We start from the raw sequence: 113,421 nt of genomic DNA, 5'->3' as shown, positions 1-113,421 counted from the left end.
AAGGCGAGCTGCGCCGACCGCGGCCGGGCCCGGCAGATCTCGAGGACGGACACGGTCTCGCCGCTCGGCAGATGGAGCAGCGCGCCGGAGGGTTCCGCCGGGTCGGTGGCCGCGTGGCAGCCGAAGTGCGCCCACGAGGTGCTGCCGAGCTCGGCCAGCACGGCCTCACGGGTCGCCGCGGCACCCACCAACGGCTCGCGCGCACCGAGGAGTTCCGCCGCGTAGCCGGCCGCCGCGGCGACGCCGGGCAGCTCGTCCTCCGGCGCGGCGACCAGCAGGGCACCACCGTGGTCGGCGCTGTCGCGGTCCCTGGCCCTGGTGCGGGCGTAGGCCAGGGTCTGCAGACCGGGAACGTACGACGACACCACGGCGTCGAGTGCGGCGCCGCAGCCGTCGAGTTCGCAGTCGCGCGAGGTGCACTGGGCCGCGTGCAGCGGCAGGGCGCTGAAGGCACCGGTCGGGACCCACCACATCCGCGGCCACACTCCCTGGCGGGGAACGGGGTCCGCCGCTCCGACCAGCTCCAGCACCGGCCGCACGATCTTGTGCCACGTCCATGCCAGCGTCTCGCGGACGGTGGCCCCGGCGGCGACGAGCTGCGCCGGGGACGGTCTCGACCTGCCGTGCGCGTTGATGGCATCGACGGCGTCCCGCAGCCGCCGGGCCGCGTCGGCGATCTTGTCGGCCCCGGGTTCGAGGTGGAGGGCGGTGATCGACCGGTGGGTGACGACGAGGGCGAGGCAGAAGCTTTTGCCGTGGTTGAGGACGACGACGGGGCCGTCGGCCGCGAGTGTGCGCAACTCCTCGGCGGTGAGCGGGCGCAGGAAGCCGTCGAAGCCCGGCTGGGTACGGATCCGCTCGACCAGTTCGTCGAGCTCGCGGGAGGCGCGGAGCCGGGCCAGCCGGGCCCACTCGGCGTGCCCGGGGGGCGCGGGATCGGGCACCTCGGGCTCGTCGGCGAGCTGGTCGGTCAACCGCTCGAACTCGGCCGCCAGCGCGGGGTGCGCCGACCGCAGGTCGCCGATGTCCGCGCGGGCCTCGATCCGCCGGGCCAGCAGCAGGCCGCGGCCGCGTTCGAGCAGTTCGGCGGCGCGGTCCACGTCGGGGCCTTCGACGGTGCGGAAGAGGGCACCGAAATCGGGCAGCTCGGGCACGCGCTGCTCCGCCGCGGCCGCCTCGATGCTCTCCATCACCCCGTCCAGCCGGGCGGACAGCCGGGCGGCGCCCTCGCGGCCGAGGAGCTGCATGAGGACCAGCTCGACGACCGCCCGGATGTCCCCTTCGAACGTCACCAGGCCGTGCTCGGCGGACTGCTGGTCGCTGCCCCGGTCGGTGACGTCCGCCATGGCCTCGACGGCCGCTTCGAGGTGGGACAGGGCCAGGTCGATACGGGGCTGCGGCCTGCCCAGCGCGCCGGCCGCGGCGCCGATCTCACCGCTGGCCCGCATCCACACCGGGATCGCGGGGTCGCGCCACGCGCCGGGGTCCGCGACGCCGGACAGGCGGGCCAGCATGGGCGCCATCAAGGACGCGAGCGGGTTCGCCTGGGAAAATGCCTGATGTTCCGGGGTCTGCGGTGTCCGGGGGGACGGAGTGTCCGAGGAGGACACCTCGGGGAGGCGGCCACGGCCGATGAGGTCGATGAAGGTGCGCATCATCGCGACGAGGTCGATCGGGGACCCGTCCGGCAGCTCCGCCTCGAGGATGTCGCTCAGATCGTCGGCCTCGGCCATGAGGCGTGCCGCCCGCTCCGGTTCGGTGCCACGGAGCGCGACGGCCCGCTGCATGAGCGCCCGGGTGAGCGTCATCGTGACCATGGGCCGCATCGGATGTCCGGCGGGGCATGCGGCGAACGTCCTGCGGCACTGGTCGACCACCTCGTCGGTGAGGTCGGGCCGCGGGCCGCCGGCCGGTCCCACGGTCTCGACCAGGTCGGCGTAGGCGTCACCCATGAGGTCGTACCAGTGCGGGCCGGCACCCGCCGCCCCGGCGGGTGCGTCACGTGCGAGCTCCTTCATCCGCCGGGCGACCTCCCGGGCCCGCTCGAGCTGGGCCGGTTCGTGGCCGAACAGGTAGTTCTGCAGGGCGTTGTGGAGCTCGGTGCGGGCCGCCAGCAGCGCCCGGTCGGTGTCGGTGAGCACCGGATAGCCGTCCGCCGGCTCCTCCTCGTCCGTCGGCAGCCCGGGGGCGGCCGCCGACGAGGCGAGGAGCGCCGCGGCCTCGCGCGCCCCTTCCGCGTCGAAACGGCCGATGGACAGGGTCGTGAGCGCCTCGGCGAGAATCCGGTCCACCTGTCCGGACATGTCCGGCGCGTGCGCGCGCGCATAGCGCAGCAGTTCCACGACCTCCTCGAGGCCGGAGGGGTCGCCGCGGCCGGCCGCCCGGGCGAAGAGCGCGCTGCCGAGCGCGGCGGACAGTGTTGCCCGTCCAGCGGGGTCTTCCTCGTCCGTATCCGCGAGCATCTCCCGGATGACCTCGATGTCGGCGTCGAGGTTCTCGGGGTCGTCCAGGCGAAGATCGTTCATGCGGGACAGGTACGAAGTCATCCTGGCCAGGTCCTTGGCCAGGTCTTCGTCCGCCCCGTCGACCGGTTCGCCGTTCGAGCCGATGAGACCCTGGGGATACGCGGTCCCCATGGGGACCGACATGAGAGCAACGGACAGCGCGGCGTCGAAAACGCCCCGCTGCAGCAGTCCCGACGCCAGGAAGTCCGCCGGCGCGCCGACCAGCGCTTCCTCGGTCAGCTGCCGGACCTGAGCGGCGAGCAGTTCCGCCCGGTCCGGCGCCGTCCGCCGCAAGGCCTGCCCCCGCAGCCCGGTGAGCGCGGCCAGTACGGCGACGTAGGCGTGACGCTGCGGCTCGTCGGCGGGGAGTGCGGCAAGGGCGGTGCGGTACCGGGTGATCCGCTCGTCGGAGATGGCGTCGGGGTCGATCTCGCCCGTCCGGTCGTCGACCCGGGTCATCAGGTCGAGGATTTCGAGCTGAATGTCCGGGGCGTCGCCCTGGCGCGCGGCGCGCTGTCTGAACTGCTCGACGAGGCGGGCGACCGCCGGGCCGGCGCGGCGTGGATCGTCACTGCCGCCCAGTTCCTGCAACTCCAGGTATGCATCGACGAGTTCCTGGTCCTCCTCGCTCACCGCACTGATCCCATCGAGCAGTTCGGCCGCCTCGCGGGTCGCCTCCTCGTCGCCGCACTCCCTCCCGAGGGCCGCGAGCGCCTGACCGAGGACGGCAGTGACCTCGGAATGCGCCGGATGGCCGGCGGGAGTCTCGGCCAGGGACGCGCGCAACCGTCGTACGGCGCAGGCGATCCGGCCCGCGTCGTGCTCGCGGATGCCCGCGTCGGCGATGACCGCACCGACACGCAGGTCCCGTTCGCCGGGCCAGGTGACGGGGTTGCCGTACAACTCGCGCAGCAGGCGCAGCCCTTCGGCCGCCTCCGGGGCGAGTGCGCCGTCCGGGGCCGCCGCCACCAGCCGCTCGACCAGGGCGAGCGGGGGCGCGCCGAGCAGCCGCGCGGCGTCCATCAGGGTGCTCAGGGCGACTGCGGCGACCTCCTGGGCCCGGGCGGGGTCGAGGAAACCGGGCGGGACGGAGGCCAGCCCCCAGCACACTGCCCGGGCGTATCGCGCCGCTGCGGCCAGCCCGTCCGGGTCGGCGGTGACCTGAAAGCGCGTCACGTTGAGCTGGAGGGCGTGGAACGCCAACTCCACGAACCCCGCGTGGTCTTCGGCCAGTACGTACTCGATCGCCGAGTCCGACCAGGCGAGCGCCCGGTCCAGCGCGGCCCGCGGCTCGGGCTCCCCCGGATCCGGCGCCCTGACCACGGCATCGGCGTGCGCCGAACTCACCAGGTGGGCGAACCGGGCATCGTGCGAGGGGTCGGCCGGGTCGAAGCTCTCCCGCAGGGCCTCGGGAAGCCCCGCGCTCTCGGGCAGGCGCGGACACAGGAAACCGAAGGCGCCCAGCACGAAGAACAGGTTCTGCTGTACCTCCGGATCCTCGGGGCCCTGATGACGGAACCAGAAGGTCCAGAAGACGGCGGCGACCGGGCCGAGTTCGACCGGTTCCTCGGGCAGCGGCGCGGCCTCCCGCAGCAGGGCCAGCGCGTCGTCGACCGCTTCCTGCGTGCGCAACGGCGCCGGATCCCGGGCGTTCTGAGCTGCGACGAGGCGTGCGGCCACTCGATCCCGAAGCTCAGTCATCACCTCTTACATTAGTCTGACCACCTGTCAGAGAGCAGTGGTTCTCGGGACTTTCAGGGAGGCCTCCGTGGGGGACGGGGCGAAAGCGCGCCGGGTGTACGAGGACGCCGTCGAATACCTGTGCCGCAACGTGGACGCGGTACGCGAGCTGATCGGCCCCGCACTCTGGAACACGCACTTCGCGGTCGTACGGGACGCCGACCCGGCCGGCACCGAGTGGCGGGACGCCGTACGCGCGCTGCACGACGCGGTCGAGGCGGCCGGCATCCCCGGCGGGCTCGGGCTGCGCCCCACGATGGGCGTGGGCGACTGGCCGGGCGCCCCCATACCGCAGTCGACCGGCTGGGTCTGCCCCACGCGCCGCTGCGCCCGGGTCGACCTGCGGGACGACGCCACGCCGGACACGCCGACCTGTACCTTGGCCGACCGGCCGATGCGCCTGGTGGACGGCTGACGGCGGTGGGACTGGGCCTGCTCATCGAACTGCAGAAACGCATCCCGGACGGGTGGTTCCTGCGACGGCTGCTGCCCGCCGCGCTGTTCGTCGTGGTCGCGCTCGTGGGCGGCGGGCAGCTGGGCCAGCGCAACTGGAACGACATCGCGCTCGCCCAGGAGCGGATCGCCGACGCGCTCAGGCTGGGCGGCGGGCTGACCGCCGACGGCATCGCGTCGCTCGTGCTCGTCGCGGTGCCGGTGGTGGGGGCCGCGTTCGCGGTGCCGTACGCCGCGGCCGCGATCGGGGCGCTTGCGTCGGGGGCCTGGCCGTGGTGGCTGATGCCGCTGGGCCGGCGGCTGACCGCATGGCGGGTACGACGCTGGGTGCCGCCGGCGGAACTCGGACGGCAGGCCGTACGGGCGCGCGACGACGGCAAGGAGCTGCGCGCCGCCCGGCTCGACGCGCGCCGGGCCCGCACCGAGGAGGCCGAGCCCGGCTCCCCCACCTGGTCGAGCGACCGGTTCCGCACAACCGAGACACGCGTCAGAGCACAGACCGGCGACGACATCGCGAGCGGGTGGACCACGCTCCTGCTCGCGGCACCCGACACGTCCCGCGCCGCGCTGGCCGAGGCCCGCGACGCCTATGACGCGGCCTGCGAGGGCCTCGCCTGGAGCACGGCGTTCACGCTCCTCGGCATCTGGTGGTGGCCGGCGGCGCCGGTCGGCATCGTGCTCGGCCTGGCCTCCTGGCGGGGACTGCGCCACGCGGTCGAGGCGCTGTGCCGGACCACCGAAGCGGCGCTGACCCTGCAGCGCACGGAACAGCACACGGACCCGCACACCGGCGACGGTAATCCCGGAATATAATTTCCTTCGGCGCTTAAAATACCGCCGATTACTTTCTGTTATTCACACTCCGCACGCCCCCTTTCGAGCGACTTGCATCCCCCGAATGCCCGACATCTCACCCGCTGTTGGGCTCGTTAGGTGATCGTGACTTGGAAGGAAGGACCCGTGGCCAAGACGCTTTTCGGGCACGACACCGGCGACCTCGAGACGGATGTCGATGTGCGCCTCATGTACTGCTCGGACCTGCTTGATGATTTCCATAAAAAGATCAGACAGATGGAAAGCGAATACCTCCGGGCGATGATGGGGCTGTATGACCACGATGCGCGATGAGTCCGGGCTCTACGATTTTCAGACCCCGGTCGATACCCAGCAGCTGTGGAGCGTGGCCCCGGAACCGGACATCCCGCCGAACGACTGGGACCCGGTCGAGGAACTGGCCCAGATGCTGTCCACCGCGTCCGCCGAGCCCGCTCCGGACCGGCTGGCCGGGCGACCGCACCGCAGGAACAACCGGCGGCGGCCCCACCCGGAATCCCATTTCCTTGACGGCGGTCAGCGTGTCACTCACGTCACGCTCCTGATCGCGGCGATCACGTTGAGCGCGGTGTGCATGCTGGGATGGTCGCTCTCCTATTCCTATGACCAACTGCGCGCCATCGCCTCGTCCGTGCTGCCCATGAGATTTGCGCAATGGTGGCCGATGACGGTGTTCGGGCCGTGGCTGGTGGCGGCGCTGTCCATCGTGCGGGCAACCGTTCAGCAGCGGAGCGCGCGGCGGTCCTGGTGTGTCATCATCGCCGCGTCCGCCCTGGCGGTGGCGCTGTCGGTCGGCCACTCGTCACGCTCGATCCTGTCGTTAGTGATCTTCGGAATTCCGCCGGTCACCGCTCTGGTGTGTTTCTGGGAGCTCGTCGGCCAGGTCTCGACAAAGCGCCGGCCTCGGCACGCCGTGGGCGGTCCGGGGAAACCCAAGCCATGACGCAGGTCTTCTGAGGGTGGTCAGGTCGTCCTGAGGGTGTGCACGGCGCCGTTGAAGAGCTCGTCGGCGCTGGTGTCCTGCTCGTTGGTCACGGCCGAGTCGACGATGATCTTCCACAGCTCACCCCCCGCGTTGTGGAACAGCTCGCTCTTGCGCCAGAGCCGGCCTCCGTCCGGGCGGTAGGTCATGGTGAGGGCCGCGCTCCTGCGGCCCTCCGCCTCCAGCTCGGAGAGCACGATCCGAACGTCGGTGAATGCCTTGTTCGCCGTGTACTCCCGGTAGAAATACTCCGCCCTCTACTTCGCGGGCCCCTGCGGCACATCCCAGCGCAGCAGCACCACCTGCCGGTACACCTGGCCCTCGAGCGCCGTGTAGAGCAGCACGCCGAGCGAGAAGAGATCCGACTCCGGCCCCGGCGCCCTGCCCAGGACCCGCTCCGGCGCCATGTACTCGGGGCTGCCGACCACCGCGCCGGGCTCCCGTCAGCGGTGTCTCGCCCTCGACCTGGGCGATGCCGAAGTCGGTGAGCAGGACGTAGCCGGACCGGGCGGGCATGATGTTTCCCGGTTTGACGTCCCTGTGCAGCACCTTGATCTCATGGGCCGCGGCGAGTGCGCCGACCACGGGCAACGCGATGCGGGCGGCCTGGGCCGACGTCAGTGTGCCCTCCGCCAGCACGTCGGCGAGCGGCCTGCCCCGGATGAACTCCATGACGATCCACGGCCGCCGGTCCACCGTCACGACGTCGTGGATGGCCACCGTCGTGGATGGCCACCACCGACGGGTGGTCGACCTGCGCCGCGGCACGTGCCTCACGCTCGAGCCGGGCGAACAGCACGTCCCGGGCCCCGTCGGGCACCCGCTCGATCCGGGGCTCCTTGACGGCGACCTCACGGCCGATCACCTCGCCGTACGCCTTCCACACGGTGCCCATGCCGCCCGCGCCCAGCCGCCCGACCAGCCGATAACGGCCTCCGGTCAACTACCCCAGTCCGGGCGGGCCTTGGCGCCCGGGGTAGGTTTTCCTCGTTTTCCCGGATCTTTCCGGCGCAGGTGGTGCCGTACCGGCGCACACATACGCGTGCGCCGGGGAGGTGCGCTCAGAAAAGCCGCTTACGGCCCCAGAGGAACAGGAACACCGTGACGACGGCCGTCAGGGCCAGGAGGATCGACGCGCCGCGCCACTGCATGCCGGACATCTGGGAGATCGGGAGATAGTCCACCGACCAGCCCACGACGTCCGCCTGCTTCAGGCAGAGCTCGCGCGCCTGCTCGGTCTCCTCGTGCACACAGGTGCTCCAGCCGAGGAGCTCTCCGCTGCCGGTGAGGTACGACTGGTCGATCTGGTAGGCGGCGTCGGGCAGCGTCGGGAAGGCGTTCTCGGCGAGGACGCCCTTGTCGGTGGTGACGGTGACGGTGTCGCCGAGCGCCAGCCGGAAGTAGCCCCAGACGAGCTGGACGACGACCGCGAAGCCGAAGGTGACCACCATCGCCGCCAGCGTGCGGCGCAGCACCACGCCGATGGCCACACCGCTCACGACGGTGAACAGGGTGAGGGCGACGGGCACCGGGCCCGTGGTGTCGAACGCGGCGCCGGAGGTCCAGTCCAGGACCGTGTTCTGTTCCTTGACCGGGCTCCACCACCAGCCGAACACGACGGACAGCGCGACCGTGCTCACCACGATCAGCAGCGCGGTCAGGCCGAGCTTGGTGGCCAGCCAGCGGAGGCGGCCGGTGGACTGGGTGGTGACGAGCTTGGCGGTGCCGTGTTCCAGGTCGCCCGCGAGCAGAGGGGCGCCGACGAAGACGCCGAGGAGGACGGGGATCAGGCCCAGCGCGGTGGAGACGCGGCCGAAGGCCTGGGAATACGGCTCGAATTCCGGGCCCAGGCTCTCGATGCTGTTGGCGGGCCAGCCGTAGCCGGTGAGGAAGTCCATCAACTGGGCGCGCTGGTAGACCATCCAGGCCAGGCCGATCACGGTGGCGGCGAGGATGGTCCAGTAGGCGGCGCGGTGCTGCCGCCAGACCAACCAGGTCATTCCGCTGAGCCGGGGGCCGCGGGCGGGGCGGGTGGCCGGCGAAGTGGTGGTCGGGGTGTCGGTCAGGGTACTCATGCCGCCACCGCCCGGATGCCGTGCGCCTGGCCGGGGACCTGAGCGCTGGGCGTGATCAGGGGTGGTGCCTCGGGTGAGCGCAGGTAGGCGAGCAGGAGTTCCTCCAGGTTCGGGGTGTCGGTCTCCCAGGGGCCGCCGATCGGCCCGTCGGGGCGCAGCAGGGCGGTGTACTGCCGTCCGCTGGGGCGGGATTCGACGACGGTGTGGTGCGCGAGGTCGCTCGGTGTGCCCTCGCCGTCCCGGACTCCGGTGACCAGGGTGTGCGCCTCGCGCAGTTCGTCCACGTCGCCTGCGAGACGTACTCCGCCCGAGGCGATGACGACGAGGTAGTCGCAGACGCTCTCCAGCTCGGCGAGCATGTGCGAGGACATCAGCACGGTCGTGCCGTGCTCGGCGGCCTCGGCCATGAGGGTGCCCATCAGTTCGTGGCGCACCAGCGGGTCGAGGTCGGACATCGGCTCGTCGAGCAGCAGCAGGTCGGGGCGCTTGCCGAAGGCGAGGGCGAAGGCGACACGAGTGCGCTGTCCGCCGGAGAGGGTGCCGATCCTCGCGTCCAGGGGCACGTTCCCTGCGCGGACGATGTTCTCGGCGGCCCGCTGGTCCCAGGATCCGGGGTTCAACTCATGTCCCAGACGCAGGGTTTCGGCCACGGTGAAGCGGCGGAAGAGCGGCTTCTCCTGGGCGAGGAACGCGGTGCGCCGGACGGCCTCGGTGGATCCCGGGACGGCGCCGAAGACACGCAGGCCGCCCTCTGTCGGCTCCAGCACATGGGTCGCTATGCCCAGCAGCGTGGTCTTGCCCGCTCCGTTGGGTCCGACGAGCCCGCAGATCCGTCCCGCCGGCAGCCGGAAGGAGCAGTCCCGCAGGGCCCAGCCCCGCCGGTACCGCTTGCCCAGCCCGACCGCCTCCAACGCCGGCCCGCCGGCGTACGTACCGTCACTCACCTGTGCTCCTCGCCTCTGTCATTGCGCCGTACTGCTTCTCCATGGCCGACGCGACCAGCGCGGCCACGTCCTCCCGCTCCAGGCCCGCCTCGCGCGCCCGCGCCATCCACGCCTCCAACTCCCCGTGCAGCGGTGAGTCCGCGCCCGTCTGGGGGCGGGCCAGCGAGCGGCGCACGAAGGTGCCGAGACCCGGCCGCGGCTCGACCAGGCCCTCCCGCTCCAGCTCCCGGTACGCCTTGAGCGTGGTGTTCGGGTTGACCGCGCTGGTCTCGGCGACCTCCTTGGCGGTCGGCAGCCGGTCCCCCGGTACCAGAACGCCGAGCCGCAGCGCCTGCTTCGTCTGCTGGACGATCTGCTGATAGGCGGGGACCCCGCTCCGCCTGTCGATGCGGAACTCCAAGCCCTCCACCACCATTGCACTACTTGATTAGTGAAATGATGATGGAGGGCCGCCGACGGACTTGTCAACGCCGGTCGCCCGGAGGCAGGGGCTGGCAGGTGGGACGACGACAACTCCGTACGCGCACTGGACAGTTGACGGTCGGCGTCAACATCCTCGATGGAGACAGGTGCACGACACATCCGTACCGCGGTTCACTCCTCGGAAGGTGGCGCCCGTGAAGTTCAGCTACGCGATGCTCCCCGACTACCCCCTCGCGGAGTCGTTGGACTCCATCCGACTCGCCGACGAACTGGGCTTCCACGCCTGCTACGCCGCCGACGAGACCTGGCACAAGGACCTGTGGCTGCTCTTCGCCGCGGCCGCCGGGCAGACCCGGCGGATCCGGCTGGGCCCGAGCGTGTCCCCGGTGACGCTGCGGGAGCCGACGCTGATCGCGCAGGCCCTCGCCACCCTCGACGAACTGTCCGGCGGGCGCGCCGAGGGCGTGCTGTCCAGCGGCAACTTCGGGCTGCTGGCGCAGTACCGCATCGACTGGGCCCGCACGCGACCGCTGTCCCGGGTGAAGGAGGCGCTCCATGTGGTGCGCACCCTGCTGGACGAGGGGAGCATCACCCACGACGGCGAGTTCTTCTCGTACGACGGGTTGTTCACGTTCGCCCGGCCGGTGCAGAGCCGGGTGCCGCTCAAGCTGGGGGCGATGCGCGGGCCGAAGTCCTTCGAGGCGGCGGGTGAGCTGTCGGACGGCTGCCACCACGCGCTGAGCTACACCCGCGAGGCCTACGACTACGCGGTGCGGCACATACGCGCCGGGGCGGAGCGCGCGGGCCGGGACTGGCGGTCGCTGGACATCGGGGCGTGGGTCGTCTTCGCGACCGGGCCCGACTCCGCGGCCGCCAAGGACGCCGCCCGCAGCATGGTCGGTATCTATGCCTCCTCGATGCCGGAGGAGCAACTGCGCCGCAACGGGGTGGACCCGGGCGAGCTCAAACCGGTCGTCGACGCCATCGCCGCGGGTGATCTGGCCCGGGGCATCGAGCTGACCACGCCGGAGATCGCCGAACGCCTCTCCATCGCGGGTACGCCCGAGGAGTGCCGGGACAAGATCCTGCGGGAGATCGCTCCCAGCGGGGTGAACCACATGATCTGTGCCGTCACCGACCGCACGCTCGTCAGGGCGTTCACCGGCCGGGACCTCGCAGAGGTGGCGGACGTGAACACCCAGCTCCGCCTGGTCCACGACCGGATCATGCCCGCGTTCGTCCGAGGCGGTGACGCAGACATGGCAGAACGGCCCGGTCGCTGAGCCGTTCGAGGAACTTCGGGGACCCGGGAGGCGTTGCCAGAGGGAGGCCCGGGAATGCTCGCGGGCGACCGGAACGACATGGGCTGAAGCCGAGGTGGCACGGATGGCGATGTGGGATCGGATCAAGGACCAGGCCAAGAGTCTGCAGCAGCAGTCGCAGGGAATGCGGGGCTCCGGCGGACACGGGCGGCCGGGTACCGGGGGATCGAAGGCCCAGCTGGTGAGCACGCTCAAGTCCCAGCTCACCTCGCTCAAGACGGAGCTGAAGAGCGGCGCCTACCGGGACGCCAGCATGGCGATGTGCGCCCTGGTCGCGGCGGCGGACGGGCATGTCGACCCGACCGAGCGTCAGCATGTGGAGTCGCTGATCCTGCACAACGACGTCCTGCAGAACTTCCCGCCGGAGCAGCTGCGCCAGCGGTTCAACAAGCATGTCGACCAGCTGGCGTTCGACTTCCCGCAGGGCAAGAGGGACGTCATGCAGGAGATCGCCAAGGCGGCCAAGAAGCCGACGGAGGCCAGAGCGGTCGTGCAGACCGGCTTCGTCATCGCCGGTGCGGACGGCTACGTCGCACCGGCCGAGGAGCAGGTCCTGCGCGAGGCGTGCTCGGTGCTCGGGGTGTCTCCCCAGGAGTTCGGCCTCTAAACCCGGGGCGACTGCAGCTGGGGGGCGCGTGGGTGTGACGGGTTTGCTCGGGCGGTCGGTGCGGCTGCCCGACTGACCCCTTGCGCTCGCACGTTCCGGTGGTCGCCGTTGATCACGCTGTTGGGGTGCGGCGGCGCACCTTATCCAGGACGTATGGATGAAGTGCGCATCGCTGACCGTCATTCCCCCTTCACCAGGCGGAAGTTCACCGCCGCGACCACCGCGGCCGTCGGGATCGGCGCGGCGGGACCGGCCGTCGCCGCACCCGCACGTCCCCGCGAGGCGCCCTGCCCGCCGAGATCCACCGCCGACTGGGCCACCTGCCTCGCGGTCGCCCGCGCGCTGCTGGTCGTCGACGACGACAACCGGCCGCTCGTGCCGGCGTACCAGAAGATCCTCGACACCGGTCTGCCCCGGCCGAAGACCGGCAACGCCAAGAAGATCCTGGTCGTCGGTGCGGGGCCGGCGGGTCTTGTGGCGGCCTGGCTGCTGAAGCGGGCCGGGCATCGCGTGACGCTGCTGGAGGCCAACGGCAACCGGGTTGGCGGCCGGATCAAGACCTTCCGCACCGGCGGACACGAGCAGGCGGCGCAGCCGTTCGCCGATCCGCGGCAGTACGCGGAGGCCGGAGCCATGCGGATCCCCGGGAGCCATCCGCTGGTGATGTCCCTGATCGACCAACTGGGCGTCGAACGGCGGCCGTTCCACCTTGTGGACGTCGACGGCGAGGGAAAACCGGTCAACCGGGCGTGGCTCCACGTCAACGGCATCCGCGTGCGCCGCGCCGCCTACGCGCGGGCGCCGCGCAGGGTCAACCGGTCCTTCGGGGTGCCGCGCACGTACTGGGACACACCGTCCGCGACCATCCTGCGCACCGCCCTGGACCCGGTGCGCGACGAGTTCAGCACGGTCGGGCCGGACGGCAGGCGCGTCGACAAGCCCCTGCCCGAACGGGTCGAGGGGTGGGCGCGGGTCATCCAGCGGTACGGAGACTGGTCCATGTACAGGTTCCTGACCGAGCAGGCCGGCTTCGACGAACGCACGGTCGATCTCGTCGGCACGCTGGAGAACCTGACCTCGCGGCTGCCCCTGTCGTTCATCCACAGCTTCATCAGCCAGTCGCTGATCAGCCCGGACACCGCGTTCTGGGAGCTGGTGGGTGGTACGGCGACGCTGCCGGACGCGCTGCTGCGGCAGGTGAAGGACGTCGTGCGGATGGACCGGCGGGTCACGCACATCGAGTACTGGGACCCGGACCGGCGCGGCGACGTCTCCCACGTCCGGGCCGGCGGGCCGCACGTGTGGGTGGACACGGTGTCCGAGGGGCGGGACGGCAAGGTCGTACGGGAGGAGTTCACCGGGGACCTCGCGATCGTGACGGTGCCGTTCTCCGGGCTGCGGCAGGTGCAGGTCAGGCCGCTGATGTCGTACGGCAAACGGCGTGCCGTCGCCGAGCTGCACTACGACAGCGCGACCAAGGTGCTGCTCGAGTTCAGCCGCCGGTGGTGGGAGTTCGGGGAGGGGGAGTGGAAGCGGGAGCTGGATGCCGTACGGCCCGGCCTGTACGAGGAGTACCGGAAGGGGAAGGCGCCCGCCGACGGGAGTCTGCTCGGCGCGCATCCCTCCGTGCCGGCCGGACACATCACCCCGGCGCAGCGCGTGCACTACGCCGCCAACCGCTGGGCCGCGCGTGAGCAGCCCGAGGCCGCGGACATCGTCGGCGGCGGCTCGGTCTCCGACAACTCCAACCGCTTCATGATCAATCCGTCCCATCCGGTGGCCGGCAGCCGGGGCGGGGTCGTTCTCGCGTCCTACAGCTGGGCCGACGATGCCTCCCGCTGGGACTCCCTCGACGACGACGCCCGCTACCCGCACGCCCTCAGAGGGCTGCAACAGGTCTACGGGCAGCGCATCGAGGTCTTCTACACCGGCGCCGGCCGCACCCAGAGCTGGCTGCGCGACCCGTACGCGTACGGCGAGGCGTCGGTGCTGCTCCCGGGCCAGCACACGGAGCTCCTGGCGGCCATCCGCAGCCCCGAGGGACCGCTGCACTTCGCCGGGGACCACACCTCGGTCAAGCCGTCCTGGATCGAGGGCGCGGTGGAGTCGGGGGTGCGGGCCGCGCTGGAGGTGCACCTGGCCTAGGCACAGCCGTACGAGAAGTGGGCCCGCCGCCTCCCACGCGGTGGGCCCGCCTCATGGCGTGGGCGTATGCACAAGGGCGGGAAATCTGTGCAGGAGCGTCACACAGGCTGCACACAGCCGCGGGAATCCCTCGTTAGCGTTGCTGGCCGTTCGGCGCTGTCAACTCAGGAAGACCGCAGATGGACTACTGGCGGATGGACTACTGCTCCTCGTGCCGTCGGCATCTCAACGGCGCCCTGGTGTGCCCCGGTTGCGGCGCCTACGCCCCGGACATCGCTCCGGACCCGGCCGGCACCGCTCCCACGGACCCGCCCCCGGAGACCGTCCCGCCCGCCGAGACCGACGGCGCGATACCCGCGCCGCAGGGCCGGGCGGCGCGGCGGCACCAACGGGCCCGTTGGAAGAAGAGCCGGCGCAAGGCCGTGATCGCGACCGCCGTCGCGCTCGTCGGCGGCGGACTGACCCTCGCCGCGATGGACCGGCACTCCGGCGACGGGGCGCAGGCGGCGACGGCGCAGGACGAGGTGAGCCTGGGCGCCGCGGAGCGGCCCACGGCCGAGCGCGACCGCCCGTCGACCGCCCCGCCCGAGACACCGCGTTCCTCCCCGACGGCTCCCGCCTCCGACCCGGCGCGGCAGCGGCCCGGCGCGCCCCGCACCACGCCGGAGAGCACCCGGGCGGACGCCCCCGTCATGCCCCACCCGACAGGCCCGACGACGCAGACGGAGTCCGTCGTCCCGTCCCTGCCGCTGGTTCCGCAGCAGCGCGCCGACTCCCCGGCCTCCGGCGCGACGCCCCCCGCCACGACCGCTCCGACGTCCGACCCCGCGGACAGCGGCGGTACGGACCCGGGCACCACCCCGTCGACTCCGGCACCGGCACCGACCTCGCCGTCGTCCCCGGACTCGCCGGACTCGCCGTCGTCGCCGGAACTCTGCCTGCTCGTCATCTGCCTCGGCGGCTGACCGCGCCGGGCGGCGTCACGTCGTCACACCCGCTGGTGGTGCGGGTACTGCGTCGCCAGCGCCCAGATGACGAAGAAGTCGATGGCGATCAGGATCATCGCCCAAAGGGGCGCGTACGGCAGGAAGAGGAACTGGGCGATCAGGCTCAGCGAGGCCAGGGCGATACCGGCGAAGCGGGCCCAGCCGGCGCCCTTGAGGATGCCCCAGCCGGTGACGAGGGCCACGACGCCGAGGACCAGCAGGATCACTCCCCAGCCGGTGAGGTTGATCTCGTAGACGTAGGAGCCGATCCGGGCGTACACGTCGTCCTCCGCGATCGCGGCGATGCCCTGGAAGATCGCCAGGATGCCGTTCAGCGTCATCAGGACGCCGGCGAAGTGGATGCCGCCGGTGAGTGCGCCAGGGGCGCCGGGCGGCGGAGCCGGGGCGGCCCTGCGGTGCGCGGTGTCCCAGACCGGCGGCTCGTTCGCGTGCGGCTGGTCGGTCATGGCCGGGCTCCGTCTCTGTCCTGCATTGCCCTGAAAGGCTCTTGCTTCGAGGATCCGGGCCGGTCCCGGCCGCCACCACGGGACGTACGCCATCCGGGTGACCGCCATGCGGATGCGGGGTCGCGCGGGTGGGCCTTCACTGGAGTGGAGGACGCATTCAGGGAGGCGACATGGCCCGTTACCGGACCCGGTGGTGGGCGGTCGGAGCGGTGCTGGTGGTGGCGGTGGGCGCCGGGCTGACCGGTTGCACGGACAACAACGACACCGAGCCGCTGCCCACCGATGCCGCCTCGGCCGTGGAGTCGGCCGCCTCGCAAGCCTCGGACTTCTGGGCGTCGGCGACCGCCGAGGCCGAGCGCAGGATCGACGAGATCACCAAGGGCATCGACGTCAGGGACGACGTCACCCTCGGCAGGCCGACGACCGCCGACGACGGACGGACCACCGTCGAGGTCACCGCCCGGAACACCACCGACTCGACGAAATCCTTCATCGTGCAGGTCGACTTCAACAACCGGGACGGCGACTTCCTCGACACCGTCGTCGTCACCGTCTCCGACGTCCGGGCCGGCAGGAGCGGCGAGGCCACCGCCCGCAGCACCCACAGGCTGTCCGGCGACGTAGAGGTGGAGGTCGCACGGGCCGTGCGGTACTGACCATGGGCGAGACGGCGACCGCGGTGACCTTCACCGAGCAGGACTACGCCGCACGCATGCACCGGGCGGCGCGCGACGCGGCCGCCGTCGGGCTGTCCGGGCTGCTGGTCACGCCCGGTCCGGACATGGTGTGGCTGTGCGGCTACCGGCCCCCCGCGATCACCGAACGCCTCACCCTGCTCGTCCTCACCCAGGATTCCGAGCCCCGCCTGCTGGTCCCGGCACTGGAACGCCCGGACGCGACGGCGGCCCCCGGCGCCGGTGCCCTGCGGATCACGGAGTGGTGGGACGGCCAGAACCCGTACGCCGCGGCGGCCGGACTCCTGCGCCCCAACGGGCGGTACGGCGTCGGCGACGCGACCTGGGCTATGCACCTGCTCGGCCTCCAGGAGGTGCTGCCGCTGACCTCGTACCGCTCGCTGAGCGTCGCGCTGCCGATGCTGCGGGCGGTGAAGGACGCGCACGAGGTGGAGCGGCTGGCCGCAGCGGGGGCGGCCGCGGACGCGGCGTACCGGGACATCCTGTCGGTACGGTTCGCCGGGCGCCGGGAGCGGGACGTGGCCGCCGACCTGGCCCGGCTGCTGCGCGCACACGGGCACAGCCAGGTCGACTTCACCGTCGTCGGCTCCGGTCCGAACGGGGCGAACCCGCATTACGAGGCGGGCGACCGGATGATCCAGGACGGCGACATGGTCGTCCTGGACTTCGGCGGTCTGAAGGACGGCTACGGCTCCGACACCACCCGCACCGTGCACGTCGGCGAGCCCACCGCCGAGGAACGCAAGGTGCACGACATCGTGCGGGCCGCGCAGCAGGCCGCGGTCGATGCGGTACGGCCGGGCGTGGCATGCCAGGACATCGACCGGGTGGCCCGGTCGGTGATCGAGGACGCCGGGTACGGCGAGTACTTCGTCCACCGCACCGGGCACGGCATCGGCGTCACCACCCACGAGCCGCCGTACCTGGTGGCGGGCGAGGAGCAGCCGCTCGTGCCGGGCATGTGCTTCTCCGTCGAGCCCGGCATCTATCTGCCGGGCCGGTTCGGCGTCCGGATCGAGGACATCGTGACCTGTACGGAGCACGGCGGCCGCCGCCTGAACGACACCCCGCACGAGCTGGTCGTCGTCGACGGAGCGGCTGCTGCGGGCCGGTGAAGGCGGGGCAGACCCGGGTCACAGTCCCAGCCACGCCGTGGTGTCCGGGCCCAGGCGTCCGTCGGGCTCCAGGGGCGCGCTGGTCAGCAGCGGCTCCCCCGGCGGCATCGGTACGGGCGTGCCGGACAGGTTGGCCACACAGCGCCAGCGGTCGGAACGGGTGAACTGCAGGACGCCGGGCAGGGTGTCCTCCGCCCAGGTCAGCGTCTCGCCCTCGACCAGCTTGCGGCGCAGCCGCAGGGCTCTGCGGTAGAGCTCCAGGGTGGAGCCCTCCACCCCGTCCTGGACCTGGACGGCGTACGACGCGAAGCTCGCCGGCTGCGGCAGCCAGGCGCCGCCCGCGCCGAAGCCGTGACTGGGACCGGTCGTCGTCCACGGCAGCGGCACCCGGCAGCCGTCGCGGCCCTTGCGGACCCGGCCCGTCTGCTCCCAGATCGGGTCCTTCAGGACCGCGGTGGGCAGGTCGGCGACCTCGGGCAGGCCCAGCTCCTCCCCCTGGTAGACGTACGACGACCCGGGCAGCGCCAGCATCAGCAGGGTCGCCGCCCGCGCGCGCCGCAGCCCGGCCACCGCGTCGATCGCGGGCGCGGTGCCGCCGGACAGCAGCCAGGCGTTCTCGTCCGTGCCGGGCGGGAGCATGAGGCGGGAGGTGTGGCGTACGACGTCGTGGTTGGACAGCACCCAGGTGGCCGACGCGCCGGCCGCGCGGGCGTCCGCGAGCGAGTCGGTGATGACCCGGCGGATTTCTTCGGCGTCCCAACCTGCCTGCAGATACTCGAAGTTGAAGGCCTGGCCGAGTTCGTCCGGGCGGGCGTACCGGGCGCGGCGGGCGCCCGGGACCCAGGCCTCGGCGACCGCCATACGGGGCGGGGAGTAGGCATCGAGAATCTTCCGCCAGTCGCGGTAGACCTCGTGGACCTCGTCGCGGTCGTAGAAGGGATGGGTGCCGGGGGCGAACTCACTCAGCGCCTTCTCGTCGCTCAGCTCGGGCGCACCGAGGTCGCGCAGCGGCTCGCTCAGGTCCTTGGCGAGGGCGTGGGCGACATCGACGCGGAAGCCGTCGACGCCGCGGTCGGACCAGAACCGCAGGGTGGTGCGGAAGTCGGCGCGGACCTCCTCGTTCTCCCAGTTGAGGTCGGGCTGCTGGGGCGCGAAGAGATGCAGGTACCACTGGCCGTCCGGTACGCGCCGCCATGCGCTGCCGCCGAAGACGGACTGCCAGTCGGTGGGCGGGAGTTCGCCGTGTGCGCCGCGGCCGTCCCGGAAGACATAGCGTTCGCGGGCGCCGGAGCCGGGCCCGGCGCGCAACGCCTCCTGGAACCAGACGTGCTGGTGGGAGGTGTGGTTGGGGACGATGTCGACGATGACCTTCAGGCCCAGGCGGTGCGCCTCGGCGACCATCGCGTCGAAGTCGTCGAGCGTGCCGAGGCGCGGGTCGACGTCGCGGTGGTCGGCGACGTCGTAGCCGCCGTCGGCGAGTTCGGAGGGGTAGAAGGGGCTCAGCCACAGGGCGTCCACGCCGAGGGCGGCGAGATGGGTCAGGCGCTGGGTGATGCCCTTCAGGTCACCGAGCCCGTCGCCGTCCGCGTCGGCGAAGCTGCGCGGGTACACCTGGTAGATCACGGCCTGGCGCCACCAGTCGGGGTTCTTCGGGGAGAGGTCGGGCGTGGTCACTCGGTCTCCTCTGCTGTGCGGGCGGCTCTGCTTGCGGGCAACAGGAGGACTCTGTCCAGTCGGCCGGAAAAGCGAACGTCGCCATGCGGCGGAGTGACGGATTCCCCCTGTGACGGAACGGTGGGGGTCATCGGGAGAATCGTTGAACTCCCCGTCCGTTCCCGCAGGTTGACAGCGTTCTGCCGGGCGACCCACCATGTGCTCACACTGTGGCGCATGTGACCAGTGAGCCCAGTGTTCCTACGACGACCAATCACCCTGTGTACACCCATGTACACGCCACGATGGGATACGCATGTCCATAGCGAGACGTGTCACCATGCGCCGCCTGCTGGGGACGGGCGCCGCGTCGCTCGCCCTGTGCGCGGCCTCCGCCTCCGGTGCCTGGGCCACCGGTTCGCCCGGCGGCGGTGACGGCTGGGAGGCCGGCGGCCAGTACAAGCCCGGAACGGGCGCGGGAACGGTCACGGAGACCGACCGCTGCCAGTTCTCGCTCGACGGCACGACCTTCCACGACTCCGTCAAGGTCGACGACGTGAGCCTGCGGCCCAGCGACGACGGCAAGGTCCACATCCAGGTCCGCACCGCCGGTGACGCCACCACCTGCACGGCCTCCCTCGCCTCGTACCTCGCCCACGGCGCCACCTTCGCCACCTCCGGCGAGCAGGTGTTCGTCGACTTCGACACCGTGACCGTGAAGCCGGGGCAGACCGACTCGCTCGACATCGCGGTCCCGGACGCGGGCTGCTTCGCGCAGGTCGACCTCTACCGCGGCGCGGTGAAGTACGACGGCGAAGACCCCGACATCGGCGACGGCTTCGAGCACGGCGACCTGCCCAAGGGGCCGGACCGCCCGGTCATCAAGGACAAGCTGATCGCGGCGTGGAACGGCGGGACGAAGGACTGCACGGCGACCGAGACGGAGCCGCCGTCGACGCCGACTGTTCCTCCGTCCACGCCGGAGTCTCCCGAACCGTCGGCTCCCGCTGAGACGACACCGGAGGCGACGGAGCCGGAGGAGTCGACGCCGGCGGAGACCGAGACGCCGTCCGCTGAGGAGTCGACGACAGCTCCGGCGAGCGAGCCCTCCGCTGCGGGCGGCGGCGGGGACCTCGCCGAGACCGGCGCGGACGGCAACACGATGCCGATCGCGATCGGCGCGGCGGTACTGCTGGCGGGCGGCGCGGGCATCGTGCTCGCCACGCGGCGTCGGCGGGCTGCCCGCTCCTGACGTTCCCTTGGCCCACCCACCCGGCTCGCTGAGTTGGTGGGTGGGCCCTTTCGTATCCGGCTGGCGCGTGTGGTGTCGGCGGTGCTGCTCAGGCGGTACGAGGAGTACGACGATGACGACGGCCACGGGCACCAGCACGGCCCCGCCGGTCCGCGCGTCGCCTGGCTCCTGACCCTGCCCGCCCTCGCCCTGCTGCTCTTACGACGTGAGCCCCGTCGCCGGACTGGCGGTCAAGTCGGTCACCGGCGCCGGCTGCGTCGGCACGGCAGGGTATTCAGCCGTGGGAATGTGACACTCCCCGCGAAAGTGTCACACTCTCCGGGCCTTACACCGTGGCCCCGGGGCCGGGAACCCGCGGTTTCGGGTGGCCTCGTACGGGTAGTCGGGCCTCGTTTCCGGGCGGGTGGTGGGGGTCCGCCGCGGCGTCGGAGGAGGGAGTCACCGTGCGGCCCAGGGACGAGCCGGAGTCGGCGTGGGCCGCCGACGCGTTCGCCCACGGGGTCCGGGGCGCCGATCCCGGAGAGATCCCGGGAAGGGTGTGCCGTGTCGCGGTCCGGCTGCTGCCCGTGACCTGCGCGGGCGTGTCGCTGTGCAGCGACGGCATGCCCGTGCCGCTCAGCGCCAGCGACGCGCGGGCCGCCTACCTGATGGAGGTCCAGGCCACCCTCGGCGAGGGCCCCTGCCTGCACGCCGCGCGCACCGGCGCCCCCGTCATCGCCGCCGACCTGGCGGGCCGGGACGCCGACCGCTGGCCGGTGTTCGCCCAGCAGGCGACCGCGGCCGGCGTACGGGCCGTGTACGCACTGCCGCTCGGCGACGACTCAGGGTGTGTGGGCACGCTCGACCTGTACCGCGACAGCCCCGGCGGCCTCAGCGCCCGCGAACTGCACACGGCGTATCTCATGGCCGGCGTCATGACGGTCGCCCTGATGACGGCCCTGCCGACCGGCGAGGAGAACGGCAGCCGGCGGGCGGACGGCCCCTGGCTGAGCGAACTGGCCACCGAGCACGACGAGGTCTACCAGGCCGTCGGCATGATCATGGCCCAGCTCCGCGTCGGCTCGGACGAGGCACTGGCCCGACTGCGGGGGCATGCGTTCGCGCGGGGCAGGACCGTCCTCGATGTGGCGCACGACGTGGTGACCCATCGTGAGCGGTTCGAGCGGGACTGACAGGGCGCACGGGCCTCACACCAGTGCCCGGCCCTGCTTCCTGACCTCCGCGATCCGTTCGGCGCCCAGTTCGGCCGCCTCATGGGTGACCTCCATGTACACCTCACCGAGGCCGCCGTGCGTGAGGGTGAACGCGTCCTCGCCCACCCGTACCGCGGCGACGTCCAGGGTGAGGGTGACGGGCTCGTAGTCCGTGTCGTCGGTGACGGTGATCCGCAGGCCCTGCCGCGCGTCCCCGACCTCCGGAAGCTCCGCGTCGAAAACCTCCACCCTCCGCTCCACCCCGCCCGCGGTCGTCGCCGTGAACTCCCCGCACTTCTCCGGCAGCGTCTCCAGCCAGGCCAGCGTGCGGTCCACGTCCGCCGCGCGCTGAGTGGTCACCTGGTGGCGCAGCTGGGCCCCCTCGTCCCCGTCGTCCAGGCCGGTCACCGCGCGGGCCGGGGCGCCGAGCAGTTCGTCGGCGTAGAGCCCGTCGAGGAGACGCCCGCAGTCGCGCCGGTCGGCGGGAGCGGAGGCCTTGAGGAACGCGTCCCGCCAGGTCGCCGTGCCCTGCGTCGGCGCCCATGGCTCACCCAGGTCGGCCTCTGTGATCAGCGCGGACCGGGCCTGGGCCTCGGTGAGGGCGGGCACCCCGGTGGCGGACGGCGGTGTGGCGGAGGCGACGGGCGATGCGGAGACGGCGGCCTGCCGGGCCGCCCAGGGTTGCGCACCGGAGCAGCCGCCCACCGTCAGCAGCGCGCCCGCCGAGAGGGCGGAGGCGAGGAGGGTGCGGGCGGCCGGGGGTCGGGTCATTTAGATGCCTCCAGGGGGACTTTCCGACAGTCGTACGCCCACGGCACCACTGCCTCCGGCGGGGTGCCAGCGGGGCCGGGCCGTACGGGTGAGCAGCGTTGTGGGCGCACCTGAAACGCACTCCTGGCTGCGTGTGCATCGGCGTGCGCCCGTACCGACGGCGGCCGATCCTGGACACATACGTGAGCTCGAACCGGCCCGGAAGGTGAACGTCACCATGAAGACGCCCCAGATCGTTTCGCCGCAGGAGTGGGAAGATGCGCGCCGGCAGCTGCTCGAGGAGGAGAAGAAGCTGACCCGCGCCCGTGACGCACTGGCCGCCAGGCGGCGCAGGATGCCGTGGCAGGCGGTGGAGAAGAAGTACGAGTTCGACGGACCCGAGGGCAGGGTGAGTCTGCTCGACCTGTTCGAGGGCCGTCGTCAGCTGATCGTCTACCGAGCCTTCTTCGAGCCCGGCGTATCCGGCTGGCCCGACCACGCTTGCGTCGGCTGCTCCATGCTGGCCGACCAAGTCGGCCACCTCGCCCATCTGAACGCCCGCGACACCACGCTCGCCTTCGCGTCGCGTGCACCGCAGCCGGACATCGAGCGGGTGAAGGCACGCATGGGCTGGGCGATGCCCTGGTACACGATCATCGACGATTTCGACACCGACTTCGGTGTGGACGAGTGGCACGGCACGAACGCGTTCCTCCGCGAGGACGACCGAGTGTTCCGCACCTACTTCATCAACGCCCGCGGCGACGAGGCCATGGGGAGCCTCTGGAGCTACCTCGACATGACGGCACTCGGGCGGCAGGAGACCTGGGAGGACTCGCCCGAGGGCTATCCCCAGACCCCGCCGTACGAGTGGTGGAACTGGCACGACGAATACGGGACGGCCGCCGAGCCGGCGCAGGAGTAGATGGACACGACGCGCCGAGGCCCCCCGAGGGCACCATGACTGAGCCCTCCGCCCGCCCTCACGAACGAGCTCGGGTATGCGCCCGCGGCGCAGCTGCTGCCGACACCACCGGAGTGCGGGCCGTCGCCCGTAGACGTCGGCCGCGCCGCGTCAGTCCCCACGGCTTGAGGACCGAGATCACCGTCATGAAGACGTACGCGGACAGGGAGACGACCGGCCCGAAGAGCACGTCGCCGGCGTCGGGCAGCGGGCCGCCCGCGGCGACGGCGGTGACCGCCGAGTTCACGCCCGGGCGCAGCGCGAAGACCGTGGCGGTGGTCGTGGCCAGGGTCAGCCAGAACTTGGTGTAGACCCATCGATGCCGCGCCAGCCCCCACGCCGTGCCCAGCGACAGGAGCAGGCCGCTGAGGAGGGTGAGGAACGCGACGGGGAGCAGCAGCCAGTTGGCGAAGAGCTTCATGGCCCGGACGGAGGCCTCCACGGTCACCGCGGACCCGGTGGTGGTCGCGGTGACCCCGAGCGCGAGCAGCCCGAGCGTGAGCCCGAGCCAGCTCGCGGAGGCGGCCACATGGACGACGAGGGAAGCCCGCCGTGCGGGCCGGTTCAGTTTCATGCCAATACCGTGCCGGGCAGGAGCGGCGACGACGTCTGACAGCGGGAGTAACCGCGCGTACTGGCCTCGGCGTACGGACGGCGTACGGGCGTACATCGGCGTACGGACGCGCGGAGGAGAGCCGAGCGCCCACCGAAAATCCTTCGCGCGTATCGCCGAGCCCCCGTTACCGTCACCCCATGAAGCGTGCCCACCCGTCTCTCACGACGACGCCGGAGAGTGTCCCGGCGCGCTGACCACTGACGACGTAAAAGTCGAAGCCCCGGGGCGAGTGCCCCGGGGCTTCGTCGTCCCCTGGCGGTTCCTCGCCCCCCGAGCGAGGGAGAACCCTGTGCACGACCACCGCCGCCTCGGCCGCGATCTCGACCTGTTCGACACCGATCCCCTGATGGGTGCCGGACTGCCGTACTGGCTGCCCGACGGGGCCGTCGTACGCCACACCCTGGAGGAGTACATCCGCGAGGCCGAACGCGCCGCCGGCTACCGGCACGTGTACTCGCCCGTCCTCGGCAAACGGGAACTGTACGAGATCTCCGGCCACTGGTCCCACTACAGCGACGACATGTTCCCGCCGATGAAACTGGGCGCCGAGGAGGTCGTCCTGCGCCCCAGCCTCTGCCCCCATCACGCCCTGATCTACCGCTCCCGCCCCCACAGCTACCGCGAACTCCCCCTTCGCATCGCCGAGTTGGGCGGCATGTACCGCTCCGAACTGTCCGGCGTGCTCGGCGGCCTCACCCGGGTCCGGGCGATCCATCTCAACGACGCGCACATCTTCTGCACCCTGGAGCAGGCCGTGGACGAGGCCCGCGCCGCCCTGGAGCTGATCCGCCGCGCCTACGCCGACCTGGGCATCCGCGCGGCCCGCCACCGCCTCTCCCTGCCCGCGGAGGGCGGCAAGTACGTGGCCGACCCGGCCCTGTGGCAGCGGGCGACCGCCCTGCTCGAGGAGGCCCTCGACGCCTCCGGCCTCCCCTACGAGTCCGCGCCGGGTGAGGCGGCCTTCTACGGCCCGAAGATCGACGTACAGATCGCAGACCCGGCCGGCCGCGAGACCACCCTCTCCACCGTGCAGATCGACTTCCACCAACCCGCCCGCTTCGACTTGCACTACACCGGTCCCGACGGCGCGAAACACTGGCCGGTCATGGTCCACCGCAGCATCATCGGCAGCGTGGAACGGGCGGTCGCACACCTCATCGAGCAGCACGGCGGCGCGTTCCCGCCCTGGCTGGCGCCGGTACAGCTGGCGATCCTTCCGGTGTCCGAGGCGCAGGAGGAGCGAGCCACGTCCGTCCTGAACCAGGCCACCGCGCAGGGCGTCCGCGCGGAGCTGCACGGCCCCGGGCAGGGCAGCCTGGGGGCCCGGATCCGGGCGGCGCGGCTGGTGCCGTACCAGGCGGTGATCGGGGCGCGGGAAGCCGACGGCGACCTGGTGGCGGTACGGCTGCGGGACGGCCGCCGGCCAGGGGCGGTACCCGCCGCTGAGCTGCTGCGGCTGATCGCCGCCCGCGTCCGGGACCGGCGCTCCGAGCTGTGGGAATCCGCGTAGGGTCACTGCCGTAGGGCAACAAGGCCCGGGTGAGAGGAGTCTGGACGTGACCGGTCAGCCCATCCCGGTGATCATCGACTGCGACACCGGCATCGACGACGCCCTGGCCCTGCTGTTCGCCGTACGGCACCCGGGCCTGGACCTGCGCGCGGTCACCTGTGTCGCCGGGAACACCGACGTCGACGGCGTGGTCCACAACACCCTCACCGTGCTGGAACAGGCCGGTGCCCCCGGCATTCCCGTCGCCCGGGGCGCCGAACGCCCGCTGATCGAGGCACCGCGCTCCGCCCGGCACGTCCACGGCCACGACGGCATGGGCGACCTCGGCCTGCCGGCCCCCACCCGCAGGCCGGTGGACGTCGACGCGGTGACCCTTCTGCGCCGGGAGATCCTTGCGTCCCCCCGCCCGGTCACCCTCATTCCCACGGCGCCCCTGACGAACATCGCCCTGCTCCTGCGCACCCACCCGGAGGTGACCCGCAACATCGAACGGATCGTCTTCATGGGCGGCGCGGTGACCACGGGGAACGCCACGCCGGTCGCCGAGTTCAACGTCTGGCACGACCCGGAGGCAGCGGCGGTCCTCCTCACGGCCGGCGTGCCGATCACGATGTACGGCCTGGACGTCTTCATGCGCGTGGTCGTCCCCGCCTCGGACGTACGGCGACTGCGCGCAAGCCCCGAACCGGGCGCCCGCCTCGGCGGTGAGCTGCTCGCCCACCGGGGGCCCGGCACCGAAGAGGACCCGGCGGGCGGCCTCGGCGACGCGGGCGCGGTGTGCGCGGTCGCCGACCCGGCCGGACTCACCACGCAGCCGCTGCCGGTGGAGGTCTCCCTCGCCCCGGGCCCGACCCGGGGCCAGACCGTCGTCGACCGCCGCCCCCGCCCCGGCGAGTCCGAAATCCACGACGGCACACGCGAACAGCCCCTCGTCGACGTCGCGTTGGACGTCGACGAGGAGCGGTACGTGAAGCTGTGGCTGTCGGTGGTGGAGGGGTTGTGAACAGGTGGCGATGGACGGCACTTGAGCATGTTTTGGTACGCATGAGTGAGCCTCCGGGCAGCGGCAGGCCCACTCCCCGGCGGGGAACGAGAGTTCTTGCGTCGAATGCGTGACCTTCGCCGGTGGTGGTCGTTGAGTGCGGTGACGGATTTCTGCGGCACCGGGCCGGGGGTGAAGGGGGGGGTGGACTGCGGGAGGTGGCGGCGCCGTTCGTGGTGCCGGGCCCCTCGGGGGTGGCGATCCGTACCCGGCTCAAGCACTTGAGCGCCGCAGACGAGAAGGTGCTTCGCCTGGTCGGTGACCACCTCGGTTCGCTCGCCTCCCGTGATCTGAAGGCACGGTGCGCGGCCGGGCTGGAGCACGACACCGAACAGTGGGCGCAGCGTAAGCGTGTCCTGACCGAGGAGTCCTCCTCGCGCTGGGCCGGGTCGATCACGAAGGCCACGCACGATCAGTGGGCGCTCGCCCGGCGTGGTCAGCTCGCGCACATCCAGAGCCTTCAGGCCGGGATCGAGACGATCACGCACCGGCTGTCCCTGCCCGTGGGAGCGAGGGGCACCAAGCAGGCGCCGGGCGGCTACCGCACACGGCAGGAGTGGTTCGCCAAGTCCCGCCGCCTGCACCTGCTCGAAGACCGGCTTCAGGCAGTGCGGGCCGACTGGGAGGCCGGGGTCGTGCATGTGGTGCGCGGCGGGAAGCGGCTGCTGAACACCCGGCACAACCTTCAGGAAGCGAAGCTCACCGAGGCCGAGTGGCGCAAGCAGTGGGAGGCCGGGCGCCGGTTCCTCCAGGCCGATGGCGAGTCCGGCAAGCCGTACGGCAACGAGACCATCCGCGTCACCGACGACGGCGAGGTCTCGATCAGGCTCCCGGCGCTGCTGGCGCACCTGGCGAACGCGCCGCACGGCCGGTACGTGCTCACCGCCCGCGTGTCGTTCGCGCACCGGGGCGAGCAGTGGGCCGACCGCGTCACCGCCGACCGGGCCGTCGCCTACCGCATCCACGAAGACGTGGGCCGGGGCCGCTGGTACCTGACCGCGTCGTGGACGATCCCCCCGGTCCAGACGGTGCCGCTGGAAGCGGCCCGCGCGCACGGCCTGATCGGGGTGGACACCAACGCTGACCACCTCGCCGCCTGGCGCCTCGACGAACACGGCAATCCCACGGGCGAACCACTCCGGTTCGGCTACGACCTCACCGGCACCGCCGAACACCGCGACGCGCAGGTGAGGCACGCCCTGATCCGCCTGCTGCACTGGGCCAGACGCCACGGCCTCGCGGTCGCGATCGAGGACCTCGACTTCGCTACGGAGAAGACCCGCGAGAGGCACGGCCGCCGCAAACGCTTCCGCAAGCTCATCTCCGGCATGCCCACCTCCCGGCTGCGGGCCCGGCTCGCGTCCATGGCGGCCGAACTCGGCATCACCATCGTCGCCGTCGACCCGGCCTACACCTCAAAGCGGGGCGCCCGGCACTGGCAGAAGCCGCTCACCACCAAGACCAGGAAGACCAGGAAGACCACTCGCCACGACGCTGCCGCCGTGGCGATCGGCAGGCGCGCCCTGGGGCACCCGATCCGGCTGGGGGTACCTCCCAGGCCCTTAAGGCACTGGGGGAGGACGGCACCGCCCCGCACCCACCGGAGCGATCGTGCGGGCATCGGACCGCCCAGGCCCGACCGGGCGCCCCAGGGCGTGAGGGAAACCGCCCCCGCATCCCCGGACCACGGACACGATCCGTGCGCACCGGACGCGGCGAGAACGCGGTCGACCAGAACGCCCAACACCGTTCGGGGCGTTCGGCTGAGCATGAGTCTTGGCAACAGGACTCACTCCCGCTCAGTCTTTAGGAACGGTCGCGTGCAGCGCGGCACAGGCCCTAGCCGTGCCGACTGTTCCCCGTCGGCTGCGTGGATGCCGACTCCGCCGCCCGAGCCGGCCCCGCGTTCGCCGCGGTGATCAGTGCAGCGGCCGCGATGACGGCTGCCACGGCTGCCCTGGCGTAACGGGCGGAAGGGCGTCCGTGGCGGGCGGATGTGGGTCCGGGCACGGGAACCTCGCAACGACAGCGACGGATTAAGCGGCCTTAATCTCATTCATAACCTAGGGGGTCGGGCCCTTCAATCGGAAGAGGAGCAAGGAGAGTTGAACAACCACTTGTGTAAGTCGGCTTACTGGCATGATGAAACGCATGGCGAACCGGGACGACCCCGAGACCATCGGGCGCAGAGTGCAGCAGCTGCGGCATGAACGTGGTCTGACGCAGAGGCAGTTGGCCGAGCCTGCCTACACCCCGGCGTACATCTCCACCCTCGAGGCCGGCCGGGTCCGCCCCTCCGACGAGGCGTTGCGGCATCTCGCCGACCGGCTCGGTGTCGCCTTCGACGAGCTGGCCACCGGACGCCCGGCCCGTCTCGCCACCGATCTGCGGCTGCGGCTGACCGAGGCGCAGCGCACCCTCGCCACGGGGGCCGCGGAGGAGGCGGCCGAGCAATACGCCGCGCTGCTCGTGGAGGCGGAGCGGTACGGATTGGTGGAGGAGCAGGCCACCGCGTTGCTGGGGCTCGGCGAGTGCGGCTTGGACACCGGCGATCTGATCGCCGCCCGCCACCACTTCGAGCGCGCCGAGAAGTCCCTCGCCGAAGCCGACGCTCCGCTCCCGGCCCGGGTGCCCGCGATCCGCGGCCGGGCGGTGTCCCACTACCTGGCCGGAGAGCTCCGTTACGCCGTCTATCTCCTGGAGTCGACTCTCGACGAGCTGAACCGTGGTGGACTGCACGATCCGGACGCGCTGCTTCTGCTCTACGCCGGGGTCATAGGCCCGTACATGGACATGGGCGCCCACGCGCGCGCCGCGCAGGCCGCCGAGTTCGCGCTCACTCTCGCGCCACAGGCAGGCGACCCGGCGCTGGTGGCACGGATGCACCGTCAGGTCGCCCGCACCCTGGTCGCCGAGGGCCGGCTCGCCGAGGCCGACGCCTCGCTGGCCAAGGCCGCCGACATGTACCGCCAGCTCCAGATCCGTACGGAACTCGCCAACTGCCACTGGATGCGCGGCTACGTCTACGCCCAGAACGGCCGGCTGGAGCGCGCCGAGGAGGAGCTGCGGGCCGCCCAGACGATGCTGTCCGCCAAGCGCGCCGCCCTCTACAGCAGCCAGGTCGCCGTCGAACTCGCCGACGTACTGCACCGGCGCGGCAAGTCCGACGAGGCCGCCGCCCTCCTGAACGACGTCCTCGGCGACCTCTCCTCCGAGCGCGGCGCCGTGCACGCCGCCGCCGCGCACCGCCTGCTCGGCCGGATCGCCGAGGACGCCCACGACACGGACGCGGCCGAGGAGCACTACGTACGCGCCCTCAGCCTGCTGGAACGCGCGGGCGCCGCCGGTGACCTGGCCGACCTGTGCCGGCTGCTGGGCGATCTGCTGCGCCGCACCGGCCGGGTGGAGGCGGCCCTGGACGCGTACCGCACGGGGCTGGGCCACCGTACGGCCCCCGGCACCACCACCCTGGGGCCGGCCCCCGCACAGCCGCCTCTTTGACGAACCCCGGCCGGCGCACAGCGCCGCCGGTTAGCCTGCCTCCGGAATCGAGCAGCGGGACGAGGCGCGTGGAGAACCAACGGACACTGGCCGACGGCCTGCGCCTCGGCGTGCGCGCCCTTGTGTACGCCGTCGTCGGCGGCGCGGCGCTGATCGCCATCGCGACGGTCGTCTCGGTGCTGGGCCCGCTGGTGGCTCTCGACCTGTACACGCCGCCGGTGGCGGCCTGGTGGACGGTGTTCACGGCGGTCGCGGTGCAGGGCGTGCCGTTTCTGCTGCTGGGCACGGTGGTGTCGGCGGCGATCGGCGCGTTCGTGCCCGAGCGGGTGTTCAGTCGGCTGCTCCCTCGCAACCAGGCGCTGGCCGTGCCGGTGGCGGGCGCGGCGGGGGTGGTGCTGCCCGGCTGTGAGTGCGCGTCCGTACCGGTGGCGGGCAGCCTGATGCGCCGGGGAGTGGCTCCGGCGGCGGCCCTGGCGTTCCTGCTGTCCGCGCCCGCGATCAACCCGGTGGTGCTGGTGGCGACGTCGATCGCGTTCCCGGAGCAGCCGGAGATGGTGCTGGCCCGGCTGGTCGCCTCACTGGCGGCGGCCGTGGTCATGGGCTGGCTGTGGGCCCGCTTCGGGAAGGAGCGGTGGCTGCGGCTGCCGGGGGCCGGCAGACCGCCGGCGACCGGCCTGCGGGGCTTCGCGAGCGGCCTCCAGCACGACTTCCTGCATGCGGGCGGCTTCCTGGTCCTGGGCGCGGCAGCCGCGGCGACCTTCGACATCGCCGTACCGCGCGCGGTCCTCGACGTGTTCACCGGCTCCGCGTGGCTGTCGGTCCTGCTGCTGGCGGTGCTGGCGGTCGTGCTGTGCGTGTGCAGCGAGGCGGACGCGTTCGTCGCGGCGTCCCTGTCCGGCTTCTCGCCGACCGCGCGGCTGGCGTTCATGGTGGTCGGCCCGATGGTCGACCTCAAGCTCATCGCGTTGCAGACCGGCACGTTCGGACGGGCTTTCGCGGTGCGGTTCGCCTCGGCGACCTGGGTGGTGGCGGTGGCGTCCAGTGTGCTGGTCGGGTGGTGGCTGCTGTGAGGCGCTACGGACCGGCGGTGCTGCTCCTGCTGACCGGCGGGGCGGTGCTGCGCATCTCGGCGTTCAGCGAGCTGTACCTGCGGTACGTGCAGGCGGGGCTGCGGCCGTACCTGATCGTGTCGGGGGTGGCGCTGGTGCTGCTGGGTGTGGTGTCGGCGGTGCTGCGCAGGCGGCACGAGGAGTACGACGATGACGACGGCCACGGGCACCAGCACGGCCCCGCCGGTCCGCGCGTCGCCTGGTTCCTGACCCTGCCCGCCCTCGCCCTGCTGCTCTTCCCGCCGCCCGCCCTGGGCTCCTACAGCGCGGAGAGGGAGGCGGCGGAGCGGGCGGCCCAGGGGGTGGGGACGTTCCCGGCGCTGCCCTCCAAGAGGGTGCTCGACCTCACGCTCGCCGAGTTCAGCTCCCGGGCGGTCTATGACAGCGAGCGGTCACTGAAGGGCCGTACGGTCCGCCTGACCGGCTTCGTCACGCGGGACGACGACGGCGCGTGGTACGTCACACGGCTCCTGGTCTCCTGCTGCGCCGCCGATGCGACGACCAGCAAGGTCGAAGTGCGGGGTGCGCAGGCGCCGCCGACGGACACGTGGGTCACCGTCACGGGTACCTGGCGTCCCGAGGGTGAGCTCGGCTCCGACGAGGCGTGGCCGCCCGTCCTCGACGCCGGGAGCGTGCGGACGGTTGCGCAGCCGGCGAATCCCTACGAGAAGCGTTAGTCCGGCAGCGCCTTCTTCAGCGCCTCGTCCAGGCTCGTCGCCAGCGCCGTGTCGCTCGGCGGGCTGTCGCCGAACAGCGCGCCCAGCTGCGCGGTGAAGGTCTGTGTGAACGCGCCGTACAGCGCGGTGCGCGGCCGCTGTACGGCGCTCTGCAGGGCCGGGAGCAGGATGCGGCGGGCGTAGGCGGGGCGGCCGGCCGGGTCGCGGGGCATGCGGTCGGCGCTCTCGCCGGACGGGGAGGCAGACGTGGGTGCGGCGGTGCACCGTACGGCGTCGTCCGTGTACGCCGACTCCCGTGTCGCCGCGAACCCCGCGTCCAGCAGGCAGCGTTCGCTGTCCTTGCCGGTGAGGAACCTGATCAGCTCGACCGCCTTCGCCGACCGCTGCGAGGCCGCGGTCACCGCGAGGTTCTGGCCGCCGAGCACCGCCCGGCCGGGCAGCGGGGCCACCCCGAGCTGCTCGTCGGTGAACGACTGGTGCAGGGTGCCGTACGCATACGGCCAGTGCCGCAGGAACGTGGTGCGGCCGTCGGCGAAGTCGCCCAGCGTCGCCGCCTCGTCGGAGTGGACGGCGTCCTTCAGCAGGTACGGCGTCTGGGTGCGCCGGCGCAGTTCCCCGATGCCCTGGGTCAGCTGGGCGACAGTGGCGTTGTAGTGGCCGTCGCCGTCGGTGAGCGTGAGGTCCTGCGCGGCGGACGCGAACGCCTCGACGGCGTTGACGGTCCGGCCCTCGTACGCGGCGAGCTGCGTGGTCCAGCCCTTCTCGTAGCCCTCGGGCGGATGCTCGTACAGGGTGTCGACCAGCTCCTCCAACTCCCGCCAGTCGAGACCGCCGCTCAGGTCGGTGCGCTGTACCCCGCCGTCCCGGAGGTGGTCGCGCCGGTAGTAGAGCAGTCCTACATCGCTGTTGAACGGCGCCGCGTACACCTTGTCGTCCCAGCGGGCCGTGCCGGCGACGGACTTGATGACGTCGGAGTCGATCACATTGTCGGGCAGCGGGCGGACCAGGCCGGCGGCGGCGAACTCCGGCACCCAGGTCACGTCGAGGTTGACCACGTCGTAGGTGGCGCTGCCGGACTGGAGGGCGCCGAGGAGCTGGCTGCGCTGTTCGTCGGCGCTGCCGGGGAGTTCCACCAGGCGGGCGCGGAAGCCGGTGTTGTCCTGTTCCTGCTGCCGGTTCCACACGTCGATCAGTTGCTGGCGGATGCCGTTCTTGCCGGTGACGTCCCGGCCGCTGGCCACCACGATGTCGCCGGGCACCTCGGGGGAGGGCGCGGCGTCGGTGCCGTCCCCACCGCCGGTGCACGCGGCGAGCAGCAGGAGGGCCAGCAGGGCGGCGAGCCGTCGGGCCATCAGTCCTCCCCCGTTCCGGTGCGCGCGACCTCGTCGCTCAGGCCCGCGCCGAGTTCGTCGTCGGCGTCCAGACAGCGGCCGCCGCTCGCGGCGGAGATCCGGGCGCCCGGCTCGCCCGCGGCACAGCCGCCGCCGGCCAGCGACACCACGGCGACCGGCACCTTCGCCGACCGTGCCCTGTTCAGCACGTCGTCGAGGCGGGCGCCGGTCAGCCGGTCGGCGTCCTCGTCGTCGGTGATGTGGACGATCAGCTGGGGACGGTCGTCGTCGGCGCCCCGCCCGGCCATGTCGTCGAGGGCGGCGAGCAGGGCGGCGTACGGGTCGGCCTCGGCGTCCCGTACCCGGGCCCGGCCGTCGATGGCGCGCTCGGCGTCCCCCCGGGTGTGGTGGCCGAAGGGCAGCAGGGTGTCGTACGGCGTGTTGCCGGCGGTGTCCGCCACCGCCCACACGCCGTACTCGTCCTGCTCGCCGAGCCCGCCCAGCGACTGCTTCAGCAGGCCGGGGCCGCCGCTGGCCCCCTTCCACAGCGATGCCATCGAACCGGAGCTGTCGAGCAGGAACAGGACGCGGCCGGGCCCGCGGGCGTCGCGGTACTTCCTCAGCGCCGTCTCCATCGCGTCGCGCCCCGCGGACTCGACGAGCGGGGAGGGATCCCGCAGCACCCCCTCGGGGACCTCGCCGCTCGTGTCCAGCAGGGCGCGGTCACGGTCGGCGGCGCGGAAGCCGTCCTCGGCGAAGGCGGCGCGTCCGCCCTCCCCGGTGAGCCACTCCCGGAAGTCGTCGGCCGCGGCGTCGCGCGCGTCCCGGTCGAGGTCGGCGCCCTGCCAGCGGACCCGGACGAACACGGGCTCCAGGCCCCATACGTCGCCGGGGTACTGGGCGAGCCGCGGACTGCGGGTCGTCCGGTCGCAGCCGACGCCGCTCTTCATCAGGAACTCCGGCACGAGGGCCGCGGTGCGGTGGTCCACGGCCTTGTCGTCCGGCAGTGCGCACAGCAGGTCGGCGGCCGTGCGGGCGGGCGGTCCCGCCGGGGCGATCTCCTGCTCGACGCGGCTCGGATCGGCACCGGGCGTGCCGTACAGGGCCGTCGTGGCGAGCAGCGCACTGTCCGCGAACTCCGGGTCGGGGCGGCGCACTTCGGCACGGTCGTCCCGCTCGCGCAGGGCGCCGATCATCTCGGAGAGCGTGGGTCCTGCCCGCTCGTCCAGGGAGAGGACGCCGAGGTGGCGGGGCACGGCCAGCACGATGGGGGAGTACGCGAACGCCTGGTTGTCCGGCTCCAGAAGGGCGAGCGCGTCCGTGTCCTGGCCGGTGGTGACCCGGGCGACGTCCGCCGGTGTGGCGGGGATCCAGACGTCCGGCTGCGGGCCGATGTCACGCTGCGGGTTGAGGTTCTCGCGCGGTTCGTGCCAGGCGCCGGAATCGCGGCGCAGCGCGGTGACCGCGTCGGCGGAGCCCGCGCTGTAGACGGTGATGCCGCTGCGCCGGCAGCCGTCGCCGGTGGTGTTCGCGTCCGACGTCAGATACGCGTCGGCCGCGGCACCGACGGTCGCCTCCAGGTCCGGGTCGGTCAGGACGCGTAACTCGAGGGGCGGCGCACAGTCGCCGGGTCCGCCGACCAGGCCGAGGAGGCCGTACGAGCCGAGACCCAGGGCGGCGAGGGCGGCCAGGACGCCGACCCAGACACGGGCCCGCCGGGCCAGGCCGCGTGCGTGCCGCCGACCCGGGCGTACCGGGATGCGGGTCAGCCGGGGCCACCGCAGGCGGGCGGCCCGGGCGGGGAGCAGCCGCAGCAGCAGGGGCCGCTGTGAGCCGTGCTCCCCGTCGTCACCGGCCCGCCAGGCCGCCCAGACACTCCAGGCCCCCTGATCGACCCCGTCCCCGCGGGCCGACAGCAGCACGTCCTCATCGGGTTCCGCCCGGCTCTGCGGAATCCACGGCTCGCCGCGCAGCGTCTCGTGGCGGCCCGCGGCCATCCGGGCCCGGAGCGCGTCCGAGACCTGACGGAAACCCAACTCACCCTTTCCTCCCAGGAGTTGCAGCAGCTCCCCGGTGAACGGCGTGGGCGTGACCGCGTCGCCCGCGTCGATACGGTGGTTGGCCTGCACGCTCATCAGCAGCAGCACACGACGCTTGTCCCGGAAGGTCTCCCAGATCCAGGCCGCGTTGCCCGCGAAGCAGCAGTCGAGGATCACCACGATCCGCTCGGCCGGGCTGCTGGCGAGCCAGGTCAGCATGGTCGTGAACATCTCCGCGCCGGGGAAGACGGCATGCCCGCCCGGGATCACGCTCGCGTTGCGCATCTGCAGGAACAGCTCGTCGCCCGCGCTGGGAATCGCACCGTGCCCGGCGAAGTACAGCAGGAGCAGCCCCTCGGCCTCCTCGGCGGCCGTACGCAGTTCACGCTCGAAGTCGTCCAGGGACGGCGACCGGGCGACGGTGATCTGGCGCTCGCCGAAGACCCCGCCCCGGGACAGCACCTCGCGCAGCCGGTTCAGGTTCTCCTCGACAGCCGGCAGATCGCCCGGCACACCGTGCGGCGGCTCCGTGAAGTCGTACGTGGAGACACCCACCAGCAGTGCCCGGTTCACCCGTCCGCGCGGATCGAAACGGGTCACCGGCCTACCCGTCGAGGTCCACGGGGTCCACGCTGGCCTCGGGCGGATCACCGTCCTCGACCTCGCGGCGGTTCTCCCGCCACGCCTCCACGGCATGCGCGACCTGCACCACCAACTGGTTCAACGCGACCGACGCGGATCCCCCGATCATCGCCACGATGATCTCCATGGCGATGCCCATCGGGGCCCCGGACTCGTCCGTACGGCGCCGTTCATGGATCCGGAGCTCGCCCGCACGCACCTTCTCGTCGAGCCGTTGCTCCCGTTCCAGCCACTTGCGCAGCGCGCCGACATCGCTCTCGGTCGCGGTCTCGTCCAAGCGGACCCGGACGACTCGGTCGGCCACTCCATCCCCCTCAGCCATAACTCACCATCATGGCACCGTGGTTGCGGACTGGGGAGGGTCCGGACGGCGGCTTCGGCACACAGTTCGAACCGGCGCTCAGTGCTGTGCCTGGGGCTGAAGCCGTCGCAGCTGCTGCTGTACGTGGTCCAGGGCGCCGGCCCGCCGGCCGGGCACCCGGCCGCGCAACTCCGCCAGCGCCGCGCCGAGTTCGCGGGCCCGTGCCGGATCGCGGACCTCGCCCCACTGGTGGTGGGCCCGGTCCACGGCCGCCTCCACGGCGGGCGCGTCCTCGGCCTGTCCGGCGGCCAGCCGCGCGGCGGCCACCGCGAGCCACGTACGGCAACTGCGGGCCGCGTCCCCCGCCAGCATCGCCAGATCCGCCCGCACCTCCGTCCAGTGCAGCGCCTCCTCGGAGGCGGCACCGTGCGCCCGTACGGCCGCCTGCTCCCACCGCGCGGCCAGCCCGTCCGCATCCGCATGCCGGCCGGCCCGGACCGCGGCGGAGACGGCGGCGTGCGGATCGCTCACGGCCGGCGGCTGCGCGGCCAGCACGATACCGACGTCCTCACCGGTGATCCGGCTCAGTGCCTGCTGGTGCAACTGGTCCAGCGGCGGCCGGTGCCCGCTGCGCAGGATCGTCGCCACGGCCTTCATGTACGAGGGTCCGCCCAGCGACCGCCGGTGCGGCGGGGGCGCGATCCTGCCGTACACGGCGCTCTCCCGGCCACAGTCCAGCGGCACCGAGCGCAACAGCTCCCAGCTCTCCGCGTCCGCGTGCAGATCGAGGAACAGCGTCGTCGTCCCCGGCGCCCGCAGCCGCAGCTCCTCCCGGAACCAGTGCCAGGGAAACCCCGTGTACCGCACGGTGGCCGGCGTCGTACGCGCCAACGCCAGATGCGGCAACCGCTGCCGCCGGTCCAGCTGAATCTGCCCGGTGACGTACACGGTCAACGGCCCCGGCGCCGCCGCGGCCGCCCGCAACCGCGTCAGCACGGCCTGCGGCTCCAACGGGTCGGCCAGCTCGACGACGTTCGCGGTCTCCGCACCCGCCAACACCCCCGGCGCCACAGCCGCCAGCACAGGAAGCACCCCCGCCGCATCCACCAGCCGCCCCTTACCCACAGGCGAACCGGCCACCAACAACACGGTCCCCGGCATGGTCCCTCCCAGTCGATCAGGCACCCCAGCACGGTAAGCCACCCCGTCCGGCCGCGGGCAGTCGTGCCTCCCCCAGTGCCTTAAGGGCCTGGGGGGACCCCCAGGGCGGCACGGGTGGGCGCGGGCGGCACCCCGCCAACGCCGGGCTGCGCAACCCACCCCCACCCCCGTTCAGCCAGACGGTCAGCCGAGCACGAGCGGCAGTTTCACCGCCAGCTCCCCCAACTCCCCCTTCTCCGCCTCGCCCGGCGCACGCCGTCCCGTGCCGACCAGCAACGCGTCCTCGTCGGAGAACGACGCAGGGAAAACGGCCCCGGCGATCTCCTCCAGCATCGCGCGCGACCGACCCAGCCCCTCCACGGGCGGCCCCGCCACATGCGGAAGGTGCGCGACCAGATCGAGATGGTGCAGCGTCCACTCCAGGACGTACGCGGAGAGGTAGTCGCCCGCGGTGAGGACCACGTCGCGGGTACTGACCCGCAGCCCCGGGTCGGCGAGTTCGGCCGCGCGCCCGGCGGCGGAGCCGACGTCGTCGAGGTGGAACTTCAGCAGCCACGGCTCCTCGTACGCAGCGGCCAGCCGGACGATCAGCGCGTCAAGGGGGTCGTCACCGGCCGGCGGCGTTCCGGCAACCTCCCAGTAGGTCACCGCGTCGCGGGTCGGTTCCGTTTCGGCGGGGGTCACGAGGGTGATCAGGACGTCCTGCGCGTCGATGATCAGGTGGCACACCAGGTCCCGTACGAGCCAGCCGGTACAGCCGGACGGCCGTGCGAAGTCCTCGTCCGCGAGCCCGGCGACCGCCGTACGCAACGCTGTCCACGAGCGTGAGAAGAGATCCACATCGGCAAGGTAGTGCGGCGCCGGAACGGCGAACAAGCGCATTCCCCTACAGCCCCCTACAGCCGCCGCACCGCAAACACCGTCGTGTCGTCCGCCAGATGCCCCCCGCTGTGCCGCAACACCCTGTCCCGCACGAACACCACCAACCTCCGCGGCCGAACCCCCCGCGCATCCACCGCGAGCATCCGCGTCACCTCCTCGGCCAGCGGATAGAACTCCCCGCCCGCGTTCCGCGCCTCCGTCACCCCGTCCGTCGTCACCAGCAGGGTCTCCCCCTCCGCCAGCGGAAACCGCCGCAGGGACGGCAACGACACCCCACCCGGCGCCCCCGGCGACACAAGCTCACCGAGCCCCAGCGGCAGCCCGTCCGCCACCGGCAGCACCCGCACCCCACCCGGCCCGGCAACCAACGGCGGCTCATGCCCGAAGTTCACGACATCCACCGCATCCCCCACCTCCGCCGGAAACCCCAGCAGCACCGCCGTGGCGAACCGGTCCCCGTCCGTGCGCCCCAGCGCGGACATGTGCTCCCGATGCCGTCGCATCCGCACCTCCAGCCGCTCGGCGACCGTCCGCAGCTCCCGCTCGTGATACCCGGCCTCCCGGAACGTGCCGAGCAGCGCCGCTGCCGCCTCCACCGCCCCCAGCCCCTTGCCCTGCACGTCCCCGACCAGGACCCGCGTGCCGTGGAGCCCGGGCTGGATGTCGTAGAAGTCGCCCCCGACCCGCGCGTCGACGTCGGCGGCGAGATACACCGCCGCATGGTCGAGCCCGCCCCACGGCACCGGCAGCGGACGCAGCACGGTCCGCCGGGTCGTCTCGGCGATGTCCCGCATCCGCACCATGTGCGCCTCCGCGCGCACCCGCACCGCACATGCCGACACGGCCAGCACACCGCCGATCGCGACCAGGACGAAGTCGGGCAGCCCGGCCAGGAACTCGCCCGGCCAGACGCTGTCCAGGACGAGGTACGTCACGAGCGCCAGCGCCCCGTACAGCGCCGTGGTCCACACCCCGCAGATCGCGGCGGCGATCCCGGGCACCAGCACGCTCCAGGAAACGATCCGGAACTCCTCGCCGGTGTGGAGGTCGACCACCGCGATCCCGACGAGCAGCAGCAGCGGCGGCACCCAGGCGACGCTGCGTCCCCGCACTCGTAGCATCTGCTGCCGGTGCAGCACGTCCCGGCGCCGGGCCCGGGGATACCGGTCGAGCAGCCGCTCACCCCCGCCGCCGGCCACGCTCACGGGGTCCATGGGCCCCAGCGAAACACGGCCCCGCGCCCCTCGCATCCCCTCCCAGCCGCGTTGACAGGCCGACTTGCCAGGGGTCGGCCCGAGGTGTGCCCTGGAAGGCGGGGCGAGGAGAGAGGAGTGCTCTCATGGCTCATGCGGCACCCACGGCCGGCGGCACGACCGGAGCCGCCGGTACACCCGACATCTTCAGCGCGCGCACCCACAGGATCGCCAAATGGGCCGTGCCCGTCGTGCTCGGGCTCGTCTACGGCTACTGGGCCGCGGCCAACCAGCGCGACGGCGGACCCATCACCGGCTGGAACCTGCTGCTCGGTTTCGTCGCCGCGCTCGCGTTCGCCGTGGTGTACTTCGCGCTGCTCCGACTGGGTCCGCGTATGAGGCGAGAAGTGCATGCGCTGGCGTGGATGGCCTTCGCCGGTGTCGCGTTCGGCTTCGTGTACAGCCAGACCGGCGCGACCGCGCTGCGCTCGACGGTGATGGCGCTGGCGGTCGCGGCGACCGTGTTCGCCATCCTGTTCTACCGCTACTACACGCGTGAGGACGCCGAGGGCCGCCGGGTCTCCTGACGGGCCCCGGACGTCTCCTGTACGGCACCCCGGACGTGACGCGTGGACCCCGGCACGGTCGCCGGGGTCCACGCTTCTCCCTCATCCCTCCACTCACCGGACGACGCGGAGCCAGACCCAGCCGTCCGGCGAGGTTCCGGAAGTGTTCCCCACCACCAGGAAACACCCGTTCGGGTGAGCCCTCCACCGGAGAGCGGAATCCCCAGCTCCGCCAGGGGTCGGGGATGCACCCGATTGCAGTCGCCCCGCTCGCCCCGCCCGCGCCCAGGCCGTTGCCTGAAAGGGTGTCGTCCCGGTCCGCACGTCTCCTCCGCCTCCGCGGCGCCCTGTCGGCGGCGCTGATCGCGTTGTGCTGCCTGCTGGTCCCGTGCGCGGCGCTGGCGGCCTGGGCGGCGTACGGGCTGGCCGACACCGGCCGCTACGCCCGCACGATGGCGCCGCTGGCCACCGATCCGGCGGTCCGGGAAGCGGTCGCGGACACCGTCGGGGACGAGGTGCTGCACGAGGTCGGTGTGGGCGCGCAGGCGGGCGCCATGGGGCCGTTCGTGCAGGACGCGGTGCGCTCGTTCACGCAGACCGAGGCCTTCCGGGCGGGCTGGGACGTGGCGATGCGGGCCACCCACGCCGCCGTGCTCCGCGCCCTGCGCGAGGACGGCGGCCGCAGCGGCGCGGTCACGGTCGACCTGGCGCCCGTCACGACCCGGATCAAACACGAACTCGCCGCTGACAACGTGGTGCTGGCCCGCCACATCCCGGTCCGGCACACGCAGGTCGCCATCCTCCCGGCAAAGGAGCTGGACGGGCTCCGGAAGGGTTACCACGTGCTGGAAGTCGCCGCCCTCTGGCTGCCGGTCGGCGCGGTCGTGTTCGCCGTCGCCGGTATCGCCCTCGCGACCTGCCGCCGCCGCGCGGTCACCGCGACCGGCCTCGGCACGGCCCTCGGCGGCGCGCTGCTCGGCGTGGCCGTCGCGATCGGCCGGCACATCACGCTGGCCGGCCTGCCCGCCGAGGTCTCCCGGCCTGCCGCGGGCGCGGTCTACGACGCGCTCACCGGGACCCTGCGCACGGTGTCCTGGCTGCTGCTCGCGCTGGGCCTGACGGTGGCCCTCGGCGCCTGGCTCACCGGCCGGTACGGCCCCGTGCGGCAACGCCGGCGAGCGTCCGCAGCGCCCGCTCCAGCTCCGGCTCAGCGGCCGACGCGAGCCCGAGCCTGACGGCGGCCGGCGTGCGGCCGGGGTCGACGGCGAAGGCGGGGCCCGGGGTGACGGCGATGCCGTGCGCGGCGGCGGCCGCGGTGAAGGTGTCCGCCCGCCACGGCGGGGGCAGCTCCCACCAGGCGTAGTAGGCGTGCGGGTCGGTGCGTACGGCGAAGTCCCGCAGGTGCCGGCGTACGAGGTGCTGCCGCCGTTCGGCGTCCGCGCGTTTCGCCGCGACCAGCCGCTCGACGGTCCCGTCCCCGATCCACCGCACGGCCGCCTCCAGCGCGAACCGCCCTGCACTCCACCCGCCGGAGCGGATGGCGCCTGCCACCGCGTCCACCCGGTGCGGCGGCACGACGAGGAAGCCGACGGTGAGCCCGGGGGCGACCCGCTTGGAGAGGCCGTCGACGACATGGGTGAGACGGGGCGCGTGGACGGACAGGGGCGGCTCGGGGCGCAGGAACGACCAGATCCGGTCCTCGACGATCGGTATCTCCAGGTCGGCGGCGGTGCAGGCGAGTTGGCGTTTCCTCTGTTCGCTCATGGTGACCGAGGTCGGGTTGTGCAGCGTCGGCTGGACGTACAGGGCGGACAGGGGTGCGCTGCGGTGGGCGGCGGCCAGGGCGTCCGGGCGCAGCCCGTCCTCGTCCGTGGCGAGCGGGACCAGGGTGAGGCCGAGCCGGGCAGCGATCTCTTTCACCAGGGGGTAGGTCAGCGCCTCGACGCCGACACGGCCGCCCGGCCGGACCAGGGAGGCGAGGGCGGCGGCGATCGCCTGGCGGGCGTTGCCGGTGAAGAGCAGCCGGGCGGGGTCGGGGCAGCCGAGAAGAGCGGCGGCCGCTTCGCGGGCGGCGGCGTTGCCGGTGGCGGCGGCCGGGCGGAGGGCCTCCGTCAGGACGTCCGGGCGCAGGAGCGGGGTGAGGGCGGGGGCGAGGAGTTCGGACTGGCCGGGCGCGGACGGGTAGTTGAGCTCCAGGTTGACGGGCGCCGTGGTCGCGGGCTCGGTGAGGGCCCGTCCGCCCGGTGCGGGCGGGGCGGCGCGGACGAAGGTGCCGCGCCCGACCTCGCCCACGACCAGTCCCCGGCGCACCAGTTCGCCGTACACCCGCCCCGCGGTCGACGGGGCGATCCCGCGCCGCCGTGCGAACGCCCGCTGCGGGGGCAGCCGTTGCCCCGGCCGGAGCCGGCCGGCGGCGATGTCGTCGGCGATGCGGTCGGCGAGCCGCACGTAGTCGTCCACAAGTCCCCCTGCCGGATTGCACCGAGAGCAAAGATCTTATTGCACCGAGGAGTTGGGGCGGCCTAGGGTCGAGCACATGGCACCCTTCCTTGCATACGAGGACAAAGGCACCGATTCCTCCCTGGTCCCGCTTGTCCTCGTCCACGGCCACCCCTTCGACCGCACGATGTGGGCCCCGCAGATCGAGGCGTTCGCCCCCGCCCGCCGGGTCGTCGCCCCCGACCTGCGCGGCTACGGCGCATCGCCGGTGACCCCCGGCAGCACGCTCCTGTCGGAGTTCGCGCAGGACATCGGGGCGCTGCTGGACGAGCTGAAGGTGGAGTCCTGCGTGCTGGCCGGCCTGTCGATGGGCGGCCAGATCGCGATGGAGTGCTACCGCCAGTGGGGCCCGGACCGCATCCGGGGCCTGGTGCTGGCGGACACCTTCCCCGCGGCGGAGACCCCCGAGGGCAGGCGCAGCCGCAATGCCATGGCGGACCGCCTGCTGCGCGAGGGCATGCGCGGCTACGCCGACGAGGTCCTGGAGAAGATGGTCGCCCCGTACGCGTCCGTCGAGGTCAAGGCCCATGTCCACCGCATGATGACCGGCACCCCGCCCGAGGGTGCCGCCGCGGCCCTGCGCGGGCGCGCCGAGCGCCCCGACTACCGCGACCTGCTGACCCGCATCACGGTCCCGGCCCTGGTCGTCGTCGGCGCGGACGACGCGTACACCCCGGTCTCCGACGCCCGGGCCATGCACGCGGCCCTCCCCGACGCGACCCTCCACGTGATCGACTCGGCGGCCCACATGCCCAACCTGGAACGCCCCGAGGAGTTCAACAGGGCGCTGTCCGGGCTCCTGGCCCGCGTCGACCGTCGTCGGCTCGGGCACGCCTGACCGGCGTGGCCATAATGGGCCATGCCCCGCGAGTTCCCCATCGGCCTCACGCCCCCCGACTGGCTGGTACGGAACCTCCAACCGCAGCAGGCGCCCGTCAACCGGCCGGCCGTCGTCCGCGCCGCTGTCGCGATGGCCCTGCCCTTGGCCATCGGGCTCGCGGCCGGCCGGCCCGCCTACGGCGCGCTCGCCTCCATGGGCGCCCTGTCCGGCGTCATCGGCGACACCGCGGACGCCTACCGCATGCGGATCCTCAACATCGCCGTACCGCAGCTCTTCGGCGCCGTCGGGGTGACCCTGGGCTCCCTCGTGTACGGCCACGGCTGGGTCGCCGTCGCCGCCGTCACCGGCGTCGCCCTCGTGTCCGGCATGATCTCGACGATCGGCGCGGTCGCCTCCGTGTCCGGGCTGCTCCTGCTGCTCAACGCCGTGATCGGGGCCGGGCTGCCGATGCCCGGCGAGTGGTGGCTGCCGGCGCTGCTGATCTCCGGCGGCGGGCTGCTCGTCCTCTTCCTCGCCCTGCTGTCCTGGCCCCTGCGCTCCGGGGTGCCGGAACGCACCGCCGTGGCGGACACCTACCGGGCCGTCGCCGACCTGCTCGCCACCTGCGGCGGCGACTCGGAGGTGACGTACGACGACGCACGGCACGACGCCACCCGGGCGCTCAACGAGTCGTACGACCTCGTCCTCGGCCACCGCGCCCGCCACCACGGCCGCAGTCCCGAACTGACCCGGCTGGTCGCCCGGTTGAACGCCGTCACCCCGGTCATCGAGGCCGCCCCCGCCGTCCACCTCAGCGGCCGCCCGCTGCCACCGGAAGTACCGGACGCGGTACGCCGTCTCGCCGACGCCGTGGAGACCGGCTCGACCACACCGGTGGAACTCCGCCTGCCCGTACCGACCACCGAAACCGGCCGCGCCGTCGACCACGCCCTGCGGCACGCCGCCGACGTCGTCACCGCCCCGGACGTCGACCCCCAAGGCATCGACGACCGCCTGGGCCGCCCGGCAGCCGTACGCATCCGCACCGCCCGGACCGCCCGCACGGTCCTGCTGTCCGCCGGCTCCTGGCGCTACGGCCTGCGCCTCGCCCTGTGCATCGGCCTCGCCCAGACCCTCGTCTCGATCATCCCGGTCCCGCGCTCCTACTGGGTCGCCCTGACCATCACCTTCGTCCTCAAGCCAGACTTCGGCTCGGTGTTCTCCCGGGCCCTCCTGCGCGCGCTCGGCACGGTCGCCGGGCTGGTCGTCGCGGCGGCGGTACTCGCGGAGGTGCCCCGAGGCTGGTGGGACGTAGCGGTGCTGCTCCTGCTCGCCCCGCTGATCCCAGCGCTCACCCCGCGCGGCTACGGCTACCAGACGGCCGCCATCACCCCGGTGATCCTGGTCCTGTCCGACATCCTCAACCGCGAGGGCACGGGCCTGCTCCTGCCCCGCCTGGTGGACTCCCTCATGGGCTGCGCCATCGCACTGGTCGTCGGCTACCTGCTCTGGCCGGAGAGCTGGCACACCCGCGTCGGCGACCGCCTGGCCGACGCGGTGGCCGACACCGCCCGCTACGTGGAGGCCGCCTTCGGAGACACCACGGACCCCGCGGCCCGTGCCCGGATGCGCCGCCGCCTCTACCGCGACCTGTCCGGCATCCGTACGGAATTCCAGCGCGCACTGACCGAACCGCCGCCCACCGGCCGCCGGGCCGCCGGCTGGTGGCCGCTGGTCGTCGCCGTGGAACGCATCGTGGACGCGACGACGGCGGCGCGGGTCCGCGTCAAACACGGAGCCACGCCGCCGTCGGAGGCGGAGATCTCTCAGGTCGCCCGGCAACTGCGCGAGCTCTCCGAGGGCGTCCGCGAGGCCGAGGTCCTGGTACCGGTCCGCACCGACCTCACGGGCCCGTCGGGCAGCGTCCTGGAACCACTGCGCCAGGAGGTGGCGGCGGCAAGAGCCATCGCGTCACCACGGACCTAGCTGCGGGCAGTCGCGCACGCGCGTAGCTGCGGGCAGTCGTGCCTCCCCCAGTGCCTTAAGGGCCTGGGAGGTGCCCCCAGGGCGGCACGGGTGGGCGATGGGGGTCCCCCGCTCGAGCGAAGCCGAGAGTGGGGGAGGCACCCCGCACGCGCGGGCAAGCGCACCCACCCCCGGTCACCGCATCACACGCCGATGTCGCACCCGTCCTTGCGCCACACGGCCACGACCGCAGGCCGAACGAACTTCCCCGGCCCGTCAGGCCACGCACTCGCCGGCTTCTCCACCGACGCGCCGTCGACCTCCCCCGGGTGCTGCACAGCAACGAGCACACGGCGGTCCTGGACGATCGGCCCGCAGGTCTCGGCACCCGTCGGCACGGTCAGGAACTGCTTCAGCTCACCCCGCCGCTCACCGCGCGTAGCGACACCGAAGAGACCGTCGTGCGAGCCGAGCTGGGCGCCGTCGGTGGAGATCCACAGGTTGCCATACGGGTCGAAGGCGACGTTGTCCGGGCAGGAGATCGGGCTGACCTGGTCCTTCGGGAAGCCCGCGAAGTAGGTGGCCGGGTCGTTGGGGTCGCCGGCGACCAGGAAGAGGCTCCAGGCGAACTTGGTGCTGTCGGCGCGGTTCCAGCGCTCGGTCAGCTCCAGGACCTGGCCATGCTTGTTGCTGTTGCGCGGATTGGCCTCGTCGACGCCGGCGTAGCCCGTCTTGCCGCGGTTGGTGTTGTTGGTGAGGGCGACGTACACCTTGCCGGTGTGCGGGTTGGGCTCGACGTCCTCGGGGCGGTCCATCTTGGTGGCGCCGACCTTGTCACCGGCGAGCCGTGTGAAGACGAACACCTCCTCGGCGGTCATGCCCTCGACGTGCGAGACGGCACCGTCGGCGGTGGCGGTGGCCAGCGGAATCCACTCGCCGGAGCCGTCGAACTCACCGTCGCTCGGCAGCTTGCCGGTGCCGTCGATCTCGATCGCGGGGGAGTCACCGGTCAGCTTGGCGACGTACAGCGTGCCCTCGTCGAGCAGCGAGAGATTGTGCTCCCGCACGGCCCGGCTCGACCCCTTCTTCATCCGCTTGCTGCCGACGAACTTGTAGAAGTAGTCGAAGCGCTCGTCGTCACCCGAGTAGACGACCGGTCGGCCGTCCTCCGTGAGCCGCACGGTCGCGCCCTCGTGCTTGAAGCGGCCCAGCGCGGTGCGCTTGCGGGGCGTGGAGGTGGGATCGTACGGGTCGAGCTCGACGACGTAGCCGAAGCGGTGCACCTCGTTCGGCTCCTGCGCGACGTCGAAGCGCTTGTCGAAACGCTCCCACTTGCGCTCGGTCCCGGTGGCGGTGACGCCGTAGCGCTTGTCGGTGGCGCGGGTGCCGTTGGCGAAGTACTGGTTGAAGTTCTCCTCGCCGTGCAGCGTGGTGCCCCACGGGGTGGTGCCGCCGGCGCAGTTGTTGAGGGTGCCGAGCACCTTGGTGCCGGTCGGGTCGGCGGAGGTCTTGAGGAGGTCGGAGCCGGCGGCGGGACCGGTGACCCGGAATTCCGTCGTGGCGGTGACACGCCGGTTCAGCGGGTGCCGCGGCACGGGGACGAGCTTGCCGGTCTTGCGCTCACCCTCCACCACGACGGCGGACAGGCCGTGCGCGGCCCAGGCGATCTCGACCTGCTCGCGGGTCGGGTTGGCGGCGTCGTAGCCGCGGAACATCAGGATCTCGTCGGTGTACTCGTGGTTCGCGACGAGGATCTGGCGGCCGTACTCACCCGGAAGGGGGAGCAGCGCGAGGAAGTCGCAGTTGTACCCGAACTGACCGGCCTGGGCCTTGGCGGTCTGGTTCTCCGGGTCGAAGGCGGGAGCGCCGCGCAGGATGGGCTCGCCCCACCGGATGACGACGTTCTGGCCGTAACCGTCGGGGACGGTCACGGCGTCGTCGGTGTTCGGCGCGACGGGCGTGAAGCGCAGGCCACGGGCGCCCTTGCTGCTCGGGCGGTGCCGGCCGTCGGCGGTCGCGGCCTCGGCCTGCGGGGCGGCGGCGACGGTGGCCGCGGTGCCCGCGGCGGCGGCCGCGGTGACGACAGCGGCGGCACGCATCACGGTACGGCGGTCGAGGGCGCCGGCGATGACGTCGCCGACGTACGGGTTGGCGGTGGTGTTCGGCACCTCGTGGAAGCAGGCGTCACCACAGCGGAAACGGCACGTCAGGGCGGACCGGCCGCCAGGGTGTGAGTCGTTCGTTCTGATGATCGGCAGCAGATTGCGCACCTTTACTCCCCTTGCTTCCCCTTGTATCCAGCGTGACGGACGGTAGGAGCACGTTTGTGCGGGAGCGGGGCGACCGAATGAACGGAGCGTGAACTGGAGGTATCTGTCAGGAAGTTGCCGTGCTCGGGTGGACGTAACCCGCGAAAGTCTCGATGAAGGCCTTGACGACGGCGGGCACCACCCGTCGCCCCTCCTCAAGATCCCCATCCGGGGCCGCTAACCTTACGTGTCCGTCCTGGCCAGGAATTAACGGGCATCAACTCACGCGAAGGGTTGCGAATATGGGCATTCTCACTCTCCTGCGGAACGCATTCGGCCGGTCACGCAAGGGGCGTCCCGCCGAGGCAGAGGGTGCGGAACAGGTACCCACGCAGCCCCAGACCGCCACCCCACAGCTCCCCGAACCCCGCCACGAACACGACCTGGTCTCGGCCGCCTTCGACAAGGTAACGGTCCCGGGTCCCGCGCGCCCGGCGGAGCGGGGGGACGCGGCGGAGCCGACCAAGCCGGTCGAGGCGGCGGAGCCCACGGTGGCGGCCGACGAGCCGGCGGTGGCGGCCGACGAGCCGACGGTGGCGGCGGAGCCGACGGTGGCGGCCGACGAGCCGACGGTGGCGGCCGACGAGCCGACGGTGGCCCCTGAGGAGGCCGCGCTGGACACCGGGGAGACAGCGGCGGCGGAGGAGGACGCGCCGGTCACCGCTGCGGAGGCACCGGCGGTGGCTGAAGACGCGCCGGCGGCCGCTGCTGAGACCCCGGCGGTGGCTGAGGACGAACCGGTGACCGCTGCGGAGACACCGGTCGTCGCCGAGGCAGCAGAGGAAGTGACGGCGGCCGCCGAGGAGACCCCGGCGGCCGAGCAGGAGGCGACGGCGAAGGAAGAGCCGTCGGCAGAGGAAGCACCCGCGACCGAACCGCAGCCCGAGACAGAGCCGACGGCTGAGGAAGCACCGGCGACCGAGCCCGAGCCCGAGGCGGAGCCGACTCCGAAGCCCGAGACGGCCCTCGACATCGAGGCGACGCCGACCCCGGAAACCGAGCCCGAGGCCATCGCGCCCGAGCCGGACCCCACACCGAACCCGGAGCCGGAGGCAGCAGCCCAGGAACCGGAGCCGAAGCCGGAAGCGACCCGGGAACCGGAGCCCACCCAGGCCCCGGAACCGACACAGGACCCGGAAGCAACCCAGCAGCCTGAGCCGACCCAGGAGCCGGAACCGGACCCCACCCCGGAATCGAGCCCGCAGGCCGAGCAGCCCGCCCCCACCCCCGAACCCGCGGCCGCCGACGGCGAGGACGCCCCGCTGGGGCCACCCGCACCCGACAACGAAAGCCGCACGGGTGGTGCGGGTGGGAACGAAGACCCGGCCGAAGGCCGGGTGCCCGTCCCCGCAACCCTCCGCACCGCCTACACCGCAGCCGCCGCCACCCTCAAGGCCCACAACCTCACCCACACCACCGCCAAGATCTACCTCGTCCTCGACCGCTCCGCCTCCATGCGCCCGTACTACAAGGACGGCTCCGCCCAGGCCCTCGGCGAACAAACCCTCGCCCTCGCCGCCGCCCTCGCCCCCGAGGCCAAGGTCCACGTCGTCTTCTTCTCCACGGAAGTGGACGGCACCGGCGAACTCACCTTCACCGACCACGAGAACAAGATCGACACCCTCCACGCCGGCCTCGGCCGCATGGGCCGTACCAGCTACCACGCCGCCGTGGAAGAAGTCCTCACCCACTACGAAAAGTCCGGCACCGGCGACCCGGCCCTGGTGATCTTCCAGACGGACGGCGCCCCCGACGCCAAGACTCCCGCGACCCAGGCCCTCACGGCCGCCGCGAAGAGCCACCCGACCGTCTTCTTCTCCTTCATCGCCTTTGGTGAGCACGACAACAAGGCCTTCGACTACCTCCGCAAGCTGAAGACGGACAACACGGCGTTCTTCCACGCGGGCCCCACCCCGAAGGAACTCACCGACACGGAGGTCTACGAGGGCGTCCTCGCAAACTGGCGCCCGTAAAGCCCGCCGTAGCCGCGCAGCGAACCGGCCGCCCGCTTCCGCCCGGTAAAACAGGAAGCGGGCGGCCCGCCCATGTCGGCTACGATTTCAAGGTTCCGAGACGACCAGAGAAACGACGATCGTCACCCCCTGTAAAAACCTGGGAGCAGCCCGCGATGGCTCGACACCTCATCACCAGCGCCCTTCCGTACATCAACGGGATCAAGCACCTGGGCAACATGGTGGGGTCCATGCTCCCGGCGGACGTGTACTCCCGCTACCTCCGCCAGCGCGGCCACGACGTTCTCTACATCTGCGCCACGGACGAGCACGGCACCCCAGCGGAACTGGCGGCCAAGGAGCAGGGCCTGCCGGTCGACGAGTTCTGCGCCCAGGCGCACGACGCCCAGAAGGCGGTCTACGACGGCTTCAACCTGGCCTTCGACTACTTCGGCCGCAGCTCCTCCCCCCAGAACCGTGAGATCACCCAGGAGATCGCCCGCGAGCTGAAGGCGAACGGCTTCATCGAGGAGCGCGCCATCCGCCAGGTGTACTCGAACGCCGACGGCCGTTTCCTCCCGGACCGCTACATCATCGGCACCTGCCCCCACTGCGGCTACGACAAGGCCCGCGGCGACCAGTGCGAGAACTGCACCCGCGTCCTGGACCCCACCGACCTCATCGACCCGCGCTCCGCGATCAGCGGCAGCAGCGACCTGGAGGTCCGCGAGACCAAGCACCTCTTCCTCCTGCAGTCGGCACTCGCCGGAGAGGTCGAGGCCTGGGTCGACGAGCGAGCCGACAACTGGCCCGTCCTCGCCTCCTCCATCGCCCGCAAGTGGCTCACCGAGGGCCTGCATGACCGCGCCATCACCCGCGACCTCGACTGGGGCGTCCCGGTCCCCGCGGACACCTGGCCGGACCTCGCGGCCGAGGGCAAGGTCTTCTACGTCTGGTTCGACGCCCCGATCGAGTACATCGGCGCGACGAAGGAGTGGGCGGACCAGGACCCGGAGAACCGCGACTGGCGCTCCTGGTGGTGGGAGTCGGACGCGGACGTCCACTACACGCAGTTCATGGGCAAGGACAACGTCCCCTTCCACAGCGTGATGTTCCCGGCGACCCTGCTGGGCACCCGCGCCCCGTGGAAGAAGGTCGACGTCATCAAGGCCTTCAACTGGCTGAACTACTACGGCGGCAAGTTCTCCACCTCGCAGCGCCGCGGCGTCTTCACGCACGACGCGCTGGAGATCCTGCCCGCCGACTACTGGCGCTACTTCATGATGGCCAACGCCCCGGAGTCGGACGACTCGTCCTTCACCTGGGAGCACTTCACGGCCACGGTGAACAAGGACCTGGCGGACACCCTCGGCAACTTCGTCAACCGCGTCCTGTCCTTCTCCCGCAAGCGCTTCGGCGACGAGGTCCCGGCCGGTGCGGAGCCCGGCGAGGCAGAGGCGAAGCTCGGCGAGGAGATCGCGCGGCTGCTCACCGAGTACGAGGAGCAGATGGAGGCCATCCAGTTCCGCAAGGCGGCGGCCGCCCTCCGCGCGCTGTGGTCGGCCGGCAACTCCTACCTGGAGGAAAAGGCTCCCTGGCTGGAGATCAAGACCAACCCGGAGGGTGCCGCCCTGACCCTCCGTACGGCGATGAACCTCATCCACCTCTACGCGGTGGTCTCGGAGCCCTTCATCCCGACCTCCTCGGCGGCCATGCGCTCGGCGTTCGACCTCAAGGACGACACGGCGACCTGGGTCACCGAGGAGGAGGCCAAGTCTCTGACCTCCGTCCCCGCCGGCACCCCCTTCACCGTCCCGCCGGTCCTCTTCGCCAAGCTCACGGACGACGACCTGGCGGCGTACAAGGAGCGCTTCGGCGGCGAGCCGGCGTGATCGGAACCGATACCACGCCATGATCTGGACACAGTGGCCACATATGAAGATCATGTGAGGCCATTGCCGCATCGGCTCACGCACGACGCGTGAGCCGACCGAGTGGGGGTCCGTCCATGGCACTGTTCGGAAACGCACACAGCATCGATCCGGGTACGGCCCAGCAGGACTACGCGCGTCTGCTGGGCCAGGGGGAGCAGGTGCACGCCGCGTACCTGCTGGTCCGCGACACCATCCTGTTCACCGACCGCCGTCTCATCCTGGTCGACAAGCAGGGCATCACCGGCAAGAAGGTGGAGTACCACTCCGTCCCGTACCGGAGCATCACCCACTTCGCGGTGGAGACGGCCGGCACCTTCGACCTCGACGCCGAACTGAAGATCTGGCTCTCCGGCTCGGCCACGCCGATCCAGAAGACCTTCACCAAGGGCGTCGACATCTACGAGGTGCAGGCGATCCTCACCCAGTTCGTGGCGAGGTAGTCCGATCAGGGGCCTTACGGCGCGTCAGTAAGTGCTGAGTGAGAGCCCTGCGTACGTCAGTGGCCCGGAACCGACGTCGGTTCCGGGCCACTCACGCCGCGTGGGTTACTTCGGCTGCGGCTTGCGCACCGACAGGTGCAGCTCCTTCAGCCGCGCTTCCTCCAGCTCGGTCGGCGCACCCATCATCAGGTCCTGGGCGTTGCCGTTGAGCGGGAAGGCGATGGTCTCGCGGATGTTGGGCTCGTCGGCGAGCAGCATGACGATGCGGTCGACGCCGGGCGCGATGCCGCCGTGCGGCGGGGCGCCGAAGCGGAACGCGCGCAGCATGCCGGCGAACTTGTCCTCGACGGTCTCCCGGTCGTAGCCCGCGATCTCGAAGGCCTTCAGCATGATCTCGGGCTCGTGGTTCCGGATCGCGCCGGAGGACAGCTCGACGCCGTTGCAGACGATGTCGTACTGCCAGCCCAGGATGTCCAGCGGGTCCTGGGTCTCCAGGGCCTCCAGGCCGCCCTGCGGCATCGAGAAGGGGTTGTGCGAGAAGTCGATCGCGCCGGTCTCCTCGTCCTTCTCGTACATCGGGAAGTCGACGATCCAGCAGAACCGGAAGACGCCCTCCTCGAAGTGCCCGGCCCGCTTGGCGGCCTCGACCCGCACCGCGCCCATGATCTTCGAGACCTCGTCGAACTCGCCCGCGCCGAAGAACACGGCGTGGCCGGCCTCCAAGCCGAGGCGCTCGGTGAGGACCTTGACGTTCTCCTCGGTGAGGAACTTGGCGATCGGGCCGGACAGCGAGCCGTCCTCGCCGACGCGCACCCAAGCCAGGCCCTTCGCGCCGAGCGAGACGGCGAAGTCACCGAGCTGGTCGAAGAACTTGCGGGGCTGCCCGGAGACGTCCGGCACCGGCAGCGCGCGCACGTGCTTGCCCGCGAACGCCTTGAAGTCGGAGCCCTCGAAGATGTCGGTGATGTCCACCAGCTCGAGCTGGGCGCGCAGGTCCGGCTTGTCGGAGCCGTACTTCAGCATCGCCTCGCGGAACGGGATCCGCGGGAACGGGGACGTCACGTGACGGCCGTTGCCGAACTCCTCGAACAGCTCCGTCATCAGCTTCTCGACGGGCTGGAAGACGTCCTCCTGCTCCACGAAGGACATCTCGATGTCGAGCTGGTAGAACTCGCCCGGCGAGCGGTCGGCGCGGGCGTCCTCGTCGCGGAAGCAGGGCGCGATCTGGAAGTAACGGTCGAAGCCGGAGATCATCAGCAGCTGCTTGAACTGCTGCGGGGCCTGCGGCAGGGCGTAGAACTTGCCCGGGTGGAGGCGGGAGGGCACGACGAAGTCGCGGGCGCCCTCCGGGGAGGTGGCGCTGAGGATCGGGGTCGCCATCTCGTTGAAGCCCAGCGCCGTCATCTTGTGCCGGATCGCCGAGATGACCGCCGTACGCAGCATGATGTTGCGGTGCATGCGCTCGCGGCGCAGGTCCAGGAAGCGGTACTCCAGGCGCCGCTCCTCGTTGACCCCGTCCTCGGTGTTGATCGTGAAGGGGAGCGGGGCGGCAGCGCCCAGCACCTCCACCTCGCCGACCTCGATCTCGATCTCGCCGGTCGGCAGGTCGGGGTTGATGTTCTCGGTGCCGCGGGAGACGACCTTGCCGTCGACCCGTACGACGGTCTCCTTGGAGAGCTTGTCCAGGGCCTCGTAGGCGGTCGTGTTGGGACGGGCGACGAGCTGCGTGATGCCGTAGTGGTCGCGCAGATCGATGAAGAGGATGCCGCCCAGGTCGCGCCGATTGTGCAGCCAGCCACTCAGCCGGACGTCGGTGCCGACGTCAGAGGCGCGGAGCTCGCCGCAGGTGTGGGACCTGTACCGATGCATCGTCGTTCATCCAGTCTTCGCGGATCGGGGCGTGTTTCACGTGAAACTTCTCCCCAGGGTACCGGCCGCCCGCGACGGCCTCCCCACCATTAGGTACGTGCGACACCAGTGGCACCCTTCGATCACCTCTTCTTAGAGTGGGCCAATGCGTATTGGTGAGCCCCTTCCCGCTGTGGGGCAGGTCCTCGCCGCCCTCGCGACCGGCCTGTGGCACTGGGACACGGCCACAAAGCTGGTCACCGTGGACGCCGAGGCCGCTCGGCTGCTCGGACTGCCCGCCGAACAGTCGACCCTGACCGAATCCCAGGCCCGGGCGCGCCTCCACCCGGTCGACTGGAACGAGATCGTCAGCGTCATCGGTCTCGCCGTCGTCGAGCGGACGCTCGCCGAGGTGCGGGTGCGGATCATGGACGAGCGGGGCCGGGTGATCCGCACCGTGCGCAGCCGCTCCAAACCGAGCTTCGACCCCGAGCGCCGGGCGTACCAGCTGATCGGCACCCTCCAGGAGGTCACCGACCCGTCGCCGGGCACACCTGCGGGGCGCCGTGCGGTCACCGGCGACTGGCGGCGCTCCCGGGAGGCGTTCCTGCTGGACGCGGGCCGGGCACTGGCCGAGGCGCGGTCCACGGAGGAGGTGCTGCGGGTCGCGGCCGGGCTGTCGATGCCCGGTTTCTCACCGGACGGGCTCGCGGTGTTCGGCGTGGAGGCCGACCGGCTGACGGTCATCGGTCATCACGGCTACCGGCCCGGCGATGAGAAACGCTTCACGCACATGCCGGTGGAGACCGACTATCCGGCGGCCGAGGTGGTGCGCACCGGCCGGGCGGTCTACCTCTCTTCCCCCGAGCAGTACAAGTCCCGCTATCCGCTCACCTGGCCGCTCGCCGAGCAGTTCGGCCGCCAGTCCTGGGCGTTCCTGCCCCTGACCTTCGCCGGACGCACCATGGGCGCATGGATGGCGGCCTTCGCCTATCCGGTGGCGTTCACCCCGGACGAACGATCCGTGCTGACGACGGTCGCCCGCATGCTCGCCCAGGCCCTCAGCCGGGCCGGCGCCGCCGAATCGGAGCGGGAGCTCACCGACGGCCTGCAGCGCTCCATGCTGCCCACGCTGGGCCCCGAGATCCCCGGCATGAGCGTCGCCGCCCGCTACATCCCCACCGGCGGCGGGCTCCAGGTCGGCGGTGACTGGTACGACATGATCCCGCTGCCCAACGGCCGCTTCGCCCTCGTCATCGGCGACGTGCAGGGACATGACGTACGGGCGGCCGGCCTGATGGGCCAGCTGCGGATAGCGCTACGGGCGTACGCGGCCGAGGGCCACCGCCCGGACGCCGTGCTCTCGCGCGCCTCCCGCTTCCTGCACGGCATCTCCACCGTCGACGAGGACCCCGCCGACTTGCGCTTCGCGACCTGCCTCTACGTCGAGGCCGACCCCGCGACCGGCGTCCTGGACATCGCTCGCGCCGGACACCCGGACCCGGCGATCCGGCTGGCGGACGGCACGGTGCTGAAACGTCCGACGGACGGCGGGCTGCCGCTCGGCATCGACCCGGACGCCGACTACCCCACCACGCGGTTCCTCCTGGAACCGGGCGAGACCATGATGATCTGCACCGACGGCCTCATCGAGACCGGCGGGCACGATCTGGAGTCGGGCTGGCTGCGCATCCGGACGGTCCTCGAGGAGCACAAGGGCGACGAGCTGGAGGAACTCGCCGACGCCCTGGTCCAGGCCGTGCACGGGCCGTCCTCCCACCACACCACCGGCCCGCTCGCCGACCGGCGCGAGGACGACATCGCCGTGCTGCTGCTGTCCCGGCAGGGCCAGGAATACAGCTACGGCGACACCGTGACCGACCGGCTGGCCGTGCGCCGCACGATGCTCACCGTCGCCCAGGACGAGCCGGAACGCGTCGCCGTGGCCCGGCAGGAGCTGAGGGACCTTCTGCACGACTGGTCCTCGGCCGACCAGGTGGACACCGCGGTGCTGCTGCTGTCCGAGATGCTCACCAATGTCCTCGTGCACACCGACGCCGACGCGCTCCTGGTCGCCGAGGTCACCGGGGAGCCGGCCGGGCGGCGGATGCGGGTGGAGGTCACCGACGCCAGCGACGACCTGCCGCACAAGCGCCGGCCCGGGGAGCTGGCGTCCTCCGGGCGGGGGCTGATGCTGATCGAGATGCTGGCGGACGCGTGGGGAGTGGACCCGCGGGGCGAGGGCAAGAGCACCTGGTTCGAGGTGTACGAGTCCGACGGGCACCCCGCCTGAGTCACTCCCGGCCGCCGAAGAAGACCCGCACGTCCCGGATGAGCCCGTCGCGTACGGTGATCGCCTCCACGTTGCGGTACCTCTCGCCCGTGGGGAGCTCGTACTCGTAGTACGCGAACACGAGCTCCGGATCCGCGGGGGTCACCTTCAGCAACCGCTGCTCCCTGACCCGGTCGGCGGTGGGAAAGCACCGCTCGAAGAACGCGTCCTTGTCGATGTGGTCGTCCTGCGGACTGGTGAAGGTGAAGTCGTCGGCGTAGAGCAGGACTGCCGCCTCGCGGTCCTGCGCCCGGTAGTACCGGAACGCGGCCTCGACGACGGCGGCCGCTGCGCCGCCCGTGTGATCGTGCACGCTAGGTCTCCAACTGCTCTGGTTCGGGCGGCGTTTCGTAACGAGCCCGCAGCTCGTGCAGGACCCCGAAGGCGGCGGCGGTGAGCGGTACCGCCAGCAGCATCCCGAGGATTCCGGCGACGGACGCGCCCGCGGTGATGGCCAGCATGACCGCCGCCGGATGCATACGTACCGTCCGGCTCTGGATCATCGGCTGCAGCACATGCCCCTCCAGCACCTGCACGGCGAGCACCACCCCGAGCACCCACAGCGCGATGACGAAGCCCCGGTCGGCGAGCGCGACCAGCACGGCGACCGCCCCGGAGATGAAGGCGCCGAGGTAGGGGATGTAGGCGCCGACGAAGACCAGCGCCCCCAGCCCCAGGGCGCCCGGCACGTCCAGGATCAGCAGTCCGACGGTGATGCACACGGCGTCGATGAAGGCGATGAAGGTGGTCCCGCGCATGAACCCCTCGACGGCCCGGTAGGCCCGCCGCGCCATGGCCTCCAGGGTGTCGGCGGCCCCGTGCGGAGCGAGCGCGCGCAGGGTGCCGGTGGCCCGGTCGGAGTCCCGCAGGAAGAAGAAGACGAGCAGCAGCGCCAGTACGGCGATGGCGATGGTCTCGCCGACGACGCTGACCCCGCTGATGAGCCCCGAGGCGGCCGTCCCGCCGAACCTGCCCAGCAGCTCCCGCGCGTTGGACGCCATGTCGTCCAGCGAGGTCCCGGCCGCCCCGAAGTGCTCGGCGAGCCCCCGCGCCGCGTCCCTGAGCGAGGCGATGATCTGGTCCCCGCTGTCGATCAGCGCCGCGACGACGATGTACACGGCCCCGCCGACCACCGCCACGACGGCGACACAGGTGAGCCCGGCGGCGACCGACCGGTTGACCCGGGCCCTGACGAGCCGCCGGTGGAAGGGCCCGAGCAGCGCGGTGCCGAGCAGCGCCAGCAGCACCGGCACCACGGCCGCCCGCAGATGGGTGCACAGCAGGATCCCGACGTACACCACCCCGGCGACAAGCAGGATGACGGCACACCAGGCGGCCAGTCGTCGCACGGAGTCGGGAAGCAGATGCACCCGTCCAGATGATCACGCACCGGGCGGGCTGTCCTGCGCGAACAGCCCGCCCGGGTGACATGGCGTCAGCAACCGGCTGAGGATCAGCCCTTCGGCCCGCTCTCCGTCATGCCGTGCACGGCCGGGATCGTGCCCAGTCGGCCCTTCTGGAAGTCCTCGAAGGCCTGCTGGAGCTCGTCGCGGGTGTTCATCACGAACGGGCCGTAGTGCGCCATCGGCTCGCGGATCGGCTGACCGCCCAGCAGGACGATCTCGAGGTCCGGCGTGTTCGAATCCTGCTGCTCGTCCGCACGGACGGTCAGCGAGGAGCCGGCGCCGAAGACCGCCGTCTGACCCAGGTGGATCGGGCGGCGCTCCGCACCGACCGCGCCCTTGCCCGCCATCACGTACGCCAGGCCGTTGAAGTCCTCCCGCCACGGCAGGGTGATCTCCGCGCCCGGCGCCAGCGTCGCGTGGATCATCGTGATCGGCGTGTGCGTGGCACCGGGGCCCTGGTGGCCGTCCAGCTCACCGGCGATGACCCGGAGCAGCGCGCCTCCGTCGGGGGAGGTGAGGAGCTGAACGCTGCCGCCGCGGATGTCCTGGTACTTGGGCGGCATCATCTTGTCCTTGGCCGGGAGGTTCACCCACAGCTGCAGGCCGTGGAAGAGACCGCCGGACATCACCAGCTGCTCCGGCGGGGCCTCGATGTGGAGGAGCCCCGAGCCCGCGGTCATCCACTGGGTGTCGCCGTTGGTGATGGTGCCGCCACCGCCGTGGGAGTCCTGGTGGTCGAAGATCCCGTCGATGATGTAGGTGACGGTCTCGAAGCCGCGGTGCGGGTGCCAGGGGGTGCCCTTGGGCTCACCCGGCGCGTACTCCACCTCTCCCATCTGGTCCATCATGATGAACGGGTCCAGGTGGCGGTAGTTGATCCCGGCGAACGCCCGGCGCACCGGGAAGCCCTCACCTTCGAAACCGCTCGGCGCGGTCGTGACGGCGAGCACGGGGCGTGCCACGGCGTCGGCCGGTGCGGTCACGCGGGGCAGCGTCAGCGGGTTCTCGACGGTCACTGCAGGCATGTCGGTACCTCCTTGTGCTTCGAGTCTAGTTGAACGTTGAACTTTCCGCTACCCGGAACGCCGAAGGCCCGGAGGACATTCCCTCCGGGCCTTCGCCGCTGCACGGTACGTCGTCAGTGGCGTCGGTTGCGTCGGTTGCGTCAGTTGCTGAAGTACAGGTACTTCCACGAGCCGTACGTCGTGGAGTTCACGGTGTCGCCGGACGAGCCGTTGACGTACACCGAGCGCATCCGCGCCCGGATGCCCGACTCGCCCGGTGCCTCCAGGGTCACGGCCGACTTGCCGTTCGTACCGATCGGGAAGTACTGCGAGTCCGCCGAGTACCACGAGCCCTGGTAGTAGACCTGGAGGTCGAAGCGCTGCTGACGACCCGGGTAGTAGGTCATCGTCGTGGTGAGCAGCGGGTCGGTGCTCTTGTGGAACCAGTAGTACGTGGTCGAGCCGATCTTGCCGGTCTTGTAGTGCCTGGAGACGGCGGTGGAGACCTTCACCTTGGCGTACGCCGTGACATTCACCGTCTTCGGCTTGTAGCGGGCGTCGCCCTTGAACACCGCGGTGACGGTGGTGTCCCGGGTCATGTCCACCCAGGCGGAGATGTTGCCGTCGGAGTTGACCGTCCCGGTCTTGATCAGCTTGTTGGGCTTGTCCCCGCCGAACGGGTTGGCCCAGATCTCCACCGAGCGGTTCTTGTACGTCGTACCAAGGTGCGCGGTGAACTTGACGTCGGCGCCGTAGCTGTACAGCTTGCCGTTGTTGTTCAAGCTGAGCGAGGTCGAGGCGCGGGAGACCTCGACGGTGTCGGAGGCGCTCGCGGCCGTGTGCGTGGCGTCGCCCGCGTACTTCACCGTGTACTTGACCTTGCCGCCGGCCGGCGGGGTGTCGGTGAAGGAATAGGTGCCGTCCGCCTTCACCGTGACGGCGGGCAGCGCCTTGCCGCTGGGGCTCTCCAGGTCGGTGCGGGTGACGCTCAACTGGACGCCGGCCGACAACGGCACCGTCGCCGAGATCTTGCCGGTGACGGTGAGCTGCTTGGCGCGGGTGGCGGTCGACGGGGCGTTGACCGTGAGGGTGGGAACGTTGAGGGTCGGCTGGGTGAGCGGCTTGAGCGTGTAGCCGTTGCCGCCCGGGACCAGGGCGAAGACCCGGGAGGAGTCCGGGGCCCAGGCCAGCGCGGCCGCCCCCTGGGTGCCCATGCTGTACGTCCGCACCGGCTGCGTGGCGTTCGGCCGGTAGATCGCGACCTTGGTGCCCGAGATCTGGGCGATCAGGCCACTGCGCCCGACGTCGGCCCGCTGCCCGGCCGGGTAGGCGCCGGCCTTGGTGAAGGTGCCGTTCGCGTAGGCGTGCCGGTCGGTGCCGTTGACGAGCACCTGGTCGCTGCCCGCGACGAGGTCGATGTCTCCGACTCCGTCGTTCAGGGCGTACGAGGTGTCGTGCCAGGCGGTCACCTTGGGCGTGCCGCTCGACACGTCGAGGACGGCCTCGGTGCCCGTGGAGTCCCCGGTCTCGCCGACGGCCAGCAGGCCCGGCCGCAGCGGATCGGTGTCCAGCAGGGCCTGCCCCCACAGTCCGACCCCCGTTCCCTCGGTCGGGAGCTGGGCCAGCGCCACCGGGTCGGCGCCGGTCGCCGGGTCCACCGCCGGGTCGACGGAACCGAGGTCGCCGTCCCACTGGTCGCCGTAGCTGAACCAGACCTTGCCCCCGGCGAACTCGACGTGCACCGGGCCCGTGTTGGTGGCGACCGGATAGCGGGCCTTGATGTCCAGGGTGGCCGCGTCGAGGGCCACGATCTCGTGGCTGACCCGCGCGGTGGCGTACAGCGTGCTGCCGTCGTCGGAGAGTGCCAGGTCGAAGACCCCGTTGATACCGCTCACCGAGTCGACACGGTTGCCGTTGTAGTCGGCGGCGATGATCGCCCCCGTCGCGTCGTCACCGAGGTAGACCCGCTCGCGCGCCCCGTCGACGACCATGCCGCCGTACGAGCCGACGGTGGCCGTCACGGCCGACGCCGACCCGGCCGCCACGACGCTCAGCGCCGCCGAGCTGAACAGGACCGCGAGCGCCGTCGCGGCCGAAGTGCTGCGCATGCGCACAGTGCTGAACCCCCACAGAGAAACCGGCTCGGAGCCGGGGAGATGAGAGCGCCGCGCGGCACCCGGACGCGGACCGCGGGGAAGCGGTGACGTGCGGGGCGCGGCTGCCAAGGGGCACTCTATGGCATGGCTGTGACAACAAGGGAGGGGATATTCCGCCCCCCGGCCCCCGGCTCCTCCTAGCCGTACATCCGCCGCATCGCGAAATCGACCATCTCCTCGACCGCCTTCGCGTCGAAGACCATCCGGTGCTCGCCCTCCATGTCGAGGACGAAGCCGTAGCCGGTCGGCAGCAGGTCGATCACCTCTGCGCCGGTGATCACGAAGTACTTGGACTCCTTGCCCGCGTACCGGCGCAGCTCCTTCAGCGAGCTGAACATCGGGATCACCGGCTGTTGGGTGTTGTGCAGGGCGAGGAAGCCGGGGTTGTCACCGCGCGGGCAGTAGACCTTCGACGTCGCGAAGACCTGCTGGAAGTCCTCCGCGGACATCTGCCCGGTGGTGAAGGCACGCACCGCGTCCGCGAGCGAGGGCGGGGACGGCTCGGGGTACAGCGGCGGCTGCTGCTGTCCGTACCCGCCGGGCATCTGCTGCGGGGGGACGTAGCCCTGCTGGGCACCGACGTTCTGGTCGTAGCCGTACATGGGCGCAAGCGTACCGAGGGCAGCCGGGCAGGCGGGCCGGTATGGGTGCCCTGGCAAACCGACAGCGACTTGACAGCCACCGCCCTGGCTTCCCACAGGTGCCGCTCATAGCGTCTGTCCCATGAGCAGACGCCACCACGACGAAACACATGAGCACGACAGAGGCCTCTCCTACGATCTTCCCGTCCTCGCCCGCCGCCGGATGATCCGGCTGATGGCGGGTGCGAGCCTGGTGCCGCTCCTGGGCTGCTCGGCCGAGGACGACACCACCGCCGGCAGCAGCTCGCCGAGCTCGGCCTCCTCGTCCTCCTCCTCGTCCACCGAGTGCGCCACGATCCCGGACGAGACCGCCGGCCCCTACCCCGGCGACGGTTCCAACGGCGTGAACGTCCTCAAGGAGAGCGGCGTCGTCCGCAGCGACATCACCTCCAGCTTCGGCGACTCGGCCGGCGGCACCGCCGAGGGCGTGCCCCTGACCATCACGCTCACCGTCGTCGACGCCGCCTCCGGCTGCGGTACCCCGAAGCAGGGCGCCGCCGTCTACCTCTGGCACTGCGACCGGGACGGCAACTACTCCCTGTACTCGGAGGGCGTCACCGAGGAGAACTATCTGCGCGGCGTCCAGGAGACGGACGACAAGGGCCAGGTCACCTTCAGGAGCATCTTCCCGGCCTGCTACGCGGGCCGCTGGCCGCACATCCACTTCGAGGTCTACGGAAGCCTGGACGACGCCACCGCCGCCACCTCGATCACGAACACCTCCCAGCTCGCGCTGCCGAAGGACGTCTGCGACACGGTGTACGCCACGGACGGCTACAGCCAGAGCGTGCAGAACCTCGGCCAACTCTCCCTGGAGACGGACAACATCTTCAGCGACGGCCACGACCAGCAGCTGGCCACGGTGACGGGCAGTGTCGAGAAGGGCTACACGGCGACGCTCACGGTGCCGGTGTGACCCGTCACAGATGAGGGGATCGGGGTTGCGTCTTATTACTGACGGGTAGCATCATCGTAGCTACTTGTTGGTACGTGAACTAGCGCGAGGATCCAGTGCCTCGCCGATCTCTCTACGGAGCCGTCGCCATGGGGCACTACAAGTCGAATCTCCGCGACATCGAGTTCAACCTCTTCGAAGTACTCGGGCGCGACAAGCTGTACGGCACCGGCCCGTTCGAGGAGATGGACGTCGACACCGCCAAGAGCATCCTCGACGAGCTCACCCGGCTCGCGGAGAACGAGCTGGCCGAGTCCTTCGCGGACGCCGACCGCAACCCGCCGGTCTTCGACCCGGAGACCAACACCGCTCCGGTCCCGGAGACGTTCAAGAAGAGCTACCAGGCCTTCATGGACTCCGAGTACTGGCGCCTCGGCCTGCCCGAGGCCATCGGCGGTACGACGGCTCCCCCGTCGCTGATCTGGTCGTACGCGGAGCTGATCCTGGGCGCCAACCCGGCCGTGTGGATGTACTCCTCGGGCCCGGCCTTTGCCGGGATCCTCTTCGACGAGGGCAACGAGGTCCAGAAGCAGATCGCGCAGATCGCCGTCGAGAAGCAGTGGGGCTCGACGATGGTCCTCACCGAGCCCGACGCGGGTTCCGACGTGGGCGCCGGGCGCACCAAGGCGGTCCAGCAGGAGGACGGCTCCTGGCACATCGAGGGCGTGAAGCGCTTCATCACGTCCGGTGAGCACGACATGTCGGAGAACATCCTCCACTACGTGCTCGCGCGGCCGGAAGGTGCTGGTCCGGGCACCAAGGGCCTGTCCCTCTTCCTCGTCCCGAAGTACCTCTTCGACTTCGAGACCGGCGAGCTGGGCGAGCGCAACGGCGTGTACGCCACGAACGTCGAGCACAAGATGGGCCTGAAGGCCTCCAACACCTGCGAGATGACGTTCGGCGACCAGCACCCCGCCAAGGGCTGGCTGATCGGCGACAAGCACGACGGCATCCGCCAGATGTTCCGCATCATCGAGTTCGCCCGCATGATGGTCGGCACGAAGGCGATCTCCACGCTCTCGACGGGCTACCTCAACGCCCTCGAGTACGCCAAGGAGCGCGTCCAGGGCCCCGACCTGGCGAACTTCATGGACAAGACCGCGCCCAAGGTCACCATCACGCACCACCCCGACGTGCGCCGCTCGCTGATGACGCAGAAGGCGTACGCCGAGGGCATGCGCGCCCTCGTCCTCTACACGGCCTCGATCCAGGACGCGATCGCGGTCAAGGAGGCGGCGGGCGAGGACGCGTCGACGGAGCACGCGCTCAACGACCTCCTCCTGCCGATCGTCAAGGGCTACGGCTCCGAGAAGGGCTACGAGCAGCTCGCCCAGTCGCTGCAGACCTTCGGCGGCTCCGGCTTCCTGCAGGAGTACCCGATCGAGCAGTACATCCGCGACTCCAAGATCGACACCCTGTACGAGGGCACCACGGCCATCCAGGGCCAGGACTTCTTCTTCCGGAAGATCGTCCGCAACCAGGGCGCCGCGCTGAACTCCCTCGCCGAGGACATCAAGAAGTTCCTCGCCCTCGGCACCGGCGGCGAGGAGCTGTCCGGCGCCCGCGAGCAGCTGGCCAAGGCGGCCGTCGAGCTGGAGGCGATCGTCGGCCTGATGCTGACCGACCTCGCCGCCACCGAGCAGGACGTCAAGAACATCTACAAGGTGGGCCTGAACACCACCCGCCTGCTGATGGCCTCCGGTGACGTGATCGTCGGCTACCTGCTGCTGAAGGGCGCCGCGGTCGCCGCCGAGAAGCTTCAGTCGGCCTCCGCCAAGGACAAGGCCTTCTACACCGGCAAGATCGCGGCGGCGAAGTTCTTCGCGGCCACCGTGCTGCCCGGCGTGACGCTGGCCCGCAAGCTGTCGGAGAACGTCGACCTGGACCTGATGGAGCTGGACGAGGCCGCGTTCTAGTCTCCGTCCACACCTTCCTCACGAGGGCCCGCTCCCCTTTGCCGGGAGCGGGCCCTCGTACGTCGTTAAGGTGAACCCATGAGCGAACCCTCCCGCTTCGATCGCGGTCACACCGACGACCTCATGTCCTTCCTGGCGGCGAGCCCCTCGCCGTACCACGCCGTGGCGAACGCCGCCGAGCGGCTGGAGAAGGCCGGCTTCCGGCAGGTCGCGGAGACGGACGCCTGGGACGGGACGAACGGCGGCAGGTTCGTGCTGCGCGGTGGCGCGATCGTGGCGTGGTACGTCCCGGAGGGCGCGGCCCCGCACACGCCGTTCCGCATCGTCGGCGCGCACACCGACTCGCCCAACCTGCGGGTCAAGCCGCTGCCCGACACGGGGGCGCACGGCTGGCGGCAGGTGGCGGTCGAGATCTACGGCGGCCCGCTCCTGAACTCCTGGCTGGACCGCGACCTGGGCCTGGCCGGCCGCCTCACCCTGCGCGACGGCACGACCCGCCTGGTGAACATCGACCGCCCGCTCCTGCGCGTCCCCCAGCTCGCGATCCACCTGGACCGCTCGGTGTCGTCGGAGGGCCTCAAGCTCGACAAGCAGCGCCACCTCCAGCCGATCTGGGGCCTCGGCAACGACGTCCGCGACGGCGACCTCATCGCCTTCCTGGAGTCCGAGTCCGGGATCCCGGCGGGCGAGGTCACCGGCTGGGACCTGATGGTGCACTCCGTGGAGCCGCCGGCGTACCTGGGCCGGGACAAGGAGCTGGTGGCGGGCCCGCGCATGGACAACCTGCTGTCGGTGCACGCGGGCGTCGCGGCACTGACCGCGGTGGCCACCGGCGGTGAGGGGCTGCCGTACATCCCGGTCCTGGCGGCCTTCGACCACGAGGAGAACGGCTCCCAGTCGGACACCGGCGCGGACGGGCCGCTGCTCGGCGGCGTGCTGGAGCGTTCGGTGTTCGCGCGAGGAGGGTCGTACGAGGACCGGGCGAGGGCGTTTGCGGGAACGGTCTGCCTGTCCTCCGACACGGGCCACGCGGTCCACCCCAACTACGCGGAGCGCCACGACCCGACGCACCATCCGCGCGTCAACGGTGGGCCGATCCTGAAGGTCAACGTCAACAACCGCTATGCGACCGACGGTTCGGGCCGTGCGGTCTGGGCGTCGGCCTGCGAGAAGGCGGACGTCCCGTTCCAGTCCTTCGTCTCCAACAACTCCATGCCCTGCGGCACGACGATCGGCCCGATCACGGCGGCGCGGCATGGCATCAGGACGGTGGACATCGGGGTGGCGATCCTGTCGATGCACAGCGCGCGGGAGTTGTGCGGGGTGGATGATCCGTTCCTCCTTGCCAACGCGCTGGTGGCCTTCCTGGAGGGGTAACGCCCGTCGGGCCGGGTACCCGCCCCCGGCCGGAACGACCGGACCGGACAGGGAGGCGACAACTCATGGGCCTCGGCGGGTGCATCATCCTCATCGCCGTGGGAGCCATCCTCACGTTCGCTACCGACTGGGACATGGAGGGGGTCAACCTCGACCTGGTCGGCGTGATCCTGATGATCGTGGGCCTGATCGGCGTGACGACCTTCAGCAGCATCGCCCGGCGCAGGCGAGTGGTGGTGCCACCCGCGACACCGGTCGTGGAGGAGCGGCACCACCATCGGCGGGACGGGTACAGCGACGGGTACGGCGTGTGAGCCCCCGCACGGTCAGGCGTCCAAGCCGGCCAGGACCAGCGGCAGCCGGTCCGCGCCGCCTTCGGTGAGACGGACCGGGACGCCCCAGTCCTGCTGGTGGACGTGGCAGGCGGGGTACTCGTTGGAAGGGTCGTCGTCGCAGGACGCCGCCATCGCGGAGACGTGCAGGACGCCCTCCGGGACCGCGGGGTCGAGCTCCAGGACTCGGGAGAGATCGGTTCCCACACCCTCACCGTCCACCAGCAGTTCGGGAGGTGTGGACGAGACCAGCAGGCGGGTCGAGGGGCCGTACCGGGTGTCGAGCTTCTGGCCCGCCGGGGCCTGGAAGATCACGTCCAGCCTCAGACGCCCAGGAGCGACCTCGGTGGCCGCGCGCTGGGTGCGGTGCGCGACCGCCTCGACGCGGACCGCCTCCTCCGGGAGGCGCAGCCGGGTCAGCCGGTGCCGGGCCGACTCGACGACCACGATGTCGTCGCCGACCAGTACCGCGTCGCTCGGCTCGCGCAGATCCGTGGCCAGCGTCGTCACTTCGTCGGTGGTGGGGTTGTAGCGGCGCAGGGCGTGGTTGTAGGTGTCGCTGACGGCGACCGAGCCGTCCGGCAGCGCGTTCACGCCCAACGGATGCTGGAACAGGGCCTGTTCGGCGGCTCCGTCGCGGTGACCGAAGTCGAACAGACCGGTGCCGACGGCGGTGTGGACGGTGCCGTCGGGGTCGACCCAGCGCAGCGCCGACGTCTCGGAGTCGGCGAGCCACAGCCGGTCGGGCGTGGCCGCGAGGCCGGACGGCTGCGCGAACCAGGCCTCCGCGCCGGGGCCGTCCACGAGACCCTCGTTGGTGGTGCCGGCGGCGACGGAGACGGTGCCGTCGGCGGGGTCGTACGTCCACAGCTGGTGGACGCCGGCCATGGCGATCCAGACCTTGCCCTGCCACCAGGCGACGTCCCAGGGGGAGGAGAGGTTCACCTCGCGGCCGGGGCCGGACGTGGCGTCGCCCTGCATCCACTGCCTGCCGGTGCCCGCGAGGGTCGTGACCTCACCGGACGTGAGGTCCAGCCGCCGGAGGGCGTGGTTCACGGTGTCGACGACAACGACCGAGCCGTCGTCGAGGAGGGCAAGACCCTGCGGCTCGTTGAAGGTGGCCGTGTCCGCCGTGCCGTCGGAGAGGCCGCGGACGCCGGACCCGATGCGCCGTACAACGGACTCACCATCGGCCTCCAGCTCCACGAGCTGATGCCTCGTCGTGTCGCTGACCAGGAAGTTCCCGCTCGGCAGCAGCAGCGCCTTACCGGGGAACCGCAACACCGTCGGCTCCGGCTCCGGCGCCACGTACGGCCCGTCCCCGCGCCGCAGGGTGCCCTTCGCGGCATGCTCCGCCTCCAGCTCGGTCACCAGCCGCTCGATGGCGTGCACATGCCCCTCACCGGCGTGCTGCGCGACCACATACCCCTCGGGGTCGATCACCACGAGCGTGGGCCAGGCCCGCACCGCGTACTGCTTCCAGGTCGCGAGCTCGGGGTCGTCGAGCACGGGATGCTCGACGCCGTACCGCTCGACGGCGTCGATCACCGCCTGATGCTCCGCCTCGTGCACGAACTTCGGCGAGTGCACCCCGATGACCACGACCGTGTCCCGGTGTTTGTCCTCCAGCTCCCGCAGCTCGTCCAGGACGTGCAGGCAGTTCACACAGCAAAATGTCCAAAAATCGAGAAGGACGATACGTCCTCGCAGGTCAGCGAGGCTGTACTGCTTGCCGCCGGTGTTCAGCCAGCCGCCCTTGCCGGTCAGCTCGGGGGCGCGGACGCGGGCGCGACGAGGAGTCGGGGCCGGGGAGGAATCGGTCATGGATCAAGCGTGCCACCCAACACCGACAATCACCCCAGCGCATGTCCCGTCGTCGCGTCCACGTGGTCGGGGACGGCGTCGTGGTGGTCGCCGACGGTGAGGGTGCCGGTGGGTTCGAAGAGGAGGATCGCGGTCGGGACGGGGGCGTACGGCTTGTGTTCCGTGCCGCGCGGAACGGTGAACACCGAGCCCTTGGGGAGGACGACCGTGCGCTCGCCGGCCGCCTCCCGCAGGGCGATGTGCAGTTCACCGTCGAGGACGAGGAAGAACTCGTCGGTGTGGTCGTGCACGTGCCAGACGTGCTCCCCCTCGACCTTCGCGACGCGGACGTCGTAGTCGTTGACGGCGGTGACGATGCGGGGGCTCCACTGGTCTGTGAAGGAGGCGAGGGCCTTGCCCAGGGCGATGGGTTCCATGAGGCCATCGTCGGCTGTGGTGGCGCACCTGGACGAGTGCTAGGAATCGCATATGGCGCAAGGATCCTCTCAGCCACCCCGTCCGCACCGCGTCGCGGTCATCGTCGACGACGGCACCAACCCGTTCGAGGTGGGCGTCGCGACCGAGCTGTTCGGTCTGCCCAGGCCGGAGCTCGGTCTGCCGGGTCCGCTGTACGAGGTGACCCTGTGCACACCCACGCCCGGGATCCGTATGAATCACGGCTTCTTCACGCTGACCGGGGTGCCCGGCCTGGCGGCCGTGGACGAGGCCGACACCCTCGTCGTTCCAGGCCGGCCCGACAACGTCGTACCTCGCGGCGCCGCCGTCCTCGACGCCATCAGGCGGGCCCACGCGCGCGGGGCACGTGTCGTGAGTTTCTGCACGGGCACTTTCGCGCTCGCCGAGGCCGGGCTGCTCGACGGGCGCCGGGCCACCACCCACTGGCGCTGGGCGGACTCCTTCCGTGAGCTGCACCCGAAGGTGGTCCTGGAGCCCGACGTGCTCTTCGTCGACGAGGGCGACATCCTCACCGCCGCCGGCAGCGCGGCCGCGCTCGACCTCGGGCTGCACATCTGGCGCCGGGACCATGGCGCCGAGATCGCGAACGCGGTGTCCCGACGCCTGGTGTTCGCCGCGCACCGGGACGGCGGTCAGCGCCAGTTCGTGGAGCGGCCGGTTCCGCAGGTGCCGGACGAGTCGCTGGGGCCACTGCTGGCGTGGGCGCAGGAACGGCTCGGCGAGCCGCTCACGGTCGCGGACCTGGCGGCGCGGGCAGCGGTGTCCCCGGCCACGCTGCACCGGCGGTTCCGCGCCCAGCTCGGCACGACGCCGCTGGCGTGGCTGACCGGGGAGCGGGTGGCGCTGGCGTGCCGGCTGATCGAGCGCGGGGAGGAACGGCTGGAGGTGGTGGCCGCGCGCAGTGGTCTGGGGACGGCGGCCAACCTGCGGGAGCGGCTGCGGCGGGAGACCGGGCTCAGCCCGTCGGCCTACCGGCGGCGTTTCGGGCCGGCCGGTGGGGAACCGGTCATGTCATGAGATTCCTCGTACGCGACCGGCTCCTCTCCTTCGGTGACGACTACTGGATCGAGGACGACCACGGCAACAAGGTGTTCCTCGTCGACGGCAAGGCGATCCGGCTGCGGGACACCTTCGAGCTGAAGGACACCCAGGGTCGGGTGCTGATCGACATCCGCCAGAAGATGTTCGCCCTGCGGGACACGATGCTCATCGAGCGGGACGGCGAGCCGCTCGCGCGGATCAGGCGGAAGCGGCTGTCGTTGCTGCGCAACCACTATCGGGTGACGTTGGTGGACGGCACGGAGCTCGACGTCAGCGGCAAGATCGCCGACCGCGAGTTCGCCGTCGAGTACGACGGTGAGCTGCTCGCGGTCATCTCCCGGCGGTGGCTGAACGTCCGGGACACGTACGGCGTGGACGTCGTCCGGGACGACGCGGATCCGGCGCTGCTGATCGCGGTGACGGTGTGCGTGATCCACCTGGCGGAGAAGGAACGGGAGGACGGCTAACGGCCCGGGCGCGGGGTCGGGAGGCCGAGTACGCGGTCCTTCAGGGCCGGGAACTGCTCCCGGGTCTGGGCCACCTTGCCGTGGTCGAGCTCCACGGTGAGGACCTCTTCGCCGCGGCCGGCCTCCGCCAGGACCGTTCCCCATGGATCCACCACGATCGAGTGACCGGCCTGCGGAACTCCCGCATGTGTCCCGGCTGTTCCACACGCGAGGACGAACGCCTGGTTCTCCACCGCCCGCGCCTGAGCCAGCAGCGTCCAGTGGGAGCGCCTGCGCTCCGGCCAGCCCGCCGGGATCACAAAGGTCTCGGCACCGGCGTCGACGAGCCCACGGAAGAGTTCGGGGAAACGGAGGTCGTAGCAGGTCGCCAGGCCGAGCGTCGTCACGCCGGGCATGCGGACCGTCACCAGCTCGTCGCCCGCGCCCATCAGCACGGCCTCGCCCTTGTCGAAGCCGAAGCGGTGGATCTTGCGGTAGGCGGCGACCAGATCACCGGAGGGAGAGAAGACGAGCGACGTGTTGTACAGCGGCCCCTCGCCCGCGGCCGGGACACTGTCGGACTCACCCCGCTCCGGAATCGAGCCCGCGTGCAGCCACACGCCGGCGTCGCTCGCGGCCTTCGCCATGGCCTCGTGCGTCGGCCCCTCGAGCGGCTCGGCCTCCCGGGCGAACTCCTCGTAGGCGAACGCCCCGGTGGTCCACAGCTCCGGCAGCACGACGAGATCGGCACCGGCCTGTTCCCGTACGAGCGAGGCGGCCCGACGCCGACGAGAATCGACCGATTCGCCCTCGTCTACGGCGATCTGGATCAGAGAGGCGCGCACACTACCACCGTCCTGGCATTCGAGCCGTCCACACGGGCCTACGATCGTCACACGAAAGCACTGCCGGGGTGCCTCGCAGCAGCGTAACTTGGGGGTCCCGTCGGTTCGAGCGCAGCCGAGAACCGAGGGAGTCCCGAGACGCCGCCGACCGCAGCCATCTCCCACTGGCAATGCCGCCACAACCTGCCCGTGTTCCGACCGCCGAGGGGTCCCGTTCCGTGAGTCTGCATCCCACCCTCCAGCCCTACGCCGACGCCTGGACCCACTCCATCGAAGCGATATCCGAGCTGGTGCAGCCGCTTGTGGAGGCCGACTGGAACCGGCGGACCCCGTGCCCGGGTTGGTCCGTGCGTGACGTCGTCTCGCATGTCATCGGCCTCGACTGCGAGATGCTCGGCGACCCGCGCCCCATCCACACGCTGCCGCGCGACCTGTTCCACGTCACGAACGACCACCAGCGCTACATGGAGATGCAGGTCGACGTCCGCCGGCACCACACGGCGCCCGAGATGACCTCCGAGCTGGAGTACACGATCATTCGCCGCAACCGGCAACTGCGCAACGAGTCGCGCGACCCCGGTACGAAGGTGCGCGGGCCGCTGGGCACCGAGCTCACCCTCGAGGAGGCCATGCGGGGCCACGCCTTCGACGTGTGGGTGCACGAGCAGGACCTGCGCGTCGCTGTGGGCCGCCCCGGCAACCTCGACTCCCCCGGCGCGCAGGTGACCCGTGACGTCCTGCTGGCCGCCCTCCCGGACGTCGTCGCGAACAAGGCCGGGGCTCCCCGCAGTTCGGCGATCGTCTTCGACGTCCACGGCCCCGTCGAGTTCCTGCGCACGATCCGCGTCGACATCCAGGGCCGCGGCACCCTCGAGACGGCTCCCGCCCTCGGCCCCGCCGCCACCCTCACCCTCGACTGGGAGACCTACGTCCGCCTGGCCTGCGGCCGGGTGACGCCGGAGGCGGTCGCGGACCGGGTGAAGACGGAGGGCGACCCGGACCTGACGGCGGCGATCCTGCGGAACTTCACGGTGACGCCGTAGGGCCTCCGGGCGCGGCCCCCTGAGAGGTAGGGGACGAGTTCCGGGTCGGGCCACCGGCGGACATCGGCTCACGCCGGCACGTGCACCGTCTCCACCCGGCTCGCCACCAGCCGTTCCCGCTCCCGGCGGGCCGCTCGCCTGCGCAGGCGCAGGATCTGGGTGACGCCCAGCGCCTGGAGCACGAACACGGACGAGAAGGCGACCGTGTAGTCGTCGTCCGTGGCGTCGAGCAGCGCGCCGATCGCGAACAACGTGGTCATCGAGGCGACGAAACCACCCATGTTGGTGATTCCGGACGCCGTCCCCTGACGCTCCGGCGGATTCGCCGGCCGCGCGAAGTCGAACCCGATCATCGAGGCCGGCCCGCACGCGCCAAGCACCGTGCAGAGCACGATCAGCAGCCACATCGGCGCATGCTCGGCGGGATACACGAGCGTCGCCGCCCACAGCAGCGAGGTCGCCCCGATGGTGCCCAGCGCGAGCGGCAGCCGCGCCCCGTGGTGCCGGGCGATGATCTGGCCGTACACCAGTCCGACCGCCATGTTCGACAGCACGACCAGGGTCAGCAGCTCACCGGCCGTGGCCCGGGACAGTCCCTGCGCCTCGACCAGGAACGGCAGCCCCCACAGCAGCAGGAACACCATCGCCGGGAACTGGGTCGTGAAGTGCACCCACAGCCCGAGCCGAGTCCCCGGCTCCCGCCAGGACGCGGCGATCTGCCGCCGTACGTACGCCGCTCCCTGATGCGGTACCGGCTCCGGCTCGTGTCCCTCGGGGTGGTCCTTCAGGAACAGCAGCAGGAGGACGAGGACCACGACCCCGGCGAGCGCACTGCCCGCGAACGCGGCCGTCCAGCCGATGCCATGCAGCAGCCGGGCGAGGACGAGCGTCGAGACGAGGTTGCCCGCCATGCCGACCAGCCCGGCGAGCTGCGCGATCAGCGGTCCGCGCCGGGCCGGGAACCATCGGCTGCCCAGCCGCAGCACACTGATGAACGTCATCGCGTCGCCGCAGCCCAGCAGCGCCCGCGACGCGAGGGCCATCCCGTACGTGGGGGAGAACGCGAATCCCAGCTGGCCCGCCGTGAACAGCACGACGCCCATCCCCAGCACCTTCTTGGTGCCGAGCCGGTCGACCAGCAGGCCGACGGGTATCTGCATGCCGGCGTAGACGAGGAGCTGGAGGATCGAGAACGTCGACAGCGCGGAGGCGCCCACGTCGAAGCGGTCGGCGGCGTCGAGGCCGGCGACGCCCAGGGACGTACGGAAGATGACGGCGACGAAGTAGACGGCGACGCCTGTGCCCCAGACGGCGACGGCGCGCCGGCCGCCGGGCGGATCGCCCGGGAGGGCGGCCCCGCTCATCGGACCTCACCCCGGGCGAGGTGCGAGAACCATCCGATGTGCCGGTGGACGACCCCGACGGCCGCGTCGGCGTCCCCGGAGCGCAGCGCCTGCAGGATCTCCTCGTGTTCGGTGAGGGTCTTGGCGATCCGGTCGGGGTGGGAGTGCATGACGGCGACACCCATCCGCAGCTGCCGGTCGCGGAGTTGGTCGTAGAGCCGGGAGAGGATCTCGTTGCCGCCGCTGCGGACGATCTCGGCGTGGAAGCAGCGGTCGGTGACCGCGGCCGCGGCCAGGTCCCCGGCGGCGGCCTGCTCCTTCTGCCGTGCGAGCAGTTCCTCGAGCCGCTCGATGAGACCGGGCGGTGCGGGTACGGCCTTACGGGCCGCGTGCTCCTCCACCAGCAGCCGGGTCTCGACGACGTCCGCGATCTCCTGCGCGGAGACGGGCAGTACGAGGGCGCCCTTCTTCGGGTACAGCTTGATCAGGCCCTCGACCTCCAGCCGGAGCAGCGCCTCGCGCACCGGGGTGCGGGAGACCCCGACGGCATCGGCCAGCTCGCCCTCGGTGAGCAGGGTTCCGCCCTCGTAACGGCGGTCCAGGACGCCCTGTTTGACGTGGGAGTAGACGCGGTCGGCGGCGGGGGGCTGCTTCACGGGTACGGGCGTCGGAGCGGAAGGCATGAGCACAGCATAGATACAACACGTGCGCATGGCGGCACCCTTCCAGCATGCGGACGTAAGGGGATCCGTCCCATCCGCCGCACAACCTTCTACGCTCCTTACGAGTCACACATGTGCGGCCTCTTTCGCCTTCGGACCACCGACCACAACTCGGCCGCACATCAGGGGCATTCAACGTAATCGGGGTACTTCACTTGACAACCGGCATTCAGGGCACCCGTATCCGCAGAGCCACTGCCGTCGCCGTGACCACCGGCGCCATGCTCGCGGCCGGTGCCTTCTCCGCTGCGCCCGCGCAGGCCGCCGCCGCGCCCTCGATCGTGGCCAAGGGCGGCTACGTCATGAACAACGCGAACGGCAAGACGCTGTACACAAAGGCAGCGGACACCAGGCGTTCCACCGGCTCCACCACCAAGATCATGACCGCGAAGGTCGTGCTCTCGCAGCCGAACCTCAACCTCGAGGCCCAGGTCACGATCCAGAAGGCCTACAGCGACTACATCGTCGACAACAACTGGGCCTCCAACGCCAAGCTGATCGTCGGCGACAAGGTCACCGTGCGCCAGCTGCTGTACGGCCTGATGCTGCCGTCGGGCTGCGACGCCGCGTACGCGCTCGCCGACAAGTTCGGCACGGGCTCGACGCGGGCCGCGCGCGTGAAGTCGTTCATCGGCAAGATGAACACCACCGCGAGGAACCTCGGCCTGACGAACACGCACTTCGACTCCTTCGACGGCATCGGCAACGGAGCGAACTACTCGACGCCGCGCGACCTGACCAAGCTCGCCAGCAGCGCGATGAAGAGCTCCACGTTCCGCACGATCGTCAAGACGAAGTCGTACACGGCGAAGACGATCACGAAGACCGGCAGCGTCCGCACGATGGCGCCGTGGAAGAACACCAACGGCCTGCTCGGCACCTACAGCGGCGCGATCGGCGTGAAGACCGGTTCCGGCCCGGAGGCCAAGTACTGCCTCGTCTTCGCCGCCACCCGCAACGGCAAGACGGTCATCGGCACGGTGCTCGCCTCCTCCTCGATCGCCCAGCGTGAGACGGACGCGAAGAAGCTGATGAACTACGGCTTCACCAGCCTGGGCTGACGCCCAGGACGACCGGCTCACCGGCTCACCGGCAAGGGGGCGGACCGCTCGACGGCGGCCGCCCCCTTGGACGTTCCTCGGTCACCGTGGTGATTTCGTTATGCCGGGCCGTACATCCCCGAACGCTCCTCGCGAGTCTCCTCAGAGCCTCCCCCCTCCACATCGCAGATGCCTTACCGGGCATTTCGCACACTCGGAGCGTTCATAGTGATAACCGGCATCAAGGGCGTACGTTTCCGCAGAGCCGCAGCCGTCGTCGCCACCACCGGCGCGCTGGTCGCGGGCGGCGCCCTGACCGCACCCGCCCAGGCGGCGACCGCCCCGACGGTCAGCGCCAAGGGCGCGTTCATGCTCAACAGTGCGACGGGCTCCACGCTCTACAGCAAGTACGCCGACACCAAGCGGCCGATGGCGAGCACCACCAAGATCATGACGGCCCGCGTCGTGCTGGCCATCCCGGACGTGAACCTGGACACCAAGGTCACCATCAAGCAGGCCTACCGGGACTACGTCGCCGCCAAGGGCGCGAGCACCGCGGACCTGAAGACCGGCGACAAGGTCAGCGTGCGCCAGCTGCTGCACGCGATGATGCTGCCGTCCGGCTGCGACGCCGCGATGGCCCTCGCGGACAAGTTCGGCACCGGCACGACGGTCGCGGCCCGCACCAAGAACTTCATCGCCAAGATGAACAAGAAGGCCGAGGCGCTCGGCCTGACCAACACGCACTTCGACTCGTTCGACGGCAACTCGACACAGAACACGAACTACACGACCCCGCGCGACCTCGCCAAGCTCACCCGCAGCGCGATGACGTTCTCGACGTTCGCGGGCATCGTGAAGAAGACGAAGACCGTGCAGTACGCGACGACGAGCACCGGCGGCACCCGCACGTACACCTGGTACAACACCAACCAGCTGCTGGGCTCCTACAGCGGCGCGATCGGCGTGAAGACGGGCACCAACACCCCGGCCGGCCCCTGCCTCGTCTTCGCCGGAACCCGTGACGGCAAGACGGTCGTCGGCGTACTCCTCAACGACCAGTACCGCTTCACGGACGCCGCGAAGCTGATGGACTACGCCTTCGGCAGCAGCACGGCGAGCACGATGCAACTGCGCACGCTGCCGTCGGGCGCCCAGCGGGACTGACCGAAGGAACACACAGCATCCGTACGAAGGGGGCCCACCGCAGTCGAGCGGTGGGCCCTTTCATCGCCGGCCGATCCACCCTTCCCGGGAGAGCCGATGACAGCACCGGATGCCGCATCCTGGGCGAACGCCCTGACCGTGTACGAGCGGCGGTACTCGATCGTCGCGGTGGGACCCCGCACCCACGAGGACTGGTCCCAGGACGCTCTCGCGCTGCTGCGCAAGGAGGTCTCGGATCCGCGCGCCTGGCGGTCACTGGAGCTCTACCAGGAGGGCGACGAGGAGTGGCGGGCAGACTGGCTGGTCCCTTTCGCAACTCCGGGCCCTGACTGGCGGTCCAGACTCCGGAAGATTCCCCGGGCTTCGGCCGAGCAACTCCTGGTCGCGATCACGACCAACTGGCTGGATGTCACCAAGGAGCCGGGCTTCGAGGACCGCCGCCCCGGGCTCGAGGAGAAGGCGAGGGTGCTCCTCGCCCGTTTCTCCTCTCCAACCAGCCAGTTCTTCACCAACGGCTGGTACGGGCCAGGTGACCCACCGGACTTCTACCACTCCATCACCGGCTGTGACCCGTTCAGCGATCACGACTGGGACGTGGGTCTGATCGCGGTCTCCGAGAACGAACTCGGCTCTTCTGGTCCTTCGACGCCACGTGAGGGCGAGTGGCGCGGTGCCCTTCGGCGGTGAGTGTGGGCGCGAGTGAGGATGGTGTGCCGGTCTACGTGCTCGATCGCTCTGAGCCAGCTCATGAATGAAGGGGCGGCCGCAATCCGAACTTGCGGCCGCCCCTTCGTAATTCAACGTGCCGGTCCCCGACGCGTCACGCCCAGGTGATCAACCTCTTCGGCTGTTCCAGGATCGCCGCCACGTCCGCAAGGACCTTCGACCCCAACTCCCCGTCCACCAGCCGGTGGTCGAAGCTGAGCGCCAGTGTCGTGACCTGGCGTGGCTTCACCTTGCCCTTGTGGACCCATGGCTGGAGCTTGATCGCGCCGACCGCGAGGATCGCGGACTCGCCGGGGTTCAGGATCGGCGTGCCGGTGTCGACGCCGAAGACGCCGACGTTGGTGATGGTGATCGTGCCGCCCTGCATGGCCGACGGGGACGTCTTGCCCTCGCGGGCCGTCGAGACCAGCTCGCCCAGCGCCTCGGCCAGTTGCGGCAGGGTCTTGTCCTGCGCGTCCTTGATGTTGGGGACGATCAGGCCGCGCGGGGTGGCCGCGGCGATGCCCAGGTTGACGTAGCGCTTGACCACGATCTCCTGGTTGGCCTCGTCCCAGGACGCGTTGATGTCCGGGTTGCGCTTGATCGCGACCAGGAGGGCCTTGGAGATGAGCAGCAGGGGGTTCACGCGCAGGCCCGTGAACTCCTTGTCCTCCTTCAGCTCCTCGACCAGCTTCATCGTGCGCGTCACGTCGACCGTCACGAACTCCGTGACGTGCGGCGCGGTGAAGGCCGAGCCGACCATGGCGGCGGCCGTGGCCTTACGGACGCCCTTGACCGGGATCCGGGTCTCGCGGGTCGAGTCGTACGTGGCCACCGGTGCCGGGGTCGCGACCGGGGCCGGCGTCACCGGCTCGGGCGCCTTCGGCGGGGCCGCCGCCGCGTGGACGTCCTCGCGGGTGATGATGCCGTCCGGGCCGGTCGGGGTGACCGTCGCCAGGTCGATGCCGAGGTCCTTGGCCAGCTTGCGCACCGGCGGCTTGGCGAGGGGGCGCTGCTGCGGAGGCGTGGTGGGAGCCGTGGGCGGCGGCGCCGGGGTGGCCGTCGTCGGTGTCCCGTGGCCGTTCAGCTCGGACTGGATCGCGGCCGAGGCCTGCTGGGCCGGGGCCTCGGGGCCCTTGCGGGGGCGGCGCTTGGTGGAGGACGTGGCCACGCCGTACCCCACGAGGACCGGCTGGCGGCCCTCCGGCTTCGGCTCCTCCTGCGCCGGCGCCTGCTGCGGCTCGGCGGGCGCCTGCGGTGCCGGTGCGCCGCCGCTCACGTCCACCGCGATGATCGACGTGCCGACGTCCACCGTCGTGCCCTCGGGGAAGTGCAGCTCGCGGACCACGCCGTCATAGGGGATGGGGAGTTCGACGGCCGCCTTCGCGGTCTCGACCTCGCACACCACCTGGCCGTCGGTGACCTTGTCGCCGGGCTGGACGTACCACTTGAGGATCTCGGCCTCGGTCAGGCCCTCGCCCACGTCGGGCATCTTGAACTCGCGTACGGAAGCTTCCGTCATCGTCGTCACGACCCTCTCCTCAGTACGCCAGCGAGCGGTCGACGGCGTCCAGCACCCGGTCCAGGCCGGGCAGGTACTCCTCCTCCAGGCGGGCCGGCGGATACGGGGCGTGGTAGCCGCCGACCCTGAGCACCGGGGCCTCCAGGTGGTAGAAGCAGCGCTCCGTGATCCGGGCGGCGATCTCCGCACCGGAACCGAAGAACACCGGCGCCTCGTGGACGACCACCAGGCGGCGGGTCTTCTCCACCGAGGCCTGGATCGAGTCGAAGTCGAGCGGGGAGACCGAGCGCAGGTCCAGCACCTCCAGGGAGCGGCCCTCCTCGGCGGCCGCGTCCGCGACTTCCTGGCAGAGCTTCACCATCGGGCCGTACGCGACGAGAGTGAGGTCGGTGCCCTCGCGGGCGACCCGTGCCTTGTGCAGCGGGCCGGGGATCGCCTCCGTGTTGACCTCGGCCTTGTCCCAGTAGCGCCGCTTGGGTTCGAAGAAGATCACCGGGTCGTCGCTCTGGATGGCCTGCTGCATCATCCAGTAGGCGTCCGAGGCGTTGGACGGCGACACGATCTTCAGGCCCGCCACGTGCGCGAACAGCGCCTCCGGGGACTCGGAGTGGTGTTCGACCGCGCCGATGCCGCCGCCGTAGGGGATGCGGACGACGACCGGGAGCTTGACCTTGCCCAGCGAGCGCGCGTGCATCTTCGCGAGCTGGGTGACGATCTGGTCGTACGCCGGGAAGACGAAACCGTCGAACTGGATCTCCACGACCGGGCGGTAGCCGCGCAGGGCCAGGCCGATCGCCGTACCGACGATGCCCGACTCGGCGAGGGGGGTGTCGATGACGCGGCTCTCGCCGAAGTCCTTCTGCAGTCCGTCGGTCACGCGGAACACGCCGCCGAGCTTGCCGACGTCCTCGCCCATGATGACGACCTTGGGGTCGGTCTCCAGGGCGCGGCGCAGCGACTCGTTGATCGCCTTGGCCAGGGCCATGTTTTTGGATGTCACAGTCTCCACGGCCATGTTCAGACCCCCTCTACGTCCGCGAACGACGCCTGGTAGGCGGCGAACTGGGCTCGCTCCTCGTCGACGAGCGCATGCCCGTCCGCGTACACGTTCTCGAAGATGGCGAAGTGGTCCGGGTCCGGCATGGCACGGACCGCTTCGCGCACTCGCCTGCCCAACGCCTCGCTCTCCGCCTCGAGTTCCGCGAAGAATCCCTCGTCCGCGTGGTTTGCGGACTCCAGGTGGCGGCGAAGGCGCAGGATCGGGTCCTTCGCCTCCCAGGCCAGCCGCTCCTCGTCACCCCGGTACCGGGTGGGGTCGTCGGAGGTGGTGTGGGCGCCCATGCGGTACGTGTACGCCTCGACCAGCGTCGGGCCCTCGCCGCTGCGGGCCCGCTCCAGCGCCCACTTGGTGACGGCGAGACAGGCCAGCACGTCGTTGCCGTCGACGCGGACGCCGGGGAAGCCGTAACCCTGCGCGCGCTGGTAGAGCGGGACGCGGCTCTGCTTCTCGGTCGGCTCGGAGATCGCCCACTGGTTGTTCTGGCAGAAGAACACCACGGGGGCGTTGTAGACCGCGGAGAACGTGAACGACTCCGCGACGTCGCCCTGGCTGGAGGCTCCGTCACCGAAGTAGGCGATGACCGCGGAGTCGGCGCCGTCCTTGGCGACGCCCATGGCGTAGCCCGTGGCGTGCAGCGTCTGGGAGCCGATGACGATCGTGTAGAGGTGGAAGTTGTTGCCGTTCGGGTCCCAGCCGCCGTTGTTGACGCCGCGGAACATGCCGAGCAGGTTGGTCGGGTTGACACCGCGGCACCAGGCGACGCCGTGCTCGCGGTAGGTCGGGAAGACGTAGTCGTCGTCGCGCAGGGCCCGGCCGGAGCCGATCTGGGCGGCCTCCTGGCCGAGCAGTGAGGCCCACAGGCCCAGCTCGCCCTGGCGCTGCAGGGAGGTGGCCTCGGCGTCGAAGCGGCGGGTGAGCACCATGTCGCGGTACAGGCCGCGCAGCTCTTCGGGGGTGATGTCGGCGACGTACTCGTCGTACGCGGCGGTGTCGGCGTTCCGGACGCGCTCGCCCTCGGGCGTCAGCAGCTGCACCAGCTCGGGGCCGGCGGTCTGGGCGGCGCCCGTGGCCTTCTTGGCGCCGGCGGCCCGCTTGGCGGGCGTGGCCTTCTTGGCGGTGGTCTTCTTGGCGGTCGTGCGGGTGGTGCGCTGGGTGCCGGTGGCGTCGGTTGCTTCGGCGCCGGTGGACCCGGCCTTGCTTCCGGCGCTGCGTCGCGGCTTGCGCGGGGCAGTGCTCTCCACGGTCACGTGTGCTCCTCCGTCGGTCCGGCCCCCGGGGTTGCCGGTAGGCCAGTGCGGCTCACCTGATCCGACCCTCGGGCACGGGGTGGGTGCCACTCGGCCGGGAACAGGCGTGACAGGTGCCCCGGCGAGCGCCCTGCAAGAGGCACGTTACCCAGTGCTCCACATTTCTGTGTAACCCCTCCTGACCTGCGTTTTTGCTTGGAAATCCAAGTAAATCGCAAAGTCGGGAAGGGGCCCAGGTCACAGCCTTGCAGGGGGCCGGAACACGGGCACGTTATCCCGCGCACCCGCGACACGGGAAGAGTTGGTGTGTGACACAGTCTTCTTGCACGAAGAAGGGGAAATCAGGTTATTTTCCTTGACGATCACGAGAGTGCGCGAGCGGGATCACCCACTTGTGACCGAAAGCGACCATCGACGACTTCCTGTGACAACGCCCAGCTCACAGGCTCGCCGGGTGCCCTAGCATCTGGCGCGTGCCGCGCCCATGTGTACCACCCCCTGCGCTCCACGCGCCCCCGTTGAGCGCTCTTCTACGCCAATACTCCGCCGGTTCCGCCCTCACCTGCGATCCGGTCGACCAGGGGCTGCTCAACCGCGGCTACCGGCTGTGCACGACGCGCGGCCGCTACTTCCTCAAGCACCACTTCGACCCTGACACCGCCGACCCCGCCGCGATCGAACGCCGGCACCGGGCGACCCAGCGCCTGGCCGACCTCGGCGTCCCGGTGGCCCCGCCGCTGGCCGGCCGGGACGGGCGCACGGTCGCGGTCGTCGGCGGCCATGCGTACGCCCTGCACCCGTGGATCGACGGCCGGCACCGGCACGGCGGCCAGCTCAGCACCGGTCAGTGCACCCGGCTCGGCGCGCTGCTGGGGGCGGTCCACGCGAGCCTGGAGCGCGTGATGCCGCCCAAGGGGCGCACGCCCCCGGCCACGAGCCCCCACCCTGTGGAGAGCGCCGACCCCGCCGACACGTTCGACCTCATCGACGACCTCCTCGCGCGCGTACGCCGGCACCGCCCCGCCGACTCCTTCGACGAACTCGCCCGGCACCGGCTCCTGGAACGGCGCACGCTGCTGGAGCGGCACGCGGACCGGCGTCCCCCGCGCGGTGGCTCGGTGGGCTGGGTGCACGGCGACTTCCACCCGTTCAACCTGCTCTATCAGGGGGACGCCCCGGCCGCGATCGTCGACTGGGACCGGCTCGGCGTCCAGCCCCGCGCGGAGGAGGCCGTACGGGCCGCCGCGATCTTCTTCGTACGCCCGGCGGGCACCCTCGACCTGCCCAAGGTGCGGGCGTACGCGCGCGCGTACCGGCGTGCCGCCGGAGCGGCGCCCTCGGAGCTCGCGGCGGCCGTGCACCGCGTGTGGTGGGAGCGCCTGAACGACTTCTGGATGCTGCGCTGGCACTACGAACGCGGCGACACCCGCGCGGACTCCCAGTTCCCGGCCGCTTCGGCGCTCGCGGTGTGGTGGACGCGGGAGTACGAGGCGGTGTGCGGGGCGTTCGTGGCGTGACGTCCGGGCAGGACGCCGGAAACGGCTGCGCGGGCGCCCGGGCGGGCCGGGAAACGGCACGCGCGCGTGAAGCCGCTCAGGGCCGGCCTCACGCGCGCGTGGAGACGGTCAGCCGAGACCCCCGTCGGCGCCGCTGTTGGCCGCGCCACCGACGTCGGCGCCTCCGGTGTTCGTGCCACCGGTGTCCGTGCCGCCCGTGTCCGTGCCGCCCGTGTTCGTGCCACCGGTGTCCGTGCCGCCCGTGTCCGTGCCACCGGTGTCCGTGCCGCCCGTTTCGGTCGGCGTGGTGTCCGTCGGCGTGGTGTCCGTCGGCGCGGTCTCCGTCGGCTCACCACTCGGGGTCGCGGACGGCGTGTACGAAGGCGTGGGTTCCGGTGTGTAGTCCCAGTCGCCGCCCGTGCCCGTGTCCTCCTCCGTCGAGGTGTCCGTGGGCTGCTCGGACTCCTCCTCGCTCGGCGTCTCGCTGGCCTTGTCGTCCTCGGTGGTCTGCGAGGCGGTCGGCGACTTCGGGGTGTCGGTACCGCCCTTGCCGTCGCCGGTGTTCTGCAACGCCAGCGCAACACCGGCCACCACGGCGATCACGGCGAGGGCGGCGAGGATCCACAGCTTGCCGCGGCCGCTGCCCTTGTTGCCGTGCCCCTCGAAACCGCCGTCGTCGCCACCGCCGTAGGGCGGCAGGATCGGCTGCGGGATCTGCGTGGTGCCCTCGGCCGAGTGCGGCAGCACGGTCGTGCCCGCCATGCCCCTCGCCGGGGTCTGACCGCCCTCGTGCAGGTTCACCGGGCCGGTGTTCCAGGTGCCGGTGTGGCCGCCCTGGTCGTACAGCATCTGCAGGCCGTACTGGACCAGCCCGCGCATCTCCTCGGCGGTCTGGAAGCGGTCGTCGGGGTCCTTGGCGAGCGAGCGCATGACGAGGCCGTCGAGCTCCGGCGGCGAGGCGTCGGAGGCCTCGGACGGCGGCGTCGGGATGTCCTGGACGTGCTGGTAGACCACCGACAGCGGGGTCTCGCCGACGAACGGCGGGCGCAGCGCGAGGAGTTCGTACAGCAGACAGCCGGTCGCATACAGGTCGGAGCGGTGGTCGACGGCCTTGCCGAGGGCCTGCTCCGGGGAGAGGTACTGCGGGGTGCCCATGACCATGCCGGTCTGCGTCATCGTCGTGGACGCGCCGTGCAGGGCGCGGGCGATGCCGAAGTCCATCACCTTCACGGCGCCGTTGTGGGTGATGATGACGTTCGCCGGCTTGATGTCGCGGTGCACGATGCCGTGCTGGTGCGAGTAGGCGAGCGCCTCAAGGACACCGGAGACGATGATCAGGGCCTGCTCCGGGCCGGGCGCCTCGGCGTTGAGCAGCAGATCGCGGATGGTGCGGCCCTCGACCAGCTCCATCACGATGTACGGCACCGACTGGCCGCCCACGAAGTCCTCGCCGGAGTCGTACACGGCGACGATCGCGTGATGGTTGAGGCCCGCCACGGACTGGGCCTCGCGCGTGAAGCGGGCCTTGGACACCGGGTCCTCGGCGAGATCGGAGCGCAGCAGCTTGACCGCCACGGTGCGCCCGAGGCGCACGTCCTCGGCCGCGAACACCTCGGCCATGCCGCCCCGGCCGAGTCTGCGGGTCAGCCGATACCGGCCGTCCCCGACAAGCCCTCCGTTACCCCACATTTCCGGCGCATCTGACATCCCGCCGCCAGTCGCCTCGGGGTCGGACGGGCCCTGAGCGCGCTGCTGCTGTGCCATCAGTCCTCGCCGTCGTTTCTGCCCGCGGTGCGCGCGGTGTTGTTACGGTCTCCGTCGGCCACGCTACAGCCTCCGCGCAAGCCGCCGGTCCCAGATGGATACCGGGACCGGCCCGGGACAGACCGCCCGTCGAACCGGTCATCAAACCCTCGCGCCGTTGCGTCGTGCAAATCCTGTGTACCGGCCGTACGGCCGCTGTAACGCTTCCGCGACGCTTCTTTCGCGTACGGTCACGGAACGGGCACCGAGCTTGACGTGTCAGTGCCCTGGGGCAGACTTGGCCGGGAATAACACATTCGATCAACGACATTCGATCAATGACATTCGATCAACGCGGGAGCACAGCGGCACCGCTGCCGCGGCGCCTATGGGGGACGCAGAAAGATGAGCCAGGACGGCGCACAGGGCCGGTACGCGGGACGGGCGCTCGCCGGCGGCCGCTATCAACTGCGTGATCTGCTCGGCCAGGGCGGCATGGCCTCGGTGCACCTCGCATACGACTCGGTGCTCGACCGTCAGGTCGCAATCAAGACGCTGCACACCGAACTGGGTCGCGAACAGGCCTTCCGCGAGCGCTTCCGCCGCGAGGCGCAGGCGGTGGCAAAGCTCACGCACACAAACATCGTCTCCGTCTTCGACACCGGCGAGGACGAGCTCGACTCCATGACAACGCCGTACATCGTCATGGAGTACATCGAGGGCCGCCCGCTGGGGTCGGTCCTCGACGAGGATGTACGGCAGTACGGCGCGATGCCCGCCGACAAGGCGCTGAAGATCACCGCGGACGTGCTCGCGGCGCTGGAGATCAGCCACGAGATGGGCCTGGTCCACCGGGACATCAAGCCGGGCAACGTGATGATGACCAAGCGCGGCGTCGTCAAGGTCATGGACTTCGGCATCGCCCGTGCCATGCAGTCCGGCGTGACCTCGATGACACAGACCGGCATGGTCGTCGGCACCCCGCAGTACCTCTCGCCGGAACAGGCGCTGGGCCGCGGGGTGGATGCCCGGTCCGACCTGTACTCGGTCGGCATCATGCTGTTCCAACTGGTCACCGGGCGGCTGCCGTTCGACGCGGACTCACCGCTGGCCATCGCGTACGCGCACGTGCAGGAGGAGCCGGTCGCGCCCTCCTCGATCAACCGTTCCCTGCCGCCGGCCGTCGACGCGCTGGTCACCCGCGCGCTGAAGAAGAAGCCGAACGAGCGCTTCCCGACCGCCGCGTCCATGCGCGACGAGTGCCTGCGCGTGGCCGCGTCCTACCAGGCGGCCCCGCCGAGCATCGTGCCGGGCACCCAGACGCAGAGCGGCGCGGGCGTCGGCTCCGCGGTGTTCCCACCGGTCGACCAGTCCACCCCGGCGCCCACGGGGGGCGTCCAGACGCCGTACCAGCCGACGCCGACTCCGAACCCGTACGGCACTCCGACGCCTTCCCCGGCGTACGGCTATCCGCAGCAGGGCGGCTACCAGACGCCGAACCCGTCCGCGTACTCGCCGCAGCCGACCCCGTCCACGCCGCCGCCGTACAACATCACGCCGCAGCCCCAGGCACCTGCGGGCGGGGGCAAGAGCAACAAGCCGGTGATCATCGGCTCGATCGTCGTCGCGGTGATCGCGGTCGGCGGCCTGATCGCGGCGCTGACGCTGAGCGGCGGCGACAGCAACAACGAGGGCGGGGGCGGCGACGCCAGCGCGTCCGCCTCGGCCACCAAGGCGGCGGGCTACCGCGGGCCGGACACGTCGAAGACCATCGACAAGGAGGAGTGCACGGAACCGGAGGAGTCGTACAACGACCCCGACAAGATCCAGGTTCCCGACTTCCAGTTCAAGAACATTGACTCGGTCAAGGCCTGCTTCCAGGCCGCCGGCTGGCAGATGAGCATCAAGGACGTCGACGAGAACACCTACGGCGACGGCACGGTGATGGACCAGTTCCCGTCCGCCGGTAAGGATGTCGACCCGCAGGAGATGCCGGAGATCGAACTCAGCGTTTCGACGGGCAATCCTCCGTCGGCCTGACGGGACGGGCACTCAAGGCGCTTGGAAGGAAAGGCCCGGCACGTGCCGGGCCTTTCTGCTGTGGGGCTGTCTGCCTACCCTGGCGGACCCGGCGGGCCTACAGGTACGGCCCGCCCGAGCGGCCACCCGCGCGCGGGTCGTCGTTGCCCTCGTAGGCGACGCCCGGCGGGAGGGCGCGGCGCATCTGCTCCAGCTGGGCACGCGCGGCCATCTGCTGGGCGAACAGCGTCGTCTGGATCCCGTGGAAGAGGCCTTCCAGCCAGCCGACCAACTGTGCCTGCGCGATCCGCAGTTCTGCGTCGCTGGGGGTCGCCTCGTCCGTGAACGGCAGGGAGAGTCGCTCCAGTTCCTCGACGAGCTCCGGTGCCAGGCCGTCCTCCAGCTCCTTCACCGAGCTGGCGTGGATCTCCTTGAGCCGGACCCGGCTGGCCTCGTCCAGAGGAGCAGCACGCACCTCCTCGAGCAGCTGCTTGATCATGCTGCCGATCCGCATGACCTTGGCCGGCTGCTCGACCTGCTCGGTCACCGGGATCTCGTGGGAGTCCTCGTCCGTGCCGCCACCGAGAGCCATACCGTCCTGGCCCACGACCAGGATCTTCTGGGCGTTCTCCGGCGACCTTTCGTTCCTCGGCATCTCCATGCCGCCATTCTCTCGCACCGGTACACCTCATCACCGCGGTGCCCCCTGTGGTGGGTGATCCACCGATTACGACCACTCGGAGTCATCCGGAATGCCGGTATCGGTAGCAGATGTGAGGCTTGTTCCGTTGATCGTTCCGATTGTGGCGAACCTGGCTCCGGGAGGGGGTCACCGACGTGACTCCATGGCTGCGCATATGGCGTGCGACGGGGGTGTCTGTGGGGGTTGGGATGGGGGTGGTGGGAGTGGCCGTGGTCTCGTGCGGGGCCGTTTCGTCGTACGGCAGCGTTTCGACGTACGGGGCCGTATCGACGTACGGGGCCGTGTCGACGTACGACGCGAAGCCGCCCTCGCCGAGCGTCACCCCCTCCGGCTCCGCGTCCGCCGGTGAGCCGACGCGGGCCGGAAGCCGGGCGGGTGAGGGGCGGGCGCGGCCGGGGCGGCAGGAGCCGGCAGCGACCGGGGCCGCGACGGCACCGCCGACAGGGGACGGCGCCGACGACGACGTGTCCGCATCACCGCCGGCGTCCGACGAGGCCGCGCCCACCGCGCCGCCGGGGCAGGAAGAGCCGGTGCGGCAGGCCGTCGCGGAGTCCGAGGCCACTGGCGAACCGGTGCTGAAGATCCTGCCGCTGGGCAGCGGTCTGGTGCTGATCGGACTCGGGCTCGGGCTCGCCTTCGTCGCCCTTCGGGTGCGCCGGAGCCAGGGCTGACGATCAGGACGTGGTGAGCAGGACCTTTCCGATGTGGCCGCTCTCCTCCACCAGACGGTGGGCCGCGGAGGCCTCACGCATCGGGAGTTCGCGGTCGACGACCGGGCGGACGTGGCCGGCCGCGAGCAGGGGCCAGACGTGCTCGCGTACGGCCGCGACGATCGCCGCCTTCTCGTCGAGCGGGCGGGCGCGCAGCGAGGTCGCGCTGATCGCCGCCCGCTTGTTCAGGAGCGCGCTGATGTTCAGCTCGCCCTTGACGCCGCCCTGCAGGCCGATGATCGAGAGCCGGCCGTTGACGGCGAGGGTGCGGACGTTGCGGTCCAGGTACTTGGCGCCCATGTTGTCGAGGATGACGTCGGCCCCGGCGCCGTCGGTGGCCTTCCTGACCTCCTCGACGAAGTCCTGGTCCCGGTAGTTGATCAGGATGTCGGCGCCCAGCTCGGCACAGCGCTCCAGCTTCTCCTCGGTTCCGGCCGTGACAGCGACCTTGGCGCCGACGGCCTTGGCGAGCTGGATCGCCATGGTGCCGATGCCGCTGGACCCGCCGTGCACGAGGAGGGTCTCGCCGGGGCGGAGGTGGGAGACCATGAAGACGTTCGACCAGACCGTGCAGGTCACCTCGGGCAGCGCTGCGGCCTGCTGCAAGCCCACACCCGAGGGAACGGGCAGCAGCTGGCCGGCCGGGACGGCGACCTTCTCGGCGTAGCCGCCTCCGGAGAGCAGCGCGCAGACCTCGTCGCCGACGGCCCACCCGGCGACGCCCGCTCCGAGCGCGGCAATGCGCCCGGAGCACTCCAGGCCGGGGTAGGGGGACGCACCGGGCGGCGGGTTGTAGAAGCCCTGCCGTTGCAGGATGTCGGCCCGGTTGACGGCGCTGGCCGCCACCTCGACCAGGACCTCGCCCTCGCCGGGCACCGGATCCGGGACCTCGTCCCACACCAGCGCCTCGGGCCCACCAGGTTCGGGAATCGTGATCGCATGCATAAGGGGGACGCTACTGGACCGAACCTTCCCCGTCGCCGGACCGAGCCACCCCCCTCCGGACCGAACCTCCCCCGTCGCCGGACCGAGTCTCCTCAGTCGTCCGGCCGAACCCCCCTCCGTCGCTGGGCCGAACCCGTGAGAAATCCCTGTGCGCGACCGATGAGTTTGCGCAACCGTGGAGGTCTCCCATGCGTAACCGGAGTACGCGGAAGGACACCCCATATGAGCCAGCAGACGCCCGGTCTGGCCATTGAGACAGCGGGCTTGGTGAAGACGTTCGGCGAGACCAGGGCCGTCGACGGCGTCGACCTGGCCGTACCCACCGGCACGGTGTACGGCGTTCTCGGTCCGAACGGCGCCGGGAAGACGACCACCGTCAAGATGCTCGCCACCCTGCTCAGGCCGGACGGTGGAGAGGCGCATGTCTTTGGACGCGATGTCGTCCGGGAGGCGGACGAGGTGCGCAGCCGGGTCAGCCTGACCGGTCAGTACGCGTCCGTCGACGAGGACCTGACCGGCACGGAGAACCTGGTCCTGCTCGGCCGGCTCCTCGGCCACGGCAAGAAGGCCGCACGTGAGCGTGCTGCCCAGCTGCTGGAGGCCTTCGGGCTGACGGACGCCGCCGGCAAGCAGGTCAAGAACTACTCCGGCGGCATGCGGCGCCGTATCGACATCGCCGCGTCCATCCTGAACACGCCCGACCTGCTCTTCCTCGACGAGCCGACCACCGGCCTGGACCCGCGCAGCCGCAACCAGGTGTGGGACATCGTGCGCGCGGTCGTCGCCCAGGGCACGACCGTGCTGCTGACCACGCAGTATCTGGACGAGGCCGACCAACTGGCCTCGCGGATCGCCGTCATCGACCGCGGCAAGGTGATCGCCGAGGGGACGAAGGGCGAGTTGAAGTCGTCCGTCGGAGCCGGGTCCGTACATCTGCGGCTGCGGGATCCGGAGCAGCGGCCGGAGGCCTCGCGGGTGCTGCGGCTGGTGCTGCAGGCGGACGTACAGCTGGAACCGGATCCCGTGGCGCTGACGGCCCGGGTCGGCGCCGGTGCGGCGAACGGTCAGGGCGCGGCAGAGCAGGCCGCCCAGGCGCTCGCCGAGCTGGCCCGCGGCGGCATCGTCGTCGACAACTTCTCGCTGGGCCAGCCCAGCCTGGACGAGGTGTTCCTCGCCCTCACCGGACATGACACCCAGGTGCACGACCAGGCCCACGACGACGTGAAGGACGGGGCAGCCGCATGAGTACCGTGACCCCCACCGAGACCAAGGAACTGGCCCCCGTCAGCACCGAGTCGCTGGCCGAGCTGCTCGTCGCCAAGGAGCGGCCGCCGCGCCCGAGCGCGCTGTCGGCGTCGCTGACCTTCGGCTGGCGGGCGATGCTCAAGATCAAGCACGTGCCGGAGCAGCTGTTCGACGTCACGGCGTTCCCGATCATGATGGTGCTGATGTACACGTACCTGTTCGGCGGGGCGCTGGCCGGTTCACCGAAGGAGTACATCCAGTTCCTGCTGCCGGGCATCCTGGTGATGTCCGTCGTGATGATCACGATGTACACCGGTGTCTCGGTCAACACCGACATCGAGAAGGGCGTGTTCGACCGGTTCCGCAGCCTGCCCATCTGGCGGCCGTCGACGATGGTCGGCTACCTGCTGGGCGATGCGCTGCGCTACACCATCGCGTCCGTGGTGATGCTCACCGTCGGCATGATCCTCGGCTACCGGCCGGACGGCGGGGTCGGCGGAGTGGTCGCCGGGATCGCGCTGCTGATCGTCTTCTCGTTCGCGTTCTCGTGGATCTGGACGATGTTCGGGCTGCTGCTGCGCACCGAGAAGTCGGTCATGGGCGTCAGCATGATGGTGATCTTCCCGCTGACCTTCCTGTCCAACGTCTTCGTCGACCCGAGCACGATGCCGGGCTGGCTGCAGGCGTTCGTCAACAACAGCCCGGTCACGCATCTGTCCTCGGCGGTGCGGGGGCTGATGGGGGGCGACTGGCCGGCCGACGAGATCGCCTGGTCGCTGGGCTGGGCCGGGCTGTTCGTGCTCGTCTTCGGGCCGATCACGATGCGGCTGTACAACCGCAAGTAGGCATCGCTCAGATCCTCGGGCCGCGCCGGTTGTCCGGTGCGGCCCGAGGCACGATGGTGATCACCCGGTCCGTCAGCTCCAGGGCACCCACGGCCGGATCGTCGTAGTGCAGGACCCGATGCCCGCGTACGACGCTGATCACCAGGTCGTCCATGTCGCGCGGGCTCCTGCCCACCTCGGCCTTGGTGACCGGCCGGTCGACGACGTCCAGGCGACTGCCCTGCCGGATGAGATCCTCCATGACCAGGCCGGCGGCGGGGCTGAGCACGGACAGGCCCAGCAGACGGCCGGCTGCTCCGGCACTGGTGATGACCTCGTCGGCGCCGGACTGCTTCAGCAGCGGCGCGTTCTCCTCTTCCCGCACCGCGGCCACGATCTTCGCGCCCGAGTTGAGCTGCCGGGCAGTCAGCGCCACGAGGACGGCCGTGTCGTCGCGCTCGGTTGCGATGACGATCTGCCCCGCCCGCTGCACCTCGGCCCGTTTCAGCACATCGCTGCGGGTCGCGTCCCCGACCACGCCGGCGTAGCCCTCGTCCGTCGCGGCGGCGATCGCCTTGCTGCTGGGGTCGATCACGACAACCTGTTCCTTCTTCAGCCCCTTGGCGCAGACGGCCTGGATCGCTGCCCGCCCCTTCGTGCCAAAACCGACGACGACGGTGTGGTCGCGCAAGGGAGACCTCCAGCGGTGTCAGAGAAGTCGGGTGCCCGTCCGGCACCGGGCTCGACGCTACCGCGCCCCGGAGACTGCCCGGCCGGGCGGCGTGTCGGGCCGGGGGGCTCGGTGACTGCTGCGGATGCTGTGCGGAACCATGGGGGCCACTGTCAGGATCACGGCCGCAGGGGGCAGACGATGAGGGACGACGAGCAGCCATCTTCCCGGAGGGTGACCCGCTCCATCCTGCGGTCCCTCTGGAGCCGCTCACGCAAGGAGGCACGCGACGACGCGGAGGCGGGCCGTTCGATCACGATGCCCGTGCAGGGTGTCGTACCGCCGCTCCAGCAGGTCCTCAAGCGCCTGTTCATGGCAATACTGGTGCTGGTCATCACCATCTTGATCGTCTACGTCGACCGCGAGGGCTACACCGACAACTCCGACGGCTCCCTCGACCTGCTGGACGCCGCGTACTACGCCACCGTCACGCTCTCCACCACCGGATACGGCGACATCACCCCGGTCGGCGACGGCGCCCGGCTCACCAACATCTTCGTCATCACGCCGCTGCGCGTGCTGTTCCTGATCATCCTGGTCGGCACGACCCTGGAGGTGCTCACCGAGCGCACCCGCCAGCAGGTACGCATCCACCGGTGGCGGGCCCGTACCCGGGATCACGTCGTGGTCATCGGCTACGGCACCAAGGGCCGGCACGCCGTGCAGACGCTGATCGGACAGGGCGTCGGCAAGGAGCGGATCGTCGTCGTGGACACGCAGGGCAAGGCGGCCGAGGCCGCCGGCGACGACGGCCTGGTGGCGGTCACCGGCGACGCCACACGCTCCGAGACCCTGCTGAAGGCGGAGCTCCACCGCGCCGCCCGCGTGATCATCGCCCCGCAGCGCGACGAGACGGCCACTCTGGTCACGCTCACCGCACGCCAGCTGAACCGCCACGCCACGATCGTCGCCGCCGTCCGGGAGGACGAGAACGTACCGCTGCTCAAGCAGAGCGGCGCGGACACCGTCGTCACCAGTTCCAGCTCGGCCGGGCGGCTGCTGGGGACGTTCATGGCCAGCCCGCCCGTGGCCCGGACCCTGGAGGATCTGATGACCCTCGGCAGCGGGATGGACCTCATCGAGCGGGCGGTCACCCAGGACGAGGTGGGCCGGACGCCCCGCGAGTGTGCGGACCTGGTCGTGGCGGTCGTGCGCGACAAGAAGGTGCTGGACTACGACGAGGGCCGGCGCGCCCAGCTCCGGCCGGGAGACCGGGTCATCACCATCAGCCGACCCGTGTCCGCGGCGGCCGAGTAGGGCCCGGCGCGACGTTTCACGTGAAACACACCCCGATCCCGGCCGCCGCCCACGGCAGATCCAGGAGCTCCACCTCCTGACCGGGCCGAGCACCGCCCGGCGGTACAACCGCGAGAGCATCGGCGGCCGCGACCCCCCGCAGCATGGCCGGACCGTTGTAGTGCAGCGGCACCGCACGGTCGCCGCGCAGAACGACGGGGATCAGCCGGGTGTCGTACGGATGCCCGTGCACCGCGTCCGTCACCGGCAGCGCGTACGGCTCCTGCGCCGGGCGGGCGGCCAGTGTCCGCAGGACGGGCTCGGCGAGCGTGAGCAGGCCGGAGACGGCGGCGAGGGGGTTGCCGGGCAGGCCGACGAGGTGCTGGTTCTCCTTGGTGCGGGCCAGCAGCATGGGGTGGCCGGGGCGCACCTCGACCCCGTTCACCAGGAGCTCTGCGCCCATGCGGCGCAGGGTGGGGTGGACATGGTCGACGGGGCCCGCGGCGGTGCCGCCCGTGGTGACGACGAGGTCGGCGTCACTTCCGGTGATCGCCCGGTGCAGGGCTTCGGCGTCGTCGCCGAGTCGGCGCACCGCGGTGACCTCGGCGCCGAGCGCGCGCAGCCAGGGCGGCAGCATGGGGCCGAGCGCGTCCCGGATGAGTCCGTCGTGCGGCCGGCCCTCGGTGAGCAGTTCGTCGCCGAGTACGAGAACGTCGGCGCGGGGGCGGGGAACGGCGGTGAGGGTGTCGTATCCGGCGGCTGCGGCGAGGCCGAGCACGGCGGGGGTCACGAGGGTTCCGGGGGCCAGGAGGTGGTCGCCGCTACGGCACTCCTGTCCGCGGGGGCGGATGTCCTGCCCGTGCGGCAGCTCGCGACTGGCGTGCAGTCGGCCCTTGTCGTCCGTGCGGCCGTGCTCGCTGCGCAGCACCGCGGTCGTGTCCAGGGGGATACGGGCGCCGGTGGCGATCCGGACGGCCTCACCGTCCGCGAGCGGCTCATGCTCCGCTTGCCCGGCCAGCACGCCCTCGCCCCGTACCGCCCAAGGGCCGGGTCCGGCGACCGCCCACCCGTCCATCGCGGAGGTGTCGAAGGAGGGGAGGTCGGTGAGCGCGGTGAGGGGAGCGGCCAGCACGAGCCCCAGGGCTGCGTCGAGGGGCACGGAGACGAGAGCGCGGCGGACGCCGGCGCGAGCGGCGCGGGCTGCGGTCTCGCGGGCCTCGGGCCATGGGGTGGCCTTGTGGCGCCCGTCCGCTGCGCGCGGGGCGGCCTGGTGCCGGAGCGGGGCAGGGCTGTCGTGCGCGCCGGTGCCGTCCTGCGGGGAGGGCATGGCCGCGGTGTCCCTGTCCTCCTTCACGAGAGCCAGTACCTCCTCGACGCCGAGATCCTCGTCGTCCTCGCTGTGGCGGATACCGCGGGCGGTCATCCGGCGTCCGGGCGGGGGTCGGTCGCGGGGACGGACTTCGCGTCGTCGGCAGCGTCCTCCTCCGCCCAGCGCTGCGCCAGGGCCGCCGCCTTGCGGGAGGCCTCGGCCACGGCTTCGGGGCTGCCGCCGGCGCGGGCCGCGGCGTAGCCGACGAGGAAGGTGGTCAGCGGTGCCGCGGGCCGCGCCACGCCGTGGGCGGCGTCGCGGGCGAGGTCGAGCAGCACACCGGTGTCGACCTCGAGGTCGATGCCCAGTTCGTCCTTGACTGCGGAAATCCATTCATCCAACACGTGACCATGCTCCCTGATGCGTGCCCTGGCGGTGGCGATGTCGTCCCAGGTGTCGCAGTCGAAGGACGCGACGGGGTCGGAGATACGCGTGAGGTTCAGTGCGGCGGTGAGGAGCCGCAGAGGCAGCCCGGTGAGGCCACCGTGTTCGGTCCCGAGGGACGCGAGCGTCCGGTGCAGGTGCCGGGCGCGGTAGGCGGCCACGAGCGGCTGGTCCCGGCCGGTGGGGTCGGTGAGGACGACACCGTCGGCCCCGCCCTCGTCTTCCTCGCCCGCCGTGTCCAGGGTGGACAGCAGGCGGTCCACGGTCCGTCCGTCGAGGAAGGGCAGGTCCGCGGAGAGCACGACCACCCGGTCGGCGGCGGTGTGCTGCAGGCCCGCTGCGAGGGCGGCGAGCGGACCGCCCCCGGGCGGGTCCTCGCGCGCCCAGGTCACGGGCCGAGCCGTCGGACGGGGATCGGCGACGACGACCGTGGTCCGTGCGTCGGCGCAGGCGGCGAGTACCCGGTCGAGCAGCGCCCGCCCGCCCACGCGTACGCCGGGCTTGTCCGCACCGCCGAGCCGCCGCGCGGCACCGCCGGCCAGCACAACGGCGTCATAGCCGTCGGCATCACCGGCTGCGGGGCTCGTGGGCGGCTGGTTCTCTGTCACCCCCTGAGTATGCGTGCCTCCGCCACCTCAGGGAACGCGAGCGAACCGGCCGATCACAGGGTCCGCAGCAGCACCGCCGGCTGTTCCACACAGTCCGCGACATACCGCAGGAAGCCGCCCGCCGTGCCGCCGTCGCACACCCGGTGGTCGAAGGTGAGCGACAGCTGGACGACCTGCCGCACCGCCAGCTCGCCCTCGTGCACCCAGGGCTTGGGGACGATACGGCCGACGCCGAGCATGGCCGCCTCGGGGGGGTTGATGATCGGGGTGGAGCCGTCGACGCCGAACACGCCGTAGTTGTTCAGCGTGAAGGTGCCGCCGGTGAGTTCCGCGGGCGTGAGCGTCCCGGCCCGGGCCGCCTCGGTCAGCCGGGCGAACTCCGCGGTCAGCCCCTCGGCGTTCCGCGCGTGGGCGTTCCGTACGACGGGCACGACGAGCCCCCGCTCGGTCTGTGCGGCAAAGCCGAGGTGCACATGGTCGAGCTGGACGACCTCCCGGGCGTCCATGTCGACCGTGGAGTTGAGCTCGGGGAACCGGGCGAGCGCCGCCGTGCAGATCCGGGCCAGCAGGGCGAGCAGGGAGATCTTCGGTCCCCCGGACGCGTTCATGGCGGTGCGGGCCTGCATCAGCTCCGTGGCGTCGGCGTCCACCCAGCAGGTCGCGTCCGGTATCTCGCGCCGACTGCGGGAGAGCTTGTCGGCAACCGCGCCCCGGACGCCCTTGAGCGGCACGCGGGTGCCGCCGGGGGCGGGGGCGGGAGTAGGGGCGTGAGGCTCGGTGGCTGCGGCCGGAACGGCCGACACGCGCGTGTGCGGCTCGGTCGGCTGGGCTGTGCGTCCCTGTGCGGCGGCGGCCCGCAGCGCGTACTCCACGTCCGCCCGCAGGATCAGCCCGTCGGGGCCGGAGCCCGTCAGCTCCCGCAGGTCCAGCCCGTTCTCGCGGGCGAGGCGCCGGACGAGGGGTGAGATCACCGGTACAGGACCGTCACCGCGGGTGCCGTCGTGGTGGGCTGCATCGTCGTTGGTGTGGCCTTCCGCGGACCTGACCGGCGACTTCGGAGCCGATGGAGCCGTTGGCGCCGCGGGAGCCTCCCGTGAGGTCCCCGCCCGCGCGGGAGCCGCCGGAGGCGCGGGACGCACCCTCCGGCGCCGCGCCGGAGGCGCACCCGTGCCATAGCCCACGAGGACGTTGCCGGAGCCCGCGTCCGAGCCCTCGGCACCTCGCTCGCCCAAGCCCCCGGCCGCCCGCTCGCCCAAGCCCTCGCCCGAGCCGTCGATCGCGCCGCCGGCGGCCGATGCGCCCACCGCGACCGTCAGCAGCGGGGCCCCGACGGGCAGTTCCGTGCCCTCCTCGCCGAAGCGGGCCGTGACCACGCCGCCGTAGGGGCAGGGCACCTCGACCATCGCCTTGGCCGTCTCGACCTCGACGACCGGCTGGTCGACGGCGACGACGTCGCCGACCTGCACCAGCCAGCGCACGATCTCCGCCTCGGTGAGCCCCTCGCCGAGGTCGGGGAGCTTGAACTCCAGCACCTGTGCCATCAGCTCTCGGCCTCCCATTGCAGACGCGCCACGGCGTCCAGGATCCGGTCGATGCCGGGCAGGTGGTGTTTCTCCAGCATCGGCGGCGGATAGGGGATGTCGAACCCGGCCACGCGCAGCACTGGTGCCTCCAGGTGGTGGAAGCAGCGCTCCGTGACTCGGGCCGCGATCTCCCCGCCCGGCCCGCCGAACCCGCCCGACTCGTGTACGACGACCGCTCGCCCGGTCCGCCGTACCGAGGCGCAGACCGTCTCGTCGTCGAACGGCACAAGGGAGCGCAGGTCGACGACTTCGAGGTCCCACCCCTCGGCCCGTGCCGCCTCGGCGGCTTCGAGGCAGACGGGTACGGACGGCCCGTACGTGATGAGCGTGGCGCTCCGGCCGGAGCGCCGCACCACCGCGCGGCCAATGGGTTCAACGGTCTGCGGGTCGTCCGGGTTCCAGGCGTCCTTCGACCAGTACAGCCGCTTGGGTTCCAGGAAGACGACCGGGTCGTCGGAGGCGATGGCGGCCCGCAGCAGCCCGTAGGCGTCGGCGACGGTCGCGGGCGTGACGACATGGAGCCCCGGAGTCGCCATGTAGTACGCCTCGGAGGAGTCGCTGTGGTGTTCGACGCCGCCGATTCCGCCGCCGTACGGCACGCGGATGGTGATCGGCAGCGGCATCGTCCCGCGGGTGCGATTGCGCATACGGGACACGTGGCTGATGAGCTGCTCGAACGCGGGGTACGCGAAGGCGTCGAACTGCATCTCGACGACCGGGCGCAGTCCGTACATGGCCATGCCGACGGCCGTCCCGAGGATGCCCGCCTCGGCGAGCGGCGTGTCCGTGCAACGGTCGTCGCCGAACTCCTTGGCCAGCCCGTCGGTGACGCGGAAGACGCCGCCGAGCGTGCCGACGTCCTCGCCCATGACGTGCACGGCCGGGTCGGCGGCCATCGCGTCGCGGAGCGCGCGCGTGAGGGCCTGCGCCATGGTGGCGGGCTTCACGGCGACCGTGGTCATCGGTGCGTCCCTTCCTGCTCGGCCTGGAGCTCCGCGTTCAACTGGTCCCGCTGCTCGCGCAGTTGCGGCGTGGGTTCGGCATAGACATGGGCGAACAGGTCCCTGGGGTCGAGGACCGGGTCCTGGTTCATGCGCGCGCGCAGGTCGGCGGCGAGGGCCTCGGCGTCCTCGCGCGCGTGCCGGATGCCGGACTCGTCGATGAGGCCGCGCTCGGTCAACTCCCGTTCCAGGAGCGCGATCGGATCATGGTCCCGCCAGGCCTCGACCTCGGAGTCGGGTCGGTAGCGCTTGTCGTCGTCCGCGTTCGTGTGGGCCTCCATGCGGTACGTCACCGCCTCCACGAGCGTCGGACCTCCTCCCGCGCGCGCGTGCCGTACGGCGTCGGCGAGAACCTCGTGCACGGCCGCGGCGTCATTGCCGTCGACCAGGCGGCCCGGCATGCCGTACCCGACGGCCTTGTGGGCCAGGGAGGGGGCGGCGGTCTGCTTGGCGAGCGGGACGGAGATCGCGAAGCCGTTGTTCTGGACCAGGAAGACGACCGGGGCCTGCCACACGGCGGCGAAGTTCAGCGCCTCGTGAAAGTCGCCCTCGCTGGTGCCGCCGTCACCGACCAGGGCGAGCGCGACCACGTCGTCGCCCTTGAGGCGGGCGGCGTGCGCGAGGCCGACGGCGTGCGGGAGCTGGGTGGCGAGCGGGGTGCACAGGGGGGCGACGCGGTGGGCGTACGGGTCGTAGCCGGTGTGCCAGTCGCCGCGCAGCAGGGTGAGGGCCTGGACGGGGTCCACGCCGCGTACGACGGCGGCGAGGGTGTCGCGGTAGCTGGGGAAGAGCCAGTCGCGGTCCTGCAGAACCAGTGCGGCGGCGACCTCGCAGGCCTCCTGGCCGGTGCTGGAGGGGTAGACGGCGAGGCGGCCCTGCTTGGTCAGGGCGGTGGCCTGCGCGTTGTACCGGCGGCCGCGCACCAGCTGCGTGTACAGCCGGCGCAACAGCTCGGGGTCGGCCTTGGCGGCCGCCTCGGTGCCGAGGACGCGGTACGGAGCCGCGTCGGGCAGCAGCGGCGCGGGGTCGGTACGGGGCTGCCAGGCGGGCGGCGGCGACGGCCGATACGCGCCACGCTGCTCCATGACCGTCATGACGGCACCTCCTCGTGGGAGCGGCTACGAGAGGCGCGTCGGTTGTGATGCGCCTCACCTACCGATTGTTCGGTCGACGGCACATTTTGGCTACAGGCCCCCGCGGGCTGTGGACAAACGGTTCTCCACAACCTGAGATGGACGCATTACGTCCATGGTAGGGAGGCGGGGGGACATGGCATCTGAACAAATGGCCGAGGGCCCGGAGGCAGGCTCCGCCGTTCCGCCGCCGCGCCCGCTCGACGCCATAGATCAGGACATCCTCCGGATGCTCCAGGCCGACGGCCGCGCGTCGGTGCGGTCCGTCGCCGAACGAGTCCATGTCTCGCGCGCGAACGCCTACGCGCGGATCAACCGCCTCGTCGAGGACGGCGTCATTCGCGGCTTCGGTGCCCGCGTGAACCATGAACGCGCCGGCCAGGGGACATCGGCGTACATCACCCTGAAGATCGTCCAGAACTCCTGGCGCACGGTGCGCGAGCAGCTCAGACAGCTGCCCGGCGCCTCTCACATCGCCCTCGTCGGGGGCGATTTCGATGTGCTGCTCCTGGTGCACACCTCCGACAACCGGGCGCTGCGCGAGCTGGTGCTCACCCGGCTCCAGGCGATCCCGGAGGTGCTCAGCACGCGCACACTGCTGGTGTTCGAGGAAGAGGACCTGGAGCCGCAGGGCTGAACGTCAGAAGTCCTGCCTGAGCCCGCCGAACACCAACCGCGCCACTGCGTCGGCCACTTCACGCTCGCTCATGCCCCGGCTGTCGGGCCGGTACCACTCGACGATCGAGTTGATCATCCCGAAGACCAGCCGGGTGGCGAGCCGCACCTCCACGTCGCCGCGCACGTCCCCGTCCGCGGCGGCCGCCTTCAGCAGTTCGGCGACCCGGTGATCGAAGTCGCGACGCCGTTCCAGGGCCCACCGCTCGGTGTCCGTGTTGCCGCGCACGCGCAGCAGCAGCGTCACGTACGGCAGCTCGGCTATGAGCACCTCGACCATGCGCCGTACGACGTACTCGAGGCGCTCGGCGGCCCGCCCCACGCGCGCGTGCTCCTCGTCGAGGATCCCGAAGAGCCCGTCCAGCGCCCGGCTCACGGCCCGGCGCAGCAGCTCCTCCTTGCCCGTGACGTGGTGGTAGATCGACGACTTGGAGATGCCGGCCGCCTTGGACAGGTGCTCCATGGAGGTGCCGTCGTAGCCGCGCTCGTTGAAGACCTGGACGGCGACCGACAGCAGCGTCTCCGGCGTGTACGTGTCGCGCTTGGCGGTGGTCATGAGGTGCTGCCCTCCCGCTTGTCGGTGGCGTACGCATGGCGGTACAGCGCGAGGGACGGCGCGTAGCGCCCGGACGGGTCGCGCAGGTGCAGGTCGTCGAGGAGGGCGTACGCCCAGTTGCGTCCGAGGCGGCGGCTCCACTCGAAGGGGCCGAGGGGGTAGTTGACGCCCAGGCGCATGGCGGTGTCGATGTCCTCCTCGGTGGCGACGCCCTTGGCGACGGCGTCGTGCGCCAGATCGACGATCCGCGCGACCGTGCGGGCGACGATCATGCCGGGCACGTCGCCGATGACGCTGACCTTCTTGCCGAGCGCCTGGAACAGGCCGGTGGCCTCTGCGAGGGTCTGCGGGGCGGTGTCCTGGGAGGCGGACAGGGCGAGGCGGGTGGCCTTGCGGTAGTCGAGCGCGAGGTCGAAGTAGACGACGTCCCGGAACTCCACGGAGGTCTGGCCGTCGGCGAGGGCCAGCTGGCCGCCGCCGGGCAGGACCAGCCGGGTGCCGTGGTCCTCTTCCTCCTCGCGGACCGGGATGCCCGCCTCGCGGATCAGCGCGAGCAGCTCGGCGGCCGGACCCAGATCGCCCTCGACGACGACGTACGCGGGCGGCCGGGCCGGCTCCGCGGTGTGCGGCTCGGACTGCTCGGCGCCCTCGCGGTAGTCGTACCAGCCCTGCCCGCTCTTGCGGCCGAGCCGGCCGGACTCGACCAGCCGCCGCTGGGCGAGCGACGGCGTGAAGCGCACGTCCTGGAAGAAGGACTGCCACACGGAGTGCGTGACGGACTCGTTGACGTCCTGCCCGATGAGGTCGGTCAGCTCGAAGGCGCCCATCCGGAAGCCGCCCGACTCGCGCAGGACGGCGTCGATGGTGGCGGGGTCGGCGCCCTGCGCCTCGTACACCGCGAAGGCCTCCGCGTAGAACGGCCGGGCGATGCGGTTGACGATGAAGCCGGGGGTGTCGGCGCAGGCGACCGGGGACTTGCCCCAGGCGCGTGCCGTCTCGTACGCGCGCGTGGCCGAGGTGACGTCGGTGGCGAACCCGGAGACGACCTCGACGAGCGGCAACAGGGGGGCGGGGTTGAAGAAGTGCAGGCCCACGAAGCGGCCCGGAAAGCGCAGGGCGCCGCCGATGGCGGTCACCGACAGCGACGAGGTGTTGGTGGCGAGCAGACAGTCCTCGGCGACGACGTCCTCCAGCGCGCGCAGCAGCTCCTGCTTCACGTCCAGCCGCTCCAGGACGGCCTCGACGACCAGCGCGCAGTCGGCGAGCTCGGTGAGGCTCTCGGCGGGCAGCAGCCGGGCGCGCGCGGCGTCCCGGTCGGCGCCGGTGAGCCGGTCCTTCTCGACGAGCCGGTCGAGCCGGGCGGCGATCGCGTCGGCCGCTTCCCGGGCCCGCCCAGGGACGGCGTCGTACAGCCGTACGGAGTGGCCCGCGACCAGCGCCACCTGGGCGATGCCCTGGCCCATGGTGCCGGTGCCGACGACGGCCACGGGGCTGCTGAGGTCGAGTGCTGTCATGTGCGCGATCCTCCCGCACGGGGTTTTCCACAGATGCGGCGGACCCCCTTGTCCCGACCGATCGTTCGGTTACTCTAACTCTGACTGCCTGTTTCTGCCCATGTCTCTGCCCAGGTCATGAGCTCGACGAAGAGTTCTGAGACAAGGAGTTGGTCCCGCATGGCCGCCGAACTCACCACCCACGAGCTGATCGCCCAGCACCGGCCCACCCTCGACCAGGCGCTGGAAGCGATCCGTACGCGCGCGTACTGGTCCCCGCACCCCGAACACCCCAAGGCCTACGGGGAGAACGGCAGCCTGGACGCGGCAGCGGGCAAGGCCGCCTTCGACGCCCTCCTGGGAACCCGCCTCGACCTCGGCCAGCCCGGCACGGACGACTGGACGGGCGGCGAGGTCTCGCCGTACGGCATCGAGCTGGGCGTCACCTACCCGCACGCGGACCTCGACGTCCTGCTGTCCGCCATGAAGGCCGGACAGCGCTCGTGGCGCGACGCGGGCGCGGAGATCCGGGCGATGGTGTGTCTGGAGATCCTCAAGCGGATCAGCGACCGGACGCACGAGTTCGCGCACGCGGTGATGCACACCAGCGGCCAGGCCTTCCTGATGGCGTTCCAGGCGGGCGGCCCGCACGCGCAGGACCGCGGCCTGGAGGCGGTGGCGTACGCGTACGTGGAGCAGGTCCGCACGCCCGACACCGCGGAGTGGACCAAGCCCCAGGGCAAGCGGGAGCCGCTCGCGCTGACCAAGCGGTTCACGCCGGTGCCGCGCGGGATCGCACTGGTCATCGGCTGCAACACCTTCCCGACGTGGAACGGCTACCCGGGCCTGTTCGCCTCCCTCGCCACCGGAAATGCCGTCCTGGTCAAGCCCCACCCGCGCGCGGTGCTGCCGCTGGCGCTGACCGTGCAGGTCGCGCGCCAGGTGCTCGCCGAAGTGGGCTTCGACCCGAACCTGGTCGCACTGGCCGCCGAGCGGCCCGGCGAGGGCATCGCCAGGACGCTCGCCACCCGCCCCGAGATCCGGATCATCGACTACACCGGTTCGACGGCGTTCGGCGACTGGCTGGAGGCCAACGCCCGCCAGGCGCAGGTCTTCACGGAGAAAGCCGGTGTCAACACGGTGGTCGTGGAGTCCACCGACGACTACAAGGGCATGCTCGCCAACCTGGCGTTCTCCCTGTCGCTGTACAGCGGCCAGATGTGCACCACGCCGCAGAACCTCCTCGTCCCCCGGGACGGCATCCGCACCGACCAGGGCCCCCGGTCCTTCGACGAGGTGGTCGCCGACCTGGCGAAGGCGGTCGACGGCCTCCTCGGTGACGACATGCGCGCGAACGCCCTGCTCGGCGCCATCGTCAACCCGGACGTCAAGACCCGCCTCGAGGCCGCGGCCGGCCTCGGCGAGGTCGCTCTCGCTTCGCGGGAGGTCGTCAACCCGGAGTTCCCGGGCGCGGTGGTCCGTACGCCTGTGATCGTGAAGCTGGACAGCGCCAAGCCGGACGACGAGGCCGCGTACATGAGCGAGTGCTTCGGACCCGTCTCCTTCGCCGTCGCCGTCGACTCCGCGGCCGACGCGGTGGAGCTGCTGCGGCGGACCATCAGGGAGAAGGGCGCGATGACGGTGGGCGCGTACACGACCGACGAGGAGGTCGAGCGTGCGGTCGAGGAGGCCTGCCTGGAGGAGGCCGCGCAGCTATCCCTGAACCTCACCGGCGGGGTGTACGTCAACCAGACGGCCGCGTTCTCCGACTTCCACGGCTCGGGCGGCAACCCGGCGGCCAACGCGGCCCTCACCGACGGCGCGTTCGTGGCGAACCGGTTCCGGATGGTGGAGGTGCGGCGCGAGGCCTAGGCCTTGATCGGTGCGCCCCCGGTGGCGCTCCAGTGGTACAGCGTCATGGCCACGCTGGTCGCGAGGTTGTAGCTGGAGACCTGGGAGCGCATCGGCAGCGCCACCAGATGGTCGGCACGCGCGCGCAGGTCCGTGGACAGGCCGCTGCGCTCCGAGCCGAAGGCGAGCAGCGCGTCGTCCGGCAGCTTCAGGCCGCGGATGTCCTCGCCCTCCGGGTCGAGGGCGAACACCGGCCCCGGCGGGAGCTCGTCGACGGCCAGCCGCTCCACCGCGGTGGCGAAGTGCAGCCCGGCTCCGCCGCGTACCACCGTGGGATGCCAGGGGTCGAGCGTGCCGGTCGTGACCACGCCGGTCGTCCCGAAGCCGGCGGCCAGCCGGATCACCGCGCCGGCGTTGCCCAGGTTGCGCGGCTGGTCGAGTACGACGACGGGCGCGCTGCGGGGCGCGCGGGCCAGCGTCCGCAGGTTGGCGTCGCGGGACGGCCGTACGGCCAGGGCGGCCACGGCCGTGGGATGGGGGCGCGGCACGAGGGAGGTGTACGTCGACTCCGTGACCTGTGTGAGCAGCGCGTCCAGCGTCTCCCGTACGTCCGGAGCCAGCTCGTCGGCGAGTGCGAGCGCGGCCGTCCGGTCGACGGTGACCGCGAGGGGCACCTCGGCCCCGAAGCGCACGGCGTGCTTGAGCGCGTGGAAACCGTCGAGCAGCACAGAACCACCGACGAGCCGTCGCCAGGCGCCGACGGGGTCGACGGCCTGCCGATGTGCGGGACCGGCGGCACCGAGGCTTGCCGGACCGGGCGGGGCTTGGCTCGCGGACTCCGTCATGCCTTGAAGCCTACGTGGGTCTGCTCGGGTTTCCCGGTGTGCTCGGGGGCGTCGTCCATGTCCCGCTGAGGGGGCACCGTTCCGACGCCGGCGCGAGGGAACAGACGGGTACGCGCGCGTGCGGCACCGTCGCCGAGTCGGCGCAGGAACGGTGTCGGCAGGAAGACCGCGTCCGCCGCGATCATCGCCAGCGAGAAGAACGGCAGCCCGAGGACCACGGCGATCACCGCATGCTCGGTGATCATGATGGCCAGGAGGACGTTCTTGACCCGCCGGTGGAACAGCGTGAACGGGAAGGCGACCTGCACGATCACGGTCCCGTACGTCACGAGCATGACCAAGGTGCCGCTGGCCGACAGCAGGTCGGCGAGCGCGGGCCAGGGCGAGAAGTAGTCGAGGTGGAGGGGGTAGTAGACCGCGGTGCCGTCCTGCCAGCGCGAGCCCTGGATCTTGTACCAGCCGGCCGTGGCATAGATCAGACAGGCCTCGGCCATGATCACCAACAGGGTGCCGTTGTGCAGGATGTTGCCGATCACGTCGAGCATGATCCGGGGCTGGCCCGTCCGCGCAAGGCGCCCGACGATCCACCACAGGGCCTGTGCCACCCACACGGCCCACAGCAGCGCCGGTACGAACCAGTCGCCGTCCAGCCGCCCCACCGCGGTCACCGCGAACAGCGCCAGACCGAGCACGCCCCACAGCACCGGGCCGGTCCGGTCGGTGACCCGCTCGCCACGCGCGCGTGCCGCCCGCGCGAGCCGGGCACGCCGCGCGTCCAGCGACCACACCTGGCCGCACCGCGTGAACACCAGGTAGATGCACATCAGGTGCAGGACGTTGTCGCCGCCGTCCCCCATGAAGACGCTGCGGTTCTGCAGCGAGAGCACGCCGACCATGAAGAGCACGGACATGGTGCGGGTGCGCCAGCCCACGATCAGCAGCAGGCTCGACACAGCGGCGAGCACGTAGACGGCCTCGAACCAGAACTGCCCGTCGGACCACATCAGGGCGGTGAACGCGCCGTTGGCCCCGATCAACTGCTCGGCGAGGTCCCAGCCCCACGGGCCGTCGGGGCCGTACAACTCCTGCCGGTGGGGAAACTCCCGCAACAGGAACAGCAGCCAGGTCGCGGCGAATCCGATGCGGATCACCGCGGTCTGGTACGGGCCGAGGGTGGACTCGGTGACGCAGGCGATCCCGCGGGAGACGGCCAGGGCGAGACGGCTCACCGGACACCTCCCTCGGCCTCGTTCTGCGGCACCGACCACCAGGGAAGCACCCGGTACGTCGGCTTGAGGGATATCTGTTCCTCGCTCCAGTCCGGCGGGCGGACGTTGGTGGTGTGCGAGCGGACCTGCACCCGGTCGACGACATCACCGGGCCCGGCCGCGTCCGCACGGTCCAGGCGTAGCTCCACGATGCGGCGCAGATAGGTCTCGCTCAGCGCGCCGCGCAGGCCGGAGGGGCGGTTGTCGCCGTCGTGCGTGGCGACGTAGAAGTCCCAGGCGCGGCGCAGCTCGTTCTGCTGGGTGTGGCTGGGCAGCAGGTTGCCGTCGATGGCCCGGCCGTCCTGCGCGGACAGGTCGTACCAGCCGGTGGTGCGTATCTCGCCGCCCGCCGTGTGGATCTCGGCGCGCACCTGCACGGCGATGTTCTGCTGGAGCGGGTTCGGGGCGAACAGCTTCCAGTTCTGCTCGAACTCCGGGTAGATCCACTCGTCGATCGCCTCGCCGTGCTTCTTGGTGACCGTGTTCGACGGCGCGACGTGCAGGAAGACCATCCCGATGTGGACACAAACGGCGACGGCGACGATCGCGAGGGCGAGCGCGACGCCGATCCGGTAGCGGAGCGAGAGGGCGGCGACGCTGGCGCGGGGCTCCTGCGACGCGCTCATCCCATCGGATCCGCCCTGCTCGCCCTGCCCGCGCGGAACGCTTGCAGCTCCGCCGTACGCGTCCTTCGCGCGATGCGCGTCCATTCCGCCCCGATCCCGATCCGTCTTCGCCGCCCGGCAGCCCCCTTGCACGCGAACGGTACTCAGGCCGACCCGCCCGGCACAGCCCGTTCCCTCGGCCGTCCGCAGGTTATCCACAGCGGTTGACACCATACGGCGCTCGACCGACGATGGAATCGCACGAACCGAACGATCGGTCGGGAGTAGCTCCGGACAGAGCCCAAGGTCGAGGGGGCCTCATGGCGACAGCAGCCGCGCACGAGACGGATCGCACAGCGGCACACGGCACCGACGACGGCGCCACCGATGCGTACGAGCGCGCCTTCGACGCCGCCGTGGCCGCCGACGAGCGCATCGAGCCGCGTGACTGGATGCCCGACGCGTACCGCGCGACGCTGGTCCGGCAGATCGCCCAGCACGCCCACTCCGAGATCATCGGCATGCAGCCGGAGGCGAACTGGATCACGCGCGCGCCCTCGCTACGCCGCAAGGCCATCCTGATGGCCAAGGTCCAGGACGAGGCGGGCCACGGGCTGTACCTGTACAGCGCGGCCGAAACGCTCGGCACCAGCCGCGAGGAACTGCTGGACAAGCTGCACAGCGGCCGCCAGAAGTACTCTTCGATCTTCAACTACCCCACGCTGACCTGGGCGGACGTCGGCGCGATCGGCTGGCTGGTGGACGGCGCCGCGATCACCAACCAGGTACCGCTGTGCCGCTGCTCCTACGGCCCGTACGCCCGCGCGATGGTCCGCATCTGCAAGGAGGAGTCCTTCCACCAGCGCCAGGGCTACGAGCTGCTGCTCGCCCTCAGCCGCGGCACCCCCGAGCAGCACGCGATGGCGCAGGACGCGGTGGACCGCTGGTGGTGGCCGTCCCTGATGATGTTCGGTCCGCCCGACGACGAGTCCCAGCACTCGGCCCAGTCCATGGCCTGGAAGATCAAGCGCCACTCGAACGACGAGCTGCGCCAGCGCTTCGTCGACATCTGCGTCCCGCAGGCCGAGTCCCTGGGCCTCACCCTCCCGGACCCGGACCTGCGGTGGAACGAGGAGCGCGGGCACTACGACTTCGGCCCGATCGACTGGACGGAGTTCTGGGAGGTGCTCAAGGGCAACGGCCCGTGCAACGAGCAGCGGATGACGCAGCGCAGGCAGGCGCACGAGGAGGGCGCCTGGGTGCGGGAGGCGGCCGCGGCCCACGCGGCCAAGCACGCCGCCCGGGACCCGCGTACCAGGGAGACGACGGGAGCGACGCGAGCATGACGAACACCGACTGGCCGCTGTGGGAGGTCTTCGTGCGCTCACGCCGCGGCCTGTCCCACACCCACGCCGGCAGCCTGCACGCCCCGGACGCGGAGCTCGCCCTGCGCAACGCGCGCGATCTGTACACCCGGCGCGGCGAGGGCGTCTCGATCTGGGTCGTCCCCTCGTCCGCCATCACGGCGTCCTCGCCCGACGAGAAGGACCCCTTCTTTGAACCGTCGGCCGACAAGCCCTACCGGCACCCGACGTTCTACGAGATCCCGGAGGGGGTGAAGCACCTGTGACGACCACCGTCCCCACCACCGCCGCCCTCGCCCTGGGCGACGACGCTCTGGTGCTCTCCCACCGCCTGGGCGAGTGGGCCGGCCGCGCCCCCGTGCTGGAGGAGGAGGTCGCCCTCGCCAACATCGCGCTGGACCTGCTCGGCCAGGCCCGTGTGCTGCTCTCACTGGCCGGCGACGAGGACGAGCTGGCGTACCTGCGCGAGGAGCGCGCCTTCCGCAACCTCCAGCTGGTGGAACAGCCGAACGGCGACTTCGCCCACACCATCGCCCGCCAGCTGTTCTTCTCCACCTACCAGCACCTGCTGTACGCCCGGCTGGCCGCCGGAGACGGCCCCTTCGCCCCCCTTGCCGCGAAGGCCGTCAAAGAGGTCGCCTACCACCGCGACCACGCCGAGCAGTGGACCGTGCGCCTCGGCGACGGCACCGAGGTGAGCCATGAGCGGATGCAGCGGGCGTGCGCGGCGCTGTGGCGGTTCACCGGTGAGATGTTCCAGCCGGTGGAGGGCCTGGACGTCGAGGGGGAGAAGGTGCGGGCGGACTGGCTGGAGTCGGTCGGAGACGTCCTGCGCCGCGCGACCCTCACGCTCCCCGAGGGACCGCAGTCCGGGGCCTGGACGGCAGGCGCCGGTCGGCAGGGCCTGCACACCGAGCCGTTCGGGCGCATGCTCGCCGAGATGCAGCATCTGCATCGCAGCCACCCGGGGGCGACATGGTGACCGGTACGACGACTCTGGAGGCGGAGCTGCTGCGGGTGGCGGGCTCGGTGCCCGATCCCGAGCTGCCCGTGCTCACCCTGCAGGAACTGGGCGTACTGCGCGCGGTGCACCTGCGCGACAGGGACGCGGTCGAGGTCGAGCTGACCCCGACGTACACCGGCTGCCCCGCCCTCGAGGCGATGAGCGTGGACATAGAACAGGCGCTGCACGAGCACGGCATACGGGACGTGACCGTCCGCACGGTGCTCACACCGGCCTGGTCCACGGACGACATCACACCCGAAGGGCGCCGCAAACTCAGGGAGTTCGGGATCGCGCCGCCGCGCGTGCGGCGGGATTCCGGGCCGGTGGCGCTGAAGTTGGGGCCGACGCGCACGCTCACCGAGGAGACGGATCCCGTCCGCTGCCCGCACTGCGGATCCGCCGACACCGAGCTGCTCAGCCGTTTCTCCTCCACCGCGTGCAAGGCGCTGCGGCGCTGTCTGGCCTGCCGCGAACCGTTCGACCACTTCAAGGAGTTGTGATGGCCCGCTTCCACACACTCCCCGTGACCGCGGTCGACCGGCTCACCGACGACTCCGTCGCCGTCACACTCGCGGTCCCCGAGGAACTGCGCGCGGAGTACCGGCACGCCGCCGGGCAGCACCTCGCCCTGCGGCGCGTGGTCGACGGGGTCGAGATCCGGCGAACGTACTCGATCTGTTCCCCGGCTCCGGACAACGGCGAAGGGCCGCGCACCCTGCGGGTGGGGGTGCGACTGGTCGAGGGCGGGGCCTTCTCGACGTACGCGCTGAAGGAGATCAACGTCGGTGACGAGCTGGAGGTGATGACACCGGCGGGACGCTTCACCCTCGACCCCGCGCCCGGTCTGTACGCCGCGATCGTCGGCGGCAGCGGGATCACACCGGTGCTGTCGATCATCTCGACGCTGCTGGCACGCGAGCCGCAGGCCCGCTTCTGCCTCATACGCAGCGACCGGACGTCCGCCTCGACGATGTTCCTGGAGGAGGTCGCCGACCTCAAGGACCGCTATCCGGAACGCCTCCAGCTGGTGATGGTGCTCTCGCGGGAGGAACAGCAGGCCGGACTGCCCTCCGGGCGGCTCGACCGGGAGCGGCTGACGGGTCTGCTTCCGGCGCTGCTGCCGGTGACGGAGGTCGCCGGATGGTTCCTGTGCGGGCCGTTCGGGCTGGTGCAGGAGGCCGAGCGGGCACTGCGCGGGCTGGACGTACCGCGCAGCAGGATCCACGAGGAGATCTTCCACGTGGACGCCGGAGCGCCCGCCACGCCGAGTGTCCCCGCGCCCGCGCACAGCACGGTGACCGCTCGGCTCGACGGCCGCGGCGGGACCTGGCCCGTGCAGGACGGCGAGTCGCTTCTGGAGGCGGTGCTGCGCAACCGACCCGACGCTCCCTACGCCTGCAAGGGCGGGGTGTGCGGCACCTGCCGGGCATTCCTGGTCTCCGGCGAGGTGCGCATGGACCGCAACTTCGCGCTGGAGAGGGAGGAGACGGAAGCCGGGTATGTGCTGGCCTGCCAGTCCCATCCGGTGACGGAGCGGGTGGAGCTGGACTTCGACCGTTGAGAGCGCCGGGCGCACGGTGAGCGGCACCGGCGTCCCCGGCCATTCCCTTCTTCTAGAACCTGTTCTATCTTGACGCTCCGTCAGATCAGCGGAGCCGCCCGGGAGGACAGGGACCGTGGACTTCACCTTCACCGAGGAGCAGCAGGCGGCAGCCGAGGCGGCGCGGGGCGTCTTCGCCGACGTCGCGCCGGACGCCGTGCCGAGCCCGGCGCTCACCGCCGGCGCCGTGGCCGACGACTTCGACCGGGCGCTGTGGGCCAGGCTCGCCGACGCCGACCTGCTGGGCCTGCTCCTCAACCCGGAGTACGGCGGGGCGGGCCTCGACGCCATCGCGTTGTGCCTGGTGCTGCGCGAGTCGGCGAAGGTGCTGGCGCGGGTGCCGCTGCTGGAGAGCAGCGCGGCCCTGGCGGCCGTACAGGCCTACGGCGGCGAGGAGTTGAAGTCGGCCGTGCTCGCAAGGGCGGGGCGCGGTGAGATCGTGCTGACCGTCGCCGGCGAGGGCCGTACCGGGGGCCACGATCCCGCCGAACGTGCCGTCAGCGCACGGCAGGACGGGCCGGACGGAGCCGACTGGATCCTCGACGGGGGGCAGACGGCGGTGCCCTGGGCGTACGACACCGACTTCACGCTCGTACCGGCGCACACCGGTGCCGACCGCAGCATCCTCGCCGTGGTGCCCCGCGGTCACGAAGGGGCGGTTCTCGCCGAGCAGGTCTCCACCACCGGCGAGCGGCTCGGCGAGCTGCGGCTGGAGTCCGTGCGGATTCCGGACCGGTACGTCATTACGGCCGACGGCGCCTGGGAGTGGCTGCGTGAGCTGCTGGCCACCGGGACGTGCGCGCTGGCGCTCGGGCTCGGGGAGCGGGTGCTGAGGATGACGAGCGAGTACGCGAGCAAGCGGGAGCAGTTCGGGTACCCGATCGCCACCTTCCAGGCCGTCGCCGTGCAGGCCGCCGACCGGTACATCGATCTGCGCGCCATGGAGGCCACCCTGTGGCAGGCCGCGTGGCGCATCGCCTCGGGTGCCCAGGGTGCGCTGCCCGCCTCCGGGGACGTCGCGGTCGCCAAGATCTGGGCGGCGGACGGCGTACGCCGGGTCGTGCAGACGGCGCAGCACCTGCACGGGGGGTTCGGCGCCGACGTCGACTACCCGTTGCACCGGTACCACGCCTGGGCCAAGCACCTGGAGCTGTCGCTCGGCCCGGCCGCGGCGCACGAGGAGGCGCTGGGCGACCTGCTGGCAGCCCATCCGCCGGCCTGACACCCGGGACGCGCAGGGCTGCTAGAGGACGTGCCCCGGTTCACCCGCGTCGGTCACCACGGGACGGCCTGTGGCCGCCCACACCTGCATACCGCCGTCGACGTTCACGGCGTCGATGCCCTGCTGGACGAGGTACATCGTGACCTGGGCCGAACGCCCGCCGGAGCGGCAGATCACATGCACCCGGCCGTCCTGCGGGGCGGCCTCGGTCAGCTCGCCGTAGCGCGCCACGAACTCGCTGACGGGGATGTGCAGCGCCCCTTCAGCGTGACCCGCCTGCCACTCGTCGTCCTCCCGGACGTCCAGCAGGAAGTCGTCGTCCTTGAGGTCCGTGACCTCGACCGTGGGAACACCGGCTCCGAAATTCATGCTCCCGACGCTACCCGACGCAACACCGGGCGTTCAGGCCCGGCAGGTCGGCACCACTCGGGCCCGACAGGTCGGACACCTCACGCCCGCCGAGCACGCACCGCTCACGCCCGCCCGGTATGCACCGCTCAAGCCTGCCCGGTCAGCGCCGCCAGCTCCGCCTCGCGTGCCGCGACGTCCGCCAGCAGTTGCTCGGCGATCTCCTCCAGGAGACGGTCCGGGTCGTCCGGCGCCAGCCGGAGCATGGAGCCGATGGCGCTCTCCTCCAGTTCCCGGGCGACGACGGTGAGCAGTTCCTTGCGCTGGGCCAGCCACTCCAGGCGGGCGTACAGCTCCTCGCCACGGCTCGGACGCCGCTCCTCGGGCACCGGCCCGGCGGCCCACTCCTCGGACAGCTCCCGCAGCAGCGCCTCGTCGCCACGGGCGTAGGCGGTGTTGACGCGGGTGATGAACTCCTCACGCCGCTTGCGCTCACCGTCCTCCTGCGCCAGGTCGGGGTGGGCCTTGCGGGCCAGCTCGCGGTAGAGCTTGCGGGCCTCCTCGCTGGGCCGCACCCGCTGCGGGGGCCGCACGGGTTGGTCCGTGAGCATCGCCACGGCCTCCGGGAACAGGCCGTCGCTGTCCATCCAGCCGTGGAACAGCTCCTCCACGGAGGGCATCGGCAGCACCCGGGCCCGCAGCTCCTGCGCACGGCGCAGGTCCTCAGGGTCACCGCTCTGTGCGGCCCTGGCCTCGGCGATCTGCGCGTCCAGCTCCTCGAGGCGGGCGTACATCGGGCCGAGCCTCTGATGATGCAGCCGGGAGAAGTTCTCGATCTCGACCCGGAAGGTCTCGACCGCGATCTCGTACTCGATCAGCGCCTGCTCGGCCGCCCGCACCGCTCGCTCCAGCCGCTCCTCGGGCCGGGGCGCGCCGTCCTCGGGCGTCGCCTGCGCATCACCGGCGACACCACCCTGCTCAGCATCCGGGGTCGTCACCCGACCAGCGTAGGCCACGGGCGGACCGGCCCCATCAGGCTCACCCTCATACGCCCAGCTCAGCCGCGACCCGCCCGGCCCGTACCGCCGACACCAGCGCCGCATGGTCGGCCTCTGTACGGTCGGCGTAGGCGACGGCGAACGTGGCCATCGCCTCGTCGAGCTCCTCGTTCTTGCCGCAGTAGCCGGCGATCAGGCGGGGGTCGGCGCTGTGGGAGTGGGCGCGGGCGAGAAGCGCGCCCGTCATGCGGGCGTAGTCGTCGAGCTGGTCGGTGGACAGGGCGGCGGGGTCGACGCTGCCCTTGCGGTTGCGGAACTGGCGGACCTGGAACGGGCGGCCGTCGACGGTCGTCCAGCCGAGCAGGATGTCGCTGACGACCTGCATGCGCTTCTGGCCGAGGACGACCCGGCGGCCTTCGTGGTCGACGGGCGGGGCGTCGAAGCCGGCGGTCAGCAGATGGGGCAACAGAGCCGAGGCGCGGGCCTCCTTCACCTGGAGTATCAGCGCCTCGCCCCGGTGGTCCAGCAGCAGCACGACGTACGACCGCGTGCCCACACTGCCCGTGCCGACGACGCGGAACGCCACGTCGTGCACCGCGTGACGGGCCAGCAGCGGAAGGCGGTCCTCGGACAGGGTCGTCAGGTACTGCTCCAGAGAGGCCGCCACGGCCGCCGCCTCCGCGTCCGGGACGCGACGCAGCACCGGCGGGGCGTCGACGAAGCGGCGGCCACCGTCCTCGGTCGGCTCCGTCGATCTGGCCGCGAAGCGTCCGCTGGTGTTGGCCCGCGCCTTCTCGGCGACCCGCTCCAGGGTGCCGAGCAGGTCATGGGCGTCGGTGTGGGAGACGAGCTCCTCGTCCGCGATGGCGTTCCACGCGTCCAGCGCCGGGAGCCTGGCGAGCAGCCGCATGGTGCGGCGGTACGCGCCGACCGTGTCGTGCGCCGCCGCTCGGCACGTGTCCTCGTCCGCGCCGGCCTCCCGGCCCGCCAGCACCAGGGAGGCGGCCAGCCGCTTGAGGTCCCACTCCCAGGGGCCGTCGACCGTCTCGTCGAAGTCGTTCAGGTCGATGACCAGGCCGCCGCGGGCGTCGCCGTACAGGCCGAAGTTCGCCGCGTGCGCGTCGCCGCAGATCTGGGCGCGGATCCTGGTCATGGGGGTGCGTGCCAGGTCGTACGCCATGAGGCCCGCCGAACCGCGCAGGAAGGCGAAGGGGGTGGCCGCCATCCTGCCGATCCGTATCGGCGTGAGCTCGGGGATGCGGCCACGGCTCGACTCCTCGACCGCGGTCACCGCGTCGGGCCGGGAGCCGTCGACATCGAGGGAGGCGTGCGTACGCCGCGGAACCCGCTCCCGCAGGGCCTTGCCCTCCTCCTTGGGCGACACCTTGGCCGGTCCGGAGACCGAAGCCCTCCCGAGCGGCCACTCGGCAAAGCCCCGCACCCGCGGAATCCGCACCGTCCCGGAACCCGCCTCCTGCGCCCCGACCTCGGTCACCACGACCGCCTCCCCCGCGACTCGCACGAACATCAACTCGTGCCGACCGTACAACCGGCCGCCGAATCCCGTCAGACCCTGTGGACAACTCCTCACCTGTGGACATGCCCCGCCCGTGAGATAGCTCACGGGCGGCACCCACCGCATACGTCCCCGGGCTGTGCATCGCCTCACACCGCACGGCACAACGAGAAACGGATCTCTGCCGTGCCTTCCGTCACGGCAGAGACCCGTTCATCGGTCTGGTGGGGTCGGGTGGCCCGGGGGAATCGCACCCCCGGGCTCCCACAGAACGGAGCGTGACAATCTCTCGTCACTCCGCTCTTGCCATCCTGTTCACCAGGC

97 protein-coding genes and 3 pseudogenes (1 of these 100 only partly in view) are annotated in these 113,421 nt (G+C 71.4%); 51 read left to right on the top strand and 49 right to left on the bottom strand.

The window, feature by feature from the left end; translation table 11 throughout:
- Positions 1-4,205 carry the 5' portion of a CHAT domain-containing protein gene (locus tag ACFVJQ_RS25490; protein ID WP_385787181.1) on the bottom strand. Its footprint begins 283 nt before the window's first position, so only the first 4,205 of its 4,488 coding nucleotides appear in the window; it begins with the start codon at positions 4,203-4,205; the stop codon falls past the left edge of the window.
- Between the two features lie 67 nt (positions 4,206-4,272).
- Between ACFVJQ_RS25490 and ACFVJQ_RS25485 the strand changes: the two genes are divergently transcribed.
- The 4 genes from ACFVJQ_RS25485 (at position 4,273) to ACFVJQ_RS25470 (ending at position 6,474) form a co-directional block, all read left to right on the top strand.
- Positions 4,273-4,659 (top strand): hypothetical protein, encoded by a 387-nt coding sequence (locus tag ACFVJQ_RS25485; protein WP_385511691.1) that lies wholly within the window; start codon positions 4,273-4,275, stop codon positions 4,657-4,659.
- Between the two features lie 5 nt (positions 4,660-4,664).
- Positions 4,665-5,510, top strand: coding sequence for a hypothetical protein (locus ACFVJQ_RS25480; RefSeq protein WP_385787178.1), 846 nt, complete (start codon positions 4,665-4,667; stop codon positions 5,508-5,510).
- 147 nt (positions 5,511-5,657) lie between these two features.
- Entirely contained in the window at positions 5,658-5,825 is a 168-nt protein-coding gene (locus ACFVJQ_RS25475; RefSeq protein WP_224737288.1) for a hypothetical protein, read from the top strand.
- Positions 5,806-6,474, top strand: a complete 669-nt coding sequence (locus ACFVJQ_RS25470; protein WP_385511689.1) for a DUF2637 domain-containing protein — start codon at positions 5,806-5,808, stop codon at positions 6,472-6,474. The genes ACFVJQ_RS25475 and ACFVJQ_RS25470 overlap by 20 nt, the downstream gene beginning before the upstream one ends.
- 20 nt (positions 6,475-6,494) lie before the next feature.
- Here ACFVJQ_RS25470 and ACFVJQ_RS25465 read toward each other — a convergent pair whose 3' ends face one another.
- The 5 genes and pseudogenes from ACFVJQ_RS25465 to ACFVJQ_RS25445 form a co-directional block, all read right to left on the bottom strand.
- Positions 6,495-6,710 carry a hypothetical protein gene (locus ACFVJQ_RS25465; protein WP_385511687.1) on the bottom strand — a complete coding sequence of 72 codons (216 nt, stop codon included), beginning with the start codon at positions 6,708-6,710 and terminating at the stop codon, positions 6,495-6,497.
- Between the two features lie 120 nt (positions 6,711-6,830).
- A pseudogene (locus ACFVJQ_RS25460) lies at positions 6,831-7,408 on the bottom strand (serine/threonine-protein kinase); the annotation flags it as partial.
- Positions 7,409-7,574: 166 nt separating this feature from the next.
- Positions 7,575-8,588 (bottom strand): ABC transporter, encoded by a 1,014-nt coding sequence (locus ACFVJQ_RS25455; protein WP_385787175.1) that lies wholly within the window; start codon positions 8,586-8,588, stop codon positions 7,575-7,577.
- Positions 8,585-9,532, bottom strand: a complete 948-nt coding sequence (locus tag ACFVJQ_RS25450) for an ABC transporter ATP-binding protein (RefSeq protein WP_385787172.1) — start codon at positions 9,530-9,532, stop codon at positions 8,585-8,587. The genes ACFVJQ_RS25455 and ACFVJQ_RS25450 overlap by 4 nt, the downstream gene beginning before the upstream one ends.
- On the bottom strand, positions 9,525-9,947 hold the full coding sequence (locus tag ACFVJQ_RS25445; protein ID WP_385511682.1) for a GntR family transcriptional regulator: 423 nt from the start codon (positions 9,945-9,947) through the stop codon (positions 9,525-9,527). The genes ACFVJQ_RS25450 and ACFVJQ_RS25445 overlap by 8 nt, the downstream gene beginning before the upstream one ends.
- Positions 9,948-10,149: 202 nt before the next feature.
- Here ACFVJQ_RS25445 and ACFVJQ_RS25440 point away from each other — a divergent pair, with 202 nt between their 5' ends.
- The 4 genes from ACFVJQ_RS25440 (at position 10,150) to ACFVJQ_RS25425 (ending at position 14,994) form a co-directional block, all read left to right on the top strand.
- Positions 10,150-11,238 (top strand): LLM class flavin-dependent oxidoreductase, encoded by a 1,089-nt coding sequence (locus ACFVJQ_RS25440; protein WP_385511681.1) that lies wholly within the window; start codon positions 10,150-10,152, stop codon positions 11,236-11,238.
- A 103-nt stretch (positions 11,239-11,341) separates the two neighbouring features.
- Positions 11,342-11,884 carry a tellurite resistance TerB family protein gene (locus tag ACFVJQ_RS25435; RefSeq protein ID WP_385511679.1) on the top strand — a complete coding sequence of 181 codons (543 nt, stop codon included), beginning with the start codon at positions 11,342-11,344 and terminating at the stop codon, positions 11,882-11,884.
- A gap of 153 nt (positions 11,885-12,037) precedes the next feature.
- Positions 12,038-14,029 (top strand): flavin monoamine oxidase family protein, encoded by a 1,992-nt coding sequence (locus ACFVJQ_RS25430; RefSeq protein WP_385787167.1) that lies wholly within the window; start codon positions 12,038-12,040, stop codon positions 14,027-14,029.
- Between the two features lie 179 nt (positions 14,030-14,208).
- The gene (locus ACFVJQ_RS25425) at positions 14,209-14,994 is read left to right on the top strand and encodes a hypothetical protein (RefSeq protein ID WP_385787164.1); all 786 of its coding nucleotides are present in this window, start codon (positions 14,209-14,211) and stop codon (positions 14,992-14,994) included.
- Between the two features lie 23 nt (positions 14,995-15,017).
- Here the strand turns inward: ACFVJQ_RS25425 and ACFVJQ_RS25420 are convergent, their stop codons facing one another.
- Entirely contained in the window at positions 15,018-15,482 is a 465-nt protein-coding gene (locus ACFVJQ_RS25420; protein WP_385511675.1) for a hypothetical protein, read from the bottom strand.
- A 170-nt stretch (positions 15,483-15,652) separates the two neighbouring features.
- Between ACFVJQ_RS25420 and ACFVJQ_RS25415 the strand changes: the two genes are divergently transcribed.
- Both ACFVJQ_RS25415 and ACFVJQ_RS25410 read left to right on the top strand, forming a co-directional pair.
- Positions 15,653-16,138: a hypothetical protein gene (locus tag ACFVJQ_RS25415; protein ID WP_385511673.1), complete on the top strand. Its 486-nt coding sequence runs from the start codon at positions 15,653-15,655 to the stop codon at positions 16,136-16,138.
- Between the two features lie 2 nt (positions 16,139-16,140).
- Positions 16,141-17,292, top strand: a complete 1,152-nt coding sequence (locus tag ACFVJQ_RS25410; protein ID WP_385511672.1) for a M24 family metallopeptidase — start codon at positions 16,141-16,143, stop codon at positions 17,290-17,292.
- Between the two features lie 18 nt (positions 17,293-17,310).
- Here ACFVJQ_RS25410 and ACFVJQ_RS25405 read toward each other — a convergent pair whose 3' ends face one another.
- Positions 17,311-18,966, bottom strand: a complete 1,656-nt coding sequence (locus ACFVJQ_RS25405; RefSeq protein WP_385787160.1) for a glycoside hydrolase family 13 protein — start codon at positions 18,964-18,966, stop codon at positions 17,311-17,313.
- Positions 18,967-19,261: 295 nt separating this feature from the next.
- Between ACFVJQ_RS25405 and ACFVJQ_RS25400 the strand changes: the two genes are divergently transcribed.
- On the top strand, positions 19,262-20,197 hold the full coding sequence (locus ACFVJQ_RS25400; protein WP_385511669.1) for an LAETG motif-containing sortase-dependent surface protein: 936 nt from the start codon (positions 19,262-19,264) through the stop codon (positions 20,195-20,197).
- A 443-nt stretch (positions 20,198-20,640) separates the two neighbouring features.
- Positions 20,641-21,369, top strand: coding sequence for a GAF and ANTAR domain-containing protein (locus ACFVJQ_RS25395; RefSeq protein WP_385511668.1), 729 nt, complete (start codon positions 20,641-20,643; stop codon positions 21,367-21,369).
- A gap of 15 nt (positions 21,370-21,384) precedes the next feature.
- Here the strand turns inward: ACFVJQ_RS25395 and ACFVJQ_RS25390 are convergent, their stop codons facing one another.
- On the bottom strand, positions 21,385-22,161 hold the full coding sequence (locus tag ACFVJQ_RS25390) for a hypothetical protein (RefSeq protein ID WP_385787155.1): 777 nt from the start codon (positions 22,159-22,161) through the stop codon (positions 21,385-21,387).
- 217 nt (positions 22,162-22,378) lie between these two features.
- Between ACFVJQ_RS25390 and ACFVJQ_RS25385 the strand changes: the two genes are divergently transcribed.
- Entirely contained in the window at positions 22,379-23,065 is a 687-nt protein-coding gene (locus ACFVJQ_RS25385) for a DUF899 domain-containing protein (protein ID WP_385511666.1), read from the top strand.
- Between the two features lie 58 nt (positions 23,066-23,123).
- Here ACFVJQ_RS25385 and ACFVJQ_RS25380 read toward each other — a convergent pair whose 3' ends face one another.
- Entirely contained in the window at positions 23,124-23,678 is a 555-nt protein-coding gene (locus tag ACFVJQ_RS25380; protein ID WP_385511664.1) for a DUF2269 domain-containing protein, read from the bottom strand.
- Between the two features lie 271 nt (positions 23,679-23,949).
- Between ACFVJQ_RS25380 and thrS the strand changes: the two genes are divergently transcribed.
- The 6 genes and pseudogenes from thrS to ACFVJQ_RS25350 all read left to right on the top strand — a co-directional run bounded on the left by thrS (position 23,950) and on the right by ACFVJQ_RS25350 (position 31,559).
- Positions 23,950-25,230, top strand: coding sequence for a threonine--tRNA ligase (gene thrS / locus ACFVJQ_RS25375; RefSeq protein WP_385787152.1), 1,281 nt, complete (start codon positions 23,950-23,952; stop codon positions 25,228-25,230).
- Between the two features lie 46 nt (positions 25,231-25,276).
- Positions 25,277-26,233, top strand: coding sequence for a nucleoside hydrolase (locus ACFVJQ_RS25370; RefSeq protein WP_385787149.1), 957 nt, complete (start codon positions 25,277-25,279; stop codon positions 26,231-26,233).
- Positions 26,234-26,430: 197 nt separating this feature from the next.
- Positions 26,431-28,082: pseudogene (locus ACFVJQ_RS25365) on the top strand (IS200/IS605 family accessory protein TnpB-related protein).
- 341 nt (positions 28,083-28,423) lie between these two features.
- Positions 28,424-29,773, top strand: a complete 1,350-nt coding sequence (locus ACFVJQ_RS25360; protein ID WP_385787146.1) for a tetratricopeptide repeat protein — start codon at positions 28,424-28,426, stop codon at positions 29,771-29,773.
- A gap of 68 nt (positions 29,774-29,841) precedes the next feature.
- Positions 29,842-30,843, top strand: a complete 1,002-nt coding sequence (locus ACFVJQ_RS25355; RefSeq protein ID WP_385787143.1) for a permease — start codon at positions 29,842-29,844, stop codon at positions 30,841-30,843.
- Complete coding sequence (locus tag ACFVJQ_RS25350; RefSeq protein ID WP_385787140.1) at positions 30,840-31,559, top strand: TIGR03943 family putative permease subunit; 720 nt, start codon at positions 30,840-30,842, stop codon at positions 31,557-31,559. The genes ACFVJQ_RS25355 and ACFVJQ_RS25350 overlap by 4 nt, the downstream gene beginning before the upstream one ends.
- Here the strand turns inward: ACFVJQ_RS25350 and ACFVJQ_RS25345 are convergent.
- The 6 genes from ACFVJQ_RS25345 to ACFVJQ_RS25320 all read right to left on the bottom strand — a co-directional run bounded on the left by ACFVJQ_RS25345 (position 31,556) and on the right by ACFVJQ_RS25320 (position 39,129).
- Positions 31,556-32,911: an extracellular solute-binding protein gene (locus tag ACFVJQ_RS25345; RefSeq protein WP_385787138.1), complete on the bottom strand. Its 1,356-nt coding sequence runs from the start codon at positions 32,909-32,911 to the stop codon at positions 31,556-31,558. The genes ACFVJQ_RS25350 and ACFVJQ_RS25345 overlap by 4 nt on opposite strands.
- Positions 32,911-35,529 (bottom strand): substrate-binding domain-containing protein, encoded by a 2,619-nt coding sequence (locus ACFVJQ_RS25340; protein WP_385787135.1) that lies wholly within the window; start codon positions 35,527-35,529, stop codon positions 32,911-32,913. The genes ACFVJQ_RS25345 and ACFVJQ_RS25340 overlap by 1 nt, the downstream gene beginning before the upstream one ends.
- Before the next feature lie 4 nt (positions 35,530-35,533).
- Complete coding sequence (locus ACFVJQ_RS25335; RefSeq protein ID WP_385511652.1) at positions 35,534-35,875, bottom strand: hypothetical protein; 342 nt, start codon at positions 35,873-35,875, stop codon at positions 35,534-35,536.
- Between the two features lie 96 nt (positions 35,876-35,971).
- Entirely contained in the window at positions 35,972-37,033 is a 1,062-nt protein-coding gene (locus tag ACFVJQ_RS25330; RefSeq protein ID WP_224734317.1) for a hypothetical protein, read from the bottom strand.
- Between the two features lie 183 nt (positions 37,034-37,216).
- The gene (locus ACFVJQ_RS25325) at positions 37,217-37,873 is read right to left on the bottom strand and encodes a maleylpyruvate isomerase N-terminal domain-containing protein (protein ID WP_385511650.1); all 657 of its coding nucleotides are present in this window, start codon (positions 37,871-37,873) and stop codon (positions 37,217-37,219) included.
- Positions 37,874-37,929: 56 nt separating this feature from the next.
- A complete protein-coding gene (locus ACFVJQ_RS25320) occupies positions 37,930-39,129 on the bottom strand; it encodes a PP2C family protein-serine/threonine phosphatase (protein ID WP_385787131.1) in 1,200 nt (399 codons plus the stop codon).
- 125 nt (positions 39,130-39,254) lie between these two features.
- Here ACFVJQ_RS25320 and ACFVJQ_RS25315 point away from each other — a divergent pair, with 125 nt between their 5' ends.
- Together ACFVJQ_RS25315 and ACFVJQ_RS25310 are read left to right on the top strand one after the other, a co-directional pair.
- Complete coding sequence (locus ACFVJQ_RS25315; protein WP_385511647.1) at positions 39,255-39,695, top strand: hypothetical protein; 441 nt, start codon at positions 39,255-39,257, stop codon at positions 39,693-39,695.
- A gap of 224 nt (positions 39,696-39,919) precedes the next feature.
- On the top strand, positions 39,920-40,909 hold the full coding sequence (locus ACFVJQ_RS25310) for a hypothetical protein (RefSeq protein WP_385787128.1): 990 nt from the start codon (positions 39,920-39,922) through the stop codon (positions 40,907-40,909).
- On the opposite strand, the gene ACFVJQ_RS25305 is transcribed toward ACFVJQ_RS25310, so the two are convergent.
- Positions 40,815-42,134 carry a PLP-dependent aminotransferase family protein gene (locus ACFVJQ_RS25305; protein ID WP_385787125.1) on the bottom strand — a complete coding sequence of 440 codons (1,320 nt, stop codon included), beginning with the start codon at positions 42,132-42,134 and terminating at the stop codon, positions 40,815-40,817. The two genes, ACFVJQ_RS25310 and ACFVJQ_RS25305, sit on opposite strands and share 95 nt — an antisense overlap.
- Before the next feature lie 76 nt (positions 42,135-42,210).
- On the opposite strand from ACFVJQ_RS25305, the gene ACFVJQ_RS25300 reads away from it, so the two are divergent.
- Together ACFVJQ_RS25300 and ACFVJQ_RS25295 are read left to right on the top strand one after the other, a co-directional pair.
- Positions 42,211-43,011, top strand: a complete 801-nt coding sequence (locus ACFVJQ_RS25300; RefSeq protein WP_385787123.1) for an alpha/beta fold hydrolase — start codon at positions 42,211-42,213, stop codon at positions 43,009-43,011.
- 21 nt (positions 43,012-43,032) lie between these two features.
- Positions 43,033-44,979 carry an FUSC family protein gene (locus tag ACFVJQ_RS25295; protein WP_385787120.1) on the top strand — a complete coding sequence of 649 codons (1,947 nt, stop codon included), beginning with the start codon at positions 43,033-43,035 and terminating at the stop codon, positions 44,977-44,979.
- Between the two features lie 182 nt (positions 44,980-45,161).
- On the opposite strand, the gene ACFVJQ_RS25290 is transcribed toward ACFVJQ_RS25295, so the two are convergent.
- On the bottom strand, positions 45,162-47,228 hold the full coding sequence (locus tag ACFVJQ_RS25290) for a PhoX family protein (RefSeq protein WP_385787117.1): 2,067 nt from the start codon (positions 47,226-47,228) through the stop codon (positions 45,162-45,164).
- Positions 47,229-47,509: 281 nt separating this feature from the next.
- On the opposite strand from ACFVJQ_RS25290, the gene ACFVJQ_RS25285 reads away from it, so the two are divergent.
- The 3 genes from ACFVJQ_RS25285 to ACFVJQ_RS25275 all read left to right on the top strand — a co-directional run bounded on the left by ACFVJQ_RS25285 (position 47,510) and on the right by ACFVJQ_RS25275 (position 51,593).
- Positions 47,510-49,240, top strand: a complete 1,731-nt coding sequence (locus ACFVJQ_RS25285; RefSeq protein ID WP_385787114.1) for a VWA domain-containing protein — start codon at positions 47,510-47,512, stop codon at positions 49,238-49,240.
- Between the two features lie 155 nt (positions 49,241-49,395).
- Positions 49,396-51,111, top strand: a complete 1,716-nt coding sequence (gene metG, locus ACFVJQ_RS25280; protein ID WP_385787112.1) for a methionine--tRNA ligase — start codon at positions 49,396-49,398, stop codon at positions 51,109-51,111.
- 116 nt (positions 51,112-51,227) lie between these two features.
- A complete protein-coding gene (locus ACFVJQ_RS25275; RefSeq protein ID WP_385511633.1) occupies positions 51,228-51,593 on the top strand; it encodes a PH domain-containing protein in 366 nt (121 codons plus the stop codon).
- A 105-nt stretch (positions 51,594-51,698) separates the two neighbouring features.
- Here ACFVJQ_RS25275 and aspS read toward each other — a convergent pair whose 3' ends face one another.
- Complete coding sequence (gene aspS, locus ACFVJQ_RS25270; protein WP_385511632.1) at positions 51,699-53,462, bottom strand: aspartate--tRNA ligase; 1,764 nt, start codon at positions 53,460-53,462, stop codon at positions 51,699-51,701.
- A 145-nt stretch (positions 53,463-53,607) separates the two neighbouring features.
- On the opposite strand from aspS, the gene ACFVJQ_RS25265 reads away from it, so the two are divergent.
- Positions 53,608-55,734, top strand: coding sequence for a SpoIIE family protein phosphatase (locus tag ACFVJQ_RS25265; RefSeq protein WP_385511630.1), 2,127 nt, complete (start codon positions 53,608-53,610; stop codon positions 55,732-55,734).
- A 1-nt stretch (position 55,735) separates the two neighbouring features.
- Here the strand turns inward: ACFVJQ_RS25265 and ACFVJQ_RS25260 are convergent, their stop codons facing one another.
- The 5 genes from ACFVJQ_RS25260 to ACFVJQ_RS25240 all read right to left on the bottom strand — a co-directional run bounded on the left by ACFVJQ_RS25260 (position 55,736) and on the right by ACFVJQ_RS25240 (position 60,941).
- On the bottom strand, positions 55,736-56,086 hold the full coding sequence (locus ACFVJQ_RS25260) for a nuclear transport factor 2 family protein (protein ID WP_385511628.1): 351 nt from the start codon (positions 56,084-56,086) through the stop codon (positions 55,736-55,738).
- Position 56,087: 1 nt separating this feature from the next.
- Positions 56,088-57,143: an AI-2E family transporter gene (locus ACFVJQ_RS25255; RefSeq protein ID WP_385787107.1), complete on the bottom strand. Its 1,056-nt coding sequence runs from the start codon at positions 57,141-57,143 to the stop codon at positions 56,088-56,090.
- An 83-nt stretch (positions 57,144-57,226) separates the two neighbouring features.
- Entirely contained in the window at positions 57,227-58,204 is a 978-nt protein-coding gene (locus ACFVJQ_RS25250) for a pirin family protein (protein ID WP_224736587.1), read from the bottom strand.
- A 140-nt stretch (positions 58,205-58,344) separates the two neighbouring features.
- Entirely contained in the window at positions 58,345-60,291 is a 1,947-nt protein-coding gene (locus tag ACFVJQ_RS25245; RefSeq protein WP_385787104.1) for an Ig-like domain repeat protein, read from the bottom strand.
- A 185-nt stretch (positions 60,292-60,476) separates the two neighbouring features.
- Positions 60,477-60,941 (bottom strand): SseB family protein, encoded by a 465-nt coding sequence (locus ACFVJQ_RS25240; RefSeq protein WP_224736589.1) that lies wholly within the window; start codon positions 60,939-60,941, stop codon positions 60,477-60,479.
- Positions 60,942-61,062: 121 nt separating this feature from the next.
- On the opposite strand from ACFVJQ_RS25240, the gene ACFVJQ_RS25235 reads away from it, so the two are divergent.
- From ACFVJQ_RS25235 to ACFVJQ_RS25220, 4 genes are all read left to right on the top strand, one after another.
- Complete coding sequence (locus tag ACFVJQ_RS25235) at positions 61,063-61,896, top strand: intradiol ring-cleavage dioxygenase (protein ID WP_385787101.1); 834 nt, start codon at positions 61,063-61,065, stop codon at positions 61,894-61,896.
- A 128-nt stretch (positions 61,897-62,024) separates the two neighbouring features.
- Entirely contained in the window at positions 62,025-63,851 is a 1,827-nt protein-coding gene (locus ACFVJQ_RS25230) for an acyl-CoA dehydrogenase (protein WP_385511622.1), read from the top strand.
- Between the two features lie 78 nt (positions 63,852-63,929).
- On the top strand, positions 63,930-65,228 hold the full coding sequence (locus tag ACFVJQ_RS25225; RefSeq protein WP_385787098.1) for a M18 family aminopeptidase: 1,299 nt from the start codon (positions 63,930-63,932) through the stop codon (positions 65,226-65,228).
- Positions 65,229-65,293: 65 nt separating this feature from the next.
- Complete coding sequence (locus ACFVJQ_RS25220; RefSeq protein WP_385511619.1) at positions 65,294-65,542, top strand: DUF6458 family protein; 249 nt, start codon at positions 65,294-65,296, stop codon at positions 65,540-65,542.
- A 12-nt stretch (positions 65,543-65,554) separates the two neighbouring features.
- Here ACFVJQ_RS25220 and ACFVJQ_RS25215 read toward each other — a convergent pair whose 3' ends face one another.
- Together ACFVJQ_RS25215 and ACFVJQ_RS25210 are read right to left on the bottom strand one after the other, a co-directional pair.
- Complete coding sequence (locus tag ACFVJQ_RS25215; RefSeq protein ID WP_385787095.1) at positions 65,555-67,384, bottom strand: NHL domain-containing thioredoxin family protein; 1,830 nt, start codon at positions 67,382-67,384, stop codon at positions 65,555-65,557.
- A gap of 29 nt (positions 67,385-67,413) precedes the next feature.
- Positions 67,414-67,800 (bottom strand): cupin domain-containing protein, encoded by a 387-nt coding sequence (locus ACFVJQ_RS25210; RefSeq protein ID WP_385511616.1) that lies wholly within the window; start codon positions 67,798-67,800, stop codon positions 67,414-67,416.
- Positions 67,801-67,852: 52 nt separating this feature from the next.
- Between ACFVJQ_RS25210 and ACFVJQ_RS25205 the strand changes: the two genes are divergently transcribed.
- Both ACFVJQ_RS25205 and ACFVJQ_RS25200 read left to right on the top strand, forming a co-directional pair.
- A complete protein-coding gene (locus tag ACFVJQ_RS25205) occupies positions 67,853-68,857 on the top strand; it encodes a helix-turn-helix domain-containing protein (RefSeq protein WP_385511614.1) in 1,005 nt (334 codons plus the stop codon).
- Complete coding sequence (locus ACFVJQ_RS25200; RefSeq protein ID WP_385787091.1) at positions 68,854-69,348, top strand: LURP-one-related/scramblase family protein; 495 nt, start codon at positions 68,854-68,856, stop codon at positions 69,346-69,348. The genes ACFVJQ_RS25205 and ACFVJQ_RS25200 overlap by 4 nt, the downstream gene beginning before the upstream one ends.
- On the opposite strand, the gene ACFVJQ_RS25195 is transcribed toward ACFVJQ_RS25200, so the two are convergent.
- Positions 69,345-70,172: a carbon-nitrogen family hydrolase gene (locus tag ACFVJQ_RS25195; RefSeq protein WP_385511611.1), complete on the bottom strand. Its 828-nt coding sequence runs from the start codon at positions 70,170-70,172 to the stop codon at positions 69,345-69,347. The two genes, ACFVJQ_RS25200 and ACFVJQ_RS25195, sit on opposite strands and share 4 nt — an antisense overlap.
- A 218-nt stretch (positions 70,173-70,390) precedes the next feature.
- On the opposite strand from ACFVJQ_RS25195, the gene ACFVJQ_RS25190 reads away from it, so the two are divergent.
- A complete protein-coding gene (locus ACFVJQ_RS25190) occupies positions 70,391-71,215 on the top strand; it encodes a maleylpyruvate isomerase family mycothiol-dependent enzyme (RefSeq protein ID WP_224736597.1) in 825 nt (274 codons plus the stop codon).
- A gap of 68 nt (positions 71,216-71,283) precedes the next feature.
- Here ACFVJQ_RS25190 and ACFVJQ_RS25185 read toward each other — a convergent pair whose 3' ends face one another.
- Complete coding sequence (locus tag ACFVJQ_RS25185; protein WP_385511609.1) at positions 71,284-72,579, bottom strand: nitrate/nitrite transporter; 1,296 nt, start codon at positions 72,577-72,579, stop codon at positions 71,284-71,286.
- The gene (locus ACFVJQ_RS25180) at positions 72,576-73,241 is read right to left on the bottom strand and encodes a GntR family transcriptional regulator (protein ID WP_224736599.1); all 666 of its coding nucleotides are present in this window, start codon (positions 73,239-73,241) and stop codon (positions 72,576-72,578) included. Before ACFVJQ_RS25180 ends, ACFVJQ_RS25185 begins: the two co-directional genes overlap by 4 nt.
- A gap of 194 nt (positions 73,242-73,435) precedes the next feature.
- Between ACFVJQ_RS25180 and ACFVJQ_RS25175 the strand changes: the two genes are divergently transcribed.
- From ACFVJQ_RS25175 to ACFVJQ_RS25165, 3 genes are all read left to right on the top strand, one after another.
- Complete coding sequence (locus tag ACFVJQ_RS25175; RefSeq protein ID WP_385787086.1) at positions 73,436-74,341, top strand: D-alanyl-D-alanine carboxypeptidase family protein; 906 nt, start codon at positions 73,436-73,438, stop codon at positions 74,339-74,341.
- 168 nt (positions 74,342-74,509) lie between these two features.
- Positions 74,510-75,487: a D-alanyl-D-alanine carboxypeptidase family protein gene (locus tag ACFVJQ_RS25170; protein ID WP_385511606.1), complete on the top strand. Its 978-nt coding sequence runs from the start codon at positions 74,510-74,512 to the stop codon at positions 75,485-75,487.
- A 96-nt stretch (positions 75,488-75,583) separates the two neighbouring features.
- Positions 75,584-76,174, top strand: coding sequence for a hypothetical protein (locus ACFVJQ_RS25165; protein WP_385787083.1), 591 nt, complete (start codon positions 75,584-75,586; stop codon positions 76,172-76,174).
- Between the two features lie 133 nt (positions 76,175-76,307).
- On the opposite strand, the gene ACFVJQ_RS25160 is transcribed toward ACFVJQ_RS25165, so the two are convergent.
- The 3 genes from ACFVJQ_RS25160 to pdhA (ACFVJQ_RS25150) are packed head-to-tail and all read right to left on the bottom strand — an operon-like array spanning position 76,308 to position 80,021.
- The gene (locus ACFVJQ_RS25160; RefSeq protein WP_385511603.1) at positions 76,308-77,723 is read right to left on the bottom strand and encodes a dihydrolipoamide acetyltransferase family protein; all 1,416 of its coding nucleotides are present in this window, start codon (positions 77,721-77,723) and stop codon (positions 76,308-76,310) included.
- 10 nt (positions 77,724-77,733) lie between these two features.
- On the bottom strand, positions 77,734-78,729 hold the full coding sequence (locus ACFVJQ_RS25155) for an alpha-ketoacid dehydrogenase subunit beta (RefSeq protein WP_385511601.1): 996 nt from the start codon (positions 78,727-78,729) through the stop codon (positions 77,734-77,736).
- Between the two features lie 2 nt (positions 78,730-78,731).
- Positions 78,732-80,021 (bottom strand): pyruvate dehydrogenase (acetyl-transferring) E1 component subunit alpha, encoded by a 1,290-nt coding sequence (gene pdhA, locus ACFVJQ_RS25150; protein ID WP_385511599.1) that lies wholly within the window; start codon positions 80,019-80,021, stop codon positions 78,732-78,734.
- A 518-nt stretch (positions 80,022-80,539) separates the two neighbouring features.
- Between pdhA (ACFVJQ_RS25150) and ACFVJQ_RS25145 the strand changes: the two genes are divergently transcribed.
- A complete protein-coding gene (locus ACFVJQ_RS25145) occupies positions 80,540-81,538 on the top strand; it encodes a phosphotransferase (protein ID WP_385511598.1) in 999 nt (332 codons plus the stop codon).
- A gap of 108 nt (positions 81,539-81,646) precedes the next feature.
- Here the strand turns inward: ACFVJQ_RS25145 and ACFVJQ_RS25140 are convergent, their stop codons facing one another.
- Positions 81,647-83,281, bottom strand: a complete 1,635-nt coding sequence (locus tag ACFVJQ_RS25140; RefSeq protein WP_385787078.1) for a protein kinase — start codon at positions 83,279-83,281, stop codon at positions 81,647-81,649.
- Between the two features lie 384 nt (positions 83,282-83,665).
- On the opposite strand from ACFVJQ_RS25140, the gene ACFVJQ_RS25135 reads away from it, so the two are divergent.
- Positions 83,666-85,300: a protein kinase gene (locus ACFVJQ_RS25135; protein WP_385787075.1), complete on the top strand. Its 1,635-nt coding sequence runs from the start codon at positions 83,666-83,668 to the stop codon at positions 85,298-85,300.
- 97 nt (positions 85,301-85,397) lie between these two features.
- Here ACFVJQ_RS25135 and ACFVJQ_RS25130 read toward each other — a convergent pair whose 3' ends face one another.
- Positions 85,398-85,940 (bottom strand): bacterial proteasome activator family protein, encoded by a 543-nt coding sequence (locus tag ACFVJQ_RS25130; RefSeq protein ID WP_385511592.1) that lies wholly within the window; start codon positions 85,938-85,940, stop codon positions 85,398-85,400.
- A 230-nt stretch (positions 85,941-86,170) separates the two neighbouring features.
- Here ACFVJQ_RS25130 and ACFVJQ_RS25125 point away from each other — a divergent pair, with 230 nt between their 5' ends.
- Complete coding sequence (locus ACFVJQ_RS25125) at positions 86,171-86,653, top strand: hypothetical protein (RefSeq protein WP_385787072.1); 483 nt, start codon at positions 86,171-86,173, stop codon at positions 86,651-86,653.
- Between the two features lie 3 nt (positions 86,654-86,656).
- Here ACFVJQ_RS25125 and ACFVJQ_RS25120 read toward each other — a convergent pair whose 3' ends face one another.
- On the bottom strand, positions 86,657-87,637 hold the full coding sequence (locus ACFVJQ_RS25120; protein WP_385787069.1) for an NAD(P)H-quinone oxidoreductase: 981 nt from the start codon (positions 87,635-87,637) through the stop codon (positions 86,657-86,659).
- Between the two features lie 222 nt (positions 87,638-87,859).
- On the opposite strand from ACFVJQ_RS25120, the gene ACFVJQ_RS25115 reads away from it, so the two are divergent.
- Together ACFVJQ_RS25115 and ACFVJQ_RS25110 are read left to right on the top strand one after the other, a co-directional pair.
- Positions 87,860-88,882: an ATP-binding cassette domain-containing protein gene (locus ACFVJQ_RS25115; RefSeq protein WP_385511588.1), complete on the top strand. Its 1,023-nt coding sequence runs from the start codon at positions 87,860-87,862 to the stop codon at positions 88,880-88,882.
- On the top strand, positions 88,879-89,727 hold the full coding sequence (locus ACFVJQ_RS25110; protein WP_385787066.1) for an ABC transporter permease: 849 nt from the start codon (positions 88,879-88,881) through the stop codon (positions 89,725-89,727). Before ACFVJQ_RS25115 ends, ACFVJQ_RS25110 begins: the two co-directional genes overlap by 4 nt.
- Before the next feature lie 7 nt (positions 89,728-89,734).
- Here the strand turns inward: ACFVJQ_RS25110 and ACFVJQ_RS25105 are convergent.
- Positions 89,735-90,415 (bottom strand): annotated as a pseudogene (locus ACFVJQ_RS25105) (potassium channel family protein); the annotation flags it as partial.
- Between the two features lie 162 nt (positions 90,416-90,577).
- Between ACFVJQ_RS25105 and ACFVJQ_RS25100 the strand changes: the two are divergent.
- Positions 90,578-91,693, top strand: a complete 1,116-nt coding sequence (locus ACFVJQ_RS25100; protein WP_385511584.1) for a potassium channel family protein — start codon at positions 90,578-90,580, stop codon at positions 91,691-91,693.
- A gap of 16 nt (positions 91,694-91,709) precedes the next feature.
- Here ACFVJQ_RS25100 and ACFVJQ_RS25095 read toward each other — a convergent pair whose 3' ends face one another.
- The 5 genes from ACFVJQ_RS25095 to pdhA (ACFVJQ_RS25075) are packed head-to-tail and all read right to left on the bottom strand — an operon-like array spanning position 91,710 to position 97,711.
- A complete protein-coding gene (locus tag ACFVJQ_RS25095; protein WP_385787063.1) occupies positions 91,710-93,095 on the bottom strand; it encodes a molybdopterin molybdotransferase MoeA in 1,386 nt (461 codons plus the stop codon).
- Positions 93,092-94,033, bottom strand: coding sequence for an NTP transferase domain-containing protein (locus tag ACFVJQ_RS25090; protein WP_385511581.1), 942 nt, complete (start codon positions 94,031-94,033; stop codon positions 93,092-93,094). The genes ACFVJQ_RS25095 and ACFVJQ_RS25090 overlap by 4 nt, the downstream gene beginning before the upstream one ends.
- Before the next feature lie 53 nt (positions 94,034-94,086).
- On the bottom strand, positions 94,087-95,574 hold the full coding sequence (locus ACFVJQ_RS25085; protein ID WP_385787059.1) for a dihydrolipoamide acetyltransferase family protein: 1,488 nt from the start codon (positions 95,572-95,574) through the stop codon (positions 94,087-94,089).
- Positions 95,574-96,578, bottom strand: coding sequence for an alpha-ketoacid dehydrogenase subunit beta (locus ACFVJQ_RS25080; protein WP_224734679.1), 1,005 nt, complete (start codon positions 96,576-96,578; stop codon positions 95,574-95,576). The genes ACFVJQ_RS25085 and ACFVJQ_RS25080 overlap by 1 nt, the downstream gene beginning before the upstream one ends.
- Positions 96,575-97,711: a pyruvate dehydrogenase (acetyl-transferring) E1 component subunit alpha gene (gene pdhA, locus ACFVJQ_RS25075; RefSeq protein WP_385787056.1), complete on the bottom strand. Its 1,137-nt coding sequence runs from the start codon at positions 97,709-97,711 to the stop codon at positions 96,575-96,577. The genes ACFVJQ_RS25080 and pdhA (ACFVJQ_RS25075) overlap by 4 nt, the downstream gene beginning before the upstream one ends.
- Positions 97,712-97,901: 190 nt before the next feature.
- Between pdhA (ACFVJQ_RS25075) and ACFVJQ_RS25070 the strand changes: the two genes are divergently transcribed.
- A complete protein-coding gene (locus tag ACFVJQ_RS25070; protein WP_129799121.1) occupies positions 97,902-98,387 on the top strand; it encodes an Lrp/AsnC family transcriptional regulator in 486 nt (161 codons plus the stop codon).
- A gap of 3 nt (positions 98,388-98,390) precedes the next feature.
- On the opposite strand, the gene ACFVJQ_RS25065 is transcribed toward ACFVJQ_RS25070, so the two are convergent.
- Complete coding sequence (locus tag ACFVJQ_RS25065; protein ID WP_385511576.1) at positions 98,391-98,981, bottom strand: TetR/AcrR family transcriptional regulator; 591 nt, start codon at positions 98,979-98,981, stop codon at positions 98,391-98,393.
- Positions 98,978-100,495, bottom strand: coding sequence for a 3-hydroxyacyl-CoA dehydrogenase (locus ACFVJQ_RS25060; RefSeq protein ID WP_385787052.1), 1,518 nt, complete (start codon positions 100,493-100,495; stop codon positions 98,978-98,980). Before ACFVJQ_RS25060 ends, ACFVJQ_RS25065 begins: the two co-directional genes overlap by 4 nt.
- Before the next feature lie 159 nt (positions 100,496-100,654).
- On the opposite strand from ACFVJQ_RS25060, the gene paaN reads away from it, so the two are divergent.
- The gene (gene paaN / locus ACFVJQ_RS25055; RefSeq protein ID WP_385787049.1) at positions 100,655-102,346 is read left to right on the top strand and encodes a phenylacetic acid degradation protein PaaN; all 1,692 of its coding nucleotides are present in this window, start codon (positions 100,655-100,657) and stop codon (positions 102,344-102,346) included.
- On the opposite strand, the gene ACFVJQ_RS25050 is transcribed toward paaN, so the two are convergent.
- From ACFVJQ_RS25050 to ACFVJQ_RS25040, 3 genes are read right to left on the bottom strand one after another with little or no spacing between them, the layout of a single operon-like run.
- Positions 102,343-103,170, bottom strand: coding sequence for a TrmH family RNA methyltransferase (locus ACFVJQ_RS25050; protein ID WP_385511572.1), 828 nt, complete (start codon positions 103,168-103,170; stop codon positions 102,343-102,345). The genes paaN and ACFVJQ_RS25050 overlap by 4 nt on opposite strands.
- Entirely contained in the window at positions 103,167-104,399 is a 1,233-nt protein-coding gene (locus tag ACFVJQ_RS25045; RefSeq protein ID WP_385787045.1) for an HTTM domain-containing protein, read from the bottom strand. Before ACFVJQ_RS25045 ends, ACFVJQ_RS25050 begins: the two co-directional genes overlap by 4 nt.
- Complete coding sequence (locus ACFVJQ_RS25040; protein WP_385511569.1) at positions 104,396-105,148, bottom strand: DUF5819 family protein; 753 nt, start codon at positions 105,146-105,148, stop codon at positions 104,396-104,398. The genes ACFVJQ_RS25045 and ACFVJQ_RS25040 overlap by 4 nt, the downstream gene beginning before the upstream one ends.
- Positions 105,149-105,363: 215 nt before the next feature.
- On the opposite strand from ACFVJQ_RS25040, the gene paaA reads away from it, so the two are divergent.
- From paaA to ACFVJQ_RS25010, 6 genes are all read left to right on the top strand, one after another.
- Entirely contained in the window at positions 105,364-106,389 is a 1,026-nt protein-coding gene (gene paaA, locus ACFVJQ_RS25035; protein WP_385787042.1) for a 1,2-phenylacetyl-CoA epoxidase subunit PaaA, read from the top strand.
- Complete coding sequence (gene paaB / locus ACFVJQ_RS25030; RefSeq protein WP_020119451.1) at positions 106,386-106,673, top strand: 1,2-phenylacetyl-CoA epoxidase subunit PaaB; 288 nt, start codon at positions 106,386-106,388, stop codon at positions 106,671-106,673. The genes paaA and paaB overlap by 4 nt, the downstream gene beginning before the upstream one ends.
- Entirely contained in the window at positions 106,670-107,389 is a 720-nt protein-coding gene (gene paaC, locus ACFVJQ_RS25025) for a 1,2-phenylacetyl-CoA epoxidase subunit PaaC (protein ID WP_385787039.1), read from the top strand. Before paaB ends, paaC begins: the two co-directional genes overlap by 4 nt.
- Positions 107,383-107,913 (top strand): 1,2-phenylacetyl-CoA epoxidase subunit PaaD, encoded by a 531-nt coding sequence (paaD, locus tag ACFVJQ_RS25020; RefSeq protein ID WP_385787036.1) that lies wholly within the window; start codon positions 107,383-107,385, stop codon positions 107,911-107,913. The genes paaC and paaD overlap by 7 nt, the downstream gene beginning before the upstream one ends.
- The gene (locus tag ACFVJQ_RS25015) at positions 107,913-108,974 is read left to right on the top strand and encodes a 2Fe-2S iron-sulfur cluster-binding protein (protein ID WP_385787033.1); all 1,062 of its coding nucleotides are present in this window, start codon (positions 107,913-107,915) and stop codon (positions 108,972-108,974) included. Before paaD ends, ACFVJQ_RS25015 begins: the two co-directional genes overlap by 1 nt.
- Positions 108,975-109,089: 115 nt before the next feature.
- Complete coding sequence (locus tag ACFVJQ_RS25010; protein WP_385787030.1) at positions 109,090-110,235, top strand: acyl-CoA dehydrogenase family protein; 1,146 nt, start codon at positions 109,090-109,092, stop codon at positions 110,233-110,235.
- Between the two features lie 21 nt (positions 110,236-110,256).
- On the opposite strand, the gene ACFVJQ_RS25005 is transcribed toward ACFVJQ_RS25010, so the two are convergent.
- The 3 genes from ACFVJQ_RS25005 to ACFVJQ_RS24995 form a co-directional block, all read right to left on the bottom strand.
- Positions 110,257-110,604: a rhodanese-like domain-containing protein gene (locus tag ACFVJQ_RS25005; protein WP_385511559.1), complete on the bottom strand. Its 348-nt coding sequence runs from the start codon at positions 110,602-110,604 to the stop codon at positions 110,257-110,259.
- A gap of 128 nt (positions 110,605-110,732) precedes the next feature.
- Complete coding sequence (locus ACFVJQ_RS25000) at positions 110,733-111,581, bottom strand: hypothetical protein (protein ID WP_385511557.1); 849 nt, start codon at positions 111,579-111,581, stop codon at positions 110,733-110,735.
- Positions 111,582-111,627: 46 nt separating this feature from the next.
- Positions 111,628-113,109 carry a DUF2252 domain-containing protein gene (locus ACFVJQ_RS24995; protein ID WP_385511556.1) on the bottom strand — a complete coding sequence of 494 codons (1,482 nt, stop codon included), beginning with the start codon at positions 113,107-113,109 and terminating at the stop codon, positions 111,628-111,630.
- Between the last annotated feature and the right edge of the window lie 312 nt (positions 113,110-113,421).

This window comes from Streptomyces sp. NPDC127197 (assembly GCF_042672405.1).
Lineage (GTDB): Bacteria > Actinomycetota > Actinomycetes > Streptomycetales > Streptomycetaceae > Streptomyces > Streptomyces flavusporus.
Note: the sequence above shows the minus strand (reverse complement) of the source record. Positions and strands in the feature narration are given on the sequence as shown.

What these genes read in the sequence shown, in the direction of transcription:
- ACFVJQ_RS25470 (WP_385511689.1), top strand. Translation starts at nt 5,806, where the DNA reads ATGACCACGATGCGCGATGAGTCCGGGCTCTACGATTTTCAGACCCCG.
- ACFVJQ_RS25455 (WP_385787175.1), bottom strand. Translation starts at nt 8,588, where the DNA reads ATGAGTACCCTGACCGACACCCCGACCACCACTTCGCCGGCCACCCGC.
- ACFVJQ_RS25445 (WP_385511682.1), bottom strand. Translation starts at nt 9,947, where the DNA reads ATGGTGGTGGAGGGCTTGGAGTTCCGCATCGACAGGCGGAGCGGGGTC.
- ACFVJQ_RS25435 (WP_385511679.1), top strand. Translation starts at nt 11,342, where the DNA reads ATGGCGATGTGGGATCGGATCAAGGACCAGGCCAAGAGTCTGCAGCAG.
- ACFVJQ_RS25430 (WP_385787167.1), top strand. Translation starts at nt 12,038, where the DNA reads ATGGATGAAGTGCGCATCGCTGACCGTCATTCCCCCTTCACCAGGCGG.
- ACFVJQ_RS25425 (WP_385787164.1), top strand. Translation starts at nt 14,209, where the DNA reads ATGGACTACTGGCGGATGGACTACTGCTCCTCGTGCCGTCGGCATCTC.
- ACFVJQ_RS25420 (WP_385511675.1), bottom strand. Translation starts at nt 15,482, where the DNA reads ATGACCGACCAGCCGCACGCGAACGAGCCGCCGGTCTGGGACACCGCG.
- ACFVJQ_RS25415 (WP_385511673.1), top strand. Translation starts at nt 15,653, where the DNA reads ATGGCCCGTTACCGGACCCGGTGGTGGGCGGTCGGAGCGGTGCTGGTG.
- ACFVJQ_RS25410 (WP_385511672.1), top strand. Translation starts at nt 16,141, where the DNA reads ATGGGCGAGACGGCGACCGCGGTGACCTTCACCGAGCAGGACTACGCC.
- ACFVJQ_RS25400 (WP_385511669.1), top strand. Translation starts at nt 19,262, where the DNA reads ATGTCCATAGCGAGACGTGTCACCATGCGCCGCCTGCTGGGGACGGGC.
- ACFVJQ_RS25390 (WP_385787155.1), bottom strand. Translation starts at nt 22,161, where the DNA reads ATGACCCGACCCCCGGCCGCCCGCACCCTCCTCGCCTCCGCCCTCTCG.
- ACFVJQ_RS25385 (WP_385511666.1), top strand. Translation starts at nt 22,379, where the DNA reads ATGAAGACGCCCCAGATCGTTTCGCCGCAGGAGTGGGAAGATGCGCGC.
- ACFVJQ_RS25380 (WP_385511664.1), bottom strand. Translation starts at nt 23,678, where the DNA reads ATGAAACTGAACCGGCCCGCACGGCGGGCTTCCCTCGTCGTCCATGTG.
- ACFVJQ_RS25360 (WP_385787146.1), top strand. Translation starts at nt 28,424, where the DNA reads ATGGCGAACCGGGACGACCCCGAGACCATCGGGCGCAGAGTGCAGCAG.
- ACFVJQ_RS25345 (WP_385787138.1), bottom strand. Translation starts at nt 32,911, where the DNA reads ATGGCCCGACGGCTCGCCGCCCTGCTGGCCCTCCTGCTGCTCGCCGCG.
- ACFVJQ_RS25330 (WP_224734317.1), bottom strand. Translation starts at nt 37,033, where the DNA reads ATGCCGGGGACCGTGTTGTTGGTGGCCGGTTCGCCTGTGGGTAAGGGG.
- ACFVJQ_RS25320 (WP_385787131.1), bottom strand. Translation starts at nt 39,129, where the DNA reads ATGGACCCCGTGAGCGTGGCCGGCGGCGGGGGTGAGCGGCTGCTCGAC.
- ACFVJQ_RS25315 (WP_385511647.1), top strand. Translation starts at nt 39,255, where the DNA reads ATGGCTCATGCGGCACCCACGGCCGGCGGCACGACCGGAGCCGCCGGT.
- ACFVJQ_RS25310 (WP_385787128.1), top strand. Translation starts at nt 39,920, where the DNA reads ATGCACCCGATTGCAGTCGCCCCGCTCGCCCCGCCCGCGCCCAGGCCG.
- ACFVJQ_RS25300 (WP_385787123.1), top strand. Translation starts at nt 42,211, where the DNA reads ATGGCACCCTTCCTTGCATACGAGGACAAAGGCACCGATTCCTCCCTG.
- ACFVJQ_RS25295 (WP_385787120.1), top strand. Translation starts at nt 43,033, where the DNA reads ATGCCCCGCGAGTTCCCCATCGGCCTCACGCCCCCCGACTGGCTGGTA.
- ACFVJQ_RS25285 (WP_385787114.1), top strand. Translation starts at nt 47,510, where the DNA reads ATGGGCATTCTCACTCTCCTGCGGAACGCATTCGGCCGGTCACGCAAG.
- metG (WP_385787112.1), top strand. Translation starts at nt 49,396, where the DNA reads ATGGCTCGACACCTCATCACCAGCGCCCTTCCGTACATCAACGGGATC.
- ACFVJQ_RS25275 (WP_385511633.1), top strand. Translation starts at nt 51,228, where the DNA reads ATGGCACTGTTCGGAAACGCACACAGCATCGATCCGGGTACGGCCCAG.
- aspS (WP_385511632.1), bottom strand. Translation starts at nt 53,462, where the DNA reads ATGCATCGGTACAGGTCCCACACCTGCGGCGAGCTCCGCGCCTCTGAC.
- ACFVJQ_RS25265 (WP_385511630.1), top strand. Translation starts at nt 53,608, where the DNA reads ATGCGTATTGGTGAGCCCCTTCCCGCTGTGGGGCAGGTCCTCGCCGCC.
- ACFVJQ_RS25250 (WP_224736587.1), bottom strand. Translation starts at nt 58,204, where the DNA reads ATGCCTGCAGTGACCGTCGAGAACCCGCTGACGCTGCCCCGCGTGACC.
- ACFVJQ_RS25245 (WP_385787104.1), bottom strand. Translation starts at nt 60,291, where the DNA reads ATGCGCAGCACTTCGGCCGCGACGGCGCTCGCGGTCCTGTTCAGCTCG.
- ACFVJQ_RS25240 (WP_224736589.1), bottom strand. Translation starts at nt 60,941, where the DNA reads ATGTACGGCTACGACCAGAACGTCGGTGCCCAGCAGGGCTACGTCCCC.
- ACFVJQ_RS25235 (WP_385787101.1), top strand. Translation starts at nt 61,063, where the DNA reads ATGAGCAGACGCCACCACGACGAAACACATGAGCACGACAGAGGCCTC.
- ACFVJQ_RS25230 (WP_385511622.1), top strand. Translation starts at nt 62,025, where the DNA reads ATGGGGCACTACAAGTCGAATCTCCGCGACATCGAGTTCAACCTCTTC.
- ACFVJQ_RS25225 (WP_385787098.1), top strand. Translation starts at nt 63,930, where the DNA reads ATGAGCGAACCCTCCCGCTTCGATCGCGGTCACACCGACGACCTCATG.
- ACFVJQ_RS25220 (WP_385511619.1), top strand. Translation starts at nt 65,294, where the DNA reads ATGGGCCTCGGCGGGTGCATCATCCTCATCGCCGTGGGAGCCATCCTC.
- ACFVJQ_RS25215 (WP_385787095.1), bottom strand. Translation starts at nt 67,384, where the DNA reads ATGACCGATTCCTCCCCGGCCCCGACTCCTCGTCGCGCCCGCGTCCGC.
- ACFVJQ_RS25210 (WP_385511616.1), bottom strand. Translation starts at nt 67,800, where the DNA reads ATGGAACCCATCGCCCTGGGCAAGGCCCTCGCCTCCTTCACAGACCAG.
- ACFVJQ_RS25205 (WP_385511614.1), top strand. Translation starts at nt 67,853, where the DNA reads ATGGCGCAAGGATCCTCTCAGCCACCCCGTCCGCACCGCGTCGCGGTC.
- ACFVJQ_RS25200 (WP_385787091.1), top strand. Translation starts at nt 68,854, where the DNA reads ATGAGATTCCTCGTACGCGACCGGCTCCTCTCCTTCGGTGACGACTAC.
- ACFVJQ_RS25185 (WP_385511609.1), bottom strand. Translation starts at nt 72,579, where the DNA reads ATGAGCGGGGCCGCCCTCCCGGGCGATCCGCCCGGCGGCCGGCGCGCC.
- ACFVJQ_RS25180 (WP_224736599.1), bottom strand. Translation starts at nt 73,241, where the DNA reads ATGCCTTCCGCTCCGACGCCCGTACCCGTGAAGCAGCCCCCCGCCGCC.
- ACFVJQ_RS25170 (WP_385511606.1), top strand. Translation starts at nt 74,510, where the DNA reads ATGCCTTACCGGGCATTTCGCACACTCGGAGCGTTCATAGTGATAACC.
- ACFVJQ_RS25165 (WP_385787083.1), top strand. Translation starts at nt 75,584, where the DNA reads ATGACAGCACCGGATGCCGCATCCTGGGCGAACGCCCTGACCGTGTAC.
- ACFVJQ_RS25155 (WP_385511601.1), bottom strand. Translation starts at nt 78,729, where the DNA reads ATGGCCGTGGAGACTGTGACATCCAAAAACATGGCCCTGGCCAAGGCG.
- ACFVJQ_RS25140 (WP_385787078.1), bottom strand. Translation starts at nt 83,281, where the DNA reads ATGGCACAGCAGCAGCGCGCTCAGGGCCCGTCCGACCCCGAGGCGACT.
- ACFVJQ_RS25135 (WP_385787075.1), top strand. Translation starts at nt 83,666, where the DNA reads ATGAGCCAGGACGGCGCACAGGGCCGGTACGCGGGACGGGCGCTCGCC.
- ACFVJQ_RS25130 (WP_385511592.1), bottom strand. Translation starts at nt 85,940, where the DNA reads ATGGAGATGCCGAGGAACGAAAGGTCGCCGGAGAACGCCCAGAAGATC.
- ACFVJQ_RS25125 (WP_385787072.1), top strand. Translation starts at nt 86,171, where the DNA reads ATGGGGGTGGTGGGAGTGGCCGTGGTCTCGTGCGGGGCCGTTTCGTCG.
- ACFVJQ_RS25120 (WP_385787069.1), bottom strand. Translation starts at nt 87,637, where the DNA reads ATGCATGCGATCACGATTCCCGAACCTGGTGGGCCCGAGGCGCTGGTG.
- ACFVJQ_RS25115 (WP_385511588.1), top strand. Translation starts at nt 87,860, where the DNA reads ATGAGCCAGCAGACGCCCGGTCTGGCCATTGAGACAGCGGGCTTGGTG.
- ACFVJQ_RS25110 (WP_385787066.1), top strand. Translation starts at nt 88,879, where the DNA reads ATGAGTACCGTGACCCCCACCGAGACCAAGGAACTGGCCCCCGTCAGC.
- ACFVJQ_RS25100 (WP_385511584.1), top strand. Translation starts at nt 90,578, where the DNA reads ATGAGGGACGACGAGCAGCCATCTTCCCGGAGGGTGACCCGCTCCATC.
- ACFVJQ_RS25095 (WP_385787063.1), bottom strand. Translation starts at nt 93,095, where the DNA reads ATGACCGCCCGCGGTATCCGCCACAGCGAGGACGACGAGGATCTCGGC.
- ACFVJQ_RS25085 (WP_385787059.1), bottom strand. Translation starts at nt 95,574, where the DNA reads ATGGCACAGGTGCTGGAGTTCAAGCTCCCCGACCTCGGCGAGGGGCTC.
- ACFVJQ_RS25080 (WP_224734679.1), bottom strand. Translation starts at nt 96,578, where the DNA reads ATGACCACGGTCGCCGTGAAGCCCGCCACCATGGCGCAGGCCCTCACG.
- pdhA (WP_385787056.1), bottom strand. Translation starts at nt 97,711, where the DNA reads ATGACGGTCATGGAGCAGCGTGGCGCGTATCGGCCGTCGCCGCCGCCC.
- ACFVJQ_RS25070 (WP_129799121.1), top strand. Translation starts at nt 97,902, where the DNA reads ATGGCCGAGGGCCCGGAGGCAGGCTCCGCCGTTCCGCCGCCGCGCCCG.
- ACFVJQ_RS25065 (WP_385511576.1), bottom strand. Translation starts at nt 98,981, where the DNA reads ATGACCACCGCCAAGCGCGACACGTACACGCCGGAGACGCTGCTGTCG.
- ACFVJQ_RS25060 (WP_385787052.1), bottom strand. Translation starts at nt 100,495, where the DNA reads ATGACAGCACTCGACCTCAGCAGCCCCGTGGCCGTCGTCGGCACCGGC.
- paaN (WP_385787049.1), top strand. Translation starts at nt 100,655, where the DNA reads ATGGCCGCCGAACTCACCACCCACGAGCTGATCGCCCAGCACCGGCCC.
- ACFVJQ_RS25050 (WP_385511572.1), bottom strand. Translation starts at nt 103,170, where the DNA reads ATGACGGAGTCCGCGAGCCAAGCCCCGCCCGGTCCGGCAAGCCTCGGT.
- ACFVJQ_RS25040 (WP_385511569.1), bottom strand. Translation starts at nt 105,148, where the DNA reads ATGGACGCGCATCGCGCGAAGGACGCGTACGGCGGAGCTGCAAGCGTT.
- paaA (WP_385787042.1), top strand. Translation starts at nt 105,364, where the DNA reads ATGGCGACAGCAGCCGCGCACGAGACGGATCGCACAGCGGCACACGGC.
- paaB (WP_020119451.1), top strand. Translation starts at nt 106,386, where the DNA reads ATGACGAACACCGACTGGCCGCTGTGGGAGGTCTTCGTGCGCTCACGC.
- paaD (WP_385787036.1), top strand. Translation starts at nt 107,383, where the DNA reads ATGGTGACCGGTACGACGACTCTGGAGGCGGAGCTGCTGCGGGTGGCG.
- ACFVJQ_RS25015 (WP_385787033.1), top strand. Translation starts at nt 107,913, where the DNA reads ATGGCCCGCTTCCACACACTCCCCGTGACCGCGGTCGACCGGCTCACC.
- ACFVJQ_RS25005 (WP_385511559.1), bottom strand. Translation starts at nt 110,604, where the DNA reads ATGAATTTCGGAGCCGGTGTTCCCACGGTCGAGGTCACGGACCTCAAG.
- ACFVJQ_RS24995 (WP_385511556.1), bottom strand. Translation starts at nt 113,109, where the DNA reads ATGTTCGTGCGAGTCGCGGGGGAGGCGGTCGTGGTGACCGAGGTCGGG.